The organism is Tatumella sp. UCD-D_suzukii, assembly GCF_000611875.2.
Lineage (GTDB): Bacteria > Pseudomonadota > Gammaproteobacteria > Enterobacterales > Enterobacteriaceae > Tatumella > Tatumella ptyseos.
Genome location: NZ_JFJX01000007.1, coordinates 115,344 through 203,099 on the forward strand (window position 1 = coordinate 115,344; position 87,756 = coordinate 203,099).

General features: G+C 50.1%; 69 protein-coding genes, 1 rRNA gene and 1 pseudogene. 24 read left to right on the plus strand and 47 right to left on the minus strand.

Features of this window, described 5'->3' with window-relative positions; all coding sequences use genetic code 11:
- Window positions 1–414: 414 nt before the first annotated feature.
- The 7 genes from CG67_RS03330 to ligB all read right to left on the minus strand — a co-directional run bounded on the left by CG67_RS03330 (window position 415) and on the right by ligB (window position 8,371).
- On the minus strand, window positions 415–1,605 hold the full coding sequence (locus CG67_RS03330; RefSeq protein ID WP_152975030.1) for an MFS transporter: 1,191 nt from the start codon (window positions 1,603–1,605) through the stop codon (window positions 415–417).
- 163 nt (window positions 1,606–1,768) lie between these two features.
- The gene (gene phoU, locus CG67_RS03335; protein WP_025901571.1) at window positions 1,769–2,494 is read right to left on the minus strand and encodes a phosphate signaling complex protein PhoU; all 726 of its coding nucleotides are present in this window, start codon (window positions 2,492–2,494) and stop codon (window positions 1,769–1,771) included.
- A 71-nt stretch (window positions 2,495–2,565) separates the two neighbouring features.
- Complete coding sequence (pstB, locus tag CG67_RS03340) at window positions 2,566–3,339, minus strand: phosphate ABC transporter ATP-binding protein PstB (RefSeq protein WP_025901572.1); 774 nt, start codon at window positions 3,337–3,339, stop codon at window positions 2,566–2,568.
- A 52-nt stretch (window positions 3,340–3,391) separates the two neighbouring features.
- The gene (pstA, locus tag CG67_RS03345) at window positions 3,392–4,279 is read right to left on the minus strand and encodes a phosphate ABC transporter permease PstA (protein ID WP_025901573.1); all 888 of its coding nucleotides are present in this window, start codon (window positions 4,277–4,279) and stop codon (window positions 3,392–3,394) included.
- Entirely contained in the window at window positions 4,276–5,238 is a 963-nt protein-coding gene (gene pstC / locus CG67_RS03350; protein WP_025901574.1) for a phosphate ABC transporter permease PstC, read from the minus strand. Before pstC ends, pstA begins: the two co-directional genes overlap by 4 nt.
- 74 nt (window positions 5,239–5,312) lie before the next feature.
- Window positions 5,313–6,356, minus strand: a complete 1,044-nt coding sequence (gene pstS, locus CG67_RS03355) for a phosphate ABC transporter substrate-binding protein PstS (RefSeq protein WP_025901575.1) — start codon at window positions 6,354–6,356, stop codon at window positions 5,313–5,315.
- Between the two features lie 308 nt (window positions 6,357–6,664).
- Window positions 6,665–8,371, minus strand: a complete 1,707-nt coding sequence (gene ligB / locus CG67_RS03365; protein WP_235501094.1) for an NAD-dependent DNA ligase LigB — start codon at window positions 8,369–8,371, stop codon at window positions 6,665–6,667.
- 236 nt (window positions 8,372–8,607) lie between these two features.
- On the opposite strand from ligB, the gene gmk reads away from it, so the two are divergent.
- From gmk to CG67_RS03400, 7 genes are all read left to right on the plus strand, one after another.
- The gene (gene gmk, locus CG67_RS03370) at window positions 8,608–9,231 is read left to right on the plus strand and encodes a guanylate kinase (RefSeq protein WP_025901578.1); all 624 of its coding nucleotides are present in this window, start codon (window positions 8,608–8,610) and stop codon (window positions 9,229–9,231) included.
- Between the two features lie 54 nt (window positions 9,232–9,285).
- Complete coding sequence (rpoZ, locus tag CG67_RS03375; RefSeq protein ID WP_025901579.1) at window positions 9,286–9,561, plus strand: DNA-directed RNA polymerase subunit omega; 276 nt, start codon at window positions 9,286–9,288, stop codon at window positions 9,559–9,561.
- 21 nt (window positions 9,562–9,582) lie between these two features.
- Entirely contained in the window at window positions 9,583–11,700 is a 2,118-nt protein-coding gene (gene spoT / locus CG67_RS03380; RefSeq protein ID WP_025901580.1) for a bifunctional GTP diphosphokinase/guanosine-3',5'-bis pyrophosphate 3'-pyrophosphohydrolase, read from the plus strand.
- Window positions 11,701–11,704: 4 nt separating this feature from the next.
- Window positions 11,705–12,415, plus strand: coding sequence for a tRNA (guanosine(18)-2'-O)-methyltransferase TrmH (trmH, locus tag CG67_RS03385; RefSeq protein WP_038010762.1), 711 nt, complete (start codon window positions 11,705–11,707; stop codon window positions 12,413–12,415).
- The gene (gene recG / locus CG67_RS03390) at window positions 12,412–14,490 is read left to right on the plus strand and encodes an ATP-dependent DNA helicase RecG (protein WP_025901582.1); all 2,079 of its coding nucleotides are present in this window, start codon (window positions 12,412–12,414) and stop codon (window positions 14,488–14,490) included. Before trmH ends, recG begins: the two co-directional genes overlap by 4 nt.
- Window positions 14,491–14,574: 84 nt before the next feature.
- On the plus strand, window positions 14,575–15,963 hold the full coding sequence (locus CG67_RS03395) for an NCS2 family protein (protein WP_025901583.1): 1,389 nt from the start codon (window positions 14,575–14,577) through the stop codon (window positions 15,961–15,963).
- A gap of 166 nt (window positions 15,964–16,129) precedes the next feature.
- Entirely contained in the window at window positions 16,130–17,812 is a 1,683-nt protein-coding gene (locus tag CG67_RS03400) for an AsmA-like C-terminal region-containing protein (protein ID WP_025901584.1), read from the plus strand.
- A gap of 41 nt (window positions 17,813–17,853) precedes the next feature.
- On the opposite strand, the gene fabY is transcribed toward CG67_RS03400, so the two are convergent.
- The 5 genes from fabY to typA all read right to left on the minus strand — a co-directional run bounded on the left by fabY (window position 17,854) and on the right by typA (window position 22,847).
- A complete protein-coding gene (gene fabY, locus CG67_RS03405; RefSeq protein ID WP_025901585.1) occupies window positions 17,854–18,795 on the minus strand; it encodes a fatty acid biosynthesis protein FabY in 942 nt (313 codons plus the stop codon).
- A gap of 59 nt (window positions 18,796–18,854) precedes the next feature.
- Window positions 18,855–19,292 carry a D-aminoacyl-tRNA deacylase gene (gene dtd / locus CG67_RS03410; protein WP_025901586.1) on the minus strand — a complete coding sequence of 146 codons (438 nt, stop codon included), beginning with the start codon at window positions 19,290–19,292 and terminating at the stop codon, window positions 18,855–18,857.
- Window positions 19,289–20,140 (minus strand): virulence factor BrkB family protein, encoded by an 852-nt coding sequence (locus CG67_RS03415; RefSeq protein WP_025901587.1) that lies wholly within the window; start codon window positions 20,138–20,140, stop codon window positions 19,289–19,291. Before CG67_RS03415 ends, dtd begins: the two co-directional genes overlap by 4 nt.
- Before the next feature lie 48 nt (window positions 20,141–20,188).
- Window positions 20,189–20,794 carry a glucose-1-phosphatase gene (gene yihX, locus CG67_RS03420; RefSeq protein ID WP_025901588.1) on the minus strand — a complete coding sequence of 202 codons (606 nt, stop codon included), beginning with the start codon at window positions 20,792–20,794 and terminating at the stop codon, window positions 20,189–20,191.
- Window positions 20,795–21,023: 229 nt separating this feature from the next.
- A complete protein-coding gene (gene typA / locus CG67_RS03425; protein WP_025901589.1) occupies window positions 21,024–22,847 on the minus strand; it encodes a ribosome-dependent GTPase TypA in 1,824 nt (607 codons plus the stop codon).
- A 453-nt stretch (window positions 22,848–23,300) separates the two neighbouring features.
- Between typA and glnA the strand changes: the two genes are divergently transcribed.
- The 3 genes from glnA to glnG all read left to right on the plus strand — a co-directional run bounded on the left by glnA (window position 23,301) and on the right by glnG (window position 27,394).
- Window positions 23,301–24,710, plus strand: coding sequence for a glutamate--ammonia ligase (gene glnA, locus CG67_RS03430; protein WP_025901590.1), 1,410 nt, complete (start codon window positions 23,301–23,303; stop codon window positions 24,708–24,710).
- A gap of 217 nt (window positions 24,711–24,927) precedes the next feature.
- Complete coding sequence (gene glnL, locus CG67_RS03435; RefSeq protein ID WP_025901591.1) at window positions 24,928–25,977, plus strand: nitrogen regulation protein NR(II); 1,050 nt, start codon at window positions 24,928–24,930, stop codon at window positions 25,975–25,977.
- Between the two features lie 7 nt (window positions 25,978–25,984).
- Complete coding sequence (glnG, locus tag CG67_RS03440; RefSeq protein WP_025901592.1) at window positions 25,985–27,394, plus strand: nitrogen regulation protein NR(I); 1,410 nt, start codon at window positions 25,985–25,987, stop codon at window positions 27,392–27,394.
- Between the two features lie 41 nt (window positions 27,395–27,435).
- On the opposite strand, the gene hemN is transcribed toward glnG, so the two are convergent.
- Together hemN and yihI are read right to left on the minus strand one after the other, a co-directional pair.
- Entirely contained in the window at window positions 27,436–28,809 is a 1,374-nt protein-coding gene (gene hemN / locus CG67_RS03445) for an oxygen-independent coproporphyrinogen III oxidase (protein ID WP_025901593.1), read from the minus strand.
- 228 nt (window positions 28,810–29,037) lie between these two features.
- Entirely contained in the window at window positions 29,038–29,550 is a 513-nt protein-coding gene (yihI, locus tag CG67_RS03450) for a Der GTPase-activating protein YihI (protein ID WP_025901594.1), read from the minus strand.
- A gap of 452 nt (window positions 29,551–30,002) precedes the next feature.
- Between yihI and yihA the strand changes: the two genes are divergently transcribed.
- The 6 genes from yihA to CG67_RS03485 all read left to right on the plus strand — a co-directional run bounded on the left by yihA (window position 30,003) and on the right by CG67_RS03485 (window position 37,742).
- On the plus strand, window positions 30,003–30,635 hold the full coding sequence (yihA, locus tag CG67_RS03455; protein ID WP_025901595.1) for a ribosome biogenesis GTP-binding protein YihA/YsxC: 633 nt from the start codon (window positions 30,003–30,005) through the stop codon (window positions 30,633–30,635).
- An 858-nt stretch (window positions 30,636–31,493) separates the two neighbouring features.
- A complete protein-coding gene (locus tag CG67_RS03460; RefSeq protein ID WP_084764889.1) occupies window positions 31,494–32,837 on the plus strand; it encodes a carbohydrate porin in 1,344 nt (447 codons plus the stop codon).
- Between the two features lie 385 nt (window positions 32,838–33,222).
- Window positions 33,223–34,614 (plus strand): c-type cytochrome, encoded by a 1,392-nt coding sequence (locus CG67_RS03470; protein WP_371190662.1) that lies wholly within the window; start codon window positions 33,223–33,225, stop codon window positions 34,612–34,614.
- Entirely contained in the window at window positions 34,601–35,134 is a 534-nt protein-coding gene (locus CG67_RS03475) for a sugar dehydrogenase complex small subunit (protein ID WP_025901599.1), read from the plus strand. The genes CG67_RS03470 and CG67_RS03475 overlap by 14 nt, the downstream gene beginning before the upstream one ends.
- Entirely contained in the window at window positions 35,131–36,771 is a 1,641-nt protein-coding gene (locus tag CG67_RS03480) for a GMC family oxidoreductase (RefSeq protein WP_025901600.1), read from the plus strand. The genes CG67_RS03475 and CG67_RS03480 overlap by 4 nt, the downstream gene beginning before the upstream one ends.
- Before the next feature lie 368 nt (window positions 36,772–37,139).
- A complete protein-coding gene (locus CG67_RS03485) occupies window positions 37,140–37,742 on the plus strand; it encodes an NUDIX domain-containing protein (RefSeq protein ID WP_025901601.1) in 603 nt (200 codons plus the stop codon).
- A 168-nt stretch (window positions 37,743–37,910) separates the two neighbouring features.
- On the opposite strand, the gene CG67_RS03490 is transcribed toward CG67_RS03485, so the two are convergent.
- Window positions 37,911–38,657 carry a 5'-nucleotidase, lipoprotein e(P4) family gene (locus CG67_RS03490; RefSeq protein WP_025901602.1) on the minus strand — a complete coding sequence of 249 codons (747 nt, stop codon included), beginning with the start codon at window positions 38,655–38,657 and terminating at the stop codon, window positions 37,911–37,913.
- Between the two features lie 175 nt (window positions 38,658–38,832).
- On the opposite strand from CG67_RS03490, the gene fecI reads away from it, so the two are divergent.
- The 3 genes from fecI (at window position 38,833) to fecA (ending at window position 42,769) form a co-directional block, all read left to right on the plus strand.
- On the plus strand, window positions 38,833–39,354 hold the full coding sequence (gene fecI / locus CG67_RS03495) for a ferric citrate uptake sigma factor FecI (RefSeq protein ID WP_025901603.1): 522 nt from the start codon (window positions 38,833–38,835) through the stop codon (window positions 39,352–39,354).
- Window positions 39,354–40,313 carry a ferric citrate uptake sigma factor regulator FecR gene (gene fecR, locus CG67_RS03500; protein WP_025901604.1) on the plus strand — a complete coding sequence of 320 codons (960 nt, stop codon included), beginning with the start codon at window positions 39,354–39,356 and terminating at the stop codon, window positions 40,311–40,313. The genes fecI and fecR overlap by 1 nt, the downstream gene beginning before the upstream one ends.
- A 161-nt stretch (window positions 40,314–40,474) precedes the next feature.
- Window positions 40,475–42,769 carry a TonB-dependent Fe(3+) dicitrate receptor FecA gene (gene fecA, locus CG67_RS03505; protein WP_305809599.1) on the plus strand — a complete coding sequence of 765 codons (2,295 nt, stop codon included), beginning with the start codon at window positions 40,475–40,477 and terminating at the stop codon, window positions 42,767–42,769.
- A 66-nt stretch (window positions 42,770–42,835) separates the two neighbouring features.
- Here fecA and CG67_RS03510 read toward each other — a convergent pair whose 3' ends face one another.
- A complete protein-coding gene (locus CG67_RS03510) occupies window positions 42,836–43,555 on the minus strand; it encodes a dienelactone hydrolase family protein (RefSeq protein ID WP_025901606.1) in 720 nt (239 codons plus the stop codon).
- Window positions 43,556–43,920: 365 nt separating this feature from the next.
- Between CG67_RS03510 and CG67_RS03520 the strand changes: the two genes are divergently transcribed.
- Together CG67_RS03520 and CG67_RS03525 are read left to right on the plus strand one after the other, a co-directional pair.
- On the plus strand, window positions 43,921–45,174 hold the full coding sequence (locus tag CG67_RS03520; protein WP_025901608.1) for a dicarboxylate/amino acid:cation symporter: 1,254 nt from the start codon (window positions 43,921–43,923) through the stop codon (window positions 45,172–45,174).
- Between the two features lie 168 nt (window positions 45,175–45,342).
- On the plus strand, window positions 45,343–46,461 hold the full coding sequence (locus CG67_RS03525; RefSeq protein WP_025901609.1) for an ABC transporter substrate-binding protein: 1,119 nt from the start codon (window positions 45,343–45,345) through the stop codon (window positions 46,459–46,461).
- A gap of 199 nt (window positions 46,462–46,660) precedes the next feature.
- Here the strand turns inward: CG67_RS03525 and CG67_RS03530 are convergent, their stop codons facing one another.
- Entirely contained in the window at window positions 46,661–47,461 is an 801-nt protein-coding gene (locus tag CG67_RS03530; RefSeq protein ID WP_025901610.1) for a MetQ/NlpA family ABC transporter substrate-binding protein, read from the minus strand.
- Between the two features lie 283 nt (window positions 47,462–47,744).
- Between CG67_RS03530 and CG67_RS03540 the strand changes: the two genes are divergently transcribed.
- Window positions 47,745–48,844 (plus strand): IS3 family transposase gene (locus tag CG67_RS03540; RefSeq protein ID WP_111678582.1). Its coding sequence is split into 2 segments (ribosomal slippage): window positions 47,745–48,006 and window positions 48,006–48,844, totalling 1,101 coding nucleotides; the frame shifts between segments, so codons are not numbered across the junction.
- 41 nt (window positions 48,845–48,885) lie between these two features.
- Here CG67_RS03540 and CG67_RS03545 read toward each other — a convergent pair.
- From CG67_RS03545 to ravA, 29 genes and pseudogenes are all read right to left on the minus strand, one after another.
- Window positions 48,886–49,119, minus strand: a pseudogene (locus CG67_RS03545) (transposase); the annotation flags it as partial.
- A 172-nt stretch (window positions 49,120–49,291) separates the two neighbouring features.
- Window positions 49,292–49,816, minus strand: coding sequence for a fimbrial protein (locus CG67_RS17310; protein WP_074011109.1), 525 nt, complete (start codon window positions 49,814–49,816; stop codon window positions 49,292–49,294).
- Between the two features lie 8 nt (window positions 49,817–49,824).
- Complete coding sequence (locus CG67_RS03550) at window positions 49,825–50,592, minus strand: fimbrial protein (RefSeq protein ID WP_025901614.1); 768 nt, start codon at window positions 50,590–50,592, stop codon at window positions 49,825–49,827.
- Window positions 50,593–50,864: 272 nt separating this feature from the next.
- Complete coding sequence (gene fimD / locus CG67_RS03555; RefSeq protein WP_025901615.1) at window positions 50,865–53,480, minus strand: outer membrane usher protein FimD; 2,616 nt, start codon at window positions 53,478–53,480, stop codon at window positions 50,865–50,867.
- Window positions 53,481–53,506: 26 nt separating this feature from the next.
- Window positions 53,507–54,193: a fimbria/pilus periplasmic chaperone gene (locus tag CG67_RS03560; protein WP_025901616.1), complete on the minus strand. Its 687-nt coding sequence runs from the start codon at window positions 54,191–54,193 to the stop codon at window positions 53,507–53,509.
- Between the two features lie 39 nt (window positions 54,194–54,232).
- Window positions 54,233–54,748, minus strand: a complete 516-nt coding sequence (locus tag CG67_RS03565; RefSeq protein WP_025901617.1) for a hypothetical protein — start codon at window positions 54,746–54,748, stop codon at window positions 54,233–54,235.
- Between the two features lie 74 nt (window positions 54,749–54,822).
- Entirely contained in the window at window positions 54,823–55,386 is a 564-nt protein-coding gene (gene fimA / locus CG67_RS03570) for a type 1 fimbrial major subunit FimA (protein WP_025901618.1), read from the minus strand.
- A 900-nt stretch (window positions 55,387–56,286) separates the two neighbouring features.
- The gene (locus CG67_RS03575; RefSeq protein ID WP_371190664.1) at window positions 56,287–56,811 is read right to left on the minus strand and encodes a phospholipase D family protein; all 525 of its coding nucleotides are present in this window, start codon (window positions 56,809–56,811) and stop codon (window positions 56,287–56,289) included.
- Between the two features lie 205 nt (window positions 56,812–57,016).
- Window positions 57,017–58,186: a voltage-gated potassium channel protein gene (gene kch, locus CG67_RS03580; RefSeq protein WP_025901620.1), complete on the minus strand. Its 1,170-nt coding sequence runs from the start codon at window positions 58,184–58,186 to the stop codon at window positions 57,017–57,019.
- Window positions 58,187–58,480: 294 nt separating this feature from the next.
- Window positions 58,481–59,251 (minus strand): transporter substrate-binding domain-containing protein, encoded by a 771-nt coding sequence (locus CG67_RS03585; protein ID WP_025901621.1) that lies wholly within the window; start codon window positions 59,249–59,251, stop codon window positions 58,481–58,483.
- Window positions 59,252–59,601: 350 nt separating this feature from the next.
- Window positions 59,602–61,428: a glutamine--fructose-6-phosphate transaminase (isomerizing) gene (glmS, locus tag CG67_RS03590; protein ID WP_025901622.1), complete on the minus strand. Its 1,827-nt coding sequence runs from the start codon at window positions 61,426–61,428 to the stop codon at window positions 59,602–59,604.
- A gap of 162 nt (window positions 61,429–61,590) precedes the next feature.
- Entirely contained in the window at window positions 61,591–62,958 is a 1,368-nt protein-coding gene (gene glmU, locus CG67_RS03595; protein WP_025901623.1) for a bifunctional UDP-N-acetylglucosamine diphosphorylase/glucosamine-1-phosphate N-acetyltransferase GlmU, read from the minus strand.
- Between the two features lie 267 nt (window positions 62,959–63,225).
- On the minus strand, window positions 63,226–63,645 hold the full coding sequence (locus CG67_RS03600) for a F0F1 ATP synthase subunit epsilon (RefSeq protein ID WP_025901624.1): 420 nt from the start codon (window positions 63,643–63,645) through the stop codon (window positions 63,226–63,228).
- Between the two features lie 24 nt (window positions 63,646–63,669).
- Window positions 63,670–65,067: a F0F1 ATP synthase subunit beta gene (gene atpD / locus CG67_RS03605; RefSeq protein ID WP_025901625.1), complete on the minus strand. Its 1,398-nt coding sequence runs from the start codon at window positions 65,065–65,067 to the stop codon at window positions 63,670–63,672.
- 30 nt (window positions 65,068–65,097) lie between these two features.
- Window positions 65,098–65,964: a F0F1 ATP synthase subunit gamma gene (atpG, locus tag CG67_RS03610; RefSeq protein ID WP_025901626.1), complete on the minus strand. Its 867-nt coding sequence runs from the start codon at window positions 65,962–65,964 to the stop codon at window positions 65,098–65,100.
- Window positions 65,965–66,016: 52 nt separating this feature from the next.
- On the minus strand, window positions 66,017–67,558 hold the full coding sequence (atpA, locus tag CG67_RS03615; RefSeq protein WP_025901627.1) for a F0F1 ATP synthase subunit alpha: 1,542 nt from the start codon (window positions 67,556–67,558) through the stop codon (window positions 66,017–66,019).
- Between the two features lie 14 nt (window positions 67,559–67,572).
- Entirely contained in the window at window positions 67,573–68,106 is a 534-nt protein-coding gene (gene atpH, locus CG67_RS03620) for a F0F1 ATP synthase subunit delta (protein ID WP_025901628.1), read from the minus strand.
- A gap of 14 nt (window positions 68,107–68,120) precedes the next feature.
- On the minus strand, window positions 68,121–68,591 hold the full coding sequence (gene atpF / locus CG67_RS03625; RefSeq protein WP_025901629.1) for a F0F1 ATP synthase subunit B: 471 nt from the start codon (window positions 68,589–68,591) through the stop codon (window positions 68,121–68,123).
- 116 nt (window positions 68,592–68,707) lie between these two features.
- Window positions 68,708–68,947 (minus strand): F0F1 ATP synthase subunit C, encoded by a 240-nt coding sequence (atpE, locus tag CG67_RS03630; protein WP_025901630.1) that lies wholly within the window; start codon window positions 68,945–68,947, stop codon window positions 68,708–68,710.
- A 50-nt stretch (window positions 68,948–68,997) separates the two neighbouring features.
- Entirely contained in the window at window positions 68,998–69,816 is an 819-nt protein-coding gene (gene atpB / locus CG67_RS03635; RefSeq protein ID WP_025901631.1) for a F0F1 ATP synthase subunit A, read from the minus strand.
- A gap of 8 nt (window positions 69,817–69,824) precedes the next feature.
- Window positions 69,825–70,205, minus strand: coding sequence for a F0F1 ATP synthase subunit I (gene atpI, locus CG67_RS03640; RefSeq protein ID WP_025901632.1), 381 nt, complete (start codon window positions 70,203–70,205; stop codon window positions 69,825–69,827).
- A 629-nt stretch (window positions 70,206–70,834) separates the two neighbouring features.
- Window positions 70,835–71,128: a hypothetical protein gene (locus CG67_RS03645; protein ID WP_025901633.1), complete on the minus strand. Its 294-nt coding sequence runs from the start codon at window positions 71,126–71,128 to the stop codon at window positions 70,835–70,837.
- Between the two features lie 629 nt (window positions 71,129–71,757).
- A complete protein-coding gene (gene rsmG, locus CG67_RS03650; protein WP_025901634.1) occupies window positions 71,758–72,378 on the minus strand; it encodes a 16S rRNA (guanine(527)-N(7))-methyltransferase RsmG in 621 nt (206 codons plus the stop codon).
- 57 nt (window positions 72,379–72,435) lie between these two features.
- Entirely contained in the window at window positions 72,436–74,325 is a 1,890-nt protein-coding gene (gene mnmG / locus CG67_RS03655) for a tRNA uridine-5-carboxymethylaminomethyl(34) synthesis enzyme MnmG (protein WP_025901635.1), read from the minus strand.
- Window positions 74,326–74,765: 440 nt separating this feature from the next.
- A complete protein-coding gene (mioC, locus tag CG67_RS03660) occupies window positions 74,766–75,206 on the minus strand; it encodes an FMN-binding protein MioC (protein ID WP_025901636.1) in 441 nt (146 codons plus the stop codon).
- A 154-nt stretch (window positions 75,207–75,360) separates the two neighbouring features.
- On the minus strand, window positions 75,361–75,822 hold the full coding sequence (gene asnC / locus CG67_RS03665) for a transcriptional regulator AsnC (RefSeq protein WP_025901637.1): 462 nt from the start codon (window positions 75,820–75,822) through the stop codon (window positions 75,361–75,363).
- Window positions 75,823–75,926: 104 nt separating this feature from the next.
- Window positions 75,927–78,059: a 5-histidylcysteine sulfoxide synthase gene (gene ovoA / locus CG67_RS03670; RefSeq protein WP_025901638.1), complete on the minus strand. Its 2,133-nt coding sequence runs from the start codon at window positions 78,057–78,059 to the stop codon at window positions 75,927–75,929.
- Between the two features lie 64 nt (window positions 78,060–78,123).
- The gene (gene viaA / locus CG67_RS03675) at window positions 78,124–79,584 is read right to left on the minus strand and encodes an ATPase RavA stimulator ViaA (RefSeq protein ID WP_025901639.1); all 1,461 of its coding nucleotides are present in this window, start codon (window positions 79,582–79,584) and stop codon (window positions 78,124–78,126) included.
- Window positions 79,581–81,077: an ATPase RavA gene (gene ravA / locus CG67_RS03680; protein WP_025901640.1), complete on the minus strand. Its 1,497-nt coding sequence runs from the start codon at window positions 81,075–81,077 to the stop codon at window positions 79,581–79,583. Before ravA ends, viaA begins: the two co-directional genes overlap by 4 nt.
- Window positions 81,078–81,338: 261 nt before the next feature.
- Here ravA and kup point away from each other — a divergent pair, with 261 nt between their 5' ends.
- A complete protein-coding gene (kup, locus tag CG67_RS03685; RefSeq protein ID WP_025901641.1) occupies window positions 81,339–83,207 on the plus strand; it encodes a low affinity potassium transporter Kup in 1,869 nt (622 codons plus the stop codon).
- 153 nt (window positions 83,208–83,360) lie between these two features.
- Here the strand turns inward: kup and mdtD are convergent, their stop codons facing one another.
- Window positions 83,361–84,764, minus strand: coding sequence for a multidrug transporter subunit MdtD (gene mdtD, locus CG67_RS03690; protein ID WP_025901642.1), 1,404 nt, complete (start codon window positions 84,762–84,764; stop codon window positions 83,361–83,363).
- Between the two features lie 852 nt (window positions 84,765–85,616).
- Between mdtD and CG67_RS17315 the strand changes: the two genes are divergently transcribed.
- Window positions 85,617–87,736 (plus strand): 16S ribosomal RNA (locus CG67_RS17315).
- Window positions 87,737–87,756 lie beyond the last annotated feature (20 nt).

Sequence of the window (87,756 nt, forward strand, 5' to 3'; positions counted from 1 at the left end):
TAAAAATCCCTAAGAGTATGAAACACGCAATGACATACGTCCCCGTCAGTTATACACCGGTCCGTACCGTTATCATTTGCGTACAGGAAATATACCTGACGATTATTTTAATGCAATATATCCGCACACACACATCCGGAAAGCAAAATACAGAGTCATTTTATAATTAAGAAATATACCGGGATAAAAAAAGGAAAACTGATTAAATACTGCCACAAAAAGGAAACTGACGTCATGATTATTTCACTCCCGAAGAGAATATCCGGAATTCAAAATCATACAGGGGTAAATTATCAGAGTATTTCACCCGAATGCATTCAATAAAAATGAACGCCATGAATAATATACAAAGCCTTCACTATCACGTATCGATAGAAGAGCCTGCCGGTTTTCACCGCCAGGCCCGTCAGCGTATTAACCAATCGCCCCCAGAGCATCATCCGTTCCCCGGGTACGGGGTAATAAAAACAGCGTTGCCAGAACATCGACCACATAGATCAGTGCCAGCAGAGTTATCGCCGCCGTGAAAGACCATTCTGACGCAAGCGAGCCGATGACCAGGGGTCCCAGCCCTCCGACGGCGCGCCCGGCATTGAATAATACATTCTGCGCAGTCGCCCGGGCGGCGACCGGGAATGTATCAGAGATGAGAGCACCGTAACCACCGATCATGCCGTTCACGAACATCCCCATCACCGCACCGGCAAGCAGCATCAGCGAGGGGTCGGTAAGCCTTGCATACACCACCACCATAACCACCGCCCCTAATTGATACAGGATAAAGATTTTCCAGCGGGCAAAACGGTCGGCCAGTATTCCAAATAACCCGATACCCAGTGTCATGCCTATAACGGTGACGGCTGTCCAGATCCCCGATTTTGTCAGCGTGAAACCAAAGTTCGCGGAAAGATAACCCGGCATCCAGATCATCAGCCCGTAATAGCCAAAATTTTGCACCGAACAAAGAATAAAAATACCTATGCTGGCTTTTGCCGTCATTCTGTCTTTAAAGAGTAATTTAAGACGAGACGTAAAGGCGAGAGGCGTAGGTTCGGCCGCCTGACGGGCAAATGCGTCAGGTTCACCTAATCCATGGCGGATAACAAAAGAAAACAGTGCCGGAATAAGCCCCACCAGGAACATTCCGCGCCAGCCGATATAAGGTAGCAATACTGGCGTCAGTACAGCGGCCATCAGTACTCCTGCCTGCCAGCCAATACCTACCCATGCCGATGCACGGTTACGTTTACTGGCAGGCCAGACTTCCGCAATCAGTGCCATACCTATCCCGAACTCCCCCCCGAGCCCGACACCGGCCAGTGTCCGGTAGACCAGTAGATCCGGATAGCCTCTGGCGACAGCGCATAATCCGGTGAATACAGAAAACATCAGGATAGTCAGCGAAAGTATTTTGATCCGCCCGAAACGGTCACTCAGATGACCAAAAATAATCCCTCCTATCACCGCCCCTATCAAAGTCCAGGTCACCAGAGAACCGGCCTGTGAATAATTGAGCGACAGAGAAAGACTGATCGCCGGTAACATAAACCCGAGGATGAGCAGATCAAAACCATCCATCGCATAACCACTGATCGCCGCGAGCATTGCTTTCGCTGGCGTCACTCTTTTTTTCTTACGCACGTGTGTATCCATTTTTACGGAAGGTATTCAGGTGGAGGAAGTATAAAAAGGATGGGGCAGACAAGCTATGGATAGATTAATACACCAGCCGCTGCTATCCGGGCGGATAGCAGCGGGATAATGCCTGTTACTCCGGAAGGTTATCTCCGGCTAATAACTGGTCCAGCTTATCGCCACCCAGGTGGCGGAAATCCTGACCTTTGACAAAATAAAAAATAATTTCGCAGATATTCTGACAACGATCGCCAATACGCTCGATAGCACGGGCACAGAAAAGTGCCGTCAGTACGCTAGGGATAGTCCGCGGGTCTTCCATCATATAGGTCATCAGCTGGCGGATAATGCCTTCATACTCTTTATCCACCTTTTTATCTTCACGATAAATCTCGATAGCCGCGTTCAGGTCCATACGTGTAAACGCATCCAGAACATCGTGCAGCATCTGTACCGCATGACGGCCGAGAGACTCCAGACTCACCAGCAGCGGCTGGTGGTTCTGACCGAATTTTTCAAGCGCAGTACGACTGATCTTTTCAGCCACATCCCCAATGCGCTCCAGTTCGGAGATAGTCTTAATGATAGCCATCACCATACGTAAATCGCTGGCCGTCGGCTGACGTTTAGCAATAATCCGGACACAATGATCATCAATATCGACTTCCATCATATTCACTTTCTGGTCGTCATTAATCACCCGCTGAGCCAGTTCACTGTCCATATTCTGCATGGCCGTGATGGCGTCGGTCAGTTGTTGCTCAACCAGCCCCCCCATAATCATGACCTGGGTCCGGATATGCTCCAGCTCAGCATTAAACTGCCCGGAAATGTGTTTATTTAAATTCAGACTATCCATGGTGTTCTCCAGTATCGCAATCGCTCTCTGTCATGCAGAGGGTGGCAAAGGGTCAGGGGCATGGCCGGGGCTCAGCCGTAGCGGCCTGTAATATAGTCTTCGGTTTGTTTCCGGGCCGGTTTGGTAAACAGCGTATCGGTATCACAGAATTCAATCAGTTCGCCCATATACATAAAGGCGGTATGGTCAGAACACCGCGCTGCCTGTTGCATATTGTGGGTAACAATCACAACGGTGTAATCCTGTTTTAATTCACTGATCAGTTCTTCGATACGTCCGGTAGAAATCGGATCCAGGGCCGAGCAGGGTTCATCCAGTAACAGAACCTCCGGACGGATAGCGATACCACGGGCGATACACAGACGTTGCTGCTGTCCCCCGGACAGGCTATAGCCGCTCTGATTCAGCTTATCTTTGGTTTCCGTCCACAATGCAGCTTTGGTCAGAGCCCATTGCACACGCTCATCCATTTCCGCACGGGACAACTTCTCAAATAAACGCACACCAAACGCGATATTATCGTAGATAGACATCGGGAAAGGTGTCGGCTTCTGAAAGACCATCCCGACACGGGCACGTAATAACGCGATATCCTGGCTATTTTCGAGAATATTTTCACCGTCCAGCAGGATCTGTCCTTCGGCACGCTGCTCCGGATAGAGCTGATACATTTTGTTCAGCGTACGCAGCAGCGTTGATTTGCCACAACCGGAAGGCCCGATAAATGCGGTCACTTCGTTGCGTGCAATATCCAGATTAATATTTTTCAGCGCGTGAAATTTACCGTAATGGAAGTTCAGGTCACGGACCTGAATTTTAGCTGCCGCTGCATTAATTTGTGCCATATTCATGCTTCGTCTCTCTTATCCCGGCGCCGCATCCGCCACGCCGTAAAAATTAGTGTTTACGCTTAGTAAAAATAACCCGTGCCAGGATGTTCAGCAGCAAGACACACAGGGTAATAATCAGCACGCCCGCCCAGGCCAGATTTTGCCATTGAGGAAAAGGACTCATCGCAAATTTATAAATGGTCACCGGCAGGTTAGCCAGTGGCTGCATCATGTCGGTGCTCCAGAACTGGTTTGACAGCGCTGTAAACAGTAAGGGCGCCGTTTCGCCGGCAATACGGGCAATCGCCAGCAATACTCCGGTCATAATGCCGGAAACGGAAGCTTTCAGCGTAATGGCCAGGATCATTCGCCACTTCGGCGTCCCCAGTGCATAAGCGGCCTCGCGCATCGTATCCGGTACCAGCTTCATCATGTTTTCTGTGGTACGGATAACAATCGGTACCTGTAACAATGCCAGCGCCAGTACACCTGCCCAACCGGAGAAATGGTGCATCTTTGCAACAACCAGCGTATAGACAAACAACCCGATCACTATCGAAGGCGCTGATAGCAGGATATCGTTAATAAAACGGATGACCTCTGCCAGAAGTGATTTACGACCATATTCGGCCAGATAAATCCCTGCCAGAATACCCAGCGGGGTACCAATGACCGTAGCCCACAGGATAAGCAGACCACTACCGGCCAGGGCATTCGCCAGACCGCCGCCATCAGTATTTGGCGGAGGCGTTGACTGAGTAAACAGATCCAGAGACAGTCCGCCCACCCCGCGTGAAACTGTGGTCCAGAGGATCCAGACCAGCCAGAACAGACCAAAAACCATGGTGAGCAGTGAAAAAAAGATCGCTATCTTATTTTTCAGGCTACGGCGTGACTGCATTTTACGGCGGGACGCCGCAAGCGCGGCCCGGGCGCCGGGATCCAACGTCGTCATGAGCGGCCTCCTTCACTTTTAGCCAGGCGCAGTATCATCAGTTTGGAAATCGCCAGTACCACAAAAGTAATGAAGAACAGAATTAATCCCAGCTCCATCAATGCCGCTACGTGTAACCCGGAGGAGGCTTCCGCAAACTCATTCGCCAGCGCAGAGGTAATACTGTTGCCTGGCATATAGAGCGAGGCACTGTCCAGTTGATAGGTATTGCCGATAATAAAGGTGACGGCCATCGTTTCACCTAATGCGCGCCCCAGTCCGAGCATCACCCCCCCGATCACGCCGTTACGGGTAAAAGGCAGCACGATGTTCCAGATAACTTCCCACGTAGTACAGCCGAGTCCATAAGCAGACTCTTTCATCATCACCGGGGTTTGCTCGAAGACATCCCGCATTACCGAGGCGATGTAAGGAATGATCATAATCGCCAGGATAACGCCGGCCGCCAGGATACCGATACCGAACGCAGGACCTGAGAATAACTGACCAATAAAAGGGACAGAAGACAGCAGGTCGCCGACCGGCGTCTGAAAATAGTTGGCAAACAAGGGAGCGAAAACAAATAGCCCCCACATGCCGTAAACAATGCTTGGGATCGCCGCCAGCAATTCAATCGCGGTGCCCAAAGGACGGCGCAGCCAGCCCGGGGAAAGTTCTGTCAGAAACAGGGCAATACCGAAGCTGACCGGTACGGCAATCAGCAGAGCTATTATTGACGTGACCACCGTTCCGTAAATAGGTACCAGCGCACCGAACTGCTGGTTCGGGGCATCCCAGGTTTTATTCCAGAGGAAGGCAAAACCAAATTTGTGGATGCTGGGCCAGGAGGAGATGATCAGGGAAACGATAATACCGCCCAGAAGTAATAATACGACCAGCGCAGCCAGCCTGACCAGTGCGCTGAAGAGGATATCGCCTTGCTTTCCGGGGGCTTTAAATGTCGGCTTTCTTTCCGCCATAAGAGTCTCTGCTTCACGATTAACAGGGCGGCATTAGCCGCCCATGGGGTCACATGAGTTAACGGTATTCAGCCTTACTGGTACAGGGCTTTTCCGTTTTCATCAGTGATATTGGTTTTCCATGCACTACGGATTTCTTCTACAACAGACGCCGGTAAAGCCGCGTAGTCCAGGCTTTCTGCAGTCTTATCACCATGGCTATAAGCCCAGTCGAAGAATTTTAACACCGCTGCGCCTTTAGTGGCATCTGACTGCTTTTTATAAACCAGGATAAAGGTGGTTGAAGAGATAGGCCATGCATCATCGCCTTTCTGATAAGTCAGGTCCTGAGCGAATGTCTGTTTCCAGTCAGCCCCTTTCGCAGCGTTACTGAAGTTTTTCTCAGAAGGCAGGATAGCCTTACCATCTGCATCCACCAGTTTGGTATAGGTCAGGTTATTCTGTTTCGCATAAGCATACTCAACATAACCAATGGAGCCCGGCAGACGCTGTACGAAAGCGGCAACGCCATCATTCCCTTTACCGCCCAGCCCGACCGGCCAGTTCACGGTATTACCTTTCCCGATTTTATCTTTCCACTCGCTGTTCACTTTAGACAGGAAGCTTGTGAAGACAAACGACGTCCCTGAGCCGTCTGCACGGCGAACAACATTAATATTCGAGGAAGGTAACTTAATGCCCGGGTTCAGCTTCTCGATCGCCGGATCATTCCATTTTTTGATTTTTCCGAGATAGATGTCACCGACGGTTTCACCGTTCAGCGTCAGCTCACCGGATTTCACTCCCGGCAGGTTGACCGCCAGAACCACACCACCGATCACCGTCGGAAACTGGAAAAGACCGTGTTTCTGCAGATCCGCATCAGAAAGTGGTGCATCAGAAGCACCGAAATCAACGGTTTTGGCAATGATTTGATTCACACCACCGGAAGAACCAATCCCCTGATAGTTCACCTGACTACCATTCGCTTTCTGGTAATCCGCAGCCCAGCGGGCATATATCGGGGCCGGAAAGGTACCGCCCGCGCCGGTTAAATTGGTAGCTGCAAATGCAGAAACAGCGCTCAGAGACAATGTCGCTGCCAGTACCCGGGCAACAGTCTTATGCATCAGTGTCATATTCCCTCCGGGGGAGTGTATTTTCAGGCTCAATGCCAGTTTAAACGGGTTAGTCATGCTGCAGGAGGCAAAATAGGACAGTTTAATGACATTAAAATGTCCGAATTATGACAGTTTTATGACAGCCCCGCGGCTCCTTTACCGCCAGAGGGTTGCCGGCCGGCACAAAGCCCGCCGCAACACGTCAAACACCGCAGCCTCTTCAGGCTGCAACGGTCCCTTTTTTCACGAAAACGCACCGCTGATATTGGATGGCCGGCAGTCTGCTCAGGTTTGTCATACCTGAAGATAAAAATGTCCGCTGCCGGTTACTCACTGTCCCCGCGTTGTCTGACCGTTGTCTGCGGTATCTTCGCCATCTGCTGCTGTAGAAAGGTAAGTAACACCCGGAACCTGGCATCCTGAAGCCTTGCGCTGATCCCCCTGGCCCGCTCTACACCAATCCCCGGAAGGGACTGCCAGTCGGCCAGAGAGCGGGCTGACAATGCTGTAAGCTCTTCACTACGTAAGTGCCTTGCTGCCTGACGGGGAACCGGAACCCCCAGAGCCTGCAGCCAGCGGATCGCCGGCAGTTGCCGGGCCTGAAGGAATTGCCGGACCATTGCCGCGGATCGGACAGGACTGAACCCGGCCTGCACCAGTTGTGCCGGGGTGAACGACATCCATGACAGAAGATGGTCAAATTCCGGTACAGACAGCATTTGCTGCCAGCTGCCACGGCTGATCCCCCGAAGGTTCAGCCCCTGCCGTTCACTCAGACCACTCAGCCTGGATAAAAATTGTTCACGGCATGCGGTCGTCAGCCGGAAACAGCTGAATTCATGAAACCTGGCCTCTGACGGCGAGGCAGGATAATGACGCTCAGCCACCCGCCACACCACTCGTCGGATGGCAGGAACCCCCTGCCCGGCCAGCCCGATGATGACTTCATCCCCGGGAAGAATATCCCGGCGTCGCCAGGCTGCGACAGTCCCGAGACTGACGCGGCTGATGCGTTTATCGTCAAGCGGTACCGGCTGCAGCGTCGCGACAACGGACACTTTTCCTGTCCGTCCGACCGTAAAACGGATCTCCCGGACGCCGGTACTGATTTCGGGGGCCGGATATTTCCAGGCTGCAGACCAGAGGTTATGCCCGGGTCGCCATTGCTGCGAAGCCGCAGGAAGGGAGTGGATCACAATACCGTCTGTAGTAAAGGGTAACTCGCCGCGAAACCAACGGTCACGCCACAGCGCAACCTCCTCTGCCGTTACCACCTCCCGGGTCCATGCTCTCGTCAGGGGAAAACCCCACTCCGACAGTTGCGTAATGCGTGTCTGTAACGACGGCGGGCCATCCGGCCAGGCCCAGATAAAGATCCCCAGCCGCTGACCTGCCGGGAGAGAGCTCTGACTGCGCATCAGTCCTGCAACACGGGCCCTGTCACCCCCTCCGCCTTCCCGGGCCCGTCGATGTTGCCGCCGGGGTAAAAAAATTTCACCCTGTAGTACGATGATCGCCGCGTCTGCAGGGATCACCGGCGGAACCGCAGTAATTGCTAACGCTCTGCCAAGCCAGGGCTCGCCCTGCAAACCGTCCCCGCGGCTGGTCACGGCAGACAACTTACCGTGGCGGTATACCAGCGTGACCGCCACGCCGTCTATTTTAGGCTGTACGATGAGTGGTTGTTTATTCTGCATCCAGCGGGAAACCGCCAGCTTGTCTTTCAGCTTACGCACACCGGTATGCGCGACAGGATGCTGCTGACGGCCATCGGCTGGCCAGCGGGGGATAGCGCGCGACGGCGGTAACCCGGCACATTTCTGCCAAAGCGCTGCTTTTTCCGACAGCCGATCATAGTCGCTGTCACTTACCGGTGACAGCCCCTGGCGGTAGTAAGCATCATCCCACTGCCTGAGCTGTTGCTGAAGACCGGCCACTTCCGTCAACGCCCGGGCGGGGGTCCACGGGGGGCAGTCTGCCGCCATCACTGATAACCCTGTCAGCCCGCAGATAATAAGTAGTCGTCTGAACACAAGCACACCTCCGACCCCTGGTATGCCGCCTTTGTTACGGAAGTTCAGCAGAACATCTTGTATTACCGGAGATTTCTCACAAAAAAACCATCGGTTATCCGCCCGCAGGCAGCAGAATGCCCGGCGGCCCCGCAAATAAATCTGTGGCTAAATGCAAGCAAACGCTGCGCCAGAGCGCCGGGGCGTGTATAATCATGAGAATATTGTCCCCGCTCTTTACTCAATTCAAGATAACCATGGCTCAAGGTACGCTTTATATTGTCTCCGCCCCTAGCGGTGCGGGAAAATCCAGCCTGATACAGGCACTGCTGAAAACGCAGCCACTGTATGACACTCAGGTCTCAGTTTCACACACCACCCGGGACATTCGACCGGGCGAAGTCGCAGGCGAGCACTATTATTTCGTCTCTAAAGACGAGTTCCGTACCATGATTGCTGAAAATGCATTTCTGGAGTATGCCGAGGTATTTGGTAACTATTACGGTACCTCCCGTCAGGCGATTGAACAGGTGCTGTCGACAGGGGTCGACGTTTTTCTGGATATCGACTGGCAAGGCGCACAACAGATCCGTCATCAGATGCCGGAAGCTCGCAGCATCTTTGTTCTGCCGCCCTCAAAAGATGAGCTGGACAGACGTCTGAGAGGCCGTGGTCAGGACAGTGAAGACATTATCGAAAAGCGTATGGCGAAGGCTGTCGATGAAATGAGTCATTATGCAGAGTACGATTATCTGATTGTTAATGATGACTTTGATCTTGCGCTTTCGGATCTGAAGACCATTATCCGTGCAGAACGACTGCGTATTCGCCGTCAGACTGCGCGACATGATGCATTAATCAGCAAATTATTGGCACACTGAACCGGGTTTCAGTATGATGCCCAGTCATTTCTTCATCTGTGGAGTAGCACACTTATGGCACGCGTAACCGTTCAGGACGCAGTAGAAAAAGTTGGAAACCGTTTTGACCTGGTATTGGTCGCTGCACGTCGTGCACGTCAGATGCAGGTCGGAGGCAAAGATGCCCTGGTTCCGGAAGAGAACGATAAAACCACGGTTATCGCTTTACGTGAAATCGAAGAAGGGCTGATCACAAACCAGATTCTGGACGTACGTGATCGTCAGGAACAGCATGAACAGGAAGCGGCCGAACTTCAGGCTGTGACCGCGATTGCTGAAGGTCGTCGTTAATCTGACTGTTGCAGGCCGCCTTTGTATCTGTTTGAAAGTCTTAATCAACTGATTGAAAAATATTTGCCTGAGGATCAGATTAAACGCCTCAGGCAAGCCTATCTTGTTGCTCGTGATGCCCATGAGGGTCAGACGCGTTCCAGCGGTGAGCCTTATATTACCCATCCGGTAGCCGTTGCCTGTATTCTGGCTGAAATGCGACTCGACCATGAAACTCTCATGGCCGCGTTATTGCACGATGTGATTGAGGATACCCCGGCCACCTACCAGGATATGGAGCAACTGTTTGGTCAGAGTGTCGCAGAGCTTGTCGAAGGCGTATCCAAGCTGGATAAGCTGAAATTCCGCGATAAAAAAGAAGCTCAGGCAGAAAACTTCCGCAAGATGATCATGGCCATGGTACAGGATATCAGGGTCATATTAATCAAGCTGGCAGACCGGACACACAATATGCGGACCCTCGGTTCGCTTCGTCCGGACAAGCGGCGGCGTATCGCGCTGGAAACGCTGGAAATTTACAGCCCCCTGGCCCACCGGCTGGGTATCCATCACCTGAAAACGGAACTGGAAGAGCTCGGGTTTGAAGCGCTCTACCCTAACCGTTATCGGGTGATTAAAGAGGTGGTGAAAGCGGCCCGCGGTAACCGGAAAGAGATGATCCAGAAAATACTGGCCGAAATCGATGGCCGGTTACAGGAATCCGGTATCCCCTGCCGTGTCAGCGGACGTGAGAAACACCTCTACTCTATCTATCAGAAAATGCATCTCAAAGAGCAGCGTTTTCATTCCATTATGGATATCTATGCCTTTCGCGTGATCGTGAAAGATGTCGATACCTGTTACCGTGTCCTTGGGCAAATGCACAGTTTGTATAAGCCTCGCCCGGGCCGGGTGAAAGATTATATTGCTATCCCCAAAGCCAACGGCTATCAGTCTCTTCATACATCCATGATTGGGCCACACGGTGTGCCTGTGGAAGTACAGATCCGTACCGAAGATATGGATCAGATGGCAGAGATGGGGGTTGCGGCACACTGGGCCTATAAAGAACATGGCGAAAGTGGTTCCACCACCGCTCAGGTTCGCGCCCAGCGCTGGTTACAGAGTCTGCTGGAACTGCAGCAAAGTACAGGGAACTCCTTCGAATTTATCGAAAGTGTGAAATCCGATCTGTTCCCTGACGAAATCTACGTCTTTACCCCGGAAGGTCGCATTGTCGAACTGCCGGCAGGTGCAACGCCGGTCGACTTTGCCTATGCCGTCCATACGGATATCGGCCATGCCTGTGTGGGTGCCAGGGTAGATCGTCAGCCTTATCCGTTATCACAGTCACTGTCCAGCGGACAGACCATCGAAATTATTACCGCGCCAGGTGCCCGGCCAAATGCTGCCTGGCTCAACTTTGTGGTCAGCTCAAAAGCCAGGGCTAAAATCCGTCAGTTACTGAAAAACCTGAAGCGGGAAGAGTCCGTGAGTCTCGGACGCCGTCTGCTCAGCCATGCGCTGGGCGGCAGTAAAAAGCTGGCTGAAGTTCCGCAGGAAAATATCCGCCATGAACTGGAACGGATGAAATTGGCGTCTCTGGATGATCTGCTGGCAGAAATCGGTCTCGGTAACGCGATGAGCGTTGTTGTGGCTAAGAATTTACTGCCGGGAGAACCGACAGAGCACTTGCCTCAGGCGACCAGTAAAAAGCATAAGCTGCCGATTAAAGGGGCTGACGGTGTACTGATCACCTTCGCAAAATGTTGCCGGCCTATTCCCGGTGACCCGATTGTAGCGCATGTCAGTCCCGGTAAAGGGCTGGTGGTGCATCATGAATCCTGTCGTAACATCCGGGGCTATCAGAAAGAAGCAGAGAAGTTTATGCCGGTCGAATGGGACAAAGAGACCGGACAGGACTTTGTGACAGAAATTAAAGTCGATATGCTCAACCATCAGGGTGCCCTGGCAAACCTGACAGCAGCGATCAACACCTGTCATTCCAATATTCAGAGCCTGAATACCGAAGAACGTGATGGCCGGGTTTATACTGCCTTTATGCGCCTCACGGTCCATGACCGTATTCATCTGGCGGATATTATGCGGAAAATTCGTGTAATGCCGGATGTGATTAAAGTACATCGGAACCGTAACTGATCACATGAATGACCAACGTTTTTCCCGGATAGCGGAAATGCTGGCCCGTCGCCAGCATGACCTGACAGTATGCATGGAACAGGTCCATAAACCCCATAATGTTTCTGCGGTGATCCGCACGGCAGATGCGGTCGGCATTCATCATGTCCACGCCGTCTGGCCCGGGGATCGCATGCGTACCGCCGTTTCCTCCTCCGCCGGCAGTAATAGCTGGGTCAATGTCATCACGCACCGAAGCATCGGAGAAGCCGTCAGCACGGTAAAATCTGCAGGTATGCAGGTTCTGGCGACCCATCTTTCCGATACGGCCGTAGATTTCCGTGACATCGATTATACCCGGCCTACCTGTATTCTGATGGGCCAGGAGAAAACGGGTATCACCCGGGAAGCGCTGGACCTCGCTGACCAGGATATTATTATTCCGATGCTGGGGATGGTGCAGTCACTGAATGTTTCAGTCGCCTGCGCCCTGATCCTGTATGAAGCACAACGTCAGCGACAAATCGCCGGTATGTACGAGCGTGACCACTGTTTGCTGGACGAGGCTGAACAGCAACGTCTGTTATTCGAAGGTGGCTACCCTGTACTGGCTCGGGTCGCGCGGCAAAAAGGGCTGCCCTATCCCCGGATCAACGATCAGGGTGAGGTAGAAGCCGATGAGCACTGGTGGTCTGCCATGCAGGCAACCGGTCATAGCCGAAAGCATAAAAAATGAAAGGCCGCCTGCTCGACGCCATTCCGCTGAATACCCTGACCGGCGTTGGCGCCAGTCAGGCTGCAAAACTGGCAAAGCTTGGCCTGCATACCTTGCAGGATTTATTACTGCACCTTCCCGTTCGCTACGAAGACCGTACCCGCCTGTATCGGATCAATGACTTACTGCCCGGCCTCTTTGCCACCATAGAAGGTGAAGTCCTCTCCACGGAAGTCTCCTTCGGACGACGCCGGATGATGGTCTGCCAGATCAGTGACGGCAGTGGCATCGTCACGCTGCGCTTTTTTAACTTCAATGCCGGCATGAAAAATGCGCTGGCAAAAGGCAGCCATGTGGTTGCCTACGGCGAGATCAAACGCGGGCAACGGGGCGCTGAAATTATTCATCCCGAATACCGGATCACCGGACAACAACAGGTGACGGAATTACAGGAAACGCTGACCCCGGTCTACCCGGCTACCGAAGGTATCCGCCAGGCGACGCTGCGTAAACTGACCGACCAGGCCCTGCAATTACTGGAAAGCTGCCCGATTGATGAACTGCTGCCTGCTGAACTGCGTGGCGGCATGATGTCACTGGCCGACGCCCTGAAAACGCTACACCGTCCCCCGCCGGGGTTATTGCTCAGCGACCTGGAACAAGGGAAACATCCGGCACAGCAACGTCTGATCACCGAAGAATTACTGGCCCATAACCTGAGTATGCTGGCGGTACGGGCCGGCGCACAGCGTCATCATGCCCGCCCCATGCCGGCAGACCACCGCCTCAGCCGGCAATTTCTGGCCTCGCTACCCTTTGCCCCGACCGGAGCACAGACGCGGGTAGTCAAAGAAATCGAGCAGGATCTGCAGCATGACTACCCGATGCTACGCCTGGTTCAGGGGGATGTCGGTTCAGGTAAAACGCTGGTGGCCGCACTGGCAGCATTAAATGTCATTGCCCATGGCTATCAGGTCGCACTGATGGCCCCGACAGAACTACTGGCAGAACAACATGCCAGTAATTTCCGCCAGTGGCTGGCACCGTTAGGTATCGAGGTGGGCTGGCTGGCCGGCAAGCAGAAAGGTAAAGCTCGTCAGGCGCAGCAGGAAGCCATTGCCAGTGGTCAGGTTTCTATGATTGTCGGTACACATGCATTGTTTCAGGAGCAGGTGAAATTTAACGGGCTGGCACTGGTCATTATTGATGAACAACACCGGTTCGGGGTACATCAGCGCCTGTCACTGTGGGAAAAAGGGGAGCAACAGGGCTTCCATCCGCATCAGTTAATTATGACCGCGACCCCGATCCCCCGTACGCTTGCCATGACGGCGTACGCCGATCTGGAAACCTCTACCATTGATGAGCTGCCTCCGGGCCGTACGCCGGTTACGACGGTGGCCATCCCGGATACCCGTCGTGACGACATCATTCAGCGGGTCGGGCAGGCCTGCCGGCAGGGACGTCAGGCCTACTGGGTCTGTACCCTTATCGAAGAGTCTGACCAGCTTGAGGCACAAGCCGCAGAAGCCACCTGCCAGGAACTGCAACTTGCGCTGCCTGATATGAAAATCGGTCTGGTACACGGACGGATGAAACCTGCCGACAAGCAGGCCATCATGCAGCAGTTTAAAGCAAACCAGTTACACCTGCTGGTCGCCACCACGGTCATTGAAGTGGGTGTCGATGTACCCAATGCCAGCCTGATGATCATCGAAAATCCTGAGCGGCTCGGGCTTGCCCAGCTGCACCAGCTGCGGGGCCGCGTCGGGCGCGGGGCCGTCGCCTCCCACTGTGTTTTACTGTATAAATCGCCGCTCAGTAAAACAGCACAGAAACGTTTGCAGGTGTTACGTGACAGTAATGACGGGTTTGTTATTGCCCAGCATGACCTGGAAATCCGTGGCCCGGGAGAATTACTGGGTACACGCCAGACAGGTAATGCGGAATTCAGAGTCGCCGATCTGCTCCGCGATCAGGCGATGATCCCGGCCATACAACGTATTGCACGCCATCTTCATGAGCAATATCCGGCGCAGTCGGTTGCACTGATTGAACGCTGGCTGCCCGCGACAGAACGTTTTTCCCACGCCTGAGAGTTCCTGCCCCGTTGGCAAACGTTTGCTTTTATCCGGCGGATAATTAAAATCGCTTTCTTTTATCTCGATCAGGATGCCTTGATGTCTGCCCATGCCCCGTTTGACCGACAACCTTCCGGTTCTTCACACAGTGATCTGGTTTACCGTCTGGAAGACAAACCGCCCTTACCGCAGGCCCTGTTCGCGGCATTGCAGCATTTGCTGGCAATGTTTGTGGCTGTGATCACGCCGGCATTACTCATCTGCCATGCCCTCGGCTTACCGGCACAGGACACCCGGCATATTATCAGTATGTCGTTATTCGCGTCCGGTATCGCCTCTGTGCTGCAAATCCGCACCTGGGGGCCGGTAGGTTCGGGGCTGCTCTCCATTCAGGGCACCAGCTTTAACTTTGTCTCCCCGCTGATCATGGGCGGCCTGGCGCTGAAACATGGGGGGGCCGATGTCCCGACGATGATGGCTGCTCTGTTTGGCACCCTTATGCTGGCTTCCTGTACCGAAATGCTGTTATCCCGCATTCTGCCGTATGCCCGTAAGGTGATTACTCCCCTGGTCTCCGGTATTGTCGTGATGATCATCGGTCTGTCGTTGATCCAGGTCGGATTAACCTCCATCGGAGGGGGCTTTAGCGCCATGAGCAACCACACCTTCGGCGCTCCGGAAAATCTGCTGCTGGCCGGTGTCGTTTTACTGACGATAATCCTGCTTAACCGTCAGAAAAACCCGTATCTGCGTATTGCCTCACTGGTGATCGCAATGGCCATCGGCTACCTGCTGGCGTGGTGCCTGCATATGCTGCCGGTAACTGCCGCGGATCCGGATGCTCCGCTGATCGCAGTGCCCCGCCCTTTTTACTATGGACTGGGCATTGACTGGAATTTGTTACTGCCGCTGATGCTGGTCTTTATGGTGACCTCCCTGGAAACCATCGGCGATATTACGGCGACCTCTGATGTCTCAGAACAACCGGTGAGTGGTCCTGTTTATATGAGACGCCTGAAGGGCGGCGTACTGGCTAACGGTATCAACTCCTGTGTGTCCGCGTTGTTTAATACCTTCCCTAACTCCTGTTTCGGGCAGAATAACGGCGTTATTCAGCTGACAGGGGTCGCCAGCCGCTATGTCGGGTTCCTGGTGGCATTAATGCTGATTGTGCTGGGGCTTTTCCCGGCAGTGAGTGCAGCCGTTCAGCATATTCCTGAACCGGTGCTGGGCGGGGCCACGCTGGTCATGTTCGGCACGATTGCGGCCTCCGGAGTGCGTATTGTTTCCAGGCAGGCGATTGACCGGCGGGCTATCCTGATCATTGCCATTTCACTGGCCGTCGGCCTGGGCGTTTCCCAGCAACCGCAGATCCTGCAGTTTGCTCCTGACTGGCTAAAAACCCTGTTCTCTTCCGGCATTGCCGCCGGGGGGATCACGGCGATTATCCTGAATCTGATTTTTCCTGCAGACCAGGAAAGCGCATAAGGCAGAACTTCAGAGCAGAATGGCGGGGTAACCCCGCCATTCTGCTAACCGGTTCAGGCTGTTTTTTTCGCCTTCCGGTGGACTCCGCGCATGATCACCGTTGAGGTCTGAAGCAAATTCAGGCATAACAGACCTTCGCTTACCCTCAGGACTCAGGACCGACACCATGAAATTTATTGGAAAATTTTTCCTGATACTGCTGCTAATCCTTTTACTTGTGCTTATTACTGGCTATTTTTTGCTGAAAAGCGCCTGGGGAGCAGCCACGCTTAGTCGCTGGATCAGCGATGAAACCGCCTATCATTTGTCTATCGGCAGATTACACCACTCGTTCAGTACTCCGCTGGAAGTTACCTTAGACAACTTCAGTTTTGGTCATGATGGTCAGCCGGCCCTGGTCGTCGCCGATAAGGTAACACTGGATTTATCACTGCTTCAGTTCAGCTCTCCTTCCCGCTTTGATTCGATTACCCTGACGAACGGTGAAGTTAACCTGGCGAACATCAGTCCCGGTACGGCTATCCCGTTACAGGCAAATCACCTCCGGCTGAACAACATCAGCATCGTCGAGCCGGGTACGGGTACCGATTCCGGCTTTCAAGCCAGTCAGATAGTGGCAGATATTTCGCCCTGGAACCCCGGGGAAAACAGTCTGCAAGGCAGCCAGTATCACTTCAGTATGGGTATCGGACAGTTAACGCTAAACACACAGCAATTATCGAATATTCATGCCAACGGCCAGGTTGATCCGCAACAACTGACTCTGGATCATCTGGATGGTCAGGCAGAACGGGGCAATTTCTCCGGTTCATTGACCCGCGATGCGCAGGGTCACTGGCAGGTACAGCAACTCTCCCTGCAGGATATCCGGTTCCAGACCGAAAAAAACTTACCTGATTTTCTGGCACCGCTGGTCCGCCACAATATTCGTCCCGCACGGATAGATATCAGCCATGCCACCATTGTCGGCCCGGACTGGGCAGTCACAGATTTCAATATGCAGCTGGCCAATCCGCAATTACCGGCCGGTGACCTGCTGACTCAGGGAGGCACACTGAAATTACAAGCCAGTGAGCTGGTCTGTGATAATAATGATTTTGTGTCGCCACAGGCCGACGCCGAAGCCACCCCTGAGGGTCTGCGAATAGACAGCATCAGTACTCACTGGAAAAACGGAACCCTAAGCGCCAGTGGTGACTGGCTGCGTGCTAACCGGCAACTGGCACTGAACAACCTGACAATCTCCGGGCTGGAATATACCCTGCCGCAGGACTGGCGTCAGTGGTGGATGGCTCCGTTACCTGACTGGCTGGACTCGGTGGTCGTTCATCAGTTGGCCGTGAGTAACTCGCTGGTGATCGATATCAATCCGGCATTTCCGTTCCAGATGACAGCATTGCATGGTACCGGCCACGAATTATTACTAGTCAGAAATCATCAGTGGGGGATTTGGTCCGGTGACAGTGAATGGAAAGCGACCGAAGCGACATTTAACCGCCGGGATATTAATGCCCCCTGGCTGAAACTCCATGCCGATGACCGGCAAATCACTGTCAGTGATCTGAAAATGCTGGCAGATAACGGTCCGCTGGTTGGCAGTGCTCAAATCTCACAGCAGCCGTCACGTAATTTCAGCCTCAGCTTACAAGGGCAGTCTGTTCCGACCGACCTTTTTGCCCACTGGGGCTGGCCGGTGACTCCCGCGGGTGAAAAAGGCAGTATTACGCTCAATGTGACCGGCAAGCTGCAGGCAGATCAGCCGCTTCGTCCGACCGTTAATGGTACGTTACACCTGAGCACCCCGGCAGGGGCACAACAGCAGTCCATGCAGGACGGCGTGATCCGTTAAATACCCACGGGCGCGACAGCGCCCGTCTGACCCGGCGTTGCTCAGTTAATTCCTGAGCCGCCTTCCTCCAGTGACCGCTGCGGATCGGCAGGCAAGACAATATAGACGCCCTCAAATACCGCACCGGTTTTTTCATCACCCTGTAGCTGTACATTCAGACGGACCCGGGCTTTCCGCCCCCGGGCCAGCCTGTCCAGGTCTCCGCGCAGTGAACCTAATTCAGCCACCGCTCCCGGCCGGCCGGTAATGGCACTGTGGTAACGGATATGGGCATCTGCCAGGACGATGGTTCCCCCCAGATGACGCTCCCGCAACAATAACCAGATCAACCCCCAGCCGGTTAATGTCGCCAGCGAAAAGAGGCTCCCCGCAAACAACGTATGATGGGGGTTCTGATTGCCGGTTTCCGGCATCGTGGTAATAAACTGATGCCCTGTGTATTGCTGAATACGGACCCCCATTTTTTCACTCAGGGGAATATGCTGGTACCAGGCCTGTTGCAACTGTTCACACCAGTCAGCCCGATGCAGAATATCGTCCATACTGACACTGGGCTTTATCATCAGAAAATGGCGAACCGGTGAGGTCTGTGCCGCAAGGATCTCCCCCTGATTGACATACCCCAGTTTGACGAAAAATTCGATAGCATCTTCACGGGCACTACAGGTGATACGTTTCACACCTTCCTGACGGGCCACGGATTCCAGCGTCATGATCAACAGTGTTCCCAGCCCTTTCCCACGCAGCGCCGGATCTACCGCGATAAACCGGATCGATGCCTCATTATCGGCATTAATATATAAACGTCCGACAGCCACCGGATGGTTATCTTCATCGACGACCATCTGATGATGCGCGGTAGCATCCCATGCTTCGCGCTCAGAGCCGACGGGCTGATTTAAAGGTTTGCGCAGCATTTCCCAGCGGAACTGAAAGTACGTTTCCAGCTCTTCCGGTGTTTCGGGCACACGAAGGTGATACATATAAAAATTCTCCCTGCTGACCCATCAACGGTCCGGCCAGAGTACCGACATTTGTCTTATTACACCTGCAGCCAGAAAGTGACCGGTCCGTCATTGACCAGGCTCACCTGCATATCTGCGGCAAATTGCCCGTTTTCAGTAGTGACACCCTGCTGACGACAACATTCACTGAAATACTGATAAAGTGCCTGTGCTTTTTCCGGCGCAGCTCCCCCGGAGAATGACGGTCTCATCCCTTTACCGGTATCTGCCGCCAGAGTAAATTGCGACACCACCAACAGACTACCTTCTGCCTGCTGTAAATTCAGATTCATTTTCCCCTGCTCGTCGCTGAAAACACGATACCCCAGCACACGCTCAGCCAGCCGTTGCGCTTTTTTCTCGTCGTCTTCTTTTTCTACCGCCAGCAGCACCAGTAAGCCCGGGCCTATCTGGCCGACGACCCCACCGTCGACAGTGACACTGGCCTGAGTGACGCGTTGTATTAATGCAATCATGCGGTTTCCGACTCTTCTTTCTGTGATTGTTTCAGCTGCCGGTAATGCCCGATTGAGACCGTGATCTCTGCGCCCAGCAACACGATACACCAGGTCCAGTACATCCAGAGGATAAGGATCGGTATTACCGCCAACACCCCGTAGATCAGCTGATATGACGGGAACATGGTGACATACAGTGAAAATGCCTTTTTGCCCAGTTCAAACAGAATGCCGGCAAACAATGCACCGGTAAACGCATCCCGTGAAGGCACCTCACGTGTAGGCACAATACTATACAACAACCAGAAGGCTAGTACGGAAAGCAACAGGGGGAATAAGCGCAGCACAGGGTCCAGCAAATGAGTGACCCCGGTATCATTGAGCCATTGCACAGAGAGGAGATACGAGCTCATTGCCAGGCTTGCCCCGGCCAGTAACGGCCCCAGGGTAAGCACCATCCAGTAGACGGCAAACGAGAAAACCAGTGGCCGCTTTTTCGTACTTCGCCAGATGGTGTTCAATGCACTGTCAATCGAGTGCATCAGCAGCAGCGCTGTGACGATAAGCCCGATGGCTCCCACCGCCGTCATCCGGTTAACATTGGAAACGAAGCGTTCCAGGTAATCTTCCACCACCGTGCCCGCGGCAGGGACAAAGTTATCAAAAATAAAATGCCGCAACTGGACGCTGATGTCAGAAAATACCGGGAAGGCAGCAAATAAGGCAAACACGACCGTCGCCAAAGGTACCAGCGCCAGCAACGAGACAAATGTCAGATTGCCGGCATGGACGGTCATATTATCGTCGTCAATGCGACGCCAAAGCAGCGCCACCCAGCTGAGCAGAAATTTTATCCGCTTGATCATATCGTTGAGCTCCCTGCCTATGAAATGAAAGACCCGGAAATCTGTCGGCTAGTGGGTCGCTACACTGGCAGAAAACCACTCTCTGAGGGTTTCAGGACCGGTGACCAGAACACTCTTGATCCCGAGGCGCTGAGCAGCCTCGATATTCTGCGGATTATCATCAAAGAAGATCGCATCCTGTGCCGTTACCCCTTCTTTTTCAAGCACAGTCTGGTAGATCTTCGCTTCAGGTTTACGCATCTGCATTTGCTGGGAGAGATAAACGGCATCGGCTGCATCAGTCACCTGCGGATAGTGTTCCGGCCAGAATTCGCAGTGCAGATTATTAGTATTTGACAGGATGACAACCCGATGGCCTTGCGCCCGCAGTGCATTCATTTGTGCGACGACCTCGTTCCGGGCACCCACAAAAATAGCCTGCCAGCCCGCCGCGAACTGCGCATAGCTGAGGTTAATCTCCAGCATTTTACAGAGAGAGGCAGCAAACTGCTGATCGGTCAGCTCTCCGCGTTCATGCTGTTCAAACGCCTCGTCAAACGTAAAACGGTGCTGTAATAAAGCGAGCGGTACGCCACTCAGGTGGCTCCAGACCCCCAGTGCCCGTTTGAAATCGATATCAACGATGACATTTCCTAAATCAAAGATATAGAGCATAGTCGTCTCCCTGGTTGTTATCGGTCATTTCACTTTAGCGGCAAATAGTCCCGGTTAACAGAGAGGCAGACAGAGAAAAATAGCAGAGCAGGTAACAAGCCTGCCTTCGGCACAGACAAACAAGCCACAGACCGGGGGTTACGGACAAATATACGCAGTATCACGGGCCGGCCTGCAGACATAAAAAAACCCCGGCAAGCCGGGGTTTTTTGCGTTACAGCAAGCTCAGTTAAGAGTCTTTGCCGCCACGGGAAGCACGTTTACGCTCATTCTCAGTCAGATGGCGCTTACGGATACGTACTGAGGTCGGAGTCACTTCAACCAGTTCATCATCATCGATGAATTCCAGAGCCTGCTCCAGAGACATCTTGATAGCAGGAACCAGAGTAGTGGCTTCATCCGTACCGGAAGCACGCATGTTGGTCAGTTTTTTACCGGTCAGGCAGTTCACGGTCAGGTCGTTTGAACGTGAGTGAATACCGATAATCTGGCCTTCATAAACTTCAGCACCGTGACCCAGGAACAGCTTACCGCGGTCCTGCAGGCTGTACAGTGCGAACGCAACAGCTTTACCCTGACCATTAGAAATCAGTACGCCATTCTGACGCTGACCGACTTCACCCGCACGCAGATCACCATAGTGGCTGAAGGTCGAATACAGCAGACCGGTACCTGAAGTCATGGTCATGAATTCGTTACGGAAGCCAATCAGACCACGGCTCGGGATTTCATAGTCAAGACGCACACGGCCTTTACCATCCGGATCCATGTTCTTCATGTCACCTTTACGCTCACCCATCGCCTGCATCACTGAACCCTGGTGCTGTTCTTCGATGTCCAGGGTCACGTTCTCGTAAGGTTCCTGCTTACGACCGTCAACTTCACGGAAGATAACTTTCGGACGGGATACCGCCAGTTCGAAACCTTCACGACGCATGTTTTCGATAAGTACAGACAGGTGAAGCTCACCACGACCAGATACACGGAAGGCATCAGCATCTTCGGTTTCTTCAACGCGCAGAGCAACGTTGTGTACCAGCTCTTTCTTCAGACGATCCAGGATCTGACGTGAAGTTACGTATTTACCTTCTTTACCACAGAATGGTGAGGTATTTACGCAGAAGTACATGCTAACGGTTGGTTCATCAACGGTCAGTGCAGGCAGCGCTTCAACATTCTGAGGATCACAGATAGTGTCAGAAATGTTCAGCTCACCCAGACCGGTGATAGCGATGATGTCTCCGGCTTCCGCCAGGTCGCTGTCGATACGTTCCAGACCCAGGTGGCCCAGGACTTTACCGACTTTACCGTTACGGGTTTTACCTTCGCTATCGATAACAGTCACTTGCTGGTTAGGTTTTACCTTACCACGCTTGATACGACCGATCCCGATAACACCCAGGTAGTTGTTGTAGTCCAGCTGAGAAATCTGCATCTGCAGAGAACCATCCAGATCAACATTCGGCGCAGGTACGTGCTTAACGATAGCTTCATACAGTGGCGTCATGTCTTCCGCCATTGCAGCGTGATCATCACCGGCAATACCCTGGATAGCCGATGCATAAATGATCGGGAAGTCCAGCTGTTCGTCGGTCGCGTCCAGGTTAACAAACAGGTCAAATACCTGGTCGACAACCCAGTCAGGACGTGCGCCCGGACGGTCAATTTTGTTGATTACAACGATTGGCTTCAAACCATGAGCAAATGCTTTCTTGGTTACGAAGCGCGTCTGTGGCATAGGGCCGTCGATAGCATCAACCACCAGCAGCACAGAGTCTACCATCGACATGACACGTTCCACTTCACCACCGAAGTCGGCGTGTCCCGGAGTGTCGACGATATTGATTCGATAATCGTTCCACTTAATCGCGGTATTTTTCGCGAGGATAGTAATCCCACGCTCTTTCTCCAAATCGTTGGAGTCCATCACACGTTCAGTTGCTTCGGTACGGGCATCAAAAGTACCGGACTGTTGTAACAGCTTATCAACCAGGGTCGTTTTTCCATGGTCAACGTGCGCGATGATGGCGATATTACGCAAATTTTCGATCACAGCTTTGCCTCAGGCATTAGAAATAGCGAGCTATTGTACACGTATTAGGCGGAAGACTGAACATGATCACAGTATTCCGTGTAACTTTCTCACAGTCTTTTTTAAATGGCCTGTATCCGCAGCAGATTACGTACGTTTTTAGTGCAATGGAGAGCAGACAGAGATAGCATGCACCATCATGGTGCAGCTCATCTCCCCTGATATCACCAAATTGGTGCATTGCGCCAGTATAGTGCCCCGCCCATTAATGCCGGTTGCCGCTAAAACCCCGTTTTCCGGTGAAATAAAAAGTTGGCACAGTTTTCGCTTAACCAAAGAGAAGCAACAACGACAGTTTCATAACGGTTGAAACGCTTGTCGGGAACTTTCCACCGGGAATTCACAGCGCCTCGTGAGTCATCGTCGGTTCAGTTCTCCATCCACGACAACAATGATTATTTCAGGAGAGTTAGTATGTCCGTTGAACACGTTCTCTCATTGATGAACGAACACGAAGTTAAGTTTGTTGATCTCCGTTTTACCGACAGTAAAGGTAAAGAGCAGCACGTCACCATCCCTGCTCACCAGGTCAACGAAGACTTCTTTGAAGAAGGGAAGATGTTCGATGGCTCATCCATCGGCGGCTGGAAAGGTATTAACGAATCAGACATGGTGCTGATGCCGGACCCAACCACCGCGGTACTGGACCCGTTTTTCGAAGACCCGACCCTGATCATCCGTTGTGATATTCTGGAACCAGGCACACTGCAAGGCTACGACCGTGACCCGCGCTCTATCGCGAAACGTGCCGAAGACTTCCTGCGCACTTCAGGTATCGCTGATACTGTACTGTTCGGACCGGAACCCGAGTTCTTCCTGTTTGATGACGTACGTTTCGGTTCAACCATGTCCGGTTCTCACGTGGCTATCGATGATATCGAAGCAGCATGGAACACCGGTAAAGCCTACGAAGGCGGTAACAAAGGCCATCGTCCTGGTGTGAAAGGCGGTTACTTCCCGGTACCTCCGGTCGACTCCTCACAGGACCTGCGTTCAGCAATGTGCCTGACGATGGAGCAGATGGGCCTGGTCGTTGAAGCACATCACCATGAAGTTGCTACTGCTGGCCAGAACGAAGTCGCTACCCGCTTTAACACCATGGTGAAAAAAGCCGACGAAATTCAAATCTATAAGTATGTGGTACACAACGTTGCACATGCTTACGGTAAAACTGCGACCTTTATGCCAAAACCTATGTTTGGCGATAATGGTTCAGGTATGCACTGCCATATGTCACTGTCTAAAGACGGTACTAACCTGTTCTCAGGTGACAAATACGGCGGCCTGTCTGAAACGGCGCTGTACTACATCGGCGGTATTATCAAACACGCGAAAGCGATTAATGCCCTGACTAACCCGACGACTAACTCATACAAGCGTCTGGTCCCGGGTTATGAAGCTCCGGTTATGCTGGCCTACTCTGCCCGTAACCGTTCAGCCTCAATCCGTATCCCGGTCGTTGCCAGCCCTAAAGCTCGCCGTATCGAAGCGCGTTTCCCGGACCCGGCGGCCAACCCATACCTGGCATTCGCAGCACTGCTGATGGCAGGTCTTGACGGTATTATCAACAAAATCCATCCTGGCGATGCGATGGATAAAAACCTGTATGACCTGCCTCCTGAAGAAGAAGCAGAGATCCCGAAAGTGGCAGGTTCTCTGGAAGAAGCGCTGGACGCACTGAACGAAGACCGTAGCTTCCTGACCCGTGGTGGCGTATTCACCGATGATACTATCGATGCCTATATCGCCCTGCGTAAAGAAGATAACGACCGTGTGCGTATGACTCCGCACCCGGTAGAGTTCGAGCTTTACTACAGCGTTTAATCTCTGCTGCAGAGTTGTTGGCGTGGAAAAATTCAGCCCATCTCCGGATGGGCTTTTTTCTCAGTAATTTCAATGTGTAATAATTATTTCATGCTGGTTATACTGCCAGTTAACCGCCTTTCATTGCCGGGCAGACAGACAACAGCCCGTATCAACTGATGTTTTAGTCCGGAATACGGCATTGACGGGCTTTATCTGGTCACGCGGAGATGGAAAAATGATAGCCAACACACAACACGATGCCGTGCAGATACTCAACTCTCTCATCAACAGTGTGTTAGTGGTCGATGATAATCTGGTCATCCATTATGCGAACCCGGCTGCATTACAATTACTGGCACAGAGTTCCCGTAAAATTTTTGGTACGCCATTACCGGAACTGACCGGATATTTCTCTCTGAATATCGATGTGATGCAGGAAAGCCTGAAATCAGGTCTGGGATTTACTGACAGTGAAGTGACGATAGTGGTGGATGGCAGAGCGCACATTATGTCCCTGACCGCACAGACGTTTCCTGATCAAAAAATCCTGCTGGAAATGGCCCCGATGGATAACCAGCGCCGCCTGAGCCAGGAACAGATTCAGCATGCACAACAGGTCGCCGCCAGAGACTTAGTCCGTGGACTGGCCCATGAAATAAAAAATCCACTGGGAGGATTACGCGGAGCAGCGCAGTTGCTTTCCAGGGCACTTCCGGACCCGTCGCTCAATGAATATACCAAAGTCATTATCGAGCAGGCTGATCGTTTACGTAACCTGGTTGACCGGTTACTGGGCCCGCAGCAGCCAGGCATGCACGTGACTCAGAGTATTCACCAGGTGGCTGAACGTATTGTCAATCTGGTGTCGATGGAACTGCCGGAGAATGTCTCTCTGGTGAGAGATTATGATCCCAGTCTGCCGGAACTGGCCCACGACCCGGATCAGATAGAACAGGTATTACTGAACGTAGTACGGAATGCTCTGCAGGCATTAGGTGAGGCGGGTGGGACCATCACTCTGCGTACCCGTACCGCATTTCAGCTCACCTTACACGGTGTGCGTTACCGTCTGGTTGCCCGTATCGATATTGAAGATGATGGCCCGGGCATACCCCAGCAACTGCAGGATACATTATTTTATCCCATGGTGAGTGGACGTGAGGGAGGTACCGGCCTTGGATTATCCATTGCCCGTAGCCTGATTGACCAGCACTCAGGAAAAATAGAATTTAACAGTTGGCCAGGACATACCGAATTCTCGGTTTTCCTGCCTATTCGCCAGTGAGGTTACCATGCAACGAGGGATAGTCTGGATCGTCGATGACGATAGCTCCATCCGCTGGGTGCTTGAACGTGCGCTCACTGGAGCCGGTGTCAGCTGTACGGCGTTCGAAAACGGAAACGACGTACTGAATGCACTCGCCAGTAAAACGCCGGACGTATTATTGTCAGATATCCGCATGCCGGGTATGGATGGCCTTGAACTACTCAAGCAAATTAAAAAACGTCATCCTATGCTGCCGGTCATCATAATGACGGCACATTCTGATCTTGATGCTGCGGTCAGTGCCTACCAGCAAGGGGCCTTTGATTACCTGCCCAAGCCTTTTGATATCGATGAAGCCGTCGCTCTCGTCGAGCGGGCCATCAGCCATTATCAGGAACAACAGCAACCCAGAAACCATCCTGACAGCGGACCGACCACCGATATTATCGGTGAAGCACCCGCCATGCAGGACGTCTTCCGTATTATCGGTCGTCTGTCACGTTCATCGATCAGTGTACTGATCAACGGGGAATCCGGTACGGGGAAAGAACTGGTGGCGCATGCCTTACACCGTCATAGTCCGCGGGCAAAGTCACCGTTTATCGCACTGAATATGGCCGCTATCCCGAAAGACCTGATTGAATCAGAACTTTTCGGACATGAAAAAGGGGCATTTACCGGAGCGAATCAGGTTCGTCAGGGGCGCTTTGAGCAGGCGGACGGCGGTACGCTGTTCCTGGATGAAATTGGTGATATGCCACTGGACGTGCAGACCCGGTTATTACGCGTACTCGCTGATGGTCAGTTTTATCGGGTCGGGGGATATGCCCCGGTCAAAGTGGATGTCCGTATTATTGCCGCGACCCACCAGAATCTGGAATTACGGGTTCAGGAAGGGAAATTCCGTGAAGATTTATTCCACCGTCTGAACGTGATCCGTATCCACCTCCCGCCGCTGCGTGAACGCCGGGAGGACATTCCGCGTCTGGCACACTACTTCCTGCAAGTGGCTGCCAGGGAGCTTGAGGTGGAAACAAAGATCCTGCATCCGGAAACCGAAGCGGCACTGACACGCCTGCACTGGTCAGGGAACGTCAGGCAACTGGAAAACACCTGCCGCTGGCTGACCGTCATGGCTGCCGGACAGGAAGTGCTGATTCAGGATCTGCCTCCGGAGTTATTTGAAACCACACCGGCGGAGACTCCGGTCACCTCGTCACCGGATAACTGGGCAACGTTGCTGGCGCAATGGGCTGACCGGGCATTACGTTCCGGTCATCAAAACCTGTTATCCGATGCCCAGCCGGAAATGGAAAGAACGCTGCTGACGACAGCCCTGCGCTTTACCCAGGGGCATAAACAGGAGGCCGCGCGTCTGTTAGGCTGGGGACGGAATACTCTGACCCGGAAACTGAAGGAACTGGGGATGGAATAATCCCCCTCTTCTGAAAACCGGCAGCCAGACTGCCGGTTGTTTCAGATAACACGTGAGAAGTGCTGCTGCCGGACGGTATTACGCAGATACCGGTCAAAGCACATACAGATATTACGGATCAGTAACCGCCCCCGGGCAGTCACCCGCAGACAATCCCCTTCCCTGATGACCATACCATCGCGGATAAAAGGCGTTAATAACTGCAAATCTTCTGAGAAATAGTCACTGAAATCGATCCCCCATTGCTGTTCCGTCTGGCGAATATCCAGCGAGAACTGGCAGATAAGGGCTTTAATCACTTCCCTGCGCAGACAATCATCGGTATCCAGGCTGACTCCGCGCCAGAGCCCCGTCCCCTGTTCTGAAACACTCTGGTGCCACTGATTAAGCACTTTATGATTCTGCGCATAAGTATCCCCGATCATACTGATGGCCGAGACGCCCAGACCCAGTAAATCGGTATTTCCCTGTGTCGTGTATCCCTGGAAGTTCCGGTGTAATACTCCCTCCCGCTGCGCTATCGCCAGTTCATCTTCCGGTAAGGCAAAATGATCCATGCCGATAAACTGATAGCCCCCCTCCGTCAGGGTGGTAATGCTCTGCTGCAGAATAGCCAGTTTCTGAGCGGCATCAGGAAGATCAGCCGTTTTTATCTTTCGCTGAGCGGCAAACAGCTCCGGCATATGGGCGTAATTAAAGACACTCAGGCGATCCGGACGTAATTCCAGGACCTTTTGCAGGGTATAGGCAAAACTTTCCGGGGTTTGTTTCGGCAATCCATAAATTAAGTCAATGTTTCCGGACACAAAACCCAGTGCTTTTGCCCGTGCCATCAGGGCAAAAATAAAGTCTTCATCCTGCTCGCGGTTAACCAGTTTCTGGACCTGCTTATTGAAATCCTGAACCCCCATGCTCAGCCGGTTGAAACCTTCCTGTTTCAGGTGATCGAGCATATCCAGTTCAATTTCGCGCGGGTCCAGCTCGAGAGAAATTTCAGCATCCGGAGAGAAACAAAAGTTCGCTTTCAGGCAGGCCGTCAGACGTGAGACCTGAGCAGTATTCAGAAATGTCGGTGTACCCCCGCCCCAGTGCATCTGTGTCACTGTCCTGTCACGAAACAGAGGTGCGCGTTTCAGGATCTCAGCTTCCAGCGTATCCAGATACTGATCCGCTTTATGCCCTTGCCGGGTGATCTGCTTATTGCACCCACAGAAATAACATAGTCGATGGCAGAACGGGATATGGAGATAGAGAGACAGCGGACGTTGCGGATAGCGGCCGGCCGCCTGCAAAAAGTCTTGTTCGGTGTAGCATTGATCAAACTCAAGAGCAGTGGGATACGATGTATAGCGCGGCCCGGAATAATTATATTTTTCGATTAATGGCTGATCCCATTCAATCTGAGGTACAGACATACTTACTCCTTCCGGTGGCGGGCTCTGAAAGAAGATCGCGCAACTCCGGGAGAAGGGGGCCGGTATCGGCGACGCACCCGCGATTTCAATCGTGACAGACGCCGTAGTTTACCGAAGAAGAACAGGAGAAAACACGCATACAACAGCGCTAAAATTGATCCTGGCCAAAGCATGATTAACTATTCTCAGTAAAGGGTACAAAATTCACTCTGCACCCCGGAAAACTGATTAGTTACCCTTAAGTAACCTGTACATATCTTCTTCTGCTTCAGGATCCTGCGTTTCGCTGTCTTCATCCAGATCGATACCCAGTTTTTCCATCAGGACTTCAATACGGTCCAGCGTCGTATCCAGCCAGGTCTGTTCTTCTGCAGATAATTTTACGCCATTCTCCAGCTGATCCAGCAACGTATCCAGACGCTCATTACTTTCGAGCGCGGCCAGTTCTTCACGGGCACTGAGGGCAGGTGCCGCTTCGCGACGTTTAACCACCGGTTTTGCGGCCACAGCACCTTCAGCGACCAGAGGAACCGGCTTTTTACTGCCCAGACGCGGGTCGTTCAGCGCTTTGTCTTTCCCTTTACCCTTGCCCTGATCATTCGCAGGATTTGCACGGTTACCGGCTGTCAGACCTTTTTGTTTTTTCTGCCGCTGACGGTCACGGCCTTCCATATTCAGTTCGGCGCGCGTCTTACGCTGAGGTGCGGATTTACCGCGCGGTGCTTTGGCAGGTTGTTTCATGGTGTTCAGTCTCAATGGTTTTTCTTTAGTATAGAATTGCGGCGGAATCTAGCAGAAACCAGCATAATTAAAAAGCGACAGCTGCGGGTATCGCACATTTATCAGAACCAGGTGCTCCCATGCTGATACCCGAAGCCGGTTTTGTCGCCCGGTAACCGGTATTTATTCCCCCGCAGATCAGCACTGAGTAAACCGCAAGGCTGTTCACCTGTTCCGTAACAATAGCAGGAAAAACTCACAGGGTCAGGGGATTACACACCCGTGTGAGCTGGATTCCAGGCCAATAACAGGGCGAAAACAGGGTAACGGATATCCCCCGTTCACTGATGACCGATCCTGCCGGGTGCCACCCGCGATCAAATCGGGTGCGGATCACATTGTATACAGGCACTTTGCCGCCATAACAGGTATACTCCCGTTATTACCCTGACCTTATTATGCGGAGTTTGACCTTGTCTGGATGGAATTATCACGTTACCCACTTTGTTACCAGTGCCCCGGACATTCGCCATCTGCCTGTCGATAGTGGTGTGGAGGTGGCTTTTGCCGGACGTTCTAACGCAGGTAAATCCAGTGCGTTAAATACGTTAACCAATCAGAAGTCGCTGGCACGTACCAGTAAAACCCCCGGCAGGACCCAGCTGATTAACCTGTTTGAAGTTGCTGACGGCTATCGGCTGGTGGATTTACCGGGTTATGGTTACGCGGAAGTCCCGGAAGAGATGAAACTGAAGTGGCAACGCGCGCTGGCTGAATATCTGCAAAAGCGGGATTCATTAAAAGGACTGGTCATTCTTATGGATATCCGCCATCCGATGAAAGATCTCGATCAGCAAATGGTGCAATGGGCCGTTAACAGCCATATTCCGGTGCTGGTATTACTGACCAAAGCCGATAAGCTGGCTTCTGGCGCCAGAAAAAAACAGCTGAATCTGGTACGTGAGCACAGCCAATCCTTTGAAGGCGACGTTCAGGTAGAGATGTTTTCTTCACTGAAGAAAATTGGCGTTGATAAATTAAAAAATAAACTGGACGAGTGGTTCAGCACTTATTCGATCAGTGCCGGAGATAACGCCGAAGTTTAATTCCCGCATATGGCTTCCTGACGGTACTTTCGCACTATCTTCCATAAAAAACGCCCCGATCACCGAAATGACCGGGGCGGCTAATATTCAGCCAAATCCGATTACGTGAAGTAAAAGGTCTGAAAGATAGAACATCTTACCTCTGTACCCTACGTCTGAAAATGTACCTGATTTTCCGGACCCAATAAAGCACTTTCTTGCTCTTTTTTTAATACTTTTGACGCCTTATTAATCAGAAAATATAAAATAAAAAAATATCGCGGGCTATCCGCATAATAAACACCTGTCACGTAATAAAGATAATATTTCTTCTGTTTCCCTCAGGTTTTCATTTCTTATTCGTGAATTATCGCGTTTATTTACCCCTGCCCCCTGAAAACGGCCTGCTCCCCCGGAAACCGGAAAAACACAACCCATTGAAAATAATAACCTTCCTTAAGAATAGTGTGAAAAACAGTACATTTTTATATGTTCCGAAAATATGATCCCTTTTCCTTCCTTGAAAATACAACACCACGATCCATTTATAAAACATTAAGAACAAAACAAATCAACAATTAATTAACTTATGCAGATTTTACTGTATAGTAGCCCCCGCCTTTCCCCGGCAGGCGTCGCCACAAATAGTGAGCTTTCGCCATCCTCCGTTGGCAAAACGGAATACAGGATAAAGCAGCCCCCCTGCTGGCCGGCAAAGACAAAAACATGGGATACGCGGATCGGCTTTTTAATATAACGATAGATATTGGTGCACCTTCTCTGAATTTTAAATAATAAAATTCTTCTGAGCACGATATTCATAAAAAGGCAATCACACCCATAAAGTAAGAAAATACCTTTTTTATAAGAATTATTATCATGAAAAAAAAAACAATGCACAGGCTCTCTCATAACACTCTTATCTTCAGTCTGGCGCTGCTGAGCACATCAGTATTTCCGTCCGTCAGTTCAGCAGCCGATGCCCTGAGTAATGGCTCGCCCTGGATGTCCGGTGACTGGGGCGGGACACGCACCCAACTGAAACAGAAAGGCGTAGATTTCCAGGTTAACTACACCATGGAAAATGCGGCGAACCTGGCAGGAGGCTATAACACCTCAACTACCGCCCGTTACAGTGACCAGTGGGGGTTCGGAGTCGACCTCGATTTGCAAAAACTCCTCAACTGGCAGGATACCGAATTCCGGTTCACCGTCACCAATCGTGACGGGCAAAACCTGGGCGATCATATCAGTGATCCGCAGGCGGGCATGTTGTCATCTCCTCAGGAAGTCTGGGGACGGGGCCAGACCTGGCGTCTGACCCAGTTCTGGTTGAGAAAAGGCTTTTTCGATCATCGTCTGGATATCAAGGCCGGTCGTCTCACTGTCGCAGAAGACTTTGATGTGATCGACAGTCAGTTCCAGAACCTGGCTTTCGGAAATGGCCAGGCCGGTAACTGGCGTGGTGATCACTGGTTTAACTGGCCGGTTTCCCAATGGGGTAGCCGGGTTAAGCTGAATATTACGCCGGACGTTTTTATGCAGGTCGGTTTGTATAATCAGACCCCTTACAACACCGAACGCGGTGACGGTTTCCGTCTGGAGTTCAGCCCGACGACCGGCAATATGGTGCCGGTAGAGCTGGGCTGGAAGCCGGCATTGGGTCCGGATCACTTACCTGGCAACTATCGTCTGGGTTATTACTACTCGTCAGCCAGTGACAATGTTTACAGCTCATGGCACAACACAGGGTATAGCGATACCGCCCATGCTTATGGCGGTTACCTGGTGGCTCAACAGCAACTGACCACCTGGCATGGCAGCGCAGATCGTGGGTTAACACTGACATTACAGGCTGTGATGAATGACCATCGGACGTCGAAAACCGATAATTACGAGGCCGTTTCATTCACCTGGAAAGGTCCTTTTGATGCCCGCCCGGAAGATGAAATCGGGGTCGGTGCTGCCCGTATCCACGTGAACTCAAGCTACTCCCGCATGTTGCGTGATGAAAACCGTGCTGAGGGCGTGAATAGCGATACCCGTCCGACCTATCTGCCTGTACAGAGCGGTTCGGAAGATGATTATGAAGTCTATTACAACGTCCGGGTCACGAAATGGCTACAGGTACGTCCGAATCTGCAGTTGGTCGCCGCCCCCGGCGCGGTCAGCCAGGTACAGAATGCCTTTATTGGTGGCCTGAGCGCGAACGTCAATTTCTAAAATATCCACCGGCATCAAAGGCAGCTCCGGCTGCCTTTTTTATGGCATGCCCCCTCTGCCAGCGAGACCCCGCATCGTCTGGCAGGGGTATATCACCGGTTACAATATTATTTCCCCCCCCCTGTAGATTTTGCGATTAAATTAACAAATTGTTAATAATATTCGTTGCAAACATTAGCATGATGACTATTTTTAAGGTAATTACCTCGCCGGATAACCTGTTCAATGGCTTATCCCCGGGTTTGGCCGGGACCTGAGAGTACGCATTATTTTTCTTATCACGAAGGATGCTTTTTTCACTTCCCTCTACGGCGCTGGCCGCGGGATCGGCAGTCCCGGTGTTCGGGGCAGTGATTGATAACTTAGTCATGTGCAGGAGTGTAAATTGAGACGATCGAGTCTGGCTCTGATTCTCAGCCTATTGATGCTGGCAGGTAAATCGGCACAAGCTGCAGATACCCCGGCCGCAGCATCAGTCATTGAGCAGGGAAAATATCTGTCAATTGCTGCCGACTGTGGTGCCTGTCATAACTCACCCGGACCTTCAGGGGCACCGATGGCCGGCGGGTATGCTGTCTCATCGCCCATGGGAAATATTATCGCCAGCAATATTACTCCATCAAAGATCTTCGGCATCGGTAATTACAGTGAGGCAGACTTTGCCCGGGCCGTACGCGAAGGGGTGAATGCCAAAGGGGAATACCTCTATCCGGCGATGCCTTATACCTCTTACAGTAAAATGACTGATAGCGATATAAGCGCGCTTTATCAGTATTTTATGCATGATGTTAACCCCGTCAATAAAGCCGCTCCGGCGACACACCTGCCTTTCCCGTTCTCAATACGTAGCACCATGGCGCTATGGGACCTGTTATTTGCTGATAATCAGCGTCTTACTCCCGATACTCAGGGATCGGCGCAGCTCAACCGGGGTAACTATCTGGTCAATGCTCTGGAGCACTGTGATACCTGTCATACGCCACGTAATTTTATGATGGGGCAGAAAAACAGTGAAGCGCTGTCTGGCAGTCAATTGGGGAGCTGGTATGCCCCGAATATCACCTCTGATAAAACCGCCGGCATCGGTAGCTGGAGCAATGATGAGCTATATCGTTATCTGAAAACCGGCCATGTTAATGGTAAGGCGCAGGCCGCTGGCCCGATGGCTGAAGCCATTGATCATAGCCTGCAATATCTTAGCGATGATGATTTGCATGCCATCGTCGCCTGGCTCCGCCAGGTGCCCCCCTCCGGAGCAGCGGCGACGGTATCACGCTTTGATCAGGGGAAACCGTCAGAGACTGAAAACACATTACGTTCGGTGGCTCATCCGGATGCTGGCTGGCAAATCTATAGCAGCACCTGTGCCAGCTGCCATCAGGCAAACGGCGAAGGAAGTCAGTTCTATCCTTCTCTGTTTCATAACAGCGCCACCGGTGCAACAACACCGGACAATCTGATCGCTACGATCCTGTTTGGCGTACATCGCCATGCGGATGGGCAGTACATCGCGATGCCAGCTTTTGGCCCCGCAGGGGCTTTTTCTGAACGACTGAATGATCAACAGGTCGCTGATGTCGCTAACTATGTACTGAAACACCACGGTAATGCCGCACTGTCCGTGACGGCAGATCAGGTCAAAACGGTGCGGGAAGGCGGTCCGACGCCGATCATTGTCCGGCTGGCTAACCCGGCAGTACTGGCAGGCGGCGTGATAGTGATCCTCGTGCTGATCCTGCTGGCTCTGCGTAAAAGGAGGAAACATGTCCGTAAATAATCCCCCCCCTTCCGGTATTTCCCGCCGGCATTTATTACAAGGGATTGGAGTACTTTCGGTTGCCGGATTATGCGGTTCTCTGTTCCCTGCGTATCGTGCCGCGGCTGCCGGTTTACATGACAGCGGTTTTATTCCGCTGTCGGAATTCCTGGTAAACCGGCGGGTAAATCCTGTGCTGGCACAACGTTATTTTGATGGCCTGCATCGTCATGATGCAAATTTTGATCAGAAACTGTCCCTGTTACAGCAGGATATCCGGCCGGGAAAATACCGGAATATTGATAATTTTCTGCAGAATAATCCTGTGAATTCTGATCTCCGTCAGGCAGCCTCACAAGTTATCTCAGCCTGGTACCGGGGAGTTGTAGGGAATGACGATAAACTGGAGCTAATCGCCTATGCAGAAGCCATGATGTACCTGCCAACACAGGGCATTCTTGTGGTTCCCACGTATGGCAGTGGCCCGATTTCCTGGGCTGCCGTTGATAATAAACCCGCACATCAGGGGCCGGAAGTATGAGTCAGACGACGACAGATGCAGATGTTATTATTATCGGGTCAGGTGTCATGGGCGGATTACTGGCAACACGGCTGCTGCAGGCCGGTAAATCCGTCATTATTGTCGAGGCTGGCCCGAGGGTCACCCGACAGGAGATTGTGGAACGCTTCCGTAACTCACCGTTTAAAATGTCTCTGACTAATATGAAACTGCAAGGTGTCGGATCACCTTATCCTGACCTGCCCTATGTGCCTTCGACCTATGGCGATTATTTACAGCAGGTCGGCCCGGTCAAATATCCTACCAAGTATTTGCGGGTGGTGGGCGGAACGACCTGGCATTTTGGTTCCGCCCTGTGGCGAATGATCCCAAATGATTTCCGGTTACAAAGCCTGTACGGCCATGGCCGTGACTGGCCTCTGAGCTATGATGACCTGGAGCCCTGGTACTGCGATGCAGAATATGAGCTTGGTGTATCCGGCGTCGATGGGCAGGATGAGAGCGGACATGGGGGTAAAGCCTGGCCGCCGCGCTCAAAACCGTTTCCGATGCCCGGGCTACCCACCAGTTATATGTTTGACCGCCTCAGTGAATTACTGGGAAAGGGAGGCTACAACCCGGTGCTTGAACCAAATGGCAGGGCCACCCGTCCATGGGGGAATCGTCCGGTATGTGCCGGAAATAATAATTGTAACCCGGTCTGCCCAATCGGAGCCAAATATGACGGTACCCGTCACATCGATGAAGCAGAACGCCTGGGAGCGAAATTACTGGATAACTCGGTCGTTTATAACATTGAAGCCGATGACAGCGGTAAAATTACCCGTATCTGGTACAGGAAGCCGGACCGGTCAGAGCACTCCCTGACGGCAAATGTCTTTATTGTCGCGGCTTACGGGATTGAATCGCCAAAACTTCTGCTGATGTCTGTCTCTGAAAAATACCCTAAAGGTATCGCTAACTCCTCAGATCAGGTAGGACGGAACCTGATGGGACATACCGGCATCAGTATGAATTTTATGATGGATGAGGATGTCTGGCCCGGGCAGGGACCGACAGAATTACTGGTGTATCTGAATAACCGTGACGGGGAATTCAGGAAACAGTTTCCAAGTTACAAAATCAAAGTACGTAATACCGTGCCTACGGCAGACTATGCAGCTTCGCTGATCAGCAAAGGGATTTTGGGATCAGAACTGGATGCTGAGCTGCGCAGACAATCTGCACGTTCACTTAACTTTGCTATCGATTTTGAAACAGTACCGCTGCCAGAGAACCGCATCGTACCGAGTAAAACCAAAACAGATGCTATTGGTATTCCCCTGCCGGAACTCTCTTATAGTGTCACCGATTACTGGCAAGCGGGTAAAAATGAAGGGCTGAAAGATTTTGCTAACTTTGCAAAACTACTCGGCGGAAAAATACTGAAAATTGATACCAGCTATCAGGATCGTCAGCACATCATGGGAACCACAATTATGGGTGATGATCCTAAGAATTCGGTCGTCAATTCAGATTGCCGGACTCATGACCATCCGAACCTCTATATCGCCGGAACCAGTGTGATGCCTTCCACCTCCTGTATGAATCCAACCCTGACCGGGGCGGCGTTAACGCTGAGGCTGGCAGATCACCTGCTCAAAAACAACCTGGTATAACGCTCAGATACCGGGCCGGTGAAGGCCCGGTATCTGTACAGCCCGGGGTCATCTGCGGAGGCAAAACCGCTTGTTCCGGTCATATAAGATCCAGGTATTCCGGAGGCAGCCGCGGGTTAGCGCAGCAGAACTCTCTGCCTGTACAGAACAGTTGGCCTATGATGATGGAACCTATTGCAACGTCCGGGCCATGAAATGGCTACAGGTATGTCCGAATCTCCGGTTTGTCACCCCCCACGGCGCTGCCATCCGGGTACAAAACGTCTTTTATAATGACATTTTCCCCCTCCCCGCTACACTGATTGCCTGTAAAAAGTACAGAATGACGGGGTTATTTTCCCGGCAAACCACCCGATGGAGGCCATACAGTGAAATCACCGAATGACAGAGTCCGGATAGTCGATGTCAGAACGCTTTCTGATGACTGGTATCTGCTGGAGAAATATACCTTTGATTTTCAGCGCCATGACGGTTCGTGGCAGCGGTTAAATCGTGAAGCCTATGATCACGGTGACGGTGCGGCCGTGTTACTTTTCAACCGCGAGAAAGGCACCGTAATACTGACCCGCCAATTCAGGTTGCCCGCGTATATTAATGGCGGCGAAGGCATGCTGATTGAGGTCGCTGCCGGATTGCTGGAAGCAAAAGACCCTGAGTCCCGTGTACGTCAGGAGGCTGAAGAGGAAACCGGTTACCGGATAAGTCACGTCAGGAAAGTCTTTGAGGCCTGGATGAGTCCCGGATCGGTCACCGAAAAGTTACACCTGTTTGTCGCGGAATATCACCCGGAAGACCGGGTTTCGCGGGGAGGCGGACTGAAAGAGGAAGGCGAAGATTTGGAAGTGCTTGAAATGCCTTTTACCGAGGCTATGCAGGCCATGAACAACGGTACCATCAATGACGGGAAAACTATTATGCTGCTGCAGTACGCGGCCCTGAATCAGTTAATGTCACCCTCTATTGACCAGTAATCATGCCTGCCCCCCTGAAATCAGGCAAGAGGGACAGGGTAAGCGGGAAAATTTTATGAAAGACCGGCCAGAAAAGGTATCGGATACCGGTCGTAGCACCGGTACATTCTTTACTTCACATGGGGATCCCGGTCAGTCTGTGATAAATAAAGTATCGACCTTATGCCCTCATTGTTTCCAGGGGGTCAATGTGGCATCCGTCCAGGAACCATAGGCCGCATTCGGTAACACAATCCAGTCATCCGCAAAATGTGCTTCATTCTCTGCGACCAGCTGACGCTGCTGCTCGGTTGTTTTTTTATTCTTAAATTGCGCTGAGAGATCCGGCAGGCTGTCACCGAATAACATAATGATGGAGTAGTGCTGACGGATGGTGGCGCGTCTGACCTGCTTAGATGCGGTATCCAGCATAACATTATCTTCTGATACCTGAGGTAACCCCAGCGAACGGAGTAATGCCAGAGTCTGTGCTTTATTCGCCTGACTGCGATCGGAGACATAAAAAATATGCACCTTTTTCGCATTCACGGCCTGCAGAAACGCTTTTGCGCCTGGGATAAGCCCGGGATGTCCCGATTTCTCCCATGCATCCCACGTATCCCAGCGGGTGAAATCGTGGCAATTTTCGATATCCCTGACCATTAACGGCGTATTGTCCAGCACGGTTTCATCTAAATCCATCACCACTGCCGCTTTTTCCGGGTCCGCCAGTCGGGCGACTTTTGCCTGAAAGGTCTGCTGTGCAAATTTATAGGTCTGCAACTGCAGGGCCATAATTTCTGCAGATTTCTGCTGATAACGGAGTGCCATTTCATAGGTTTTCGGGGCACAGACTGAAGGGACATCAGCACTTCGGGAAGAAAAACTTACCAGCGGGAGTAAAATGAGGGGCAGGATTTTTAACTTATTTTTCATCATGTTCGCTCTCTCTGAATATTTTCGGGCAGACTACACTGACGGTATGACAATTTTATGACCAACGCAAATCACCGGGGCTATCCCCCGCCAGGATAAATGTATCCCGTCATTGAAATGATAACTATTCTCATATTAATATGCAGCCTGATCTTAACCTGTGACGCCTGATGCCATGACTGACTCCGCCATTTCTTCTGCTGCCCTGACGCTGGATAAACTCTATCATTCACATCATGGCTGGTTAACGGTCTGGCTTACCCGGAAATTACACTCCGCTTTTGATGCCGAAGACGTTGCGCATGACACTTTTTTACGGCTTTTCGGGAAAGATACAATACCCACTATCCGCGACCCGAAATCTTTTCTTTGTACCGTAGCGAAACGGGTAATGGTTGACCTTTTCCGCCGCCAGGCACTGGAACAAAGCTATTTACAGATGCTGGCCTCTCTGCCGGAAGCGCAGCAACCGTCAGAAGAAATCCGCCAGATCCAGCTGGAGACCCTGCAACAGGTCGATCGCATGCTGGATACTCTCAGTGAAAAAAGCCGTAAGGCTTTTCTGCTCTCTCAGCTGGACGGCATGCAATATCGCGATATTGCAGAAGTCCTGGGCGTATCGGTCAGTTCAGTGAAGAAATATATCGCCAAAGCCACTGAGCACTGTCTGCTCTTCCGGCTGGAGAATGGGCTGTAATGCAGAGTTCGCTGACAGAGGCCAGACGGCGGGCACTACGCTCGGCATCCCATTGGTATGCTCAGCTCAATGATCCGCAGGTGACCCCACAGCAGACCCGTCAATGGCAGCAGTGGGTGAACGGTCATACCGACCATCAGTGGGCATGGCAACAGGTTGAATCGCTGCGTCAGCAAATCACCGATCTGCCCGCCGGAACCGGTCGTTTTTTACTGAAAGACCCACCAGCCACACGTCGTTCGGTGCTGAAAGGCCTCCTTCTGCTCTTCGGTGGTGCTGCCACCGGCTGGCCGTTATGGCGCTCAGAGATGGCTGAAGGTCTGCGGGCCGATTACCATACGGCGAAAGGACAGATGATGCAGCAGCAACTGGCTGACGGCTCGACTCTGATGCTGAATACCGGAAGTGCAGTCAATGTTCGTTTTGACCAGCAGCAACGTCTGATCCGGCTGCTGTATGGTGATATTGCCATTACCACCGGTAAAGACAGCCTGCACCGTCCGTTCCGGGTGCTGACCCGCCAGGGGCTGCTGACGGCTCTCGGGACAATCTTTTCCGTCCGGGAAGACGAGGAGAGTACACTACTGACGGTCAGTGAGCATGCGGTGAAGGTCCGGTTACCGGATGCCCCCGGTCAGTTCAGGCTGGTATGTGCAGGGGAAAGTCTGCGCTTTACCCGCCACGCTTTTTCAGCGATTCAACCGGCAGATCCGCAAGAAACCGGATGGCAACGGGGTACCCTCAGTTTCAGTGATCAACCGCTGAGTGAGGTGGTGGCGACACTCTCCCGTTATCATCGCGGACTGATCCGCTGTACAGGCACCGCAGGGGAGTTTCGTCTGAGCGGTACCTTCCCGGCATTCAATCTTAAAGCCACCCTGGCGGCCATTTCGGCAACACTGCCGGTGACTATCCATACCCTGACACAGTACGTTATCGTCATCAGCAACAAAAGCTGAACGATAATAATAAAAATTATCATTTCCTTTTGTCCTTTTGACGTTCTCATACGACTTCATCAGTGAATACTAAAAATTATGATGGAGAGAGTATGACGACCTCAGACAGCGCATCCGTAAGAAGATCGCGGCAATCACCTTCTCTGGCTCTTTGGCTGCGCATGAGCCTGTTCAGCGGGATGGGCCTGTTCAGTACCGGTAGCTTCGCGGCTTCTCCCCCGCTAACGCATCACTATCAGCTTGCGGCGGGTTCTCTGGATAACACGCTGAACCAGTATGCCGCGCAGAGCGGAATTACTTTATCCGTGAAGGCAGAACTAACCCGCGGCAAGCAAAGTCATGGCCTGCAGGGTGACTACACGGTCGCAGACGGCCTGCAGGCACTGCTGACCGGAAGCCAGTTACAGGCCAAAGCATTAGGTCCCGGCAGCTGGACGCTGGAGCCTGTTCCCGCTATTCAGGGTAACTCAATGACCGTGGTGGGTGACTGGCTCGGAGAGGCCCGTGAAAGTGATGTCTTTGAACATCCCGGTGCCCGCGATGTTATCCGCCGACAGGATTTTGCTAAAACCGGAGCAACCACAATACGCGATGTCATGAACCGTATCCCGGGCGTGAATGCACCTGACAATAACGGGACCGGAAGCGATGACCTGGCGATGAATTTTGGTATTCGCGGATTAAATCCGCGTCTCGCAACACGTTCAACCATACTGATGGATGGCATTCCTGTGCCATATGCCCCGTATGGGCAGCCGCAACTGTCTCTGGCACCGGTATCTCTGGGGAACATGGATGCAGTCGACGTGGTACGGGATGGCGGTGCAGTGCGGTACGGACCGCAAAGTGTCGGCGGGGTCGTCAACTATGTCACCCGGGCTATCCCGAAAACCTTCGGGATAGAAGCCGGAGTCGAGGGTATGCTCAGCCCGACCTCATCACAGAACAGCCCGAAAGAAACCCATAACCTGATGGTCGGCGGCACCGCTGATAACGGTTTCGGCAGTGCCCTGCTCTATTCCGGGACCCGGGGCAGCGACTGGCGCCAGCATAGTGCGACCCGTATCGATGATATTATGCTCAAGAGCCGCTACGCGCCTGACGGTGTCAATACGTTTAACAGCCTGCTGCAATATTACGATGGCCGGGCCGACATGCCGGGAGGCCTCAGCCGGGCCGACTACCAGGCCAATCGCTGGCAGTCCACCCGTCCTTACGATCAGTTCTGGGGACGCAGAGAACTTGCCAGTCTCGGTTATCAGTACCAGCCGGATACGCAGCATAAATTTAATGTGCAGGGGTTCCTCACGCATACACTGCGAAGCGGCTATCTTGAACAGGGTAAGAAGATCACCCTTTCCCCCCGGGAGTACTGGGTAAGAGGTATTGAGCCACGCTACAGTCAGAGTTTCCTGTCTGATGGCGGCGTTGCTCAGGAAATCAGTGTCGGTTACCGCTATATCAGCGAATCCAGCCATGAAATGCGTTACTACACACCCACGACCGGTGGGGGCGTACCGACCGCCTATAGCCCGTACGACCGGGATACGCGCTCAGGCACAGAAGCCCATGCATTCTATGCCGATGACCGTATTGATATGGGTAACTGGACGATTACCCCGGGAATGCGTTTTGAGCATATCGAGTCGTTTCAGAATAATGCTCTGACTCATACACACCAGCAAATCAGCTATAACGCACCGTTACCGGCGCTGAGCGTACTCTATCATCTTACCGATAGCTGGAACCTGTATGCCAATACCGAAGGCTCGTTCGGTACTGTGCAATATAGTCAGATTGGTAAAGCGGTCAGCAGCGGGAGTATCGGGCCGGAAAAAGCACGGACCTGGGAAACCGGAACCCGATACGATGATGGTTATCTGAGTGCTGAAGCCGGGATCTTCCTGATTAATTTCAATAATCAGTATGACTCAGACCAGATTACTGACTCTGTCACGGCCCGCGGAAAAACCCGTCACAGCGGGCTGGAATCTCAGGTCCGTTATGATATGTCAGCGCTGTCTCCGGCACTGGATGATCTTTCGGTCTATGCCAGCTACGCCTATGTGAATGCTGTGATCCTTGAACATGGGGAGACTTACGGTAATCAGGTGCCCTTTTCCCCGAAACATAAAGGGGTCGTGGGCCTCGATTACACTCCGGGGCAATGGCGTTTTAATCTGAACGGTGAGTATCAGTCGTCACAATTCGCCGATAACGCCAATACCGTGGCAGAAAGTGCCGATGGCAGTACCGGGCGTATTGCCGGTTATATGCTGTGGGGCGCTCGTGTCGGATATGATTTTGGCCCGCGTTATTCAAATCTGAAGGTGGGCTTCGGGGTCAAAAATATGTTCGATCAGCCGTATTTTGTCCGTTCTTATGACGATAACAATAAAGGGCTGTATGCCGGTGAGCCGCGCACATTCTACATGCAGGCTTCAGTGAAACTATAATCCCCTGGCAGGAAAAAGAGTCGGTGACTTTCCCCCGTGGGCGATGATGCCCGCGGGGGAGCAATATCAGAAGACTTCAGCTAATAAAGCAAACATCGCTTTAAAAGCACGGTCACTGACATCCGCATTGTATTCGGCAACGCCTTCAACATTCGCGTTCACATCCGTGAAGGAGTGAACAGCACCTTTATAGCTGTGCAGTTTCCAGTCGACGTTAGCAGACAGCATTTCCTGCGCAAAGGCCGGAAGCTGTTCGCGAGGTACCAGCGGATCGCCGGCCCCATCCAGCACCAGGACGGACCCCTGGATCTTCTTCGCATCATACTGACCGCAGGTATCCAGTCCGCCGTGGAAAGAAACGGCCGCTTTAATATCCGCGCCACTGCGTGCCAGTTCCAGGACATTGTGTCCGCCTAAACAAAAACCGAAGGCCGCAATTTTCTCAGCAATGACAGGTGCCTCGGTCTGTGCTTTCAGGGCATCAATCGCCAGCGCCATACGTCCGACTTCCTGCGGGGTATTTTTAACTGTCATCATAATTTCACCGGCCTCTTCTGCGGAAGACGGACGTTTGCCCTGCCCGTACAGGTCGGCAATCAGCACAACATACCCCTGAGCCACCGCTTTCTCTGCCAGTGAGACAGAAGCATCGGTGACACCCATCCAGTTAGGGGCCATTACTAAGCCTGGTACCGCAACTTTGCTGCTGGCATCAAATACCAGGATACCTTCTAAGTCGGTGCTGTTGTCACGATAAACGATTTTTTTCGATTGAATATGGCTCATATGTTTTCCTGATCAGGTGAATAAACGTAAAAATGGTTCTGTCACGCGGTACAGGCGCTCTGCCGTGCACACACCATGACTGATAATCGCTTCCGGTGCAAAAATTCCCGTTATAAGCATCTGTGCTGTTTTAATAATATGCCACAGACAGAAAATTCCCGTTTCATCCCCATTGCGGATTATAGATACCGGTAAACGGTATGATCCCCGAATGAACACACTGAAGCGAGTCAGTTCATAAAACTACCAATTTTTACTTTAACACTGTGATGTTATTTGCTTTTAATTAACATGCTGTTACTTTTTAGCGCGTAGTTGATAGCGACTATAAAAATAAACGTCATACTTATAAGACTGGAATCATTATGAAAAAAACGCTGTTCAGCAGCCTCTATATCCAGGTGATCATCGCCATTGCATTGGGTATTTCATTGGGTCATTTTTATCCGGACATCGGAACACAGATGAAGCCTTTCGGGGATGGCTTTATCAAACTGATTAAAATGGTGATAGCACCGGTGATTTTCTGTACTGTCGTGACAGGCATTGCCGGAATGGAGAGTATGAAAGCCGTCGGCCGGACAGGGGCGATTGCACTGCTCTATTTTGAAATTGTCAGCACCCTGGCACTGATTATCGGGCTGATTATCGTCAATATTGCCAATCCCGGTGGTGGTATGAATATTAACCCCGCCAGTCTGGATGCCTCGGCCATCGCCACCTATGCCGAACAGGCAAAGAGTCAGGGAGTCGTGCCTTTCCTCCTTGATATCATTCCAAACAGCGTTATCGGAGCCTTTGCCAGCGGTAATATTCTGCAGATCCTGATGTTCGCCATTTTATTCGGTTTTGCCCTCCATCGCCTGGGGAATACCGGCCAGTTAGTGTTCAATGTCATTGAACACTTTTCTAAGGTGATTTTCGGCATCATCAATATGATCATGCGCCTCGCGCCGATCGGTGCTTTCGGGGCAATGGCATTTACTATCGGGAAATACGGCATCGGTTCTCTGTTACAACTGGGCCAGTTGATTATCTGCTTCTACATTACCTGTATTCTGTTTGTCGTTATCGTTCTCGGGGCGATTGCCCGCTACACAGGTTTCAATATTTTTAAATTTATCAGCTACATCAAAGATGAACTGCTGATCGTGCTGGGAACGTCCTCCTCCGAATCCGTCCTGCCGCGCATGCTGGATAAAATGGAAGCGCTGGGCTGTAAGAAGTCTGTGGTAGGTCTGGTGATCCCGACGGGGTACTCGTTTAATCTCGATGGCACCTCGATTTATCTGACGATGGCGGCGGTCTTTATTGCCCAGGCGACCAACACGCATATGGATATTTTCCATCAGATAACCTTGCTGGTGATCCTGCTGTTGTCATCGAAAGGGGCTGCGGGCGTGACCGGCAGTGGTTTTATCGTTCTGGCAGCCACACTTTCTGCCGTGGGTACACTCCCGGTCGCCGGTCTGGCACTGATTCTGGGCATTGACCGTTTTATGTCTGAAGCCCGTGCTCTGACTAACCTGATTGGTAACGGCGTAGCGACAATTTTCGTGGCTAAGCGCGTGGGTGAGCTGGACGAGCAAAAAATGCATGACACCCTGAACGGTAAATAATGTCTGCACTGTTCATCCCCGGAAAAGGGGTGAACAGTGTCTCCCGGCAAGGCTTCCTGACACTCTGTCTGACATTTCCCGGGTCCCTTTCTGCCATCACCTCTGTTAAATTGGACCCCTTCCCGGGATGACGGGACTCCTTAGCTAACAGACAGGCAGACAACTGAAATGAAATTTGCAAAAAAAATCATTTTTACATTAGCCATGATGGTGATACCGGTCGCGCCGACCCTGGCAGAGACAGTGACCGACCTGCTTAACAGACAAGTCAATATTCCGGACGTGCCTCATCATATTATGCTGGCAGATGCCCGTGCGATTGAGGCCATGAGCATCATCTTTAACGGCGACCCTTCGTCCAGCATCGCTGCCTGGGATGACTCCTTAAAGAAGAAATCACCGGACATTATGACGGCGTTTGCTTCCAACTTTCCTGCTCTGAAGAAGATCCCTACGTTTGGTAACCCTTACACCACCACCTTTGACGTCGAGAATGCCGTTGCCCGGAAAACGGATCTGGTCATTTTTGATATCGGTCTGGTCAGTAAGCTAAAGGATGAAGGGGTGATGGATAAGCTTAACAGCCTGCATATCCCGTATATTTTTATCGATTTCCGGCAGAAACCGTTACAGAACAGTGCAAAAAGCATCGAGCTACTGGGTGAAGTCTTCCATCAGCAGGAAAATGCAACACGCTATCTGGATTTCTATCGTCAGAGAATGTCGCTGATTGAGAAACGCGTCGCTACCCTCAGCCCCCAACAGCGCCCGACGGTGTTTATCGAGCGTAGTGCCGGCATCCTCGGTGATTTCTGTTGCAGCACTTTCGGTCAGGGCAGCATGGGCGAATTTGTCCAGGCGGCAGGGGGAATTAACCTGGGCGGTAAGCTGTTTGACGGGATGGGCGGCGATGTCACCCTGGAAAAAATTATTACCCTCAATCCGGACTTCTATTTGCTGACCGGTGCAGACTGGCAGGGAAATCGCAAAGCATCGGCGTCAATTCCACTGGGCTACGGTCTCCCGTCCGGTGCCGCCAAAGAGAAACTGGCAGCACTGATGAACCGGACCGGATTTAACGTCCTGCAGGCAACGCAGAATCATCATGTGCTGGCCATTTACCATCAGTTCTATGATCTGCCTTCCAATGTGGTCGCGGTAGAAGCTATCGCTAAATTCCTGCATCCACAGTTATTTAAGGATATTGATCCGCAGGCAGACCTGGAAAATATTCATCAGAACTATATGGGTCTGAAGACCTCCGGAACCTTCTGGGTTTCTCAGTAAGGCAGCACCCCGTGGCTTTAGCTTCCCCGCCACGGGGTGATCCGCCAGCTACCTGTTTTATTCGTTCGTGAGATCTTCGCCGGGCCAGGGACACCTTCGGAGAGGCAGGCAGCAGATGCATCAGGCTGTTGCCGGGGGACAGGAAATCAGGGAGGAGACGCCCCCCTGCCGCCATGCGACAGGGGGATAACGCTCGAAATTACCAGGCTTTAATCACATCACCTTTATAAATTTCATTCGCTTTATCCAGAACTTCCTGAGACTGAAAAGCTTCTTTCAGTTCCTGAAGTTTCTTGTCGTTAATATTATCTTTACGTACCACCAGCACATTCAGGTAAGGCGATGCCTTCCCTTCCATAAACAGACCATCACGTGACGCAGATAACCCGGCCAGCGAGGCAAAGTTATTGTTAATCACCGACAGATAGACTTTCGGGTCATCCAGCGTACGGGCAAGCTGTGGCGTATCCACCTGCAGGATATTCAGATGTTTCGGGTTAGAGGTGATATCCAGTAACGTCGGCAATAAGCCGGCTTCCGGTTTTACCTTCAGCAGTCCCTGAGCCTGTAACAGCAGCAGGCTGCGTCCCAGAGTGGTAGCTTCATTCGACAACGTGATCGTCGCGCCATCAGGAAGCTGACTGATATTTTTAATCTTTTTAGAATAGGCTGCGATTGGGAAGATAAAGGTTTTACCTAAAATTGCGAATGGATAACCGCGCTCTTTCTCCTGCATTTTCAGATAAGGTACGCTCTGGAAGGCATTGGCATCCACATCTTTATTCAGCAGGGCTTCATTCGGCTGTACATAATCATTAAATGCAATGACCTGAACATCCAGATGATATTTCTGCTTAGCCACCTGTTTTACGGTGTCCCAGAGTTGCTGGTCCGGCCCGGTGTTAATCGCGACTTTTACGCTGTCCTGATCATTTTGCTTGCAGGCATTCAGTAATAAGGCAGACAGAACGATGGCCGACGTCAGTAATATCTTTTTCATTGGAAACTCTCCCTGTATCAGTTTACTGGCACTATAAAGGAAGTCTGGACGTCTGTACATCTAAAAATGTGCTCGTGCTTTTTAGCTCAGCCTGCTCCTCATTTCGTCCGGTGAACGACGGAGCAGGTATGGGCTGATCGCGGTCTGTGACTCAGTAAATATAAAGATTAACCGCACCGCGCTCACGCTGCAGGTAGTGGATTTGACCTTCCCCCTTTATTCAGTACCGTTGTAAAGTAGAGTTTTCGGCCTTTCTTTTCCGTCCCAAAAGAGGTCATTCGTTATGAAAAAGACACGTTATACCGAGGAACAAATCGCTTTTGCACTCAAACAGGCTGAAACCGGCACTCGCGTCGAGGAAGTCTGCAGAAAGATGGGGATTTCTGAGGCGACGTTTTACAATTGGAAAAAGAAATTTGGCGGTATGGGCGTGACAGAATTGCGCCGTCTGCGGCAACTTGAAGACGAGAATCATCGCCTCAAACGCCTGGTGGCAGATCTGAGTCTGGACAAGGAAATGTTGCAGGATGTCATCCGAAAAAAGTTCTGAGGCCGCTCCAGAAGCGTGAGGCGGTGGAATATCTGCTGGCGGCATACCGAATCGGTGTACGCAGGGGGTGCAGTCTAATGATGCAGAGTCGCACAGTGTATCATTACCGCAGTCGTCGGGATGATCGCGCGATCACACAGCGAATAAGAGAGATTGCTGAAACCCGGATCCGTTACGGCTACGAGCGTATTCATATTCTTCTGCGCCGTGAAGGTTGGTTGATTAACCGTAAGAAAACACACCGTATTTACTGCCTTGAGGGTCTCAATCTGCGCTCGAAGCGCCCTCACCGACATGTGACGGCCAGACACAGGAAAGGAAGGCCGCAGGTACTTGCTGCAGATCAGTGCTGGAGCATGGATTTCGTTGCTGATAATCTGTTCAACGGGCGTCGGATCCGGGCGCTAACTATAGTGGATAATTTTAGCCGGGAATGTCTGGCGATCGAGGTCGGACAGGGGTTACGCGGCGAGGATGTGGTGGCTGTCATGGAACGATTGAAAGGGTCACTGGGGCGAGTCCCGCAAAGGCTGCAGACGGACAATGGCAGCGAATTTATCTCGAAATCGATGGACCGGTGGGCGTATGAAAATCAGGTAACGATGGACTTCTCACGCCCCGGAAAGCCTACAGATAATGCCTTTATCGAGTCATTTAATGGAAGCCTGAGAGATGAATGTCTGAATGTCCATTGGTTCTTATCTCTGGAAGATGCTCAGAAAAAAATTGAACACTGGCGGCAGGAATATAACCATTTTCGTCCGCATTCTTCGTTAAATAACCTGACTCCGGCAGAATTTGCACGAAGTCATCAAAAAGGCCCAGATCTCTGATTTAGCCTGGTACGGAAATTGGGGAGGGGTCAAAAGGCCCAGATCTCTGATTTAGCCTGGTACGGATATTGGGAGGGAATCAGACGATTTTCCTCTTCCAGTTCTTTCAGGCGGGACATAAGGGCAGCGTCCATCCCGCCAAACGTCGAACGCCATTTATAAAAACTGGCACTGCTGATGCCATGTTCCCGGCACAATTCAGGTACCGGAGTACCCGCTTCCGCCTGCTTAAGAATGGCGATGATCTGGCTGTCAGTAAAACGTGATCGCTTCATAGGATCCCCCTGAATTCAGGTTAGTAGAGAATTCTACTTATAAACACACCGATTTTTCGGGGGGATTACCCACCTGTCGTTTCGAATAAAGATTCTGCCCCTACATCAAAACCAGTAACACTGACCTTTCCAAGCTATATTCACATCAAGCTGCAACCGATAAAAATTAATATTACTCATATGTCAAAGTAAATGTTGCGTCAGCATTAGCTGTCCCCGCTGTAACATTACTACCAGTACCAATATAATTAGCGAAAAAACTCATAGTGACATTTCCTGAGCTATCTACAGCATTAGCAGAAGATATAGTGTTCAAAGGTAACAGTTGCTTGTCACTATTTTTTATCTCTATAGCAACATTGCTTGATGTTGAGGTAGATGACAATGCCAGGTAATTACTGTTTGTACTATCACTGGTACCTGTAAAGGTTGCAGCTACAGTATTACTATTGCATCCACTTAGCGAAATTGTAAAGCCAACAGGCGTAGTGTAATCACCGGAGCTAAAATTCCTTGTACTCCATGTACCCAAAGGTACTGTCATATCTGAAGATGCAGAACTGACAGTACAACCCCATGTAATAATATTTGCAGTCCACTCCACATTCACTGAGCCTATCGTTCCTGATATCGACGGAGCTGAATATACACTCAGAGAAAAAACAAGCAGTGGACATATTTTATTTAATATTTTCATGCATTTACCTATTGAAAATCTGCCCTCAGATAACCAGTCGCAGTAGCAGTTCCAGCTGTAGGCTGGTTCCCGGTAATGCTTACTGGCCATGATGTCAAGGTCACATTAGCGCTGTCATTACTGTCCAGTGTAAAAGGTATATTGCTACTAATATCGTTTGGCGTCAGTTCAGTACCAGAAGAGTTAGCTAGGATAAACCCGACATCCGGGTTACTGGAGATAACAGCATTCCCGCTAACACTGTTAGCTTCAAGCCTGAGAGTCATTGTTGTCTGTGCTGCTATATTATTACAGGTGATACCCACATTTTTCGTTAATGTACTTGCCCCTGCGGGCTTTTTTCCTGCTCCGGCATTAGAAAATGACTGGGCACTTAAAGTACCAAAATCAAACTCTACGGTTGTACCGGCATTTATTGTGCAGGACTGTGGAACCGTCATTGTTGCATTCAAATCTAATTCAACCATCGGTGTGCCAAGTCCTAATCCGGCCCCTCCCTGATTACCGTAAAGATAGGCAACTGGCTGATTCACAATATAGCTGGCACCAACAAATTTTCTTTTTATTCTGAGTCTTAGTTGTACTTGGGAACCGGAAGTAAGATTCGCACCACAGGTACCGTTAGTGCCACAATAGTTTTGCAAGTCAGTAAACGGGACATTATGATAAGCAGCTCCTGATCTTAGGTTCTGTGTGTAAATTTGAGTCGCAACCTGTAAATAGTCATTCCCGGGAATATCGAACCAAGTAGTCCCGTCACTATCGGTCGATGCCAATGTTAAACCAGGGCCAGCAGTTCCGGTATAGTACGTGGATGCATTACCAGTGCATCCACCGGTGATTGCGTAGGATCCGGATCCACTCTGAGCATTCCAGGCTGTTGTGTAGCCTACGGTATTATTAGTAGAGTTAAAATTAGTACTAAATGTATAAATTTTAGTACCTACCGTGGTTGTGCAATGTGTTGCGTACGAAGCACATGAAAAAGTAATAACAAGTATTGTCAAAAACCATCTCAAACAAAAAAGCATATATCCTCCTAAGACTCTTATTTGCACTGTACGCTAAAGATTGAAATAGCGCTTTTCATGTCCGCAGAAGTAATATGATAATCTGCCACACATTTTGAATTTGCATCAGAGCCCCATTGAACTAATAACTGACCATCCTGGGGGAGACCGCTTAAGTAAACCTGCCCATTATCACCAACAATACCTGAGACTCCGGTTTTCTGTTCAACGACCGATGCACCAAATGGAATCATTTTATTACCGTGAGATAAATTGACTAATGCCCGCAGCCCGATTCGGGTAGCAAATTCAGCGACAACCAGCGCCCCACGAGTTGGTACTAAATTCTTAACATTATCAGAAATATCAGTCCTTGAGTTCATGGTATTTGTATCCAGCGCGATCCGGTTCATTCGGTAAACATCAGCGTACGGTATAACAGTGTAACCACGGTAGTCTGTTGCAATACCCGTTCTGTTTTCAACACTAACATCATCAGCTCCAGGGGCTTTCACCAGGATATTAGTATCTCCTAAAGATTGACTAAACGTAATTCCGTTATGATGAGCAACAACACCACCAGAAACCTGGATATTATAATCGTGATTATTTTTAGAGTAACTATATCCTGTATTAACAGTACCATAGCGCCCCTGAAGCTGTGCTCCAACGTTACCTGAGTAATCATTCAGAGTTGAATGCCCCTGCATCACGTTGTAACTTAGGTTATTATCTTTTAATAGTGTTCCACTGATACCCGTTTGCCAGGTATTATTCCCGTTTGAATTACGAGTTGCGTTACTTGTCAGGTACATTCTGTCCGCAATACTATCTCGTTTATAATGGCTTCCAAACAGAGCACTCATAGGTACGGATACATTAAGAGCGACAACGTGATCGCTGTCTGATAAACCCACAGTTTCAGTTGATGACCAGCTTAGATTATAGTTAACACTATGCCAGGAGTTCGAATAACCAAATTGATAGGTTTTATTCGCCTGGTTTGTATCCCAATAATTTTGCTCACTGAATGAACCATACATTGAACCATAGCCGCCAAGACTTTGGTTCACATTGACCTGGTAACGACCTTTTTTAGTATAGTTAAGGTTATGATAAGCCGTTGCTGTGTAAATCTGATTACCATAGACATCATCCTGTAAACCATACTGATATCCTTCAATATTTTTATAGGCTGTGTCATCAAGGGTATAAAAACCTCTCGTTGAATAGCGATATCCTAATAACTGGAAAGTAGTCCCCAGATTATTCATAGACTTTGCATATAGAAATCTTAGCGATTGTCCCTGATGCTGAGAGCCATCCATTAAGGTACTATTCGCTTGAGTTAAATCTGCAGAAACAGCACCAATCCTCCCCATATTTTTACCCACACCCGCGGTAAATGCACGGTAGTTTGAGGATAACTGTGTACCACCAAATACCGTTACACCATAGTTAAGCCCCGCAATAACGGTACCTTGGGTAAAGAAAGGATTGTCTTGCTGCTGATTACCACTACGAAAGTCACCAGCAACAACGTCGAATTTCACACGACCTTCACGTTGTAATAAGGGAACTGTAGAGTAAGGAACGATGAAGGAATGGGTAGACCCATTATTTTCTTGTACTGTAACGGTAAGGTCACCGCTCGATGACGTCGGACTTAAATCATCTAGAATAAATGGACCCGGTGATACATAAGTCTGATAAATAATATAACCATTCTGACGAATGATAATTTTGGCACGGCTATTAGCCACCCCCCTTATTGTCGGTGCAAACCCTTGTTGACTATCCGGGTACATAGAGTCATCGCTATATAGCCTTACCCCTTTGAAACCGACACTATCATAGACATCATTGTTCGTATTACTTTCGCCGATAACGAGTTCACTTTTCAGTGTACTGACAGAGCGTTCAAGATATGTATCAAGATTAGACCAGTGATTACTCTTATAACCTGAATAGTCATCATAAGACCATGAGCTATTATTTCTTAATCTCCATGGCCCGATATTAAGTCCACTACCGAGAGATAAAAAGTAGCTTTTACCTGTCGTACCGTTATCTGCTGATAAGTTATAGTTCAACAGCCCTGCAGTGACCCCATTATCCCACTCGCTTGGTGGTATATATCCTTTCGCATTATTCCTAAGCCATGCCTGGGGAAAACTGAAATTCAGACGTTGTGAAGAAAAATCATATGAGACGAAAGATGATGGTATTTTATCTTTAATATCAATGCATTGCATATTCATGGCGCTATTATTCTGGCCAGCCAATGCGACAGTATTAACTCCAAGAGATGATAATAAATCATTATCAACACAAGGAAATAAACCACCAGCCCCTCCACCTGCGTTGAATGAACCATTTTTTGAGTCAATAAAACTGACATCTTTCGAACCAATAAAATTATCATTGACATAAATGTCAACATGATAAGTCCCTGGTAACTGATTGCCTTTTTCAAATCGTGAAAGATCAGCAACTGTTGCTGCATCAGGTGATAGAAAGGCAGGGTTGAAATAACTTTCCGCCATAGCAGGCCGCATCATCACCAATAATGCACATGTAATCAAACTTAATTCAGGTCTGAAATCATTTATAGTATTATTGGTGCATTTTTTTTTATTTTTAATGATGTGCATATTAACTATCACCCTTTAATTATATTTTATTTCACTTTAGATATAATTGGCTTATCTAACGCACCATAATCATTAATAGACTCAAACTTTACATTATCTCCTGATGCAGAGAGGGTGTCTGAACTCATAGGAGCTATCATTTCATTACTAACTTTTTTCCCACCTACCGTAATATTAACCATCGTTATATAATACGGCGTTGGATTAACAACCGTGGTGCTTTCCCCTGAATGAGAAAAAATTAGTTTTGCAGGCGCTTCATGCTGCAAATAAGGAAGATCGTTAGGTCTTACAAAGAGCTTGATTCTGGATAAAATAGCTAACTGCAGGATGTTTTTTCCCGCGATATTATCCTTATCCAGCGAAGGAATTGCTTTTACATTTAGATAGAAAATTGACTCTTTATTCTTTGGTAAAGGTTTACCAACATACATAATACGCAATGTATTCTCTGTTCCCGGTTCACTCACAAATAACGGAGGAGTCGCAATAAAACTCTCATCTTTTTTTCCTTGTGAATTTTCAACCCAAGAATTGATCAAAAACCTCTGAGAGTTACTACTGTTTGATACAGGAAGTGAGGTTTGTTCTGCACCTTCAGGATAGATTACCCTTGTTGCGCCGAGTGATATTCCACCATCAGCATAAGAATATGCTGATACAGAAAGAAAACCACACAAAGCAAACAATGAAAATTTCATTTTACTCAACATATTAAAACACCACACTCAGTTTGATATACATAAAAGTGGTCATGGATAGTATACATTTACTATCATCAGATCATGAGATTTTTGGTTATCGCCATGAGAATCTTCCCTGGGACTATAAACATACAAATTCAACTTATCCTCACCATTTACGAACCTTGAAAATGGTATAGGGAAGTGTTCATTCACTGTTTCTTTGATACTGTTGAAGGGTAGTTCATTATCCACCCAATCGCGATAATTAGTAGGCGCCTTATCAAAGGCTCCCGTAGGAGACTCGAAAGAAATAACTGAGTTATTGTATAAGAAGTATGGACATAAACTAAAGCTCAGATAAAACAACTTGTAGGATTCGTTTTTCGGATTAACTAATTTCCCTGCGAAATTCGGATCAAAAAGTTTAACATACATTCCTTTGTTATAAGAATCCACCACACATGTGCTATTAACCAGAACACCACGGATATGTACGATGCCAGCTTCAAGGTCATGCCCAGTATCAGCATAAGCCAATCCAGAGACGCATAACAAAACAATCTGTATAAACTTTTTAAGCATCTTAACCCCATGTCAAAACAATAAAATATCCTCTTCCCTGAGGATTAATCAACTATCCATAGTAAAATTTATTGTTATTGATACTTAATAACGAAAGTTGCATCTGCATCAGCCTGACCTGCAGTAACAGTGGCTGATGTTGATTTGTAGCGAGCTACGAAAGGTAGAGTGTTATTACCATCAATCAGAGTCTGAGCAGTAGAAAAGGTGGAACCATTTGGAGTCAGTGGCGCTGAGGTGCTATCCAGAATCTGGATACCAACACCGGTTGCTCCGGTAGTATTAGTAGAACCACTGTTTACTGCTAACAGAGTTGAATCAGTGGTATCAGTTGTTCCACTAAATGCCACTGATGCTGTAGTTGCAACAGAAGTTGCACAATCTACCAGTTTGATGTTGAACGGAACGTTGGTAGTGGTCTGGCCTGAAGCAGTGATTGAAGCAGTTCTGTACTGACCGAGGTTAACAGTCTGATCTGCAGAATCAGTGCTTACAGCACATGCTGCGTTGATGAACTGACCTGTGAAATGAACGGTACCACCATTGACAGTCGTACTAGTGGTATCAGCAGCCTGTGCAGCAGATGCCAGTAAACCGAAGGAAGCAACAATAGACAGAGCAATAACTTTCAGTTTCATAAATATCCTTAAAGTTTAGCACATAAGCTTGGAAACATTCTTAAGATAAGAGAAGTTTGATTTCTCACGACAACAGAATATATACAGCAAATTGATATTAGGACAGAAAACGTAATTTTTCCGAAAATTACACCTATCGATCTTAAAAAAAAACAAGAAAATTCCTATTCATAAAAAAAAAACATCAGTAAGTCACTGTTTATAATGAGTTAAAAAAAAACCACCCACTGAGAAAAAAATATTGCCTGACATAAATTGAAACAAATAAGTACGATAAATGTACGGAACTAGTTAGAACCAACACAGTCGCAAGTCCGATTTTCGATAAAAAACATTGGAAGTATGGTATAAAAAAATCTGAATTTGAGTGAATGTGCAATAATAAAATAACTTATTTTATCTTATGTTTTTATCCGAGAAATGTTTGGAAATTATCCAGAGCATACGTTATAAGTAATACCATGAACTCTGTTGTAAGATTCATTTTAACGTTAGGGAAAGTGGCGGGATTAAGTGGCTTACTGGATTTACACGTGGATCCTATCAACTGGTTGTTGACCAAAACTACACTCTGCCAGAGGCGTCCTTCCCCAAATTACCCGAGGAGTAAACGACTGATAAAAATGCCAAAAACCTTTCTGAGAACCTCAAATAAAATCCAAAGAAGTGCGTAAAATCATCAAAATATCGAAACAGGACAAGAAGTATGCGGTATGGCTGGAGGTTTCAAATGCACCTGTCGGCTTCTGTTACCAGTAGCCTCCTAACAGGCGCATCGTATAATCTGACATTCGCACTTTGAATGACTTACGATACGCATGCAGGCTCGCCGGATAACATGGGAGCAGCAAATGCTTTATATATTCTTGTATATTTATCGTGTTCCTATCTATCATGTTATTAGTATACCGACTGATAATCCTGACCGTAATCCCAGCGCTCCTGCCAATGCAGCAGATACGTGCGGGCCAGCGACGGAAGATTACGGATAACCACGACATTTTCAGAATTGCGTCGTTCGGCACTGGCCGTGTAGTTAAATGAGCCTGTCTCGACTGTCTGCCCATCGACAATAATGACTTTGTCATGCTGTATCGGGTAATGGTGATCGGTTCTCAGAGGGATACCACTGTTCACAATGAAATTCATTGCAGCAATACTGGATTTGCTTCGGTTCCCTCGCTCATCGACCACAATTTTCACATCCACCCCTCGCTTTCTGGCATCGGCCAGGGCCCGCATAATGTCCGGCGCAGTAAAGGAGTAGGAAAGCACACGAATACTGCTACGGGCTGAGGAAATAGTCTCCAGCACCAGTGCCCGGGCGCTTCCCTCCGGCGAAAAACCGACATCCACAGAAGATTCTGCAGCGGCGGCAGAAAAGATTACGGAGCTGCACAAGATCCCCGCAATACATAAAATCATTTTTCTCATCAGTTATCTCTGGTTCCTTCATTATTCAGAGCCGGCTATCTCTTCCCCGGGCCACTCATCCAGCCAGCCGTTGTCCCCGTAATATTATTGCGTGGCGGGTCGCAAAAAACGTCACCCTATCATTTGCTGAGACAATAAAAAATCCGCCATTCCTGAAAAGAATGGCGGATGGTAAGTTTTTGTACTGAAAGAAGGATCAGGGGGTATCGGCAGACCGGGTACTGCTGAAAAAGATATCAGGATGAAGGGTGTCGCCGTTGAGTGTTCGCACCAGGATGTCACTACCGAGTTGCTGTAATGAAAGCACACCATCAGGATGAACGCGTTTAATTTTACTCATATTCTGGCTGTCATGTACCAGTGCGATAGTTCGGGTATCTTCCCCCCCCGCCTCTTTAGCCGCCAGGACCACAAAAGCGTTATCCGCATCATTATCCATCAGTGCCACAATGTATCTGGCTTTCGCTGCCCCGGCACGCTCAAGTACCGGCGTCGAAGAGGGATCGCCTTCAATAACATCGGTATCGGCAGGAAATGAAGCCCGTTGCCCCGGATAACAGACCACAGTAACAATGCCTCCGGTATCCGTCAGTCCCTGGCTGACACTCTGGGCCAGTGACGATGATCCGGCCACGATATAATGATTTTTACGTTCCACGTGTGAGAATCTGCCTTTAAAAATTCGCTGAATATTATGGCTGATCAGAGACCCGGCTATTGAGGCCACCGATGCCGCAAAAATAGTAATTCCGAGGATAATAACGGTCAGTGTAAACATTCTGGCGACAGTGGTATGCGGAGAAATATCACCAAACCCCACCGTAGACATACAGACCATAACAAAATAAAACGCGGTAGAGATATCTTTCACTGGCGGAGTAAACTGGTCACCAAGATAAAGCGTGCCGAGCATGCCATACCCCAGCAGCGACAAGATGCTGATAATCGCAAAAATGGTGGTACTGCCCAGGCTGTGTTTATCAAAATGGCGCCAGTGAAAAAGTAAGGCACCGATAGTGATCAGGGAGTAAACCACCTCGGTGTGGTGCGCTTTTAAAATAAACGCATTCGCCACAGCAATACAAATTAACAGTAAGACAGAGCTGAACCAGGCAATCCGGGTACGCATCAGTAGCGTAAATGCCATACACAGCAATACCAGGCCTATCATAAAGCGCGGTATATCCATCGCTTCCAGAAAGCCCAGCGCATCGCTCCACGAATGGAAATTATCCAGTCTCTGCGGCGCATTATAGATTACCCGGTGCAGCACGGGACTTAACATCAGATACCCGTTATGGGCCACCATCAACACCAGGCAATAGATCACCAGTTTCGGGTTTCTGAGTAGGTTATTTATTTTCATCGTTTACCTGGTATATCTGCAGCAGACAGGGCCTGACGGCGACTCCGTATTGACACATAGTTCATCAGCTTACGGAAAATAACCGGCGCTGTAATGTAAGATTCTGATAAGGCAGTGATGTATCAGCGTACAACGGATGGCTTTATTGCATATCATCGATGTGCAACCTAATGTTTCAGGCTCTGTCACAGGTGACGCGAGATAAATTAATACGTCTCCTGGCGCACGTAAGTGCGACGAAGGGATCCGGCAGCGAGGACAGCCGGATCCTGTTGCGGTTCGTCAGCGAAGGGGTCAGGGATAGACTTTAAATTTAAAATATTTCTTCGTCAGTCTGTCATAAGTACCGTTGGCATGAAGCTCCGCCAGCGCATTATTAATCAATTTCAGGTCGGTGACATCGCTCTTTCGCAAGGCGATACCTACTCCACTCCCGAAGATTTTTTTGTCTGTCAGCAGGGCTTTAATCACAAATTTTTTTCCTTCAGGGGTGCCTAAGAAACCCTGCTCTGCTGAAACTGCATTTGCGACGCTGGCATCCAGTCGTCCTGCGACTAAATCAGGATAGACGTCCATTTGATGGTCATAGGTTACAATATTAACACCTTGTGAAGCCCATTTTGTTTTGGCGTAAGTTTCCTGAATTGTCCCTTGCGAAACCCCTATATTTTTCCCACGCAGTGATGAAATATCCGTGGTGATTTTACTATCCGCGGGTGTCAGTAATGCGCTGGGGGTGTTGTACAGCAGATCACTAAAGGCCACCTGCTGACGACGTTGATCTGTCATCGACATCGCCGAAAGGATAGCGTCAAATTTTTTCGCCTGAAGGGCGGGAATACTCCCATCAAATTCCATTTCCACCCACTGACATTTTACTTTTGCCTGTGCACATATCGCATTCCCTAGTTCAATATCGAAACCCTGCAAGCTGCCATCACTGGCTTTAGACTCAAAAGGCGGGAAGGAGGGGGCAACGCCAAAACGCAGGGTCTGCTCTGCATTTGCCCACTGAGTAAATGCACCTAATACAAGAAGTAATCCACAGGACGCTATTTTTTTCATACACTTCTCCGGCAGTCAGTGATTTTGTAACAACATACAAAGTTAATAACATAGCGCTTATACACTCACCACCAGAAAACCCGATTCATCCAGAGCAAATTCTTATGTGATTACATGTGGTTAAATGATTATCCCCCATAGAAAAACGCGACAGAGTGACATTAACCCGCTTTCCATCAAAATATAAAACATGCTCGCCAGGCTACCGCTCTGCGGCATTGAAACCGATGACGTTTTCAGGCATATCCATAGATCAGTTTTGCCGGGGATTTCCCAAAAAAAACCGGCAGGCTGTTAGTCAGCACTGCCGGTGTGTATTTATTCTGAACGCGAGTTTCCGCGCTGCTGGCTTATTCTACGGTAACAGACTTCGCCAGGTTACGTGGCTGGTCGACATCCGTACCTTTAATCAGAGCAATATGATAAGAAAGCAGCTGCAGAGGGATAGTGTAGAAAATCGGTGCCAGTACCTCTTCAACATGGGGTAATGGAATGATTTTCATATTCTCACTGTCGGTAAAGCCGGCATCCTGATCGGCAAACACATACAGTAATCCCCCGCGGGCACGGACTTCTTCAATATTCGACTTCAGTTTTTCCAGTAACTCATTGTTCGGAGCAATGATGATCACCGGCATATCCGCGTCAATCAGTGCCAGCGGACCGTGTTTCAGTTCGCCTGCCGCGTAAGCTTCCGCATGAATATAAGAGATCTCTTTCAGCTTGAGTGCACCTTCCATCGCGATCGGGTACTGATCACCCCGGCCCAGGAACAGCGCATGATGCTTATCTGAGAAACCTTCTGCCAGCGCTTCGATTTGCTTATCATGTGCCAGAATCTGTTCGATTCGGCTTGGCAACGCCTGCAACGCATGGACAATCTGATGCTCCACCTCTTCCGGCTGGCCATTCAGCCTTGCCATTTTCGCCACCAGCATCAGCAGAACCGTTAACTGTGTGGTAAAGGCTTTGGTCGAGGCAACCCCGATCTCTACCCCGGCTTTTGTCATCAGCGCCAGGTCCGATTCGCGTACCAGAGAAGAGCCCGGGACATTACAAATAGCCAGCGAGCCCAGATACCCCAGTTTTTTAGAAAGACGCAACGCTCCCAGCGTGTCTGCGGTTTCACCGGATTGTGAAAGCGTGATCAACAGGCTGTTTTTCCGGACCACAGACTTACGGTAACGAAACTCAGAGGCGATCTCCACATCACAAGGAATACCGGCCAGCGATTCAAACCAGTACCGGGAGACCAGTCCGGAATTATAAGATGTCCCGCAGGCAACGATCTGAATATGTTCCGCCTGACCTAACAGAGACCCGGCCTCCGGCCCCAGCTCGCTCAGGTCAATGATGCCCTGATGAAAACGGCCCTGGAGAGTACTTTTTATGGCCATCGGCTGTTCATAAATTTCTTTCTGCATGTAATGCCGATAGGTTCCTTTATCCCCGGCATCATAACGGGCAGAGGATTCGATCTCAGGACGGAAAACCTGCTCACCGTCGGCAAAAATCGTAACAGAACGGCGAGTCACTTCAGCGACATCGCCTTCTTCAAGGTAGATAAAGCGGCGGGTGACCGGCAACAAAGCCAGCTGATCAGAGGCAATAAAGTTTTCCCCGACCCCGCAGCCAATCACCAGCGGACTTCCGGAGCGGGCAGCCACCAGCACAGAAGGATCATTACTGTCCATAATGACCATTCCGTAAGCACCGCGCAGTTGTTTGATCACTCGCTGAACAACCTCACACAGGCTACCGCCCTGCTTTTGCTCATGATGAATTAAATGAGCAACGACTTCGGTATCCGTCTCCGAGGTAAACTGATACCCCATTTCACGAACCCGCGCCCGTAACTCTTCATGGTTTTCAATGATCCCATTGTGCACGAGGACGATATTCCCGGACACATGCGGATGGGCATTGGCTTCTGAAGGTTCGCCGTGCGTCGCCCAACGGGTATGGGCGATACCGGTACCACCGGGCAGCGGTTGCTGCTCTGCAGCATCCACCAGAGCCTGAACTTTTCCAAGCCGGCGTAAACGGGTCATCTCTCCCGGCTTATCAACCACCGCCAGTCCGGCAGAGTCATAACCGCGGTACTCCAGACGGCGCAAACCTTCCAGTAATATTTCAGCGATATCACGTTGTGCAACTGCACCTACTATTCCACACATATATTTAATCCTGAGGTTATGGTGTGTCCACCATAGAAATTGTCATCTGTTCGGGCTGACCGACACAGCAGATCCCCCGGGACACGAAAAATGAGGGGACATGATAGTCACGGCTTGTCCGGGCATAGATCACTGCCGGTGCTCCGGAAAATAACAGATAACTTATTTTTTCACCGGGCGTGACCATCCGGTTTTTTCAGTCTGTTGCTTACGATTATAAACCAGTGACTCTTCATCCACGTTGTGCATCACTGTCGTGCCTGCAGCAATGGTAACATTGTCGGCAACGCTGACTGGTGCAATAAACTGACTGTCCGAGCCTACAAATACGTTATCACCAATAATCGTCTGCGATTTATTCTTACCATCATAGTTACAGGTGATCGTGCCAGCCCCGATATTCACCCCGGCCCCGATAGTCGCATCGCCGAGATAACTTAAATGGCCGGCTTTAGAGCCTTTTCCAAGGGTCGCCTTTTTAATTTCTACAAAGTTACCCACATGGACAGCGTCTGCCAGGACAGTTCCCGGTCTCAGTCGGGCAAATGGCCCCACCGTACAGGCTTGCTCAAGGTGTGCATCTTCTATCACGGAATAAGGGCTTATCTCACATCCCTCACCAATGACACTGTTCCTGATAATGCAACCCGCACCGATTTGCACACCGTTACCCAGCACCACTTTACCTTCCAGGATGACGTTGATATCGATATCTACGTCACGGCCATGTTCTAATTCACCCCGTAAATCAAACCGTTCAGGATCCCGCAGCATCACCCCTGCCAGTAATAACTTACCGGCCTGCTCACGCTGATAAACACGTTCCAGCGCGGCCAGTTGTTGCCGGTTATTGACCCCTTCGGTTTCACTGCTACTGTGCGGATGTACCGCTTCTATACGGCGGCCCTCCTGATGAGCCATCGCAATAATATCCGTAATATAATACTCTTTTTGGGCATTATTATTCGTCAGTTGCGATAACCAGCGTTTCAAATCTTTGCCATTGGCGATCAGAATACCGGTATTGATCTCGTTGATAGTTAGCTGTGCCTCACTAGCATCTTTTTGTTCGATAATACCGGTAACTTCACCATTTTCACGGACAATACGGCCATAGCCGAACGGGTTTTCCAGCACGACCGTTAACAGACCTATACCACCTTCCGGTTTGTTATCGCGCAGGCGCTGTAAGGTCTGTTGGGAGATCAATGGTACATCGCCATACAGCATCAGAATATCTTCATCATCCGAAAACCACGGAGCTGCCTGCTGCATTGCATGCCCGGTCCCCAGCTGTTGTGGCTGTTCAACCCAGTGTAAAGAAGGATCCTTCAGGGCTGACTGCAATAGCTCCCCACCGTGCCCGTAGACCAGATGGATATTTGCGGCACCCAGACCTTTCGCAGCATCAATCACATGCTGCACCATGGGTTTCCCGGCCAGCTGATGGAGGACTTTCGGAAGATCCGAATACATTCGGGTTCCCTTACCTGCTGCAAGGATAACCACACTCATTTCATTATCTGCCATCATCAGCCATCGCTTTTCTTTAAATTCAAAAAAACACAGTATAACGCATAAGGATAATGATACCTGCCCCTATAATCTATAGTCAGAATCCTCTCTGTTTGATTATCAACATTCTTGACGGTGCTCTCATTCCTATGCGGCCTGCGTCACGGGGGCAGTTATGCAGAGCTGTCTTATCGGCATCCCCGATCTCAGGAAGGCTGAAACGTAAAAAAGCCGGTAAGTTTTCACTTACCGGCTTTTTGCAATGCCATCGAGCTACATTGCTTACATCGCTTTCCTGGTCAGTTCGATCACGCGCAGTTTAGCAATGGCTTTCGCCAGTTCAGCAGAGGCCTGAGCATAGTCCACGTCGCCGTGACTTTTGTTCATATGTTCTTCTGCTTTACGTTTTGCTTCCAGAGCTCGAGCTTCGTCCAGATCGTCGCCACGGATGGCGGTATCAGCCATGACTGTGACAGCTGTTGGCTGAACTTCCAGAATGCCACCGGAGAGATAAATAAACTCTTCGCTGTTATTCTCTTTGACGATACGAACCATACCAGGTTTGATGGCAGTCAGGAGCGGGGCATGACCGGGAAAAATACCCAGTTCACCTTCACTACCTGACACCTGGATATGTTGTACTTCACCGCTGAACATTTGCTGTTCAGCGCTGACAACGTCCAGGTGATAAATCTTAGCCATATCAATCCTCCCGGGAAACTGAAATTACAGTTTCTTAGCTTTTTCTACCGCTTCGTCAATAGAACCAACCATGTAGAAAGCCTGCTCAGGCATATGGTCAAACTCACCGTCCATAATACCTTTGAAGCCACGGATGGTGTCTTTCAGAGAAACGTACTTACCAGGCGCACCGGTAAAGATCTCTGCAACGAAGAATGGCTGAGACAGGAAGCGCTGAATTTTACGTGCACGTGAAACCAGCAGTTTGTCGTCTTCAGACAGTTCGTCCATACCCAGAATAGCAATGATATCTTTCAGTTCCTGATAACGTTGCAGAATAGACTGCACGCCACGGGCGATATCATAGTGCTCCTGACCTACAACCATTGGATCCAGCTGACGGCTGGTGGAATCCAGCGGGTCAACCGCCGGGTAAATACCCAGGGATGCAATCTGACGGCTCAGGGTGACTGTTGAGTCCAGGTGAGCAAAGGTTGTTGCCGGAGACGGGTCAGTCAGGTCATCCGCAGGTACATACACTGCCTGTACGGAAGTGATTGAACCGGTTTTGGTTGACGTGATACGTTCCTGAAGAACACCCATTTCTTCGGCCAGTGTTGGCTGATAACCTACCGCAGAAGGCATACGACCCAGCAGTGCTGAAACTTCAGTACCGGCCAGGGTATAACGATAAATGTTATCAACGAACAGCAGTACGTCACGGCCTTCGTCACGGAATTTTTCAGCCATAGTCAGACCGGTCAGCGCAACGCGCAGACGGTTTCCTGGTGGCTCGTTCATCTGGCCATAAACCAGAGCAACTTTATCCAGAACGTTAGACTCGGTCATTTCGTGGTAGAAGTCGTTACCTTCACGGGTACGCTCACCCACCCCTGCAAATACAGAGTAACCAGAGTGCTCGATAGCGATGTTACGGATCAGTTCCATCATGTTGACGGTCTTACCTACACCCGCACCACCGAACAGACCCACTTTACCGCCTTTTGCAAACGGACAGATCAGGTCGATAACCTTGATACCCGTTTCCAGCAGCTCAGTAGAGTTAGCCAGTTCTTCGTAGCTTGGCGCTGCACGGTGAATAGAGTTCACCTCAACATTGCTACCATCTTCGTTCTTCAGGTCGCCTTTCATATCGATTGGCTGACCCAGTACGTTCATGATACGGCCCAGCGTCGCTTTACCGACCGGTACCTGAATCGGTTTTTGCAGATCGGTCACCTTAAGGCCACGTTTCAGGCCGTCAGAGGTTCCCATTGCAATCGTACGAACGACACCACCGCCCAGCTGCTGCTGAACTTCCAGCACCAGACGGGTATCACCATTTTCAACCTCAAGAGCGTTGTACACCTGTGGTACAGCGTCCTGAGGGAACTCGACGTCAACTACGGCGCCGATAATCTGGACAATCTTTCCAGCTGCCATCTTGAATCCTCTACCTAATTCGTTACCTGGTTAAACCGCGGAGGCTCCCGAGACAATCTCGGTAAGTTCCTGGGTGATGCTGGCCTGGCGGGCTTTGTTGTAAACCAACTGAAGCTCTTTGATCAGCTCGCCACCGTTATCGGTTGCAGCTTTCATTGCCACCATACGGGCTGCCTGCTCGCTGGCCAGGTTTTCTACAACACCCTGATAAACCTGAGACTCGACATAACGACGCAGCAGAGTATCCAGCAGCGCTTTTGGATCGGGTTCGTACAGGTAATCCCATGTTTTTGTCTTCAGTTCTTCATCATTATCTGTTGCCGGTAACGGTAACAGCTGATTGAGGACCGGAGTCTGGGACATGGTGTTGTTAAATTTATTGCTAACGACATAAAGTTTGTCGATGCGGCCTTCATCGTAGGCTTGCAGCATGACTTTTACCGGGCCTATCAGGTCTGACAGTTCCGGTTTATCACCTAAGCCTGACGCCTGAGCCACAATATTAGCACCTGCAGATCCAAAGAAAGACAGGCCTTTAGATCCGATAATGGCCAGATCGCTCTGAACCCCTTTTTCGGACCAGGCTTTCATATCTGCCAGCAATTTTTTGAACAAGTTAATGTTCAGACCACCACAAAGCCCGCGGTCGGTAGAAACGACCAGATAGCCGACGCGCTTAACGTCACGCTCTTCCAGGTAAGGGTGCTTGTATTCCAGATTGCCTAACGCCAAGTGACCAATCACTTTGCGAATAGCATCTGCATACGGACGGCTGGCCGCCATGCGTTCCTGCGTTTTACGCATTTTGGAGGCGGCGACCATTTCCATCGCTTTGGTGATCTTCTGCGTATTCTTTACGCTTCCGATCTTACTACGTATTTCTTTTGCGCCGGCCATGAGCTTCTCCTCAAAGTCAGGCGGCTTGCCACTTCAGGCAAGCCGCAAGACATTACCAGGACTGAGTTGCTTTAAACGAATCGAGCAGAGCGGTAAGCTTCGCTTCGATTTCGCCGTTAAAGTTACCCGCTTGGTTGATTTCCTGCATCAGTTCAGCATGTTCGCGATCGGCGAATGCCAGCAGCGAAGACTCAAAGCTGAGGATTTTAGAAACCTCAACATCACCCAGGTAACCGCGCTCAACCGCAAACAGGACCAGGCCTTGCTGTGCAACAGACATTGGAGCGTACTGTTTCTGCTTCAGCAGTTCAGTCACTTTCTGTCCGTGTTCCAGCTGCTTACGGGTCGCATCATCAAGGTCAGACGCGAACTGAGAGAAGGCTGCCAGTTCACGGTACTGTGCCAGAGCAGTACGGATACCGCCGGACAGTTTCTTGACGATTTTAGTCTGTGCTGCACCACCCACACGAGATACAGAGATCCCAGGGTTAACCGCAGGACGGATACCGGAGTTGAACAGGTTAGATTCCAGGAAGATCTGACCATCAGTAATCGAAATTACGTTAGTCGGAACGAACGCAGAAACGTCACCCGCCTGAGTTTCAATGATAGGCAGAGCTGTCAGAGAACCGGTTTTACCTTTCACTGCACCTTTAGTGAATGCTTCAACGTACTCAGCATTTACGCGTGATGCACGCTCCAGCAGACGGGAGTGGAGGTAGAAAACGTCACCAGGGAATGCTTCACGGCCCGGCGGACGACGCAGCAGCAGAGAAATCTGACGGTAAGCAACGGCCTGTTTGGACAGGTCATCGTAAACAATCAGAGCATCTTCACCACGGTCACGGAAGTATTCACCCATCGCACAACCGGCATAAGGCGCCAGGTATTGCAGAGCTGCAGACTCAGAAGCAGAAGCAACAACGACAATGGTATTTGCCAGTGCGCCATGCTCTTCCAGTTTACGTACAACGTTAGAAATCGTTGACGCTTTCTGGCCGATCGCTACGTAGACACATTTAATGCCTGAGTCGCGCTGGTTGATGATAGCATCGATAGCCATCGCCGTTTTACCGGTCTGACGGTCACCGATGATCAGCTCACGCTGACCACGACCGACAGGGATCATGGCATCAACGGCTTTGTAACCAATCTGGACAGGCTGATCAACAGACTGACGATCGATAACACCCGGTGCGATAACTTCTACAGGTGAGAAACCATCGTTTTCAACCGGGCCTTTACCATCAATAGGTTCACCCAGGGTGTTAACAACACGCCCCAGTAAACCGCGACCAACCGGCACTTCCAGAATACGGCCAGTACATTTCACTTTCATGCCTTCGGCAAGATCCATGTATGGGCCCATAACGACAGCACCTACAGAGTCGCGCTCCAGGTTCAGTGCAATCGCGTAACGGTTACCCGGCAGGGCAATCATCTCACCCTGCATCACATCGGCCAGGCCGTTGATGCGGATGATACCGTCACTTACAGAAACAATAGTACCTTCATTGTGAGCTTCGCTCACGACATTGAACTGAGCAATGCGCTGCTTGATCAGTTCGCTGATTTCGGTGGAATTCAGTTGCATATGCTCCAGTCCCCTTAAGACTGCAAGTCGTCTGCCAGACGCTCAAGACGGCCGCGGACGCTGCCGTCAATAACCATGTCACCAGCCTGGATGACTACGCCTGCAATGACAGACTTATCGATTTTGCAATTCAGCTTAACTTTGCGTGATAAACGTTTTTCCATCGCCGCGCTGATTTTATTCAGCTGCTCTTCACTCAACTCGTTGGCAGAAGTAACGTCAACTTCGGCAATCGCTTCATAAGCGTCACGTAATTGAATGAACTGCTCCAGTACTGCCGGAAGCGCTTTCAAACGTTTATATCCTGCCATCACCTTAATCAGGTTCTGGCCATTCTCATCGAGTTGATCACCACAAAGCGCGATAAAAGCAGAAGAAACGGTCTCTGGTGCCTGAGCACCGGAAAGGATCCCTGAAACCTGCTTATCACTCGCTACTTCAGCGGTAAAAGCCAGCATATTCTGCCAGCGATCAATACTTTGATGTTCAACAGCAAAGTCAAAAGCTGCTTTGGCGTAGGGGCGAGCTACAGTGGTAAATTCAGACATCAGCCCCTCCCTCCTTACAGTTCAGCGACCAGTTTATCAACGATGTCGCTATTAGCAGCTTCATCCACGGAACGCTCAATAATCTTCTCGGCACCCGCAACAGCCAGCAACGCAACCTGCTTACGCAGTTCTTCACGTGCACGTTTACGCTCGGCATCAATTTCAGAGTAAGCCTGTGCAATGATTTTGTTACGTTCAGTTTCCGCTTCTGCTTTCGCTTCATCCAGAATCTGGCCACGACGCTTGTTAGCCTGCTCAATAATAACCTGAGCGTTTTCTTTGGCTTTCTTCAGCTCGTCGGACGCATTAGCCTGAGCGATATCCAGCTCTTTTTTAGCGAGTTCTGCAGAAGCGAGACTGTCAGCAACTTCTTTCTGACGTTTCTCGATAGCAGCCATGATCGGCGGCCATACGTACTTCATACAAAACGCAACGAACAGGATAAACGCGATGGCCTGGCCGAGGATTGTTGCATTAATATTCACAGCACAATGCCTCTTATTAAGTTAGCTTGATCTGCCGTCATCAAACAGGTGATAAACGGCAGAGTTTGTTTATTCACTGAAATTCATCGAATAAACAACCGTATTACCAGGCGTTACTAGGCGACAGCAAACATCACGTAGAGACCCAGACCTACAGCGATCATAGGGATAGCATCCACCAGACCCATTACAACAAAGAACTGTGTGCGCAGCAGAGGGATCAGGTCAGGCTGACGAGCAGCACCTTCCAGGAATTTCCCACCAAGGATGCCGATACCGATCGCAGCACCGATTGCCGCCAGCCCCATCATCACAGCGGCAGCCATGTACAGCAGATCCACACTCACGTTTTCCATGACAGTCTCCAGTTTGTTTCAATTAAATCAGTAGTGTTGAGATAAAAATATCAATGCTCTTCAGATGCCATCGAGAGATAGACAATCGTGAGGACCATGAAAATGAAAGCCTGTAACGAGATGATCAGAATGTGGAAAATGGCCCATGGCACATTCAGAACCCACTGTGACCACCACGGTAACAGACCCGCAATCAGGATAAAGATCAATTCACCCGCATACATGTTACCGAACAGTCGCAAGCCAAGAGAAACCGGCTTAGACAGTAAGCTAACACCTTCAAGAATCAGGTTGATGGGGATGAAGATCGGGTGATTGAAAGGCTGTAAAGTCAGTTCCTTAGCAAAACCACCTACGCCTTTCATTTTGATGCTGTAAAACAGAATCAAAATAAATACGCCCAGCGCCATAGATAATGTCACATTCACATCTGCAGACGGCACAACACGCAATGCCGGCAAACCAAGGACATGCTCACCCAGATAAGGCAGCAGATCGATTGGCAACAGATCCATGAGGTTCATTAAAAAGACCCAGACAAAAATTGTCAGTGCCAGCGGGGCGATAAGTTTGCTTTTGCCGTGATACATATCACGAACATTGCTATCGACGAAACCAACAACCAGTTCAATAGCCGCCTGCAGTTTTCCCGGAACACCGCTGGTAGCATGTTTAGCTACTTTACGGAACAGTACCAGAAAGACCAGACCCAGTACGACAGAGAAAAACATGGAATCCAGGTTTAATGTCCAGAAAGTTGCCGGAGCGTCGTGCGCATTCACCAACTGGAATGTACGTAAATCAAGCTGCAAATGTTGCAGGTGATGACTTATATATTCCTGTGGGGTTGAGATTTCTCCTGCGGCCATGATGCATCTTACCCTTTTTTGTTAATTACAACCGGTGCAATGATTTGCACCACCAGCACCGATAACCAGCTCAGTCCAAGAGGCCAAAACACCGCCCCGAACACACCCAACGCCACAACAAGCAATCCGATGGTGATGAAGACTTTCAGGACTTCACCTAAGGCAAAACTCCAGGCAACACGCCCTTTAGCCGGAAATTGCCCTTGCAGGCGCCAGGCCAGAAACGTAAACAGGACAGCCGGCAACCATGCCGCCATCCCTCCTGCCAGAGCAGAAGCTCCCCAGTGAATGCTTTTTAAAGTAAAGAAACAACTGACGAGCAAAAAAGTCACCAGTTGAATAAGCAGCACTGTCCGCGCTAATCTCAAACTATAAAGAGATACAGACATGACGGCTTACTCTCCCTTACTTAAGTTGGGTATATCGTGTGTTACACAAACTACTGTTACCACTCCAAAGGAGTGAACAGCAAAAGCCGTGCAAATTATACGGGGCACTCCTACGATTTCAATCTGTAAGTAGAGAAAAGGTGAACAATTATTTAAAATTCTTTCTTAAACGGAATTTTGACCCATAATCTTCGCCAAAAATCGCAGACTTACAGCTTTTCGGCCCGTTTTTAGTCAGGGTTTTCCTCTCGTAAACTGAACTCTTTTCGCGGTACAACAGATACTACTCCCGAAAAACACCTTTAACCTCACATTTAGTGTTGTTATTAAAGGTTTTATTATTTCATTTTTTTATCAATTATTTTACAAACAGGATAAATATAAAATATATAATCGGGATATTCAGGTTAAAAAATAAGAATAATTTATAAAAAAACGCTGTAATTTATTCACCATCGAAAGTCCGGGAGTAATACAGGCATTCCCGGGCTTACCCCGGAAATTGAGGTACTGAGTATCATCGGAGGGGTGACGATTAAAAAGGGGGATGATGATAATCTATCCCCCGGAGACTGACGGCATTACCGCCAGTGATGACAAAAGGGATTAATCAGACATAACACCGCTTATCAGGCGGCGGACTTGCGCTGACCGATAATGCTGATAGCATTTTGTACAATGCCCGTTACCCCTAACCCGATGCCGGCCGTTGCCAGAATAGGCGAGAATCCGACGATAGCGGCAATCCCTCCACCTAACAGAGCCCCTGACACTTTAAAGTTCGATTTCAGGTTCAGGCCCGAACATCCGGCATCAACCACTGAACCGATAGCAAAGCCCATCGTTGCACCGATAGGACCAGTGAAGAAAGTAAAAAGACCACCGCTTACCTGATTTGTTTCGATCACTGAAAGCTCTTTCATAAAATATCCTTATATATAAATGACCATATTTCGATTATATGCTCCCGCACACGCCTGACAGCTTTGCGGAACAGGCTGCAGTAAATAGACTGCGCTGTTAATCTATATCAAAAAAAACCTTAGTAAACAATGCGATATATTCAAAAAAATCATTTAATTAACAACATGCAGTTCATGAATAATTACATAAGAAAAAAAATGGTTTTTTAAATTAAAGGCCGGTGTCACTGTAAAAACAAACAAAAATCAGCCAGTGAAATAAAACCAAAAATATAAATTAATCATAGAGGTAACACTCATTACGGTTAACGTCCTGGTCCTGCATTCTATAAAACAGATTTACTCATTAGCACTGAAACTATCTTATTCAGTGATCACGACGAATACTCCAGCCCCGATAATCCGGCACGGAATCGCTAGCACACTATCTGTTAAAATTTCATAAAGCATTAATCCAACGGAAAGCCGTATTTCTGAGAGTTTTTCTGTTCTGGCGGAGTAAATCAGGACTTAATAACGTTTTTTATGTCAGGCAGGTCACATAAAAAAGTAAAAATAGGACATTAACTACGGGCGGAGGAAACAAACGCGGAATACCGGCAAGGTTTGCCGGTATGGGTATTCAGGAATTATTGTTGCTTCAGAATGACCAGGTGCCGCTCACCTTCCAGGTCAGGTACCTGTAATGATATGACGGATTCCAGAACCAGATGTTCAGGGAGTGCAGAAAGCTCTTCATCCGGAACCTGCCCTTTCAGTGCATAAAAGCGCCCCTGCCCTGCCGCCGGCAGGTGATGGCACCAGCTCACCATATCCTGCAAAGAAGCAAATGCCCGGCTTATCACCCCATCAAACAGCGGCTCGTCAGTAAAAGCCTCAACCCGACTTTGCACCGGCGTGATATTTTCCAGTTTCAGTTCGTGCTGCACCTGCCGTAAAAAACGAACCCGCTTACCCAGGCTGTCCAGTAAGGTGAAATGTGCATGCGGACAGACAATGGATAGTGGAATACCTGGCAATCCCGGGCCGGTACCGACATCTATAAATTTCCGGCCTTCCAGGTAAGGTGCAACAACAATACTGTCCATAATATGGCGGATAAGCATCTGCTGAGGGTCACGAACGGAAGTCAGGTTATAAGCTTTGTTCCACTTGTCCAGCATACCGACATAACTGACCAGCTGATGTTTTTGCTGATCGGAGAGCGAAATACCAGCGCGGTGAAGTAGCGAGGAAAGAGTATTAATCACGAAGGAAATTCCTGTTAGCGGGGAAACCGAATGGTTTCCCCTGCAGTTACTGAAGACTCAGGCACTTTTACGAAGTAAACCCTGTTTTTTCAGGTAAATAAGCAAAATAGAGATGGCGGCTGGCGTAATACCTGAAATACGTGAAGCCTGACCAATGGAAGAAGGTTTATGATCGTTAAGCTTCGCTATCACCTCGTTAGAAAGACCATTCACGTTACGGTAATCGAGGTCTGCAGGTAATACGGTGTTTTCATTACGCTGCTGGCGCGAAATTTCTTCCAGCTGGCGGGCAATATAGCCTTCATACTTCACCTGTACTTCCACCTGTTCAGCGGCTGACGGATCAGCAAGCGCGGGGCCAAAGCCTGGTAAAGTCATTAATTTTTCGTACGTCAGTTCCGGACGGCGCAGCAAATCTTCACCATTCGCTTCTTTGGTGAGGGAGGCACTCAGTACCGCATTGATCTCTTCAACGTTCCCGGACTTAGGATGGACATGGATATCACGTAAGCGCTGACGCTCCAGTTCCACTGATTCCAGCTTCTGGTTGAAATGAGCCCAGCGTTCATCATCCACCAGCCCCAGTTCGCGACCGATCGCTGTCAGACGAAGATCGGCATTGTCTTCACGCAACATCAGACGATATTCTGCACGGGAGGTAAACATCCGGTACGGTTCTTTGGTTCCCAGGGTGCACAGGTCATCGACCAGAACACCGAGATAAGCGTTATCCCTGCGTGGGGTCCAGCCTTCTTTGTCTGCTGAGAAACGCCCGGCATTCAGGCCGGCCAGTAGTCCCTGGGCTGCGGCTTCTTCATATCCGGTAGTCCCGTTAATTTGTCCGGCAAAGAACAACCCGCTGATGTATTTACTCTCAAGCGTCGGTTTCAGATCCCGCGGGTCAAAGAAGTCATACTCAATGGCATACCCCGGGCGAATAATTTTTGCATTTTCCAGTCCATGCATAGAACGGACAATCTGCATCTGGACATCAAACGGTAAACTGGTCGATATCCCGTTCGGATAAATTTCGTTGCTGGTCAGTCCTTCCGGCTCCAGGAAGATCTGATGGGCGTTACGATCGGCAAAACGCATGACCTTGTCTTCAATCGACGGACAATAACGCGGACCGATCCCTTCGATCACCCCGGCATACATCGGGCTGCGATCGAGGTTATTACGGATCACTTCATGCGTTTTTTCATTGGTATGCGTGATGTAACACGCCATCTGCTGCGGATGATCACTGGCTTTCCCCATGAACGAAAAAACCGGCATCGGTGTATCACCGTGTTGCGGCGTCAGCACCGAAAAATCGATCGTTCTGGCATCAATGCGGGGAGGTGTCCCGGTTTTCAGACGATCCACGCGCAGCGGCAGCTCACGTAAGCGGCGTGCCAACGGAACTGAAGGAGGATCACCGGCACGGCCACCACTGTAATTATCCAGACCGATATGAATTTTACCGTCAAGGAACGTTCCGACAGTCAATACCACGGCTTTTGCACGAAAGCGTAAGCCCATCTGAGTGACAGCACCCACAACCTGATCGTTTTCGACGATAAGATCATCCACGGCTTGCTGGAAGATCATCAGGTTAGGCTGGTTTTCAAGCGCAGTACGTACTGCCTGCCGATAGAGTACGCGATCCGCTTGTGCACGGGTCGCCCTGACTGCCGGGCCTTTGCTGCTGTTTAGTATTCTAAACTGGATCCCTGCTTTGTCGATTGCCTGTGCCATCAGGCCGCCCATAGCATCGACTTCTTTAACCAGATGTCCCTTTCCGATACCACCAATTGCCGGGTTACACGACATTTGTCCCAGCGTATCGATGTTGTGTGTCAGTAGCAGGGTTTGCTGACCCATTCGGGCAGCAGCCATCGCTGCTTCTGTCCCTGCATGACCACCACCGATGATGATGACGTCAAAAGGATCTGGATAAAACATGGAGCAGTACCTCAGTAGATTAACGGTTGGGAGTCTATCCCGGGGGAGGATTCTACTTAAATTCCCTGACCGGCGAAAGTGGCAGGATCGTTAGGGGTTTAAAAGAAAGATCTTTATTTTATGTATGATCTTTCTGTTAGATCTCTTATTAGGATCCACTGATCTTGTGGATAAGGGTTTTTTCCTGTTACTTAACAGTGATCTAATAAGGATCGTATGCTGTGAATGATCGGTGATCCTTTCACGTATAAGCTGAGATCAAAAGGGTGACTTATACACAGGTCGAAAAAGCAGCAAGGGTTATTCATTGGATAACTACCGGTTATACGCACGTTTAAGGGTGAGTTATACACAGAAAAACCGAAAAAAAAGATCACAAAACAGGACTAATCACCACGGATCATTGGAAATAAACGATCAATCACCGTGGCCAGGGGGATCTAAATCAGTGATATCCACTGTTGAAACCATTCTGTGGCCGGATCCTCAGGCACATCGTGTTCCAGGACATCTATTTCCAGTCGATCGCCGATCCGTGTCGCTCCCAATGCCTGTAATTGTTGATCCAGGGTCCGTATAGCACCGCAGAACAGGTCATATTCATGGTTACCGATACCTATAGCACCGTAACGAACGGCTGAAAGATCCGGTTGGGTCTCTGAAAGCGTCTGAAAAAACGGTAACAGGTTATCCGGTATTTCACCGGCACCATGTGTTGAGCTGATCAGTAGCCAGATCCCTGTCGCCGGTACGTCATCATAAGCAGGCCCGTGCAGAACTTCGGCAGAAAGCCCCTTTGCTTCTGCAATTTCAGCCAGATCTTCAGCGACGTATTCGGCACTGCCCAGGGTACTGCCTGTGATAAACGTAATATCCGCCATCGATCTTCCCTCTGTTAAAGGCGTGCATTGTACGCTGTGATCAAGCAGTGATCCACCTGTGGACAACAGGGTTATTCATTTTTTATTTTCTGCGGGAAAGGCGGCCAGTTCAGGGGGCGTTCATGAATAAGGTTATCCACAATGGCCCTGAGGATCAGGGCTTGATGGTTCGCATGATCGGATTCTGTAAAGAGATAAGCGTTTCGGTGGACTGAATTTCATCAATGGTTTGTATCTTATTGATAAGCACCTGTTGAAGGGCATCGATAGAGCGACACATCACCTTGATAAACACGCTGTAATGGCCGGTGGTGTACCAGGCCTCCACAACTTCGTCGAGCGCTTCCAGTTTGCTCAGCGCGGCAGGATAATCACGGGCACTTTTTAGAATAATGCCGATAAAACAGCAGACATCGAACCCGAGTTTTTTTGGATCAACATCAATGCGGGTACCCAGGATAATCCCGGCCTGACGCATTTTTTCGACACGGACATGAATGGTACCGGCACTCACACTGAACTGTTTTGCAAGTTCAGCATAGGCCGTTTTGGCATTATTCAGCAGGGCGTTAAGGATATCGCGATCAAGTTGATCGAGTTGCAGCGTATCAGCCATCCTGTTTCCTTCTATATCAGGGGTAAGGTAAACAGTGACAGTAATCCCCCTGGCGCAGGCTGGCAAGGAATAGCTGACCGGAGCCAGCTATTCCTGCCGGGCCACTATTTTTTACGCCAGAGCGTCAGCTGAGCCAACGTATGCTGATATTTGCGGGACGTTTCTCTGATCACAAAGGGAATGTCCTCCGGCGGCGTAATCTCCTCAAAATCGGCCTGCAGAATGCGCCGTAATGCCTGTAAGGTTGTCACTGCTTCTCCGTTCTCACGGACTCCGCCCAGCCAGTTCTCTTTAGGCGTATATTCTTCAAGCCAGGTATAAGGTGAAGAGAGCAGTAAGATCCCACCCGGACGCAGCATCGGCGTAATGTTCTCCAGAAAACGCCGGGGTTCACGCAGTCTGTCCAGCAGATTTGAGGCGAAAACCAGGTCAAACGCTCCCGGACGGGCTTTCAGGTTACAGGCATCACCCTGCGTAAAATGTACAGGTCCTTGTGCAGCATAGTCAGGTAAGGCATCGTTTAGCTGTAATGTCCGGTAATCCACCAGCTCACCTTCACTCGGGATCTGGTAGCGGAACTCTTCTCCCGCAGAAAGCTTTTCTGCCACATCAATAAAGCGTGCCGAATAATCCATGCCGGTCACCTGAGAGAAATAACGTGACAATTCAAATGTTGCGCGGCCGGTTGCACAGCCGATATCCAGGGCATGTGCCCGCGACTCACACCAGGGCAGGGCTTTCTCCACCAGTACCTTCGCATAATTGGCGATACCGAACTTATCCGGACCGTACTGAAAATCCAGATATTGTGAGACCATCAGGTCTGTTTCATAGGGGTTCACTTTCTGCGTTTCCTGGTGAGATGAGATCACATACCGGAAACCGGCATGCTGAAAGAAATGCCGTCGAAATGCATATCGGGCTGATTTCAGCGTCTCGTTTCCTGTCGAAATGAAGCTGCCGCCTTTAATCAGATTGTGTTTTCCGTCAAACGTCGGTGTCGAAAAATCGTCATACAACGGATGTACTTTGAACCCGGGGAAACCACTGATAGGTGTCGTCGTCCACTGCCAGACATTCCCGACGATATCGTAAAACCCCTCCTGCGGAAAAAGATCCACCGGACACGGTGAGGCGGCATAGCTTAGATTGATATTTGCAGGCAGAGGTTCACCGGCAGCAGGCTCATGTATGCGCTGACGTAACAGGTACCACTCTGCTTCTGAGGGGAGCTGGACCGGCTCCCCCAGCATTTCTGCTTTCCAGCGACAAAATGCCGCAGCTTCGAGCTGATTCACTTCGGCTGGCCAGTCCCAGGGCATCGGGACTTCTTCCGTCATCAGTCGTAATTTAAGCTGATCGGGTTGCAATACATCACCCACCCAGAAGGTCGGGTGTTCGGCACGGGCAAACTCACGCCATTGCCAGCCTTCTTCGTCCCAGAAACGACGCGTGTGGTAGCCGCCGGCCTGTACAAATGCCAGAAATTCCGCATGACTGACCAGCATTTGGCTGGCCATAAAGGGACTGACTTCTGTTTGCTGAAAGCCGTATTCATTATCCCAGCCGTACGTCTCATCTTCTTTACCCAGTGATACCGGACCCCCTTCAATCGTGACCAGGCTATTTTCCGGGACCTGTGAGCGCTGATGCCTTGCCCGGGGGCAATGGGGCCAGAACGGAGAGGGCTTTACCTGGCTGAGGGGAAGCTGGCGGATGAGCACACTGGAGGTTTCAAGGTGGATCCTTTCATGTTCGATCCCCATCAGGATCACCCATGCCGGGCTGTCCCAACTGACAGGCAGGTCCAGCGGCATCTCTTCAATAAAATGAAGCACCTGCTGCTTTACTTTCTGACGGTACGCTTTGACATCGCTGACCGGTGGCCATGGGTAATGCTGGTCATCCAGGTCATCCCAGCTCATTTCATCCACTCCGATAGCCATCATGGACTCGAGCGTGGCATCAATACGGGTGTCGAGATATCCGCCTGCAATCAGCTTATTAATATAAAAGGTTGCAGTATGGGCATAATAGAAAATAAGCGGATGCCGCAAAGAAATAGCCTTTGTCGTCCAGGCATCCGGACTCTCCAGGCATTCAAACAGGCTCTCATACAGTTCCCAGCTGTGAAGAAAATATTCCAGGATCTGTTGACGTTTTTCTGAGGCATTTTTACCGGTTAAAGGAACCGTATAAGACGGTAAAGGCAGGTGTGGCTGACGGTCGGGTATCATTACTGAAGGGCTCCGCTATGCAAAGGCATATATATACTGACTATAGCAGAGAATCAGCATAGCCCTACCTTTTCAGGCGTCGCAGTAATCGCATCCTTAGCCGGGTATCAAATGTCCAGATATGGTCAAATATTCGCAGGATCCCGGGCTTACCGTGCGGTGAAAGTGTGACGGCATGGAATCGCTGTTGCCGTTGCTGGCGGATCTTCTCCAGCCGCTGGATCAATTCTTTCGGCAGTCGCTGGGCGATAAAGTCAGAGATAATGACGGCATCCGCATCCCGCCAGGCTTCAGTTTCCAGGTAGTCACTGACCGTATTCAGGCATTGTGCCAGATCGGTCCCGCCACGGAATCGCTGGCTCAGAAAACGGGTGGCCTGTTGCAGGCCATCTTCTGCGGTCAGTTCGTAATGGATAACTTCACTGGCAAATAACATCACGTGGCAACGGCGCTTTCCGGTGAGCGCGATTTTAAGTAAAGCGAGGCAGAATCCCTTTGCACAGCGTTCATTAAATCCACCCATCGAGCCGGAAGTATCCACACAGACAATAAAAGGGCCCGCCGGGGTCGGGTCTTTCCTGTGTCCGGTCACGGGGTGGTGCCGGAGTTCTTCATGAGATGATTCTCCCTGAAGCTGATAGGTCAGCAGACGTTTTTCCACCAGCCGGCGATAAAATTCCAGTTCAAGTTCCGTGATGCTCAGCGCTGCCAGTTCCGTCGGCAGCAGACGTAAAATATCATCGCTTTGGTGGATGCCGCTCACCTCTTCAGGAACGGACTCCGTATGAGGGACCCGGACTTTCTGTACACCCATGGCGGTTTCTTCTGCAGGTTCTGCCGCGGATCCGTGGCTGCGCCCTAATTGTGCTGCCAGAGAGGAAAGCTCAGGATGTGTTTTCAGAAATTCGCTGTATTCAATAATTAAATCTGCATCTCCCTTTTGTAATGGGGCTTTACTCCTGTCCCATAACTGGCCGGCGGCGGCTTCTTCGTCTTCTTCCAGCAAGGGGGATAGTTGACCGGTGAGCGTAATCCGTTGCTGTAATTCATTGATTATGCGATCTCTGTGCTGTTCCAGCAGGTTTTCATTCAGGCTTGCCGTCTGTAACGTCAGGTTCAGCCGCCAGCGTTGAAAGAAAAGGCTGTGTTGTGCCGGCGTAAACAGGGTGTCATCGGCCTGTCTCCTCAGTTTTTCCGCTTCTTCTGTAAACGGAGAGTTGAGCTGTTCCAGAGCCTGCAGGGTTTCAGGCAACTGCTGGCTGAAGGTATACAGGCTGAGCGCTCTTTGCCGGGTATAGAGCGCAAACTCCTGAGCCAGCGTCGCCGGTACCGGTGTATTTTTCTGCTCTTCGCTGATGGCGGCTTTAATCGCAGGTAAATCACGCAACAGTGCTTTTTTTAGCGCCGGGCTTTTTTCCAGAAACATCACCAGCTGCGGGGCAGCCAGTAGTGTTGTCAGAAAGTCATTCACTGTATCGTAATCATTAAATGACAGCAGACTTAGCAGTGTATCGATAGAAATCATTGCATTGCCTGTTCTATCTGATCGGCCACATCCTGCAGGCTGTGTTCAATCACCGCCAGCCACTGATCGTCGATGAAAAGGCATTGCTGATGCTGACGGAACAGTAAACGTTGTGCCTGTAACTGTTCTTTCAGGGCCTGCAGGCCGAGGGCGATTTCCTCGGGCAGCGTATTGTCCGGGCGGCGGGGAGACGCACTCAGCCCGGAGGATTGCAGACTGATATCCCGGATATTCAACCGGTTCCGTTCATCAATATATAAATCCAGTGATTGTGCAAAGCCCATCCCGTTAAGTTTGCCTTTAATCTCTCCGCCTTTCTGCAACCATTGGTTCAGTGATCCTCTGTTGATCACCAGATGCGATACTTTTAAATCATGCAGTGTCAGGGGGTGCAGCAGTATCAGCGTCAGCTGTTCCTCTGTCAGGTCTTGCGGCAAGGATGGATGCGCTTTCCGGCCAAACAGTGAGCTTTGTTTTTCCAGCGTTAATATTTGTTGCTCGTTCGTCTGTTGTTGCAGTGTGATCCTGCGGGCTTGCAGCTGTTGCAGTTTGAGTAATATTGCCTGTTGCTCCCATCCGTACCCGGTGACCAGTGATCGTATTTCCTGCTCAATCAGTTGCATGGAGGCTGTGTCGTGCCATAAACAGTCTTTCAGTAATATCAGGTCCACAGGTGCAATTGACTCACGCCCACTGAAAAATGCGCTAGCCTGCAGTAACCGGGTGGCTTTCTTCCAGCGGCGGTCTGAGATATAGGGCGCTTCAGCCTGATTTTCCAGCTGGTGGCGTAACCGGTAAATCAGCTCAAAAACAGGATCCGGCAGGGCGATGCGGGTAATATTTTTCTGCCATTGCTGATATTCGTCATGGGTAATACGTAAAGATCCCCACGAAGAAAGCACGGTGTCTTCTCCTGAGGCGATCAGCATATTACGGAAATTATTTTTGCTACTGACATTATCAAGGCATAGTCGTATCAGCATACGGTCATAGAGGGCGGTCAGGCCACTGTCTTCTTCCGGGAATTCATTGGATGCGGTGATCAGTAATCGCATCGGGATGGTGGCCTCACTGTCACCGTTACGAAACCGGCGTTCATTAATGGCTGTGAGTAACGTATTCAGGATGGCCGGTCCCGCTTTCCATATTTCATCCAGGAACACTATTTCCGCTTCAGGAAGATAGCCTTTGGTCAGACGCTGATAACGTCCTTCATCTTTTAGCGCCTGAATAGAGAGCGGACCAAAGACTTCTTCAGGAGTTGAAAAGCGGGTCATCAGATATTCAAAAGCACGGGCATCCTGAAATGCATATTTCAGCCGACGGGCAATCAGACTTTTGGCAATGCCGGGGGGACCCATCAGGAATACGCTTTCACCACAAAGAGCTGCCAGCAGACACAACCGGATAGTATGGTGTCTTTCATACAGCCCTTTTTCCAGCATATCGCTGAGGCGCGTAATTCTGTCAGCTAAAAGATGAGTCAATGCCATAATAATAATTGAGTCCTTGTAATCACCGCCGGAGTGCGGTCTTTCCGGCATCTTGCCATGACAAACCGGCAGAGGGGGTGCTAAATGATAACCTTTAAGATTGTCTTATTACTGCAGGGTTCTGCAACGGGTTAATAATGAATTTTAGAGACCTTTTATCAATACCGGGTGGGTTTTCTGATGAATAAGTGCATACTGTGCCACTTTAGCAGTTAATAAGGCACGTTTTTACGGGACTGGTTAAAAACAAGATAAAATGATATGAGCTCAAATAACAAACAATCAACCGGCGCATTGACGCTAGCAGCTATCGGTGTGGTTTATGGTGATATAGGTACCAGCCCGCTGTATACACTACGTGAGTGTCTTTCGGGGCAATTTGGTTTCGGCATCGAGCAGGAGTCAGTGTTTGGCTTTCTGTCATTGATTTTCTGGTTATTAATCCTTGTCGTTTCTCTGAAATATATCAGCTACGTCATGCGGGCGGATAATGCCGGTGAAGGCGGGATCCTGACACTGATGTCTCTTGCCGGACGAAATACCGGTGCCCGGGCCACCGCTATCTTGCTTATTATGGGGCTGGTCGGCGGGAGTTTCTTCTATGGCGAGGTCGTTATTACGCCTGCCATCTCGGTAATGTCTGCGATGGAAGGCCTGGAAATTGCGGCCCCCTCACTGGATGCTTATATTGTCCCTCTCTCCATTGCTGTACTGACTCTTCTTTTTCTGATCCAGAAACATGGTACCGGGCTTGTGGGCAAAATGTTTGCACCGGTCATGCTTATCTGGTTTGTCGTCCTGGCGGTGCTGGGCGTTAACAGTATTATAAAGAATCCGGTCGTATTACAGGCGCTGAACCCCTGGCATGCGGTTGAGTTTTTCCTGCATTACAAAATGGTGTCCTTTTTTGCGCTGGGTGCGGTAGTCCTGTCTATTACCGGGGTTGAAGCCTTATATGCCGATATGGGGCATTTCGGGAAATTACCGATACGTATCGCCTGGTTTTGTGTGGTTCTGCCTTCACTGGTTCTCAACTATTTTGGTCAGGGCGCATTATTGCTTGCTCATCCTGATGCCATTAAAAACCCGTTCTTCCTGCTGGCACCGGACTGGGCTTTGATCCCGATGTTACTGCTGGCGACCCTGGCCACCGTGATTGCCTCGCAGGCAGTGATCTCCGGGGTATTTTCACTGACCCGACAGGCGGTACGTCTCGGTTATTTGTCACCGATGCGAATCATCCATACGTCAGAAATGGAATCCGGCCAGATCTATATCCCTATGATCAACTGGTTACTGTATTCGGCGGTGCTGGTGGTCATTATCTGTTTCAAACATTCCAGCAATCTTGCCGCGGCTTATGGTATTGCCGTCACCGGCACGATGATCCTGACCACTATCCTGTCCTGTACGGTCGCACGTAAAAACTGGCACTGGAATATTTTCCTGGTGGGTATGATTTTCATCGTATTACTGTGCATTGATGTGCCTTTATTCAGTGCCAACCTGATAAAAATCTTCTCAGGTGGCTGGCTGCCGCTTTGTCTGGCACTGGTCATGTTTATTATTATGACGACCTGGAAAAGCGAGCGGTTCCGCGTCCTGCGCAGGATGCATGAACACGGTAACTCCCTGGAAGCGATGATAGCGTCACTGGAGAAAAACCCGCCACTTCGGGTGCCGGGAACAGCGGTGTTTATGTCCAGAGTGCTGAATGTCATTCCTTTTGCGATGCTGCACAACCTTAAACACAACAAAATATTGCATGAGCGGGTAGTGTTGCTGACATTACGTACCGAAGATGCCCCGTATGTCCATAATGTTCGTCGTGTCACGATAGAGCAGCTCTCCCCGACCTTCTGGCGGGTGGTCGCCAGCTACGGCTGGCGTGAAACGCCAAATGTAGAAGAAATCTTCCATCGGTGCGGACTGGAAGGGCTGAACTGCAGAATGATGGATACCTCGTTCTTTATGTCACGTGAGTCACTGATTTTAGGGAAACGTCCGTGGTATCTGCGATTGCGCGGTAAGTTATTTATGGCTCTGCAACGTAATGCGTTACGGGCACCGGATCAGTTTGAAATCCCGCCAAACCGGGTCATTGAACTGGGGACTCAGGTAGAGTTCTGAGAAAAGGGGGGCAGGTTATCTGCCCCCCTTTTTTTATCGGCCCGCTATCTGGTCACCGAAGGCTCAGGACTCGCTCTTCTTACTGCTACCGATAGCTGTGATTACATGCTGTCTGGCACCGGAGTGAATGAAGTGAACTTCTGTTGCAAGAGATTACGCTTTAGCTTTTTTCTTTTCACGATCGTGAATCAGGTTTTTACCATCTTCCGGTCTCAGTAGCAGGAAGATCAGTGCGGATAACAGCGTCACAATCCCCATACTCAGGAAGGTGGCATGAAAATCCCAGAGCGCCTCGCCTGAAATGTTTTGCCAGAAACGTAAGACGGCAGCACTGACTGCCACACCAAAGCTGATAGCCAGTTGCTGGGTGACGGCCAGTACGCTGTTTCCTGAGCTGGCGTTGTCATCTGTGAGATCGGCCAGGGTGATGGTGTTCATGGAGGTAAATTGCATCGACATAAACATTCCCATTACAAATAACGGTACCAGCAGTATCCAGAAGGGAAGGCCCGGTGATTGCAATGAGAAGCTTGCGACGAACAGGCCAATCACTCCGGTGACAATCACCAGAGTCCGGCGATAACCCAGGCTTCGCAGAACCCGGGTCACCAGTGATTTTGCGAGGATAGAACCGAGAGCGGTCGGAACCATAATACAGCCAGCGAGCAGAGCGGAATACCCGAACCCTACCTGTAGCATCAGTGGCATCAGGAATGGAACTGAGCCTGTCCCTAAGCGCGAAGCTATATTACCGATGATCCCGATAGAAAAGGTCCGCGTCTTAAACATTGGCAGACCTATCAGAGGTGCAGGGTGATTTCTGGCATGTCTTATATAGAGTAATAGCAGGATAACCCCGCTAATCAGAATGGCAGCGGCCAGTGAACTGCGTACCAGTTGTTCACCAAATAACTCAATACCAACAGAGATCAGTACCAGCCCGAGACCAAACAGTAAAAAGCCAGGCGCATCAAACCGCCGTTTGGGGGTGGTAAAATCGGGCATATATTTTCGGGCAAAAAAGACCCCGGCTAACGCTATCGGGATATTAATAAGAAATATCCAGTGCCATGTCGCATAGGTAACCAGGATCCCGCCCAACACCGGGCCCAGTACCGGGCCGATTAATCCTGGCATCGTCACAAAGTTCAGAATAGGCAGTAATTCACTACGGGGATAGGCCCTCAGTAGCGCAAGGCGGGCTACGGGCATCATCATGGCACCGCCAATCCCCTGGATGACCCGGGAAACAACCAGCATAGGCAGAGTGCCGGAAAGTGCACAGGTCAAAGAACCTAACGCAAAAAGACTGACGGCCAGAATAAAAATCCGCCGTGTACCGAACCGGTCAGCCAGCCAGCCGCTTACCGGAATAAGCATGGCCACGGTTAATGTATAACTGATGACTGCCGACTGCATGGCTAACGGAGGGCGATCCATACTGTGTGCAATAGCCGGCAGGGCAGTATTCAGAATAGTGGCGTCCAGCGACTGCATAAAGAAAGCCATCGCTGCTATCCAGGGTAGGCCAGACATACTGCGTGCAGAGCGAACCATTAAGTATCCTTTTATTTTCAGATAAGCCGCGGCATTTACCTTAGCCTCAGGCTGAGCATTCAGTCATTATTCAGTACTGATCCCGGAAAGAGTAATAAGTATGTAGAAAAAATAGCGACTATTAGTGTTTTTTTTACTCAAAACAGCACATAAAACAGCAAAATGGATAAAAAAGCGACACTCAGAAATTAATTTGGAATAAACCCTTGTCAGAAAAAATTATCTCCCTATAATGCGCTCCCACTGACACGGCAAAGCGCTAAGCGCCACGGCGTGACAGGGACTGAAGCGATTCGGTCCGGGAGAAAAAATCACGAAATAGTGGTTGACTCCTGAGGTGAAAAGCGTAATATACGCCACCTCGCAACAACAACCTAAACGGTTGAGTTGCAACGCTCTTTAACAATTTATCAGACAATCTGTGTGGGCACTCGCAGGATTGATATCAACGTCTCCGGACGTAAAACATATCAAGTCTTAAGAGTGAACACATAATGAAATTCATTATGAGTGTTTTACACTTGAGCATCGCTGAACTCGTTTCAGCAAATCAAACTTAAATTGAAGAGTTTGATCATGGCTCAGATTGAACGCTGGCGGCAGGCCTAACACATGCAAGTCGAACGGTAGCACAGAGGAGCTTGCTCCTTGGGTGACGAGTGGCGGACGGGTGAGTAATGTCTGGGAAACTGCCTGATGGAGGGGGATAACTACTGGAAACGGTAGCTAATACCGCATAATGTCGCAAGACCAAAGCGGGGGACCTTCGGGCCTCGCACCATCGGATGTGCCCAGATGGGATTAGCTTGTAGGTGAGGTAATGGCTCACCTAGGCGANAGCAAATCAAACTTAAATTGAAGAGTTTGATCATGGCTCAGATTGAACGCTGGCGGCAGGCCTAACACATGCAAGTCGAACGGTAGCACAGAGGAGCTTGCTCCTTGGGTGACGAGTGGCGGACGGGTGAGTAATGTCTGGGAAACTGCCTGATGGAGGGGGATAACTACTGGAAACGGTAGCTAATACCGCATAATGTCGCAAGACCAAAGCGGGGGACCTTCGGGCCTCGCACCATCGGATGTGCCCAGATGGGATTAGCTTGTAGGTGAGGTAATGGCTCACCTAGGCGACGATCCCTAGCTGGTCTGAGAGGATGACCAGCCACACTGGAACTGAGACACGGTCCAGACTCCTACGGGAGGCAGCAGTGGGGAATATTGCACAATGGGCGCAAGCCTGATGCAGCCATGCCGCGTGTATGAAGAAGGCCTTCGGGTTGTAAAGTACTTTCAGCGGGGAGGAAGGCAGTCGTGTTAATAGCACGATTGATTGACGTTACCCGCAGAAGAAGCACCGGCTAACTCCGTGCCAGCAGCCGCGGTAATACGGAGGGTGCAAGCGTTAATCGGAATTACTGGGCGTAAAGCGCACGCAGGCGGTCTGTCAAGTCGGATGTGAAATCCCCGGGCTCAACCCGGGAACTGCATTCGAAACTGGCAGACTAGAGTCTTGTAGAGGGGGGTAGAATTCCAGGTGTAGCGGTGAAATGCGTAGAGATCTGGAGGAATACCGGTGGCGAAGGCGGCCCCCTGGACAAAGACTGACGCTCAGGTGCGAAAGCGTGGGGAGCAAACAGGATTAGATACNAAGCACCGGCTAACTCCGTGCCAGCAGCCGCGGTAATACGGAGGGTGCAAGCGTTAATCGGAATTACTGGGCGTAAAGCGCACGCAGGCGGTCTGTCAAGTCGGATGTGAAATCCCCGGGCTCAACCCGGGAACTGCATTCGAAACTGGCAGACTAGAGTCTTGTAGAGGGGGGTAGAATTCCAGGTGTAGCGGTGAAATGCGTAGAGATCTGGAGGAATACCGGTGGCGAAGGCGGCCCCCTGGACAAAGACTGACGCTCAGGTGCGAAAGCGTGGGGAGCAAACAGGATTAGATACCCTGGTAGTCCACGCCGTAAACGATGTCGACTTGGAGGCTGTTCCCTTGAGGAGTGGCTTCCGGAGCTAACGCGTTAAGTCGACCGCCTGGGGAGTACGGCCGCAAGGTTAAAACTCAAATGAATTGACGGGGGCCCGCACAAGCGGTGGAGCATGTGGTTTAATTCGATGCAACGCGAAGAACCTTACCTACTCTTGACATCCAGAGAACTTGGCAGAGATGCCTTGGTGCCTTCGGGAACTCTGAGACAGGTGCTGCATGGCTGTCGTCAGCTCGTGTTGTGAAATGTTGGGTTAAGTCCCGCAACGAGCGCAACCCCTATCCTTTGTNAGTGGCTTCCGGAGCTAACGCGTTAAGTCGACCGCCTGGGGAGTACGGCCGCAAGGTTAAAACTCAAATGAATTGACGGGGGCCCGCACAAGCGGTGGAGCATGTGGTTTAATTCGATGCAACGCGAAGAACCTTACCTACTCTTGACATCCAGAGAACTTGGCAGAGATGCCTTGGTGCCTTCGGGAACTCTGAGACAGGTGCTGCATGGCTGTCGTCAGCTCGTGTTGTGAAATGTTGGGTTAAGTCCCGCAACGAGCGCAACCCCTATCCTTTGTTGCCAGCGATTCGGTCGGGAACTCAAAGGAGACTGCCGGTGATAAACCGGAGGAAGGTGGGGATGACGTCAAGTCATCATGGCCCTTACGAGTAGGGCTACACACGTGCTACAATGGCGCATACAAAGAGAAGCGACCTCGCGAGAGCAAGCGGACCTCATAAAGTGCGTCGTAGTCCGGATTGGAGTCTGCAACTCGACTCCATGAAGTCGGAATCGCTAGTAATCGTAGATCAGAATGCTACGGTGAATACGTTCCCGGGCCTTGTACACACCGCCCGTCACACCATGGGAGTGGGTTGCAAAAGAAGTAGATAGCTTAACCTTCGGGAGGGCGTTTACCACTTTGTGATTCATGACTGGGGTGAAGTCGTAACAAGGTAACCGTAGGGGAACCTGCGGTTGGATCACCTCCTTACCTGAAGATACACTCCCGCG

Coding starts and splice junctions, on each gene's coding strand:
- atpA (WP_025901627.1), bottom strand. CDS start 67,558: ATGCAACTGAATTCCACCGAAATCAGCGAACTGATCAAGCAGCGCATT.
- yihX (WP_025901588.1), bottom strand. CDS start 20,794: ATGCTCTATATCTTTGATTTAGGAAATGTCATCGTTGATATCGATTTC.
- pstA (WP_025901573.1), bottom strand. CDS start 4,279: ATGACGACGTTGGATCCCGGCGCCCGGGCCGCGCTTGCGGCGTCCCGC.
- CG67_RS03460 (WP_084764889.1), top strand. CDS start 31,494: ATGAAAAAAAAAACAATGCACAGGCTCTCTCATAACACTCTTATCTTC.
- mdtD (WP_025901642.1), bottom strand. CDS start 84,764: ATGGTTCGCTCTGCACGCAGTATGTCTGGCCTACCCTGGATAGCAGCG.
- pstS (WP_025901575.1), bottom strand. CDS start 6,356: ATGACACTGATGCATAAGACTGTTGCCCGGGTACTGGCAGCGACATTG.
- glnG (WP_025901592.1), top strand. CDS start 25,985: ATGCAACGAGGGATAGTCTGGATCGTCGATGACGATAGCTCCATCCGC.
- glmU (WP_025901623.1), bottom strand. CDS start 62,958: ATGGCAGATAATGAAATGAGTGTGGTTATCCTTGCAGCAGGTAAGGGA.
- kch (WP_025901620.1), bottom strand. CDS start 58,186: ATGAAAATAAATAACCTACTCAGAAACCCGAAACTGGTGATCTATTGC.
- CG67_RS03645 (WP_025901633.1), bottom strand. CDS start 71,128: ATGAAAGAGCTTTCAGTGATCGAAACAAATCAGGTAAGCGGTGGTCTT.
- atpI (WP_025901632.1), bottom strand. CDS start 70,205: ATGTCTGTATCTCTTTATAGTTTGAGATTAGCGCGGACAGTGCTGCTT.
- ovoA (WP_025901638.1), bottom strand. CDS start 78,059: ATGATACCCGACCGTCAGCCACACCTGCCTTTACCGTCTTATACGGTT.
- yihI (WP_025901594.1), bottom strand. CDS start 29,550: ATGAAACAACCTGCCAAAGCACCGCGCGGTAAATCCGCACCTCAGCGT.
- viaA (WP_025901639.1), bottom strand. CDS start 79,584: ATGATTTCTATCGATACACTGCTAAGTCTGCTGTCATTTAATGATTAC.
- CG67_RS03560 (WP_025901616.1), bottom strand. CDS start 54,193: ATGTTGAGTAAAATGAAATTTTCATTGTTTGCTTTGTGTGGTTTTCTT.
- atpH (WP_025901628.1), bottom strand. CDS start 68,106: ATGTCTGAATTTACCACTGTAGCTCGCCCCTACGCCAAAGCAGCTTTT.
- phoU (WP_025901571.1), bottom strand. CDS start 2,494: ATGGATAGTCTGAATTTAAATAAACACATTTCCGGGCAGTTTAATGCT.
- gmk (WP_025901578.1), top strand. CDS start 8,608: ATGGCTCAAGGTACGCTTTATATTGTCTCCGCCCCTAGCGGTGCGGGA.
- atpE (WP_025901630.1), bottom strand. CDS start 68,947: ATGGAAAACGTGAGTGTGGATCTGCTGTACATGGCTGCCGCTGTGATG.
- glmS (WP_025901622.1), bottom strand. CDS start 61,428: ATGTGTGGAATAGTAGGTGCAGTTGCACAACGTGATATCGCTGAAATA.
- fimA (WP_025901618.1), bottom strand. CDS start 55,386: ATGAAACTGAAAGTTATTGCTCTGTCTATTGTTGCTTCCTTCGGTTTA.
- fecI (WP_025901603.1), top strand. CDS start 38,833: ATGACTGACTCCGCCATTTCTTCTGCTGCCCTGACGCTGGATAAACTC.
- kup (WP_025901641.1), top strand. CDS start 81,339: ATGAGCTCAAATAACAAACAATCAACCGGCGCATTGACGCTAGCAGCT.
- trmH (WP_038010762.1), top strand. CDS start 11,705: ATGAATGACCAACGTTTTTCCCGGATAGCGGAAATGCTGGCCCGTCGC.
- rpoZ (WP_025901579.1), top strand. CDS start 9,286: ATGGCACGCGTAACCGTTCAGGACGCAGTAGAAAAAGTTGGAAACCGT.
- CG67_RS03575 (WP_371190664.1), bottom strand. CDS start 56,811: ATGATTTTATGTATTGCGGGGATCTTGTGCAGCTCCGTAATCTTTTCT.
- CG67_RS03585 (WP_025901621.1), bottom strand. CDS start 59,251: ATGAAAAAAATAGCGTCCTGTGGATTACTTCTTGTATTAGGTGCATTT.
- CG67_RS03415 (WP_025901587.1), bottom strand. CDS start 20,140: ATGATCAAGCGGATAAAATTTCTGCTCAGCTGGGTGGCGCTGCTTTGG.
- CG67_RS03480 (WP_025901600.1), top strand. CDS start 35,131: ATGAGTCAGACGACGACAGATGCAGATGTTATTATTATCGGGTCAGGT.
- atpG (WP_025901626.1), bottom strand. CDS start 65,964: ATGGCCGGCGCAAAAGAAATACGTAGTAAGATCGGAAGCGTAAAGAAT.
- CG67_RS17310 (WP_074011109.1), bottom strand. CDS start 49,816: ATGAAAATATTAAATAAAATATGTCCACTGCTTGTTTTTTCTCTGAGT.
- atpB (WP_025901631.1), bottom strand. CDS start 69,816: ATGGCCGCAGGAGAAATCTCAACCCCACAGGAATATATAAGTCATCAC.
- CG67_RS03400 (WP_025901584.1), top strand. CDS start 16,130: ATGAAATTTATTGGAAAATTTTTCCTGATACTGCTGCTAATCCTTTTA.
- CG67_RS03490 (WP_025901602.1), bottom strand. CDS start 38,657: ATGAAAAATAAGTTAAAAATCCTGCCCCTCATTTTACTCCCGCTGGTA.
- CG67_RS03600 (WP_025901624.1), bottom strand. CDS start 63,645: ATGGCTAAGATTTATCACCTGGACGTTGTCAGCGCTGAACAGCAAATG.
- CG67_RS03330 (WP_152975030.1), bottom strand. CDS start 1,605: ATGCTCGCGGCGATCAGTGGTTATGCGATGGATGGTTTTGATCTGCTC.
- glnL (WP_025901591.1), top strand. CDS start 24,928: ATGATAGCCAACACACAACACGATGCCGTGCAGATACTCAACTCTCTC.
- fimD (WP_025901615.1), bottom strand. CDS start 53,480: ATGCACATCATTAAAAATAAAAAAAAATGCACCAATAATACTATAAAT.
- mioC (WP_025901636.1), bottom strand. CDS start 75,206: ATGGCGGATATTACGTTTATCACAGGCAGTACCCTGGGCAGTGCCGAA.
- dtd (WP_025901586.1), bottom strand. CDS start 19,292: ATGATTGCATTAATACAACGCGTCACTCAGGCCAGTGTCACTGTCGAC.
- glnA (WP_025901590.1), top strand. CDS start 23,301: ATGTCCGTTGAACACGTTCTCTCATTGATGAACGAACACGAAGTTAAG.
- ravA (WP_025901640.1), bottom strand. CDS start 81,077: ATGGCATTGACTCATCTTTTAGCTGACAGAATTACGCGCCTCAGCGAT.
- pstB (WP_025901572.1), bottom strand. CDS start 3,339: ATGGCACAAATTAATGCAGCGGCAGCTAAAATTCAGGTCCGTGACCTG.
- asnC (WP_025901637.1), bottom strand. CDS start 75,822: ATGGCTGATACGCTGCAACTCGATCAACTTGATCGCGATATCCTTAAC.
- pstC (WP_025901574.1), bottom strand. CDS start 5,238: ATGGCGGAAAGAAAGCCGACATTTAAAGCCCCCGGAAAGCAAGGCGAT.
- fecA (WP_305809599.1), top strand. CDS start 40,475: ATGAGCCTGTTCAGCGGGATGGGCCTGTTCAGTACCGGTAGCTTCGCG.
- fabY (WP_025901585.1), bottom strand. CDS start 18,795: ATGTATCACCTTCGTGTGCCCGAAACACCGGAAGAGCTGGAAACGTAC.
- atpD (WP_025901625.1), bottom strand. CDS start 65,067: ATGGCAGCTGGAAAGATTGTCCAGATTATCGGCGCCGTAGTTGACGTC.
- CG67_RS03530 (WP_025901610.1), bottom strand. CDS start 47,461: ATGAAAAAGATATTACTGACGTCGGCCATCGTTCTGTCTGCCTTATTA.
- CG67_RS03475 (WP_025901599.1), top strand. CDS start 34,601: ATGTCCGTAAATAATCCCCCCCCTTCCGGTATTTCCCGCCGGCATTTA.
- CG67_RS03565 (WP_025901617.1), bottom strand. CDS start 54,748: ATGCTTAAAAAGTTTATACAGATTGTTTTGTTATGCGTCTCTGGATTG.
- recG (WP_025901582.1), top strand. CDS start 12,412: ATGAAAGGCCGCCTGCTCGACGCCATTCCGCTGAATACCCTGACCGGC.
- CG67_RS03520 (WP_025901608.1), top strand. CDS start 43,921: ATGAAAAAAACGCTGTTCAGCAGCCTCTATATCCAGGTGATCATCGCC.
- fecR (WP_025901604.1), top strand. CDS start 39,354: ATGCAGAGTTCGCTGACAGAGGCCAGACGGCGGGCACTACGCTCGGCA.
- CG67_RS03395 (WP_025901583.1), top strand. CDS start 14,575: ATGTCTGCCCATGCCCCGTTTGACCGACAACCTTCCGGTTCTTCACAC.
- mnmG (WP_025901635.1), bottom strand. CDS start 74,325: ATGTTTTATCCAGATCCTTTTGACGTCATCATCATCGGTGGTGGTCAT.
- hemN (WP_025901593.1), bottom strand. CDS start 28,809: ATGTCTGTACCTCAGATTGAATGGGATCAGCCATTAATCGAAAAATAT.
- CG67_RS03525 (WP_025901609.1), top strand. CDS start 45,343: ATGAAATTTGCAAAAAAAATCATTTTTACATTAGCCATGATGGTGATA.
- CG67_RS03510 (WP_025901606.1), bottom strand. CDS start 43,555: ATGAGCCATATTCAATCGAAAAAAATCGTTTATCGTGACAACAGCACC.